Genomic DNA, 84,267 nt, shown 5'->3' with positions numbered 1-84,267 from the left:
GCCAACTTCATGGGATTCGTCAAACTCGCAGCCATCGCCATCTGGCTCAAATAGCTAAATCGTCACTACCGCCTAGGGGAAATTTGTAATTATCGAATTCCTGTAGAGCAACGCTGCTCCCCCGAAAATCAGGCCTCTTCCTTTTGCGCCTCGGTCGGACAGCGCTCGAAAACCCGCCGTGGGCCCGAAAGTGTCCAGCGGAACCCATGTTCCGAATAATCAACCTCCACATGCCCGCTGAAGGCTGCTGCCGCATGCCGTTTGATGATTGTCGTTCCGAAACCGGTCGTTGCAGGCTCCTGCACAGGTGGGCCATTCTGCTCGGTCCATTCAATGATGATGCGCGGCTCCCCCTCCGCGACCTCCTCAACCCTCCAGCTTAGCGAAACCCGACCTTCCGGCGCTGACAAGGCACCATACTTGACCGAATTGGTCGCCAGTTCGTGAAGGATGAGACCAAGGTTCTGAACAGCTTCGGCGCGTAGTACAAAGTCCGGACCGGTGACACGCACCCTGCTTCGAGCTTCGGCAAAAGCTTCCAGATGCAGCGCCACGACTCGCATCAGCGGAACGCCAGCCCATTGTTCCTGCGCCAGCATCTCGATCGATCGGCCTAGCCCCTGAAGTCGCTCACCTATGGCGCTCTGGAATACATTGATATTGGTTTCCTTGCGCGCTAGCTGCCGCATCATCGCCTGTATGAGGGTCATGATGTTCTTCGTACGATGAACAAGCTCCCGCATGACCAGATGAGCCCGGTCTTCGGCCTCGCTACGATCGAACGAGGCATTGGACAGAGCAATCGCAACCTGATTGGCTTCGGCTATCCGTGTCTCAACAGGCGAAACAATTTCACCCCGGCCAATCCTCTCCGCCATTTCCGCGATTTGCCGGATGGGCGTCCGTAACTGGCGCCCAAGCAGATAGGCAATCAGCAAACCGACGGTCAGGAAGGTGGCACTGCCAATCACAAAGTAGCGCCAGGTCGAAACGATAGTCGCCTGAGCTGTACTGATTGGACCCCAGACAACGACCTTCCAGTCCCATGGTGTGAGCTTGGCATAGCCGTACATCAGTCGGTCACTGCCGTTCACACCCTCGATGGTCCCGCTGTTGCCGGTCATAAGGGCTTGCGTAGACAAGGAAATCGGCGTTGGATCCCCGGCAGCCGCATTGGTGGCAGTCACCACATTTCCCCGCCTGTCCAGAACGCCGACAGACCACCCCTTCGGCAAACCGTCAGTGGACATCAGCCTCTGCAGGTCCTCCGCATTCTGGGTGAGGATGAGTGCTGCGGCACCGGATGCACGTGCAGGTCCGCCGAGCGGCAGGATGACGTTGAAGACCCAGCGCTTACTGGTATTGCCGAAAAGGATGTTGGAAACCTGGATCCGGTCGGTCTGCTTCGCAAGCGCAAACGTCTCCAGATCCGACAATATGGGCAGAGATATTCCATAATCGACGCGCGTATTAAGTAGCTGCTGACCCTTCTCGTCGGCAACCAGAACATATCGGGAGCTTCCCCTAAGACTCACCTGCGTCCTGTTATGAAAGCCGCCAAGGTCGTTCGTATCGAGTTCGGGTGAGGTGGAGATCAGCTTAAGGGTCGTGATCGCGTCCCGCAACTCCTGATCGATAGCGCGCGCAATGGTTCGAGCATCATCCCTTGTATCGGTGTTGAGAATGGCACGTTGCTGCGCTTCCAGCCGCAGAATGAGGAAGATCACAAAGGCAATCAGCGGCAAGGCAATAACGGCTGCCAATGCAACGAGATAGGCTCCAATGGGAGCAGTCGGCAGAAGTCCGGAAAACCTCTTCATGTGGAGAAGTTAAGCCCTGAAGCCTTGGCTGAACATCACCATTATGGCGATCATCGTCTCTATCCCCCCAGTGGTCCTTACGGCGACCGATCCAATACTTCTATCCGAGTTCGCTTGACGAACCAAGAGACGTTCACCGTACAGGATACAAAGTGACAACGCATTGGTTCAAATGCGCTACAACTCGAGCCTGCAAAACAAAAAAACGCCGCCACTCTGGCGAAAGAGCAGCGGCGGATTGTCTAGAGCGGGGTTTGAACTAATTGAAGCATTCTGCGATAACGTCCGGCAAGCTATTCTTCGTCCTGAAACACTTCCTCGCGCTTCTTGCGCACGCTCGGCAGCAGCACGATGACCAGAACACCCAAGGCAATCACCAGCAGTGTGGCGCTGATCGGTCGCGTCAGGAAGGTCGTTGGATCACCGCGCGACAGGATCATGGCACGACGGAGGTTTTCCTCCAGAAGCGGCCCCAGCACGAAACCGAGCAGAAGGGGCGCCGGTTCGCACCGCAACTTGACGAGGACGTATCCGATGAACCCGAAGAAGGCGACCGCATAGAGATCGAACACGTTCGAGTTAACGCTGTAGACCCCGATGGAGCAGAAGGCCATGATGATGGGGAAGAGCACATAATACGGGATCGTCAGAAGCTTCACCCAAAGCCCGATGAGCGGCAGGTTGAGCACGACCAGCATCAGGTTGCCGATCCACATGGAAGCAATGATTCCCCAGAACAGGGCCGGTTGCTCGGTCGCGACATTCGGACCGGGAACAATGCCCTGGATGATCATTGCACCCACCATCAGCGCCATGACCGGATTTGCCGGGATGCCAAGCGTCAGAAGCGGAATAAACGATGTCTGGGCACCGGCGTTGTTGGCCGATTCCGGACCCGCAACACCCGCGATCGCACCATGGCCGAACTCCTCCGGCTTCTTCGAAACACGCTTTTCCACCGTGTAGGACGCAAAGGCGGCCAGGATGGCACCGCCGCCGGGCAGAATACCGAGCGCCGAACCAATTGCCGTTCCGCGAAGCACCGGCGCAAACATTTCCTTGAAGTCGGCCTTGGTCGGCAGAAGACCGCTGACCTTCGACATCAGTACGGTTCTGTTCTTCTCGCCTTCAAGATTGCGCAGGATTTCCGCGATCCCGAATACACCGACAGCGACGGCGACGAAGTTCAGACCGTCCGAGTATTCGCGAATGCCCAGCGTGAAGCGTGGCGTGCCGGAATAGATGTCGGTTCCCACAAGTCCGAGCAGCAGACCGAGAACCACCATGGCGAGCGCCTTGATGATGGAGCCGGATGCAAGCGCGATGGACGAGACGAGACCGACCACCATCAGCGAGAAATATTCCGCAGCACCAAACTGCAGGGCGATTTTCGTCAGCGGCGGCGCGAAGATGGCAACCAGGAATGTGGAGACCGTACCGGCGAAGAAGGAGCCAAGCGCAGCGATAGCCAGGGCCGCCCCTGCCCGCCCCTTGCGCGCCATCTGGTAACCGTCGATGGCGGTCACGGCCGAAGAGCTTTCGCCCGGCATGTTGATGAGGATGGCCGTGGTGGAGCCACCATATTGCGCACCGTAATAGATGCCGGCCAGCATGATGAGCGAGGAAACCGGCTCCAACTGAAACGTGATGGGCAACAGCATGGCGATGGTCGCGGTCGCACCAATCCCCGGCAGGACGCCGATCAGGGTTCCGAGCAGAACACCGATCAGGCAGAAGAACAGGTTTGCCAGAGACGTCGCAGTGGAGAAACCAAGTGCAAGATTATTGAAAAGATCCATCGGCTATCTCCTAGAAGCCAAGCCAGGGGCCGAATGTGCGGAATGGAAGGCCAAGGCCGTATTCGAACACCAGGACCGAAAACACTGTCAAACCGGCCGAGAGCAGGATCGCCAGAATGGGCGTCATTCTGGATGAGGCGAAACTTGCAATGAAGGCCGTGAGGAACAGCGACGGCACGAAGCCGAGCCCGCGAATGGTCAGGCCGAAGAAAATCGCGGACGGCAGGATGAAGAAAAGTCCTCGCCATGCAATCGGGCCGATGCCCTCATGTTCGACGCGGAACGCCTGAAACAGAATGATGCCACCCAGCAGCACGAGCGCGCAGGCCAGCAGGAACGGAAAATAACCCGGCCCCATGCGAAACGCCGTACCCAGTTCCAGATCCAGCGACTCGAAGCCGAAAAACAGCCCTATGGCGACAAACAGCGCGCCACAGACGGCGTTTGTCTTGTCAAATTCAACAGATTTCATGATGCCTCCCCAGAACGCCGGACGTCCATTCGGACACACTGGCGACGCTCTAACCCTTTGAAGCTCCCCGCATCGTACCTTTCAGGACATTGATCCCTATCCTGAGACAGATACGCCAGACGTGGCAGGCGGCGGGCAAGGGTCATGATGCGCATGACACACAGTTCCAGCCAGCCGCGAGAAGAGAATGCCGCACACCCGTTTTTTGGGTGTGCGGCACGTTCGGTATTAGTCCGCGTACTGGCCTGCGGCCTTGATCACCGGCTGCCAGCGGGCAATCTCGCTCTCGAGCTTGGCTTTGAGAGCGGCGGGTGTCGCATCCGCTTCAGAGGACGGCACAGTGCCAAGTTCGGCAAAGCGGGCGGCAACATTCGGATCCTTCAGCGCCACCTTCAGCGCCTTGGACAGACGCTCGTTGACAGCAGCAGGCGTTCCCTTCGGCGTGTAGACACCATGCCAGATGCCGACTTCAAAGCCAGCCAATCCAGCTTCGACAGCCGTTGGCACATCCTTCAGGACGTCAAGACGCTTGGGGGACGTCACGGCATAGGCCTTGATCGTGCCGCCCTGGATCTGCTTCGTCGTATTGGTCGTCTGGTCGCACATGATGTCGACCTGACCGCCCAGAAGGTCGGTCATCGCAGGGCCCGTACCCTTGTAAGGCACAGTGACCAAAGGGGTCTGGATCGCGCTCATAAACATCATGCCGCAAAGATGGGATGCGGCACCGATACCCGCATTGGCAACCGTTACCTTGTCCTTGTTGGCCTTGGCGAACTCGATGAGACCCTTCAGATCCGATGCTGCCATGTCCTTGCGGGTGACAATGGTCATCGGGACGTCGGTGACGAGACCGACATATTCGAAGTCCTTCAGCGTATCATAGGGCAGCTTGCGATAAAGGGTCGCGCTGGTTGCCATGCCGATGTGGTGAAGAAGCAGCGTGTAACCATCTGCATCCGCCTTCGCCACGCGGCCGGCCCCGAGCGTTCCGCCAGCACCGCCGACGTTTTCGATGATGATCTGCTGACCGAGATCCTTCGACATGGATTCTGCAACAAGGCGTGCAACCGTATCGGTCGGGCCACCTGCAGAGAACGGTACGATCATGGTAATGGACCGCTCAGGGTAACCGGCAGCCTGTGCAACGGACGAGAAAGCAACGGCGGCAAATGCAGTTGCGCAAGCGAGAGCCTTAAAAAGCTTCATGGTCATCCTCCTCATGACAATCGACGGTGTCGCGGCTCCTCCCGCAACGACCGGATGGCGACTATGTGGCTGAGGATCGTGGGCGCGAGCAACCGCTTCCTGCCACCGAATGGTCACAAGTGTGCCTGTCCCTGCGTGATCATGGGTGGATTCCGCCCCAAGCCGATCACCCCATGTGTGGATTTCCACCCATCACGCCGTCACCTGGTCCGTCAGATCTCTTCGCCCAGTTCCGCGAGCCCGTCCGGAGACAGAAGTTTCTTGTCGAGACCATACTTCTGCATTTTCTCGTAAAGCGTCTTTCGGCTGATTCCCAGCTGCTCGTAGACGGGCTTCAGAGCACCGCCATTGGCGGAAATGGCAGCTGCAATGATGTTCCGTTCGAACGCCGCAACACGGTCCGCCAGGCGACCGCTTTCCGGCTTGACCAGCGCGCCGCCATCGCCGGGTCGCATGTCCAGACCAAGAACGAGACGATCGGCTGCATTGCGCAATTCGCGGACATTTCCCGGCCAGTCCCGTTGCGCAACGGACATGACCACTTCCTGCGGCACATCCATGTCTTCCCGGCCATAGCGAGCCGCCGCCTCGCGAACGAGCTGCAGAAACAGAAGCGGGATATCCGCCCGGCGTTGTGCCAGAGAGGGGACCCGCAGGGTCACCACGTTCAAACGATAAAGGAGATCGGCGCGGAAGCGGCCCGCGGCAACCTCTGCCTCCAGATCCACCTTGCTCGTTGCAATGAAGCGCACGTCAAGTCCTACCGGCTCATTGGAGCCCAGCCGGGTGATGACCCTTTCCTGCAGGACGCGCAGGAACTTCGCCTGGAGATCAATGGGCATGGACCCGATCTCATCGAGCAGGATCGTACCGCCCCGCCCATGCTCGAACTTGCCATAGCGAGGCCGAAGAGCGCCGGGAAAAGCGCCTGCCTCATGCCCGAAAAGTTCGCTCTCGATCAAGGTTTCCGGCAGCGACGCGCAATTGATGGCAATGAAGGGACGGTTGGCGCGGGCGCTGACATCGTGCAAGGCGCGGGCCACCACCTCTTTGCCGACCCCTGTCTCGCCAATGATCAGCGTATCGGCGTCCGCGGCACCGATAGCGCGGATCTGGTAGCGAAGATCGACCATGACCTGCGTACGCCCCGGCAGCCGTGTCTCGATATCGTCGCGCTTGCCCGCGACTGCGCGAAGCCGCCGATTTTCCAGCACCAGGTTGCGGCGGTCCTGGGCACGGCGCAACACGCCAGCCAGATGCGACGTGGTGAACGGTTTCTCGATGAAATCATAGGCGCCCTCGCGCATGGCCTTGACGGCCAGTTGCACATCGCCGTGACCGGTGACCAGAATGACGGGGATTTCGGCATCCAGTTCGCGGACACGCTGCATCAGGGTCATGCCGTCCATGCCGGGCATGCGAATGTCGCTGACGATAACGCCCTCGAAGGAATAGCCGATGAGCTCCAGAACCTGTTCGGCACTCGCAAGGGTCTGGACCTGAAAGCCGGAAAGTTCCAGCGCCTGGGCTGTGGAACGGCGAAGCTCCTCCTCGTCATCCGCCAGTAATACACGCTGCATGTTCACTCCGCCGCTAGGCCCACCTGCCCCGTTGCCGCCATGAGCGAGATCGTGAAGACCGCCCCGCCATCCGGGTGGTTCGCGACGCTCAGGCTGCCACCGAAATCCTTGATGATGTTATAGGATATGGACAGGCCAAGTCCCAAGCCCTTGCCAACACCTTTGGTGGTGAAAAACGGATCGAAAATGCGCTCGCTGATCGCCGCCGCGACACCCGCGCCATGGTCGCGTACGCGAATATGCACCATCTCATCTACATCGACCGTCAGTTCGATACGCCTGTCGTCGAGACCTTCGACCGCATCCGCTGCATTGGTGATGATATTGACCAGAACCTGCTGCAGGCGAATGGACCCGGCGAGTACGGGCGGGATATCACGGGGAAGCGACATATCGATCTCCGCCTGCGCGCTCTTCAGGCGGGTCGAGACGATCTCCAGCGTATCGCGGATGACGTCATCCAGCGCCACGCCGCTCAGTTTCTCGTTCGGTTTGCGCGCAAAATTGCGCAGGTGACGCGAGATGGAGGCCATCCGGTCGATGAGCGCCGAAATACGCCGGATATTGTCGCGCGCTTCTTCGAGCCTGCCACGCTCGATCAGGACATCCGCACTGTCGGAATAGGTCTTGGCTGCCGCGAGCGGCTGGTTGAATTCGTGGGAAAGTGCTGCCGACATCTGGCCAAGACCTGCCAGCTTTCCGGCCTGGATCAGGTCTGCCTGTGTCTGCCGCAATTGAAGTTCCGTTGCGCGGCGTTCGGCGATCTCTTCCTCGATGCGAGTGTTGACCCGCGCGAGATCCGCCGTGCGCTCCTCGACCCGGCGCTCCAGTTCCACTTGGGCGGCCTCCTGCAGATGCAGCCGCTCGTCCAGCCGTGCGCGGCGCTGCATCAGGATTGCAACACCGAGGCCCACCAGACACAGGACCAGCAGAACGGCAATCACGACGGTCTGCGCCTGCGCCCGTGCCGAGGCAGTGTCCGTCAGCACATTCACGGTCCAGTCCGCATCCGGCATGCTTTGAGACAGCACCAGGTAATCCCGCGTTCCACCAGCTTCGGCAACGCTCATGATCCTGTGACCATCCTCGACGCGTTCGGTGAAAGGAAGCGGTTTCAGCACGGCATCGGAGTAGCGACGGGAGGCGGAGGTTCGGGCAATCCTCTCTTCGGTAAGCGGCAGGATCGAATGATAGAGCCAGTGCGGGCTGCCCGTCATGAAAATGATGCCTTCGGGATCGGACACGAAGATGCGCGCATCCCCTCCTTCCCATGAGGCTTCCAGCACATCGATATCGACCTTGAAGACGATCACGCCCCGAACGATGCCGCCAATCTCGATGGGCGAAGAAAAATAATAGCCGCGTTTGGCCGATGTGGTGCCCAGCGCATAGAAGCGGGCCTGCTTGCCCTTGGCCGCCTCCTGGAAATAGGGACGGTAGCTGAAATTCTGACCGACGAAACTGGTGGGCAGGTCGAAGTTGCTGGCGGCGATCGTCTCGCCGTCCATTGTCAGCATATAGATGTCGGAGGATTTCAGAAGCGCATTGATGTTGGCGAGATAGAGATTGGTGGAATGGCGGCGGATCAGGTTGTCCGGCTGGAGGATCAGAGCCTCGATATCGGGCTGGTCGGCAATCAGCGCCGGTAGTGCCTCATAGCGCTTGAGGTGCCCCTCGAGCGCCGACACAGCAAGCCTCAAGGTGGTGCCGCCCTGCGTTACCGCTTCGGCAAGATAGCGCGCCTTGATGATGTCGCCGCCGTGGATGGCGAAAACGACACCGATCAGGATGAAGCCTATCAATGCCGACAGATATCGCTTTCCCAACCCTTATCCTCCTGGTCCGGCTTGAAGGGTGGCTGAAATTTCATGCAGACACAAGATTCTTTGGAGGCAGGATCAATTGACGCAACAGACAGTTTGATGACCTTAAGCCTGAAAGACAGGCACCAGACGTTCACGAGTACTTCGCATTCTGTTAGGCGCCTACGGTTGCATTCCTCGTTCATGAGCGTACACTCATATTACCGCCGATTGATTAAACGGGCATCGGCGGCTGGAAGCCCGAGGCCCATGCGCCCGGTGACTTTCGCCCTCCTCATGGAGGCGAGATATGAATTTAGACAAATCCACACTCGAACCAAGCGATCTGAAATTTTTACAGTCGGTCTTCGACGGCATCAGACAAACAAAAGGCATAGAAATCCGGTCAAGCGATGCAAGCAGCATCGCAGCACAGATCATCGAACTGTATCAGGCCGGTGTGCGCGATCCGGATGAGTTGACCCAGCGTTTCAAGGCGGGATGAAGTTATCGCTTCGCGATGAGGTCGCGTTCCTCACGCATGAGATAGAGGCGGGTCACGCCGTCCAGATAGCTCTCTATCCAGTCAGCCATGGCTTTCTCCTGTTCGATAATCTTACCCAATACATCGACAGCCTTGCCGTCGCCGATCTCGTCGGCGGCTGCAAAAAGAACGCGATAGGTGGCGATTTCCGTATGCTCGAAGCTGTAAATGCTGGTGCAGATACGCACGATCTCGTCACTGGCAAGCAGGCCGGTGAGACCTTGCGCGGTCGCCGACAGTTTGCTGGCGACATCCTTCAGCACTGACTGCGGACTGGGCGCACGCTCCATCAACTCCCGCAAAGACTGGGCCTGGCCTTCGGTTTCACCAAGATGCTCCTGCAATCGCTCGCGCAGGTCCGGATAGTTCTCGATGCGGCCGATCTGGCTGCGCAGCATGGTCGCGCACTGAACTTCCATGGCATGCGCATCACGAAGCCAGACGGCGAAATGATCTCGAGCATGGGTCATTGCATTCTCCTCTTTCCCGAACCCGCCAACCAGCATTCGACCGGAACCATTTCCACTGATGTGGGTTGGTGTCAGCAGAAACCAAGAGGAAAAGTGGATGTCCGATCCCCGCGATCCCAGCGACCAGCCTCCGATGCCGGCGCCCACATGGGTGCCCGAGCCACCCATCAAGGAGCCGGAACCCGACCGTCTGCCGGACGAAGAACCGGTTCCGAACCCGGATGAAACGCGCGATCCCCCCATGCAGGTCCGCTGACAGCCCCCCCCTTCGCCATCCACCATCGGCCGCCACGGAACCCGCGCGCGGCCGATGCGTTGTTGCGGCACGGATAGCGAAGGGGTGAAGACCGTGGACTACAGATCATCGGCAGAAACGGATACATCGGCAACAGGCAGCATCGTCCAGCCTGGCCGCAATGCCTGGCGCAGTTCAAGATGCGACAAGGCGGCATTTCTGATCGACGGTGCGGAATATTATCGCAGGCTTGAGCAGGTGCTTTACAAGGCTCATCATTCGATCTTCATCGTCGGTTGGGACTTCAACCCCCATATCCGCCTTCAGCCCGCGGTTCCTGGCAGTCCGACGCTTGGCCAGATCCTTCGCCAGCGTGTGGATTCCCAGCCGGATCTCATCGTCCGCATTCTGGTCTGGGGCATGGGACCCGTCTATTCCGGCAAGAGCCTGAAGATATTCCGCAAGACGGGCTGGAACGACCATCCCCGCATCATTATGGAATTCGACTTCCGCCACCCAATCCGCGCCAGCCACCATCAGAAGATGGTCTGCGTCGACGATACGGTTGCCTTCCTCGGCGGCATAGACCTGACCGCCCGCCGCTGGGACGATCGCAATCATTCCATTCCGAACAAGCTGCGCTGCTCGCCCGATGGAACCTGCTACGGCCCTGTTCACGATGCGCAATCAATCGTATCCGGCGATGCCGCAAGGCTGGTGGGCGATGCATGCCGCAAGCGCTGGAAATGGGCGACGAAGCAGGAACTGGCGCCTGGCCAGCCACATTCTGACGATCTCTGGCCAGCGGACCTGGCACCGGTTCTAACCGATTGCCCCGTCGCCCTTGCTCTCACCGAACCGCTGAAGTGGAACGGTCGCCGCGGACGTCGCGAAGCCATCCAGCTGACGCATGACGCCCTGCGCGCCGCGCGGAGCCACATCTACCTGGAATCGCAATATCTCGCCTCCTTTGCCGTAGCCCGCACGATCATGGATCGGCTTGCGGAGGCGGATGGACCGGAAATCATCATCCTCGTGACCCAGGAATCGCACGGCTTTCTGGAAAAGCTGATGATGGGTCATAATCGGACCCGTCTCATCCGGCGCATGAAACGTCATGACCGCTATAATCGCCTGCGCGTCTATTATTCGGTGACACAGGATGAGGAAGGCAAGGAGACGGAAATTATCGTCCATGCCAAGCTCGTCATCATCGATGACCGTTTCATCCGCATCGGATCATCCAACCTCAATAACCGATCCGAAGGTCTGGATACGGAATCCGACCTGGCGTTCGAACCCGAGAAGGCAGAAGATCGAAAGGCTGTCCTCGATCTTCGTCACGATCTCCTCGCTGAACATCTCGGCTCGACGCCGGAAGCCGTTGCCAGCCTTGTCGAGGAAACTGGCTCGTTGATCCGCACGATCGAACGGCTAAACAATCAGCGTCGGGGCCTGCGTCATTTCAACGTCGATGTGCTGCACGGAGAGACGGATTCGCTGATCGGCACCTCGCTGATCGATCCACGCCGACCCTTCTGGCCATTCCGCCAGTTGAAGGTCGGCACGCGCTGGGCATTGTCACGCCTGATGCGCAGCTTCACCTGAAGGCTCGGAACGACCCGGACCTTCCCGGCGCGCCAGAATTTCTGTCAACAGAAACAGAGGCGCGCCGATGAGAAGCGGCACGAAGTAGTAGAGGACGCGGAACGCAACCAGAGACCCGATGGATGCGCCGGCAGGCAGCACCATCAGCATGGTCGCCTCCAGAACCCCCAAACCTCCCGGGACATGGCTGAGCATGGCGGCAATCGTTGCTGTTACATAGGCACTTGCCACCTGCAGATATCCCGCATCGGTGAAGGCGGACAGCAGTTGATGCAGAGCAGCAGCCACGAAGCCGAAGTTGACCGTTCCCACAGCAATTTGCGCGATACACATGGACGTGGTCGGCATTTCCATGCGGAAGGAGCGGAATTTCAGGGGTGGTCGGCCCCAGATCGAGCAGATGACATAGGCAACCGGATAGGCCAGAAATGCCAGCCCCAGCAGTTTTCGCGGACCGGGGTCAAGCTGCAGGATCGTCTCTCCGGTCGGGGGCATCAAGATCAGCGCAATGGCCGCCAACATGCTGAGGCCCAGCAGAACGGTTGCACCGCAGAACAGAATGACTTTCGCAACCTCATCCCCGCTCAGTCCCCAACGCGTGTAGAACCGATAGCGGACGGCGCCGCTTGAAAGAGCGGCTCCCCCCACATTGTGGCCAATGGACAGGGCACAGAACGATGCGAGCGCCGCCCTTGGATATGCCTGCCCCTTTCCGACATAGCGCAAGCCCAGATAATCGAAGAGCGAGAGGCAAATGTAGGATGCAATGACGCAGAGGAAGCCGGTTATGATCCGGTAGGACGGAATTTGCGATAGTGAGGATGTAATGTCCTCCAGACTGTAGCGACTGAGACTGCGATACACCAGAACGAGCGCCACACAGATGATCAGCAGAATGAGTATACGAAGAAGATGCCGTCTCACGATGTCTCCTCGTCCTTCCGTTTCGTCGCAAAGGACCGCAGTTGCAGGGTGTGAGGGAACGAAACGCAGCCTCAAGGGGTTCCCCGCGTCATGATCGAACCTGACATCAATACGGCGCCTCGGAGCAGCCGGACCATTCGAATTCTCTCATATAACGTTCACAGCTGCGTGGGCACCGACCGAAAGCTCGATCCAGGTCGCGTCGCGGACGTGATCGCGTCGTTGAAGCCGGATATCATCGGCCTGCAGGAACTGGATGTCCGCCGGCGTCGAAGCGGCGGCATCGACCAGGCGGAAGTCATCGCCAATCGGCTGAAGATGGATTTTCATTTTCACCCGGCTCTCAGCGTCGAGGAGGAGCTCTACGGAGATGCGCTTCTGACCGCGTTGCCGGTGCGGCTGGTCCGGGCGGGCAGCCTGCAATCCTATGGAGAACCCCGCGGAGCAATATGGTCTGAGGTCGAGGTGGGCGCAGTGAAGGTCAACGTGTTCAACACCCATCTTGGCCTGTTGCGACGCGATCGCCTGCGACAGACGGAAGAACTGACAGGTCCGGATTGGATCGGTCATCGCGACTGCGCGGATAAACCCCTCATCGTGATGGGCGACTTCAATTCCATTCCGTCATCCGCAGCCTATCGCAATTTGCTGAAACCTCTGCAGGATCCCAAGCAGCAGACGGGGCGACGCCCCGACCCGACATTCCCCTCGCGCTTTCCGCTGTTGAGACTGGACCATATCTTTACTGCAAATGGTCCGCGCATCCTGTCCGCTGAAGCCGTCAGGAACGAGGCCACCCGGATTGCATCCGACCATCTGCCCTTGCTGGCAGTCGTGGAAGTCCCCACCTGATCAACTCCTGATTGATATTGCAGGATTCGGAACAATGATGCTGCACGGCCGTTTTCAGAATGTCGCACAGGCGAGAGCCAGAGCGGCAGCGTCATAGAACCTCCCCCCTTGGGCGTCCCCTCGTTGATCGAGGAGGCGCCCTTTCTTTGACATAGCGCAATACGTGCGACCATTCGCGCCTGCGGCCAAACTTCCTATTGCTAAACGTCAAGCGACAGCCACATAGCTTTCATCAACAGGATTTCGGGGGACGAGGTCCACAATGAGGGCGAGACAATGTTCGAGCACTTTGACGCAACGCTTCTAGCGCGAATCCAGTTTGCGTTCACCGTATCCTTCCACATCATCTTTCCAGCCTTCTCCATCGGGCTTGCGAGCTACCTGGCTGTTCTGGAAGGGCTGTATCTGTGGACGAAGAAGCCGGTCTATCTGGAACTTTTCGATTTCTGGAAAACAATCTTCGCGCTGGCCTTCGGCATGGGCGTGGTATCCGGCATTGTCATGTCATACCAGTTCGGCACAAACTGGAGCGTCTTTTCCGACAAAGCAGGGCCGGTTATCGGGCCGCTGATGGGTTATGAAGTGCTTTCCGCCTTCTTCCTGGAGGCGGGTTTCCTCGGCGTCATGCTGTTCGGGCGAAAGCGCGTTGGCCCTGGCCTGCACTTCTTTGCGACCCTGATGGTGGCCTTCGGGACGCTAATGTCCGCAACCTGGATCCTGTCGGTGAACTCGTGGATGCAGACCCCCGCGGGCTTTGCCATGAATAACAAGGGACAGTTCGTGCCGACCGACTGGTGGGCGGTCATCTTCAACCCGTCCTTCCCCTACCGCTTCACGCATATGGTACTGGCTGCCTATCTCACCACGGCGCTGGTCGTCGGTGCCGTCGGTGCCTGGCATCTGCTGCGTCGCACCGCTCCCTTGCGCGCGGGCACCATGTTCTCCATGGCCATGGGTATGATTGCCGTCGTCGCGCCAATCCAGATCTTCGCCGGGGACATGCACGGCCTTAACACGCTGGAACATCAGCCCACCAAGGTCATGGCCATGGAAGGCCATTTCGAGAGCCATCCGGATGGAGCGCCGCTCATTTTGTTCGGCATCCCTGATCAGGAAAACCAGCGGATCGATTATGCTGTGCAGATCCCCAAGCTTTCGAGCCTGATCCTGAAGCATGATCTGAATGCCCCGTTGAACGGTCTGGACACCGTTGCGCGTGACAAGCAGCCGCCGGTCGCAGTCGTGTTCTGGTCATTCCGGGTCATGATTGCACTGGGCTTTGCCATGCTGGGTCTCGGTCTCTTCAGCCTCTATTGCCGTTTCCGCGGCACACTATATCAAAACGCGTGGCTGCATCGTTTTGCGCTTGTCATGGGTCCGGCAGGCTTCGTTGCCGTTCTGGCGGGCTGGATTACCACCGAAGTCGGCCGCCAACCCTATACGGTCTACGGCCACCTTCTGACGGCGGATTCGATCTCGCCGATCTCCGCGCCGGCTGTCGGCGCCTCGCTCGTCGCCTTCGTCATCGTCTATTTCCTCGTCTTCGGTGCCGGCACCTTCTACATCCTGCGCCTCATGGGCCGCCTGCCGCGTGACCCGGAACCGCATCTGGGCCAGGGCCCGATCCGCAGCGCGGGCATCACGCCTGCTCCGGCACTTGCCGAGAACCATGCCAAACACGGGGGTGCCCATCATGGAGCTTGATTTTCCCTTCATCTGGGCAGCCATCATTGCCTTTGCCGTTCTCGCCTATGTGGTGCTGGATGGTTTCGATCTCGGTGTCGGCATCCTGTTTCCCTTCTTTCCGGAAAAGCATGACCGCGATGTCATGATGAATTCCGTCGCTCCCGTGTGGGACGGTAATGAGACATGGCTCGTCCTGGGCGGCGGCGGACTTCTCGCAGTCTTCCCGCTCGCCTATGCCACCATTCTGCCAGCCCTTTACGCGCCACTGATCGCAATGCTTCTGGCCCTGATCTTCCGCGGCGTGGCCTTCGAATATCGCTGGCGCACAAAACGGGCCGAATGGCTGTGGAACTGGGCCTTTGCCGGTGGCTCCACCGTCGCTGCCTTCACGCAAGGGGTGGCGCTTGGCGCACTCGTGCAGGGCATTCCGGTTGCCAATCGCGCCTATTCCGGCGGCTGGTGGGACTGGTTGACGCCCTTCTCCATCATGACGGGCTTTGCGCTCTTGATCGGTTACGCGCTGCTTGGCGCAACCTGGTTGGTGATGCGAACGACGGGAGAACTTGCAGAACGCGCGCGCTGGTTTTCACTCGTCACGGCCTTCGGCACCGTGGCCGCCATGGGCATCGTCAGCCTGTGGACGCCGTTCCTGAAACCTGAATATCTCGACCGGTGGTTTCTCTATCCCGGCGCCCTGTTCACGGTCATCGTTCCGCTTCTCGTCGGTGCTGGACTATACGGCATTGTCACAGGCCTGCAGCACAAGAAGGACACCCGCCCGTTCCTTTGCGCGCTGGGCCTCTTCGTGCTGGCCTATATCGGTATCGGCATCAGCTTCTACCCCTATATCGTGCCGACCTCCGTCACCATCTGGGATGCGGCAGCCCCGGACGAAAGCCTGAAATTCCTGCTGGTGGGGGCGGCTGTGCTGGTTCCGGCCATCCTGATCTACACGTCCTATGCCTATTGGGTCTTCCGCGGGAAGATCGATCCGGAGGAAGGGTATCACTGATGCCAGGGACGAAAGTCAGGCAAATTCTCTGGTTCGTCGGTCTGTGGATGGCAGGCGTTCTGGCCGTCGGCATCGTCGGCCTCATCATCAAGCTCTGGCTCGGCGCATAAATTTTAGCGCCGGGTCAGCGCAATTACATAGCGGGCATCGATCTTCCCCGGATTGAAGAACACGCACGGCTGCGGCGATCCCAGTTCCAGGCAATCCCCTTGGCGAAGGTGATGGACCACCTCACCCTCGGCGAATTCCAGTTCACCGCCGGTTACCCAGATCTGCTGCCGCTGGAAGGCGAAGGCGGAGGCCGGATAAGGAATACGAACGCCTGCAGGAAGAGTAACCTCCAGCAATTCCAGTCCGTTGCCGGTTGCCGGAGAGATAGCGCGACGCGTGTAGCCGGTTTCCGGATCTTTCCAGATGGCCTGTCGGTCGGCACGCATCAGTCTTTCGCTTGCCTGCTCGGCCAGCGCCAGAAGTCGCGACAGAGGCAGACCGAAGGCACCGGACAGCCGCCCGAGAACCGTCGCGGTAGGGCTTGCCTCGCAACGCTCGATCTTGCTGATCATGGCTTTCGACACCCCGGAACGCTCAGCCAACTCGCTTAGCGACCAGCCACGGTCCTCCCGCTCCAGCCGGATACGTTCTGCAATCGCCCCCGCTGCCTGCTGTTCATGCAGATCCATCTTGCAATCCTCAAATTTCGTCTCTTATAGTAGACGAAATGAAATCTATAAGAAACACTCGGCCGACCGTAAACGGCACCAGAGGGAACCATGGCAGATCGAACGAAACAGGAAATTCGCTTCAATGCGTTCGATATGAACTGTGTCGGGCATATCCAGCAAGGTCTTTGGGCGCATCCGCGCGATCAGTCGCATCGCTTCAACGAGATCTCCTACTGGATGGACTATGCCCGGCGGCTGGAGGAAGGGCTGTTCGACGGGATCTTCCTGGCCGATGTGGTGGGCGTCAACGATGTCTACGGTGGCAATGCCGATGCGGCCCTCAAAGGGGCCGCGCAGGTGCCGGTAAACGATCCGCTTCTCTTGGTGCCTGCCATGGCTGCGGTGACGAAGCATCTGGCCTTCGGGGTGACGGCAAACCTCACCTATGACGCGCCCTTCCTGTTTGCCCGCCGCATGTCCACGCTCGATCACCTCACGGGCGGACGGATCGGCTGGAACATCGTGACCGGCTATCTCGATAGCGCTGCGAAAGCCATAGGGCTGGACCAGCAGGCCGCCCATGACGACCGTTACGATCTGGCGGATGAATATATGCAGGTGGTCTATCGCCTGTGGGAGGAAAGCTGGGCGGATAATGCCGTGCGCCTCGACCGTGAGAACCATCTATACGCCGATCCGGCAAAGGTTCACGCCATCCGGCATGAGGGAAAACAATACCACCTCAACGCCATGCATCTTTCCAGCCCCTCGCCGCAGCGCACGCCGGTGCTCTATCAGGCGGGCTCTTCCACACGCGGTCGACAGTTCGCCGCGACCCACGCGGAATGCGTTTTCGTCAACGGCCAGAAAATGGAAGGCGTTCGCGCCATCGTCGATGACATCAGGGCAAAGGCTGTTGAACTGGGCCGCTCCGCCAGCGACATCAAGGTCTTCATGGGGGCCACGATCGTGACGGGCAAAACAGCGAAAGAAGCGCAGGAAAAGTTCGAAGAGTACCGCCGCTATGTGAGTTCGGAGGCAGCCCTAGTGCATGCGAGCGCCTCGTTAGGCATCGATTTCGCGAAATATGATCTCGACGAACCGATCGAAACCGGCAAGAGCAATGCCATTGTCTCGAACATCGAAGCGGTCAGCCGCAGCGCCGGACCGCAATGGACCAAGCGCAAGCTGCTGGAGCAGATGGTGCTGGGAAGCCGCCAACCGCCCATGGTCGGCTCTGCGGAAGAGATTACCGATCAGCTGATGGCGTGGAGCCAACAGGCAGGCATTGATGGCTTCAACCTGTCGCGCACCGTGGTGCCGGAGTGTTTCGACGACATCATAGCCCATGTCATCCCGATCCTGCAGGAACGCGGTGTCTACAAGACCGGATATCGCGAAGGCACACTACGCGAAAAACTGTTCGGAAACGCCCGCCTGCCCAAAAGCCACATGGCCGCCTCCTTCCGCCAGAATCGCCAGTAGATCAAACCCCGCGGTTAGGGATTCGCTTCTCCAGCTGCCGGAAAGAGAAAACAAGAATGCCGGTCAGGATGAGATAGATGGCGGCCAGCAGCAAGAGCGGCTCGTAGGTCAGGAACGTATCCTGCCGCACCTTGGAAATCACGGCGTAGACATCCACCACCGTCACGGTTGCCACCAGCGGCGTCGACTTCAGCTGGATCACGGTTTCGCCCGTCAGCGTCGGCAGCGTCCGCTGGATCGCTCGCGGAAGCCAGATGCGGCGGAACATGGTGAACCGCCCCATGCCATAGGCCTTGGCAGCTTCCAGCTCCCCTTTCGGCACGCCCGCAAAGGCGCCGCGCATGACCTCGCCTTCATAGGCCGCAAAGGAGATGGTCAAGGCGGCAAAGCCGTAGGGCCATGCCTGACGCAGATAAGGCCAGAGGAAGGACTGGCGAATTTCCGGATACTGCGCAAAGAGCGAACCAAGGCCGTAATACAATAGCCAGAGCTGAAGCAGGAGCGGCGTACCACGGATCAGCGTACAGAACCCTCGCGCAAGCCAGGCCAGCGGCTTTGGTCCTGTCACCTGCACGAGCCCCAGAGGAACGGCGAGGATGAACCCGGCAATCGCTGTCGAAAACAGCATGACGATGGTTTCCCAGATGCCCCAGAGCAGACGTGTCTGGTATCTGGGTATCCAGTCCCAGCGCATGAACCAGGCCATGGAAAGCAGGATGATCGCAAAAAGGACCATCAGGAAGATGCGATGCGGCTCGAAAAGGCTGCGCGCCTTGGGAGCCTGATAGGCGGGGATAGCGGTTACCTCGCTCATGCAGCACCTTCCGTTCTCGCGAAACCGCGACGCGCCCGCTTTTCAATAATCCCGATGATGAGGTTGGAAACCAGCGTTACCATGAGATAGAGCGCACCCGCCGCAAGGAAGAAGGTGAGGAAAGCCTTGGTCGTGCCCGCCGCCTGCCGCGTCACGAGCGTCAATTCGGCAAAACCGACGACCGCCAGCAGCGCTGTATCCTTCGTCGCAATCAGCCAGAGGTTCGAAAGGCCCGGAATGGCATAGGGCAACATGGCCGGAAAGGTGATGCGACGAAGCGAAAGCAGAGGCGACATGCCATAGGCACGCGCCGCCTCCAGCTGACCCGGAGGCACCGCAAGAATGGCACCACGCAGAACTTCGGTGGAATAGGCGCCCTGCACCACCCCGATCACGAAAATACCCGCCGTCAACCCGCTGATGTCGACCGCAGGAAGCCCGAGAAGTTGCATCAACTGGTTCACCGCATCGGTGCCGGCATAATACAGGATCAGGATCAACACGAGTTCTGGCACGCCGCGCACAACGGTCGTGTAAACCTCAAGAAGGTCGCGCAGAATGGGACCGCCCCAGAGTTTGCCTGCGGCACCGCCTATACCAATCAGAAGCCCGAGCAGATAGCCGCCGATGGCCACCTGCAGGGACATCAAAAGGCCCATCAGCAGCACGCCACCCCAGCCGGGGGAAGATAAGGACAAAAGGCTCAAGTCAAAACTTGTTGCGCCCATGGGATAAGGCTTTCCGGGCTAGAGCACGTCCAGCAAAAGTGCGTCAGCGGTTTTGCGTCCGGACTGCGTCAAAACAAATGGATAGAGCATTTTAGGTGATCCCGTGTTTTCGCCGGAAATGCTCTAGACTACGGAAACAACGCGTTGCCATGTGGAATAAGCAAACAGCCGGACTTCTTCCCGACGAAGAAACCCGGCTGCAACGAAGCTGCTTACTTGCCGTAGATGTTGAAGTCGAAATACTTCTTCGAAATCGTGTCATAGGTTCCGTTCGTGCGGATAGCCTTGATGGCTGCGTTGAACTTGTCCTTCATGGCCGTATCTTCCTTGCGAAGACCAACGCCGACACCCGAGCCCAGGATAGCCGGATCGTCCTTGACGTTACCCTTCAGCTCGCAGCAGGCCTTGCCGGCATCTGTCTTCAGGAAGGCGTCGAGCGTGATCAGGTCGGCCTGAATCGCATCGAGGCGACCGGCTGCGAGGTCCGCATTGGCCTCGTCCTGCGTCTGGTATTCCTTGATCTCGGAAACTGCCTTGCCGAAATACTTCTGGGCATATTCGGCATGGATGGTCGAAACCTGAACGCCGATGATCTTGCCCTTGAGGCCTTCAGCCGTCGGCTCGAACTTCACGCCCTTCGGACCGATGACGGCGGTCGGCGTGTTGTAATATTTGTCGGAGAAATCGATCGTCTTCTTCCGCTCATCAGTGATCGACATGGAGCTCATAATGGCGTCGATCTTCTTTGAGGTGAGCGCAGGAATGAGGCCATCAAAGGCGAGCGGCGTCAGAACGCACTTTAGCTTGGCTTCGGCGCACAGCGCATCCATGATTTCCACTTCCCAGCCAACCCACTTGCCGCTGGCATCCGGCGAGCTGAATGGCGGGTACGGGCCGGAATCGACGCCAACCTTGACTTCCTGCGCGGAGGCCGAGGCAAAGGCTGCCGCCGTCATGCAAAACGCGAGGGCGGTGGTACGGACGAAGTTTTTCATGATTTCCCCTTTCGAGATTTTCTGGTTTTGCTTTCACGCATTTCCGGACGGAAAACCGCAATGACACTTTTCCTGGAAATGCTTTCTCAGTGGATGGAGCTGATGAATTTCTTCAGCCGCTCCGATTGAGGGTTTTCGAAGATAGCCTCTGGCGAGCCTTGCTCCTCGATAACGCCGCCATGCAGATAGATGACGTGACTTGCTACCTGTCGCGCAAATTTCATTTCGTGGGTCACCAGGATCATCGTGCGGTTCTCCTTTGCGAGATCGCCGATCACGGAAAGCACCTCGCCAACCAGCTCAGGGTCGAGCGCCGAGGTCGGCTCGTCAAACAGCATCACCAGTGGCTGGATGGCCAGCGCACGGGCAATGGCAGCACGCTGTTGCTGGCCGCCGGACAGAAATGCCGGGTAGGCATCGCGCTTTTCGTAAAGCCCCACGCGGCGAAGCAGGGTTTCTGCAACGGCAATCGCCTGATCCTTCGGCTGACCGAGCACATTCACCGGCACCTCGATGACGTTTTGCAGGACCGTCATATGCTGCCAGAGGTTGAAGCTCTGGAACACCATGCCAAGCTTGGTACGGATACGCTGGATCTGGCGACGGTTGGCAGGCATCATCCCGCCATGACCATCCTGCTTCATCTCGATCGTTTCGCCGTGAATGGTCACGCTGCCGGCTGTCGGCAGCTCCAACATGTTGATGCATCTGAGAAAGGTCGATTTGCCTGATCCGCTCCCACCGATCAGGGCTATCACGTCTCCTTGGCTGGCAGAGAGGGAAACCCCCTTCAAAACCTCCAGCGGGCCGAAACGCTTGTACAGATCGCGAACCTCTATGGCTTGCGCCTTGTCCGTCATGTTACCTTCACCGTCGGCATTTATCTGCCGATCTAACTTGCCCATTTTCCCCCAGCATTTCTTCTTGTGAGGCAGTGCTGGCGCTTCAATTAAGATATGACTTTTGCACTTGTTCGAAAATTACTCAAGCACATTAAAGATCCACGTCATGCTTCCGGAGCGAGTATCCATAACTTTGGCGAGGTAGGCGCAGGAGCGCAGAGGTCAGACATTGCACGGGTGCATTGCCGTGGCGGGAGGATCGGGTTAAACGGCCTCACATCGATTTCAACGGAGGGTTTTCCGTGCGCTATGCATCCATAACTGATCGTCTTGCGGATCTCGGCTCGGGCCGCTGGGCTCTGCACGCCACGGCCAGACGCATGAAAGCGGAAGGTCAGCCCATCATTGAGCTCACCATTGGTGAACCCGATTTGCCGCCGCACGAAGATCTGCTCGCCGAATGCTCGCGCGCCATGTATGCAGGCCGCACCCGCTATTCGAACGGACGCGGCGAGCCTGCCGTTCTGAAAGCCCTGATCGCGAAATATTCGAAGCGGCGACCGGGTGTCAGCGAAAAGAACTTCCTCTGCTTTCCGGGCACACAATCGGCACTTTACGCAGTCATGATGGGACTGGCTGAAGCTGGTGATGGAGTTCTGGTCGGGGATCCGCTTTATGCGACCTATGAAGGCGTGATTGCCTCAACGGGCGCACATCTCATCCCCGTTCCCTTGCGGCCTGAGAACCGCTTCCACATGCAGGCTGAGGATTTGGAGCGCGCAATCACGCCGGAAGCCCGCGTCCTTCTTCTCAACACGCCGCACAACCCGACCGGTGCCGTCCTCACCGACCAGGAAATCACGGCCATTGGCGCAATCTGCAAGAAGCACGACCTCTGGATTGTGTGCGACGAAGTCTACGAACAGCTGATTTTTGGCAAGGACTTCGCCTCTCCTTTCGATATGCCGGAGCTGGCAGAGCGTACGATCGTAGTCGCCTCGATCTCCAAATCCCATGCAGCACCCGGTTTCCGCAGCGGCTGGGCAGCAGGACCGGAGGAGTTTTGCGAAAAACTTCTGCCCGTTTCGGAAACTATGCTGTTCGGCGTACAACCTTTCATTTCCGACATGACCGCGCTTGCGCTCTCCCGCCCCTTCGAGACGGCAGGCATCATGCGCGACAATTACAGCCGCCGTGCCGAAATCGTTCAGAAGACACTGGCCGGAAGCAACCTCCTGAAGCCCATGATGCCGGAAGGCGGAATGTTTGTGGTGGTGGATGTGACGGCGACAGGCCTCGGCGGCGCCGACTATGCCTGGGAACTGCTGCGCAAGGAGCAGGTTGCCGTCATGCCTGGCTCGTCTTTCGGACATCAGGCGGCGGGGTTCATCCGCATTTCGCTCACAGTTCCGGATGATGTGCTGGAGGAGGCGGTCCGCCGCATGGCAAGCCTCGCCGGACGGCTAGCCGCCATGCCCGCCGCCGAGCGCGAGCACTTAGGTGCCTGACCATCCCCGACCTTCAATACGGCTCAGACGGGATTAACTTGACCGGAACTGCCCCGTGCCGATCAATTTTTCTTCGTTTGCCTGGCCTATTGGGTAACCCTGACGGATGTCAGGTCCGTCAGCGGCAAGCTTGATGATTTAGAATTAACACTTAGCCCCTGATAACAGGCATAGCAGAAGCCTCTGCCCGGACCAAGCAATGGCAAGTATCGAGACGAAAACACCGCAGATCGACCCTGACACGGGTTACCCGCCTTTCACCTTTGGCTGCCAATTGAAAATGATGGCCGGCGCGTTCTGGTCGTCTCAAGTCAGAAACAAGGTGCTTTTGCTGATTGTTGGGCTTCTGACGATCATTCTGACCACTGTCTATGCGCAATATCGTCTCAATTACTGGAACACGCCGTTCTACAATGCGCTTGAGCAACGGGATCTCGACGGTTTTTTTGAGCAATTGAAGGTCTTCTTCATCATCGCCGGTTCTCTGCTTGTGCTGAACGTCATCCAGGCCTGGTTGAACCAGATGACGGCACTGTTCATGCGCGAAGGATTGACGCGAGACCTCGTCGATCAGTGGATGCATCCGCGAAGGGCCCTGAGACTGGCAAGCCTCGGCAAGATCGGCGTCAACCCGGATCAGCGGCTTCATGAGGATGCGCGCAATCTCGCGGAACTGACGACGACACTTGCCATTGGGCTGGTCAACGCCACCATCCTTCTGGCCAGTTTCATCGGTGTCCTGTGGGTGCTTTCGGCCGATTTCGCCTTCACCTTCAACGGTCAGCAGATCGCCATTCCGGGCTATATGGTCTGGGCAGCACTACTCTACGCGGGCTCTGCGTCGATGCTCAGCAACTATGTTGGCCGCAGGCTGCCGACACTGAATACGCAGCGCTACTCACAGGAAGCCGAGCTGCGCTTCACCATGATGCGAACCAACGAAAACATGCTGGCGATTACGCTGACCAATGGCGAAGACAGCGAGCGGCGGCGGATTCAGCAGGCCATCAGCGAGGTTCTCGCCATCATCCGGCGGCTGGCCTTCGCCTACACCAATCTGACATGGGTTTCTGCCGGGTTCGGCTGGCTCACCACCATCGCACCGATCCTGATTGCGGCACCGGTCTATTTCAGTGGCGGCCTTTCCTTTGGCGGTCTGATGATGGCGGTCGGTGCGTTCAATCAGGTCAACACGGCGCTGCGCTGGTATATCGATAACTTCCGTCCGATTGCCGACTGGAAAGCCGCTCTCTATCGCGTTTCGGTGTTTCGAAGGGCGTTAATCGATCTCGACAATGAGCATGCAGAACCGGAAACATTGACTGTGGAACAGGACGAGGCCGAGCAACTGACCCTCAAGGACCTGCTCCTGTCGCCAAGACCCAACAGTCCCGGCGGTGACCGTGGGCTGCGGCTCGATGGACAATATGTCATCTTGTCCGGTGAACGGATCATGGTCAACGGTGATCCGCGGGCCAACCGCCGCCTCTTGTTCCAGGCGATTGCGGGGCTGTGGCCCTGGGGTAAGGGAACGATCCGTTTGCCGAAATCCGGCTCGATGCTTCTAGTGCCGCAGAAGGGCTTTTTTCCGGACGCGACTCTGGATGAGGTTCTCACCTACCCGATGCCGTCCGCTACGTACACGCCTGACGCGATGGGCAATGCGCTTGAAGCAGTCGGCCTCGGCCGATTGACGGAAAAGTTGTCGGCTCGCGAAAGATGGGAGCGTGTCCTGCAGGAAGATGATCAGATGCGCCTGCGCATCGCAAATGTGCTTTTGGTCAAACCACGCTGGATCGTTCTTGATGATGCGTTCGAAGCCTTGGAGACGGAAACCCAGTCCGAACTCCTTGCAATCCTGGATGCCATGTCGGAGGCAGCCATCATCTATGTCGGACGATCGGAGACCTTTTTGCCAATTTCAACGCGACTGATACATCTCCAGCCCTATTAGAACTGCATGCAAAATGACGCAATACCAGCACAATTGATAAATACGTTATGTTTTTCATAAGGTTTCAACTGATAAACTAGCACCCATAGATTGAGTTGAGGGCGTTATGCCAGGCAAGCGAAACGGACAAGGGCAGTCACGTCTGCGCACGGAACTGATCGAAAAGTTCCGGCTTGGCGCTTCGAACCCCGATCTGTTCTCCCGCTCCTTGTGCGAATTCATTGCAGATTTCTGCAATGCCCCAATCGCCTATATTTCCTTGATTGATGATACGACGCAGATCATCCAGGCAAGCGTCGGCGCAGATTTGAGAGAGCTGTCGCGCGAGGACAGTATCTGCAATCTGACCATTAAGGGAGACAGTCCCCTCGTAATCCTCAACACCGCAACCGATAACAGAGTGAAGGATCTTCCGATCGTGGCGGGCGATCCTGCGATACGCTTTTACGCCGGCGCACCTTTGAAAACCTTTAGCGGCGAAACGATGGGCGCGCTCTGCATTGCAGACACCCGCGCGAGAGCCGAACTTTCAACCTCGGATACCGCGCGTCTGCAACAGGCCGCGCGCCTGTTGATGAACCACTACGAACAGCGTCGCGAAGGCTTCCCCGGTCAGGCCGCTGCCAGTTTCGTCAATGCGACAGAACTGTCGATGATTTCAGTGGATCGACAGGGCCGTATCCAGTTCGTCAACAATAGCCTGCTCAAATTGTTGGGCTACGAGCGTAGCCAATTGATCGGCAGAGATGTCGAAATCATCATTCCAATGCGGTTTCGTGCCTCCCATCACGAAAGTTTCGGGCGTCTGTCCGACAAGAAGGGCCCGCTTCTCGATGGCAAGACGGTCGAAGTTTTCGCGCGGCGCAGCGATGGAAGCGAGATCCCGATCGAAATTACGCTATCGGCATGGAACGATGCAGGCAGCATGGGCATCGGCGCTATCATAAACGACATTTCGGAACGTCGAGAACGCGACAAGCGTCTCCTGCGCCTCGCCAACCAGGATCCCGTCACCGGCTTCAGTACCCGCCATCGCTTCGATGAACTCATCGATCAGCACTGTCAGACACACAGAGCGGGAACGCTGATGCTGATCGAACTCGATGGTCTGAAGGAAACGGGAGATCGGCTCGGTCAGGACATATTTGATACCCTGCTGCAGAACATTGCTGTGCGCCTGCCGCGCGTGCTGACAAGGGAAAGCGTCATCGCAAGGCTTGGGGAAGAACAGATTGGACTACTCGTCCGGTCTGCACAAACTTCTGATGAAGCGCGGAATCTCGCTCAGGCAGTCATGGAGGAACTCGTCCTTCCATTCGATCTGGGCAATATGCGGCTCAAGCTTGGAGCTGAAATCGGATATGCCCTGCGCCAGGATACGGCGAATGCACGCGAATGGATGGCGAATGCGGATTTCGCGCTTGCCCATGCGCGAAAGATGGGCGGCAACAGCTCAATCGCCTATGAAGGTCATGTCGAACAGACATCGCAGCAGCGCCGCGTTGCCCGTGACGAACTGCTGGAAGCGCTGCGCAAGCAACAATTCGTGCTGCACTACCAGCCACAGGTGCTGCTGGAAACCGGGGAACTATACGGTATCGAAGCCCTGATCCGCTGGCAGCACCCTGAAAAGGGCCCCCTGATGCCCGGGCATTTTTTGCCCGCCCTGGAGCAGAGTGCGCTCAGTCTCGATGTTGGCGCATGGGTGATGAACGAAGCGATCCGTCAACTGGGCACCTGGGTCGCCAAGGGATTGCCACCGATCAAGATGGGCATGAACCTGTTTCCGTCGCAAATGCGGGGCAGCGATCTTCCGGCACAGGTCAGTCGTCTTTCGCATGAGCATGGCGTGGATCCTCGCTGGCTGGAGCTGGAAATCACGGAAACCGCTACGCTGGAAGATGAAAGCAGAGCCTTCGAACTGATCAGCGAACTTCGCGAACTGGGTATTGGCATCGCGTTCGACGATTTCGGCACCGGATATGCCTCGCTCGGCTCGCTCCAGCGCTATCCGATTACGACTCTGAAGATCGACCGTGGCTTTGTGCGCGATCTCCTGACACGCCAGAGAGATTCGGCAATTACACGCGCGCTCATCATGCTGAGCCATGATCTGGGTCTGAAGACGATTGCTGAAGGCGTTGAAACGCTGGAGCAACAAATTGCCCTGCGCTTGATGGGTTGCGATTACGGCCAGGGCTATCTCTACGGAAAAGCGCTTCCCGCGGCAGATATCGAGGCCATGCTTGCCTCACGCGCCAAGCCGCCAAGCAAGCAGGCCCGCCGAAAGACCTGATAGACCCCTCAGACGGAAAACTTCAGTCCAGCAGGGCGCGAAGCTGCACGGCAAGTTCGCGCGCCGTATAGGGCTTTTTCAGCCAGCTTTCGTCAGCCGCAAGTTCTTTTCCAGCCACCTCCGGCTCGGCATAGCCCGATGTAAAGAGAATGCGGATGTCGGGCCATCGCTCACGCACATGTTCCGCCAGCTGATCTCCCGACATTCCGGGCATCGAAATATCCGTAAAGACGAGAGAGATATCGTCGTGCTTTTCAAGCACCTCAAGTGCCTCAATGCCGTTCGATGCCTCATGGACCTTGTAGCCCATGCTTTCCAGCCGCGCCACCGCAACCCGGCGGACACGGGCATCGTCCTCGACCGCCAGAATGACCTCGTCACCGCCTGGATAATCGAGCGCCAGCGGTGACATGTCTTCTGCATGGCCAGACGCAGCGGACCCCTGCGCGGCAGGCAGAAACAGACGAATGCTGGTCCCCTGGCCCGGCTCGCTGTAGATCTGGATGTGTCCGCCAGACTGCCGCACGAAGCCGTAGACCATGCTGAGGCCAAGCCCTGTGCCCGCCCCCATGGTCTTGGTGGTGAAGAATGGCTCGAAGGCGCGTTGCTTCACCTCATCCGTCATGCCAGTCCCGGTATCGGTGACCGACACCAGCACGTAATCGCCTGCGCGAACCTGCGGATACATTTGCGCATAGTCAAAATCCAGATGACTACGGCTCACCTCGATGGTTAGCAAGCCGCCACCCGGCATGGCGTCACGAGCATTGAGAGTGAGGTTCAAAAGCGCGTTCTGCAACTGCGGCCCGTCAACGAGCGCCTCGTTTTCCCCGGCCCGGATAACCGTGCGCAATTCCACTCGATCGCCGATGGTGCGACGGATAAGTTCCGAGAAGCTGGAAATCATCTGCCCGAGATCGGTCAGACGCGGATTGAGCGGCTGGCGGCGGCCGAACGCAAGCAGTTGACCTGTCAACTTTGCACCGTCGTCGGTCGCACCCTGCGCTTCTCGCAGCAGAACTTGCGCCTTGGGATCGCGCACCCGCATTTCCAGCATTTCGAGATTGCCACTGATGATGGTGAGCAGGTTGTTGAAGTCATGCGCCAGACCACCGGTCAGCTGGCCGATGGCTTCCATCTTCTGGGATTGCCGCAGTTCCTCCTCAATCTTGTGTCTGCTCGTCAAGTCTCGGATGAAGCCGGTAAAGATCCGCTTGCCGCTGGAAATCGCCTCTCCGACCGCCAGTTCCATCGGGAAAGTGGAGCCGTCCTTGCGCAGACCCTTGACCACACGACCGAGGCCGATGATGCGGCGCTGTCCGGTCCGCAAGTAATTGCGGATGTAATTGTCATGATTGTCGCGGTCGGGCGTGGGCATCAGCATGCGCACGTTGCGGCCCTCGACCTCATGCGCTTCGTAACCGAAAAGATCTTCCGCAGTGGTACTGAACGAGGTGATGGTGCCCACCTCGTCGATCACCACCATGGCCTCCGGCACGGTTTGCAGGATCGAGCGGAAATGCGCTTCGCGAGCCGCAAGGTTCTCTTGGATTGTAGCGGCTGCGCGAAAATCCTCGTTGAATTGCAGGATGAGATCCTTGCCGTCCTGATCGCGTCCGAACGGTATCCAGCGGCTGAGCACCGAAATCGTATGGCCGTCTTTGTGTCTGTATTCGAGGTTGGATTTCCACGATCCGTAGGCTCGGATCGAAGACGCGATATCCTCAAGCAAAATATCGGACTTCGGCGATAGAAGTTCGGTGACATGCAGTCCGATAACCTCGTCGCGCGTCCATCCGAAGAGCGCAGCACTTCCGGTGCTCCAGTCGCTGATCACGCCTTGGATCGTATGAACGATGAGATTGACCGGATCGAGCAGCGACAACAAACCCGCACTGTTAACCGCGCCGGTGTCCGGGGTTCGAAACTCTGCCATGCTTGCCTGTCAACCTTTCGTCCAATCAGTGAGGCCATACCGCCTGCCGGGTTTTCACGGCAGGATCTCCAACATCCTCATAACTATCGCCATCGCCACACAGCGCAAGCAGTTTTCCAGGCTTGGTCAGGTCGAAGGCATGACGACCGTTCGGCGTGATGATGCCGCGTTGGATAAGTTTGGTAACAGTACGAGACACCGTTTCAATCGTCAGCCCGAGATAATCGGCCATGTCCTGGCGGCTCATGGCCAGTTGAATGGTCTTTGGCATCTGTGTCTGTCCGGATTGGCGCTGACCGAGCATCATCAGGAAGCTGCAAAGACGCTCCTCGGCACTCTTTCGCGAGAGGAGCACCATCTGGTCCTGTGCTGCCGCCATCTCGTCGCACATCAGCGAGAAAAGCTGCGGACGAAGCTCCGGCGAGTTCTCGATCGCATCCTGAAACGCCTTTCGTGTCAGGCGACGAACCTTGACGGGCGTAACCGCTTCCGCACTGTAGAGGTAAACATTCTTGAGCGAAAGACCCACCATATCGCCGGCGTACAGGAAGCCGGTAATGACGCGACGCCCGTCGGCAATGATCTTGAAGATGCGCAATACGCCTTCCGTGATCTCGAAAATATGCTGTGCGCGGTCCCCTTCCCAGAAAAGGCCTTCGCCCATCTCCAGCGTCTCGCGCGGGGAAGTAGAAAACAGCTCATCCATCGTTGCCAATTGCGGCTTCATGGCCGCCATTGCCGCAATTGCTACCTTTGGGTTGGAAGCTGTCGAAAACATGATCTATCCCTCTGTCTTGATGGCCTCAATATGTCGGGCGGCGGTGACAGAAGGATGCCTGTCATGTTACGGTTGGTGAAATCGTGTAACAGTTTGTAACATCATAAAATACCAGTCAGGTCAGCGGGATGGCGATGATGGAGAAGCGTGCGGAACGGATTCTCATCGTGGATGACGATCCGCGTATCCGTCAGATGGTAACACGCTACTTCGAAGACGAAGGCTTCGTCGTGCATGGCGCCGCGGATGGCAATGGCATGCGCAAGGCACTTGCCAATCACACCATTGATCTCATTCTTCTCGATCTGGTGCTACCGCAAAGCGAGGATGGCCTGGCTCTGGCGCGGGAAGTCAGGGCAAGCTCCGATGTGCCGATCGTCATGCTGACGGGCCGAGATGACGTGCTGGACCGGATCATCGGGCTTGAAGTTGGCGCGGACGACTACATTCCAAAACCTTTCCACCTTCGCGAAGTGCTAGCCCGCGTGCGCAGCATCTTGAGAAGGCGCAAGCCGGTGGAAACGGTGCCCAGCAACGTGGACCCCGGCCAGACACTGGAATTCGACGGATGGCGGCTGGAAATCCATCGTCGCCGCCTTCTCAATCCTGACCAGCAGGAAATCGAACTGACGACCGGTGAGTTTGATATGCTGACGGTCATGATCCGCAATGCAGGCCGCGTGCTGACGCGTGAAATGCTGATGGACCAGACCCGGGGTCGGCAATTCGACGCCTATGACCGGGCCATCGATGCCCAGATTGCCCGGCTGCGCAAAAAGATCGAGCCAAATCCGGCTCAACCCACATTCATTCGGTCCGTTCGCGGGGTCGGCTATATTTTCACCGGAGAAAACAACGGCTGAAATATGTGGATGGTCAGGTAGCGGCGGTCTCCCGCAGAACGCTGCCGGTCTTGTAGGCGAGCGCAACAAGGCCATCGTGTACTGCGCGACGAACGCCATCCTCGTCGACAACGGTCGCGATCACCTGCACCGGGACGTCCAAAACCGGTCCTTCCTCGGTCTGCGTCACCCTGGTCACGCATAAGGCCTTGAGATTACCCCTGCCATTGGCACAAACAATCAATCTTTCGGTATGGTCGGGCCGATCGTGACCACTAATGATCGCTTCGCAGAACCGTCTCCAGTGATCCAGGTCTGTCGTAATCGCGGCAGCCGTGGCAAGTGGAAATGCGCGATCGATTTCCGGGACCGTCATGTCGGCAACTTGATAGGCGAGATTCATGATCGATCCTCCAAGGGACAATGCCCCTTCATCTCCGCACACCAGAAAATGCTTGTACGCTGATCCATGAAATAGCGCGGACCCGCGCAACATGCTTTGCGCAGAATCAACTGGACCAGATCTGCCAATTAAAAAAGCTGGAGAACAGGGGTCAGTAGCAGGCGACCGGTTTCGGCGTCCGCAATGCCGAGATCAGTCTGGTGTGGACCTGCGTTGCATGCAAGCGTTGCACCAAAACAGGCTTTGAACACCAGATAGGGCGGCTGCCATTCGACAATCCTATCCATGGCTTGGCGAATTGCGGTAAATTGGCATGCGACTTCACCGAGATGGATAGGTGACACGAGTCCACCGAGTGGAAGCGGAAGCAGCGCCTGCACCGCGCCGCCTGTAACGACTGCAAGACCACCACCGGCATCGATGACAGCATTGGCCGCAAGGGCCATATCGACAGGATCCCGCCCGAAAACCGTCAGATTGTGACTATCGTGAGAGACGGTGGATGCAAAGGCGCCCCGCCAATCCCCCCAACCGGTAAGGAAGCCTGTGCGTACGATTGGTTCTGCAAAACCGTGACGGTGAACGACAGAGATGAGCGTCGTTCCTGCGGGGGGAATGATAAAGCCGTCTACCACGTCAGCGGTCGCTTGCCCCCATCGCGTGAAGCGTGGGCAATCTATCGTGGCGATCTTCGCCTGCCGGACATTGGCACTATCGACCGCGACCCGGAAATCAGTCGGCGAAAGCGCTCCGAGCCTAACGGTTCCTTGCAGAATATCGCTCGATGTCTCTGGAGCAGGCCGAAGCAGTGCACCACCGGCGGCAACTTCGCGACCGGAAACGAAAACCCGACGCGCCTCGAAGCTTGCTAGATCTTCGAATAGCACGAGATCGGCGCGGCGACCCGGTGCAATAACGCCAAGATCCTGCCTTTCGAGTCGGCGTGCAGCATTGATTGTTGCCGCCTGCAGCGCCCATTCCGGTCTCATACCATAGCGGACCAGCCGCCGCACGACGTCGTCCAGTCCGCCGTCCTGGTAAAGATCGTCGGGAAAGACGTCGTCCGTACAAAGCGTTACGGTTTGTGGCAAATGCCCCAGCTGATTGAGGGCGACAACGAATTCCGGTAACAGATGGTCATGACTTCCCCTAAGCTCGATCGTCAGGCCAGCTCGAAGTTTTTCCAGAAGGTCATCGGCGGAAACGAGTTCGTGGTCAGACGAGACGCCTGCCGTAACAAACGCCTGAAGATCTGGTCCGGACAGGCCGCGCGCATGGCCGCACACAAGCTTGCGCGTTGCCAACCCCGCTTGGATTATCCCCTCCATGCGGGCATCGCCTTCGATGATGCCGCGCATGTTCATCATTTCGGCGATACCGGCGATTTCCTGCCGGGCGAGAAGATCCTCCAGCACGGTCGCGTCAAAGTCGGCGCCTGCCCGTTCCAGTCCCGGCGCGGATGGTACGGACGATGGTGCAAGCAGCATGACACGAAGCGGAAGATCGATCACCGCATCTGCTGCCCAGTTTACACCGGCCATCCCCACAACATTGCCGAACTCATGAGGATCCCAGACCACTGTGGTCACCCCCCTTGGCACGACGGCCTGGGCATAGGTAGCCGGTGTCACCATCGAGCTTTCGATGTGCATATGCGTATCGATCAGGCCCGGAGCGATGAAGGTTCCCGTGGCATTGACAACGGAAGCAGCGTTTTCGAAGCGACCCGATTCATGGACGCTTGCGATCAGAGGACCGACAAGCCCTACATCCGCTCGCCTTCTCTCACCTGTGATCACGTCGAGAACCGTACCGCCTTTCAGCAAATAATCGAACGGCACCTCTCCGCGCGCAGCCTGCACCGCCCTGCGACGCAGTTCCGGCAGGTTGAGATCCATCAGTTCAAACGAGCGGGTCATCGGCTGGCTTCGGCTTTCAGAACTTGTAAAATGAGATTACGCGCGGCATCGACATTGATGTCCTGCGCAAAAAAGGCATTGAAGGGTGACCGGCCGGTGCGGGTCTCGATCACGGTGCGGCCACGGGTGTGGATGCCGGAAAGCTCGACATCAAGCCGGGCCTCTCGCCAGGACACAAGCTCCGGCCGCGTGAAGGCAACGGCTGCAACGGCATCGTAGAGCGACATGGCGCTGCGCCCTCGACTGATTGCAATGTTGATAAAGCCTTCCAAAAGGTCTGCAAGCAGCCTGGCACTTTTGCCGCCCGCGTGGCGGATGGGCAGAATATCGGACGGGCAGGCCAGCACCTTGCGGCAAAGATCGAGATCAACCATCCTGATCGGTACATTCTGGGCAAGCAGGATGGCCAGCGCTTCCGGATCGGCGAGCGCGTTGAATTCTGCAGAAGCAGTATGGTTGCCGGTTGTCAGTCCCCCACCCATCCAGACAAGCTCTTCAATGCGGCACGCCAGTCCGGGCCGGGCAAGAACGAGTGCAGCGAGATTAGTCAGTGGGCCAAGCGCAAGAATGCGTCGGCTTTCGCCCGATTGAAGATAGCCGGATAAGGCATCGAAAGCGGAGGGCGTGTCAGCAAGGGTCAATCCCATCGGCAGATGCAGCCCCGTTGACGGCATTCCTGCGGTTCCTAGAATACTCTGCGCCGTTTCAAGAACGCTCAGAACAGGCAGTGCCCGACCGCAATGAATGGGAAAGCGCCAGTCAAAGACATGAGCGGCGCCAGCAGCATTCTTTTCCACATTCTCCAGCGGTGCATTGCCGAAAACCAGCGATACGCCATCGATGGCCTCCGTGCTGTGACAGACGACCAGCAAAGCAACGATATCGTCGAAACCCATATCGGTGTCTATCCACACACCCATTCAGGCCGCTCCCGGCATGGCTGGTTGTGAACGTGACGCAAAAAGGCCGCGCACGATGACACGGAAAAGACCTGATGCCATGTACATCGCGCGCGACGACCGGACGAACTCCGCCGCTTCCGGAGTAGGACCGGCAATGCGGGACAGGCCGCGAACCTGGCCAGTTGTGTTTCGGGGGTTTCTAGATGCTACTTTACGGCGATACAGCACAACCAAGGCTAAAATACGACGGCACAGACGCGGCCCGAGAAGATCTTTCATGGCTGCGTCTCCGCAGATCTCGCTTCGCCGGACGATGATCGAATGACCAGCGCCATTGGAACGCGATCCACTTTTGCCTTTACGGTTCCGCTCTCCGTTCGCTCTGCCTGGTCTGGGCGTTCGATCGACTTGACCAGTGCCTCGACGGCAAGCCGCCCTATCTCGGCCATGTCTGCCCGCATTGTCGTCAGCCCCGGCGTTATGGCAGAAGACCAAATCAGATCGTCGAAGCCTGTGACGCTGACACGGTCCGGCACACTGAAACCCGCACCCTGAAGTTCGGTAAGCGCTCTCAGCGCCGTAAGATCGGACAATGTCGCAACGGCCGTGACACCCCGTGCGATGTAGTCTGCAAGACCGAGAGAACCGACTGACCCATCCTGTTCGGCAATATCGTCCGTGAAGATCAGTTCGACGCGCGCCCTCTCGCCCAATCCCTGCTTCACCCCTTCGATTCGGTCGGCCTGAACGATCGAGCGGGAACTCATCGCCACGATCAAAACATGTCGATGCCCCAACTCGGCGAGATAGGCGCCCATTTTTACACCACCGTCGCGATGATCCGCAGAGACGGTGTTACCCGGTGTGGAAGGAGAATCGATCATGGCGAGCGGCCGCCTGATATCGGTGACGCGGGTGCCCCGGCGTGGAATGACCAGCATGCCATCCACGCCCCGCTCCATGAGCCGACTGATTGCCTCTGATTGTCCCTCCGAACTGCCACGCGCATCGCCGATCAGGACGCCATAGCCTCTGGTCGATGCAGCCTGCTCGATTGCCTGTGCGATCTGGGGAAAGAGCGGATTGGAAATATCCGGTAGCACGAGCCCAAGAACGCCGCTGCGGCCTGTTCTCAGCGCCCGTCCGGCACTGCTGGGCACATAGCCGATTTCGCGAGCCTTGTCGCGGATCCGCTGTGCTAGATCCGGCGAAATCCTGCCCTTTCCGGAGAGCGCGTTCGATACTGTCGCAACAGAGACGTTAAAGGTTTCAGCCAGCAGCGTAAGTTTGGGCTTGGGCTTCATATTGCACCAGTTATAGATTAATCGTTTAAGCGGATAATGAGAATTGCTAAAACTGTCCAGCCTCTTGTGACAGAGACTTCTATTCTTCCTAAAGCCGTGAGGGTGTCAGAGGCAATCGGCTTCTCAACCTCAGTAGGCTCAAAACGCTTCCTTATAGCAGTGGTCGGGTTGCGGGACAGGAAGGAAATTGGCGGGCCACAGGGGTGTGACCGGTGCAGTTTTCCATGATTGGCAAGCTTTTTGCAGGATTATTCCTTGCCAGGACTTAGCCTCTTCTGGCAGGAATTCGGGAATGTAAAGAGGTGTGGGACACTCGTCCAACTGAGGAACGAGAGAAATGTCCGCAGGAGACCTTAAATGAGCGCACTGCATCCCTTGCAAAACGATAGCCGCCGGGGAGCACCTGCCCGGATGGAACCGCTTGCAAAATTGCCGGTCTTCCTGGACCTGAACGACAGACGTGTCGTGTTGGCGGGTGGCTCCGAGGGTGCGGCCTGGAAAGCCGAACTTCTGGTCGCCTGTGGCGCGCGGGTCGATCTCTACTGTCCGGCCGATGAGCTTTCAGACACGTTTCGCCAGTTGCTGACCAATGAGGCAGCGTTGGAGCAGCCTCGCCTTGTCCATCATGACAGGCCATGGTCGATCACCTCATTCGAGGGAGCGGCGATCGCGCTTGGCGATTGCGAGACGGATGAGGAAGCTAAGGCGTTCTACTGCGCGGCCAAAGCGGCGCGTGTTCCGGTCAACGTTATCGATAAGCCTGCCTTCTGCGAGTTCCAGTTCGGCTCCATCGTCAACCGGTCTCCGGTCATCATCGGCATTTCGACCGATGGTGCGGCGCCCATTCTGGGTCAGGCGATCCGTCGCCGTATCGAGACCCTGCTTCCGCCGACGCTGAAAAGCTGGGCGGAAATCGCGCAGTCCATTCGCGGCGCAGTCAACGAGCGGCTGAACCCCGGAACCGAGCGGCGCACCTTCTGGGAACGCTTCGTAGACCGCGTGTTCCGCGAAAAGCCTGCTGAAAATATAGGCGATACGCTCGTTCGTGAAGCGGAGGCCATTGCACGTGCAAGCGAAACGGACACGAGCACTGGCAAGGTGACCTTGGTTGGCGCAGGCCCTGGCGATGCGGAGCTTCTGACATTAAAGGCGGTGCGCGCACTTCAATCGGCGGATGTCATCCTGTTCGACGATCTCGTGTCATCTGATGTGCTGGAACTGGCAAGGCGCGAAGCAAAGCGCATGCTGGTCGGCAAACGCGGTGGCCGTGAAAGCTGCAAGCAGGAAGACATCAACGCCACGATGGTTGCCCTTGCCAAATCCGGCAAGCGCGTCGTGCGCCTGAAATCCGGCGACCCGATGATCTTCGGGCGTGCGGGCGAAGAAATCGAAAGCCTGGAACGGGAAAACATTCCGGTTGAGATCGTTCCCGGCATCACCTCCGCCACGGCCATGGCGGCGCGTCTCGGCGTGTCCCTTACGCATCGCGATCATGCGCAGTCTGTGCGTTTCGTGACCGGCCATTCGCGGAAAGGAGAGTTGCCCACAGATCTCGACTGGTCAAAGCTAGCGGACCCGTCCGTGACCACGATTTTCTATATGGGCGGACGTACAGCAAAAGCCATCACGGATAAACTGACAGGCTTCGGCATGAGCCCGTCGACACCAGCCGTTATCCTCAGTTCGATTGCGCGTGACGACGAACAGCGCTGGGTGGGAATGCTGTCCGATATGCCACAGGCCATGGGCGAAATCGGCTATCACAACCCGGTCCTGATCGGCATCGGCGATGCATTCATCAAGGCGAAGCGCGCCGATAGTGAAAGGTCAGAGACCGACACCATCGCAACGTTTGGAACCATCACAGGGTAGCGCTGCCTGTCGACAGCTCTCCCTAAATTGACTTCGGCCTTACGCGTCTGAGTGCATCCGTCACATCCTGAACAAGCGGTAGCTCATCCAGGTCTTCAAGCATAACCGACAGGCGCGTGCGCCAGTTCGGATGGCTGGTACTGGTGCCCGGAATATTGGTCGGTTGCGGCTCCTTCGTCAGGTCAGCGAGACGCACAGAGAAGAGAAGGCTCGGGCTTTGCGCCAGAAGCGTATGCAGATCGATGATGAACCGGTCCAGTTCTTGCGGATCGAGCTTCGAACCCTGCGGATCCGGCGCCTTAAAACCTGCGCTTTCCAGAAGTTCGCATATCTCGCGCCGTTCCTGCTTGCGCAGGTCCAGATCCTTCTGCGCCAGTGCCGCCGGTACCAGATCATGGTCTATCCGGGCCTGAACGTCGGCACCTTTCCACCAGCCTTCGAGCGTCTGGTGATCATGGGTCGAGACACAGGCGAGCGCGAGTTCAGGATAGTCTTCCGCTGGAATGAAACCGTCGTCATCCTTTTCGTAGGAAAAGATCCGGTAGGAGAGGATATTGGCGTCCTGCAAATCCTCCTTCAGGCCCTCGGGAAGATTTCCAAGATCCTCCCCGATGACGATGGACCGGTGCGCATGAGAGGCTTCCTGCAGAACCTTGATGAGATCTGCATTGGGATAGTCCACATAGGCCCCGTCCGCAGGTGTTCCATCAAAGGGGACCAGAAACAACCGGCTGAGCGCAGCCGCGTGATCGATGCGTATCGCCCCCGCATAGCGCATGGCTGAGTCGATCATGGACCGATAGGGTGAAGGCTCGCCATCCGCGATCCGGTTGGGCAGATAGGCAGCAAGTCGCCAGTCCTGCCCTGTGATAGCCCAAGGGTCAGGCGGACCCCCAACGCTCGCGGAGGCGACATAAACGTCCCGCTCGCTCCAGGTTGCGGATCCATCAAGGGCTTCACCGACTGCAAGATCAAGATAAAGCCCAATCCGAAGGCCTGCGTGACGGGCAGCGTAGGCAGCTTCCTCCAACTGCAAATGCGCGATCCATTGCAGCCAGATGTAAAACTCCGTTTCCGACAGGCGAGACTGGGCAAACTCACGAACCGCTGCGTTCTGCGGATGCTGAAGTTCCTCCGGCCAGTCGCGCCAGCCTGCTGAACCACCAGTGCACACCTGCTCCGCGGAAATCACCTCGAAAAGCGCATGGAGGCGCAGGCTTTCACCACCCGCCAGTTCGAACTGCTCGAATTCTGATGCATCGAGCAGGCTGGTCTTGATGTTACCCCCACGCCAGTCCCGCCAATAGCGACGCAGGGCGGTCATCTTGAGGTCGGCAACCTTCCTGTAATCCACAAGGTCAGCGGATCTCAAAGCGGCGATGGCATCCATCTCTTCCGCAGATCCCGTCCAACCTTCCACTCTGTCCACGGCAATATAAAGCGGATTGAGCCAGTGTTTGTTGGACGGCTCATAGGGACTGCATCGGGCGGGGTCCGCAAGGAACGGAGCATGGAGCGGGTTGAGGCCGACGAAATCGGCTCCCCAATCACCTGCCATGGCACAAAGCTCCGACAGATCGGCGAAATCACCGATCCCCCAGTTGCGAGACGACCGAAGCTCGTAGAGCTGAATGGAAATACCCCAGACCGGAGCATCCCTCAAGAAATCGGGCAGAAAGCACCCGCTTCCGTCCCGTGTTTCGGCTTCGATATCCACCTTCAGCGCCGCGAGAAGTTTGCGTTTCGTCTCGTCGCTGACAGGAACCTCCGTTCCATCCGGCTCAGGCCGTGTGGGCGCGATACCATGACTTTGCGCCAGGGCATCAAGTTCTGGATCAGCAGGTGCTTTCGGTTGGCGCAATTGCTTCTCGTCAGGCATCCGACACACTCCAAACGACCGACCAGGGACCGGCTCTGCCACCGGATATTGCGCCGAACTGGAAGATCATGTCACCTTCCGGTGCGAACGGAACAGCCTCGTCAGCGAGATTGGCCATGAGCGTCAACTGTCTGGCGCCAAAATCCCAGCGAACAAAGACCGCTGACCCACGGTTCTCATAGGCGGCTGGTGCCGTGCTTCCGCTCGCCAGAAGTGGCACCACGATCCGATGACGGACATTGAGGATATTGCGATAGAAAGCCGTGATCTCGCGGGACACGGAGGACGAAAGATCTGCCCAATCGAGCTTCGCCATCTCGAATGTTTCCCGAGCTGTCGGATCCGGCAGATCGTCTGCGTCGAAGCCGGGCAAGCGGGATAGCTCTTCCCGTCTCCCTTTGCGCACCTTCTCGTTCAGCTCTTCATTGAAATCGCAAAAGAACGGAAACGGTTGTTTCGCGCCGAACTCTTCTCCCATGAACAACATGGGCAGTTGCGGCGACAGGAGATAGCAAACGGCCAGAGCTTTCATCCTGTCGAGCGGTTGCGAGGCAATCATCCGGTCACCCAGTGCCCGATTGCCGATCTGGTCATGGTTCTGCATGAACGAGATGAAGGCGGTCGGCGGAAGGTGAGCGCTGGGCTTGCCCCTCGCCTCGCCCCGATATTCCATCATCTCACCCTGGTAGACGAAGCCCTCCGCCAGGGCTTTGCCGAGTTTTGCGGGATCATCCGCAAAGTCCTTGTAGTAGCCGAAGGTCTCGCCGGTTCCGGCAATATGCAGAACGTGATGGATATCGTCATTCCACTGTGCGGTGAAATACATCGGCCGGCCATCCGCATCCCGTTCCAGTAGATCGCTGTCATTGTTCTCGTTTTCGACCACGAGATGGACGTGGCGGTCGCCCGCCTCTGCCCTGACCCGCCGCGCAAGTTCCTTGAGAAGATGCTCTTCACTGTCGTCCTTGATGGCATGGACCGCATCGAGCCGCAGCCCATCGAAACGGAAGTCCCGGACCCAATAGATGGCGTTCTCGATCATGAAGCTGCGTACAGCCTCGCTGTGCTCGGCATCGAAATTGATGCCATTGCCCCATGGCGTCTTGTGGTGATCGGTGAAAATGGGCGCGTAGGCGGGCAGGTAATTCCCGTCCGGCCCGAAGTGATTGTAGACGACATCGAGAAAGACGCAGAGCCCGCGCTCGTGCGCCGCGTCGATCAGCGCCATCAGATCGTCTGGCCGACCATAGCTGCTTTCCGGGGCATAGGGCATGACACCATCATAACCCCAGCCATAATTCCCTGGAAAATCAGCAATCGGCATGATTTGCAGCGCGGTAATGCCAAGACCCGCCAGATGGTCAAGCTTGTCGATCGCTGCCTTGAATGTACCTTCAGCCGTGAAAGCGCCGATATGCATTTCGTAGAAGACCAGTTCTTCGACCGGCCGGCCCTTCCATGAGCGGGCACGCCAGCCATAGGCCGAGTGGTCGATGACTTCACTCACGCCATGAACGTCATCCGGCTGGAAGCGTGAGGCGGGGTCCGGCACTTGCAGGCCATCCGGCAGCAGGAAAGCGTACCGCGTGCCAGCGCCAGCGCCCACCACGGTGCAGGAGAACCATCCATTCTTGACCGGCTCCATTTCGACAGGAGCATCGCCTTCGATAACGAGCTGCACGGTTTGCGATTGCGGCGACCAGAAGCGAAACTCGGTTTCGGTGGAACGGAGGATCGGACCGAATGTGAACTCTGTCAAAGCTATGACCTTTTGCGCGAGGGGAAGCCACGCGTTAACTCCCCTTGGGCGCAAAAGGTTTCCGCAGCGAGGACGGGATCAGGCAGTTTTCAGTGTGACCGTAAAAGACTGCCCGCCGAGCTTGGTCGTAAAGTGTGACGGCTTCTCGATCACTGGCGCACCGCTTAGCGTTCCCGTGGTCAGAACCTGGCCCTTCTTGAGGTGTCCGCCCATTGGCAGGCCCTCGTTGGCGCAGCGGACCACGCTTTTCAGAACGTCGCCATCTGGATGAACCGCAGCGCCATCGAACAGCACGCGCCCTTCGTTCTCCAGACGCAGATGGCCAAGATCGGCACCTTCGTCGAGAAGCGCGCGATCCAGCTCAGGACCGACCAGATAGCCGACATTGCTCATGCAATCCGCCAGCAGCAGGCCAAGCGAACTGCCCGCCCCGCCGACATAACGGGTGCGAACCAGTTCGACGCCGATATGCACGCTTTCGATCGCCTCCAGCACCTCGCCGCGGCTATAGCCTCCGGATCGAACCGGCAAATCTTGCCCCAGCACCAGCGCCAGCTCGACCTCGACCTTGATCTCGTTCTCGAAGCCTAACTCCGGCTGACGGGACACGAACAGCAGAGGTGCGCCAATCAGAACGCCTTCGCGGATCGAAAACTTGTAGCCGCCGACCTTGCCCCCCAAAGCCGAGATAACAGCGCTTTGAACAACGTAGGAATCGCCAGCCTCCGGTTCGGTCAGACAATCCTTCTCGACGACCGAGCCGGAACGGATCGCGTTTACGAGGCGATCAACAAGCATGGAATATTGCGAAACAGGCGTCTGGTTCATGGATCGTCCTCCCGAAACGTCCCATTGCTCGTCGCATGTCCACTCTCACCGGGCAATACAAAAGACGCGCCCTCCGTTACGGTCGGATGAAGAAAAAAGACCGCAGAAGACGAACTTCTGCGGCCTGCACAGTCGAGGTTGGAAGGGTTCAGCGCTCGGCAGCAGACTGATGTTCTGAACTGTCTAGAATTCGGCTCAGCGTCAGCGCCGCGAAGGTGCAGATCGCGCCCGAAATCAGGTAGCCACCGATGAAAATGATGCCGAATTCCGATGCGAGACCCAGCGCGACAAGCGGGGCGAAACCAGCACCGACCAACCAGGCAAGGTCGGATGTCAGGGCCGAGCCCGTGTAACGGTAACGCAGGGAGAAACGCGAAGAGACAGCTCCGGATGCCTGACCAAAGGAGAGGCCAAGGATCGCAAAGCCGAGAATAATGAAGGCGTCCTGGCCCTTCCCGCCAGCTTCCAGCAGGAAGGGAGCCGAGAAGCTGAAGATTGCGATGAGGACCGCACCGATCATCAACTGGCGACGGCGGCCGATCCGGTCCGCAATGGCGCCTGAAATGACAACGGAACCGATACCAACGAGAGCCCCAAGGATCTGCACGAACAGGAACTCACCCGCAGACTGACCACCGCGAAGGAAAACCCAGGTGAGCGGGAAGATGGTGACCAGATGGAACATGGCAAAGCTGGCCAGCGGCGCAAAGGCACCCAGGAGGACATCACGGCCATGAACACGCAGTGTTTCCAGAACCGGGCTGGGACGCAGTTCATGATTTTCGAACAATTCTCCGAACTCGCGGCTGGCAACGATGCGTAGGCGGGCAAAAAGCGCGACCACGTTGATTGCGAAAGCCACGAAGAAAGGATAGCGCCAACCCCAGGACAGGAAATCTGCATCCGACAAGCTGGTGTAGAAGTAGCCAAACAGAGCACTGGCAAGGGCAAAGCCGATCGGTGCGCCGAGCTGCGGTACCATCGCCCACCAGCCGCGCTCGGTTTTCGGCGCGTTGAGAGCAAGAAGTGAAGCCATGCCATCCCAGGCGCCGCCCAGGGCAAAGCCTTGGCCGAGACGGAACAGGGCCAGAAGCGCCACGGCCCAGACGCCGATCGATTCATATCCGGGCAGGAACGCCATGGAGGCAGTGGAGCCGCCGAGAATGAAAAGTGCGATCGTCAGCTTCATGCCGCGCCCATAGGTACGGTCAACCCACATAAAGACGAGTGAACCGACCGGACGTGCGAGGAAGGCCAGAGAAAAGACGGCGAAGGAATAGAGCGTTGCAGTTACCGGATCGGTCGCGAAAGAAAAGATAAGGCGAGGGAAAACAAGAACGGATGCGAGGCCGTACACGAAGAAATCGAAGAATTCCGACATGCGGCCGATGATCACTCCGATGGCAATGCTGCCGGGCGACAGCGGCTTATCATCGTGCATCTGGCGCGCGTCCCGCTCGAAATGGGCTGATGTCGGATGACTGGCTACGGACATGAATGCACTCCTCTAATGCGGCGAATAGTCGCCTCCCCAACAGTGAGGATGATACATATTTGCCGCATATCAAGTGCGGATTGTCGTAAACCGCAAATTTGTGCGATAAGTGCGCTTTCTTCGCGCAACTTCAGGGCTATTTCTCTGCTTGCACACAGAGAATTGAGTTCTGAACTAACCTTTGCACGGTAAGTAGAGGGTATTGCGCATTGAACCACAGACGTTTATTGCGCCGCACTAAAATATTTTTGCACTGCGACGAAAGACCTCATAGGGAGCTTCGTTTCATTGCATTAGTCGAAAGTAGACGAAACGCAAATTTCGAAATTGAAAGATGCCACGGTTGATGAAGCTCATTCGCCGGCTTAGTGCCCTCGCCCTACCCCTCGCCCTGTCGGGCTGTGACCTCGTCGTGATGTCACCGTCCGGCGATATCGCCACGCAACAGCGCGATCTCATCATCGTTTCGGTGGTGCTGATGCTGCTGATCATCGTTCCGGTGATCTGCCTGACCTTTTACTTCGCGTGGCATTATCGCCGCTCGAATATCAACGCCAAGTATGATCCGGAATGGCACCATTCCACCCGTCTGGAAGTGGTAATCTGGGCAGCGCCGCTTGCCATCATTATTGCACTGGGCGCCGTCACCTGGGTTAGCACGCACCGGCTCGACCCCTATCGTCCGCTGGATCGCATCGACGCCAATCGCCCGGTGACGCCGGAAACAAAGACGATCACCATTGAAGTGGTGGCGCTCGACTGGAAATGGCTTTTCCTTTATCCGGAGCAAGGCATAGCGACGGTCAACGAGATCGCGGCTCCGATCGATACACCGATCGAATTCAAGATCACCGGCTCGACTGTTATGAATTCATTCTACATTCCGGCCCTTGCAGGTCAGATCTATGCCATGCCTGGCATGCAGACCAAGCTTCATGCGGTGATGAATAAGGAAGGCGTTTACGAAGGCTTCTCCGCCAATTATAGCGGCGACGGTTTCTCCGGCATGCGCTTCAAGTTCCACGGGATGTCCAATGACAACTTCGGACAATGGGTCGCACGTGTGAAGGAACAGGGATCCGCTCTGAACCGTGATGCGTATCTCAAGCTGGAACGCCCGAGCAACCGCGTACCCGTGACTTACTTTGCAACGGTTGAGGATGGGCTATACGACGCCATCCTCAACCTCTGCGTCAAGCCTGGCCAGATGTGCGCCAACGAGATGATGCACATCGATATGATGGGCGGTGCTGGCAAGGACAGCCACGAGAACCGCAAGCGGCTCGAATATGACACCCGTTGGTCTGCTGATGCCGGCCCGGGCGCAACACATCCGGCGACCGGCCATGGTGCCAAGGAGCCGACGCAAGCTGAAGGCGTGAATGCGCCGGCTGAAGCCCCCGCAGGCCATGAAGGCCACAGCGTGGCGCCAGACCAGCTCAATACGAACCCGAAGCCTTGATCAGGCTGGATAGGTAATTGGAAACTGCCATGTTTACGAACACAAACCTGATGGAATTCATTTTCGGACGGTTGTCATGGAGCTCACTCGCTTTTACCCATGACCCGATTATTCTGGCGACTTTCGTGGTCGTCGTCATCGGCGGCAGTGCTGTCGTCGGCGCGATCACCTATTTCCGCCTCTGGGGCTATCTCTGGAGGGAGTGGTTCACCAGCGTCGATCATAAAAAGATCGGCATCATGTACGTCATCCTGTCGCTCGTCATGTTGCTGCGAGGCTTCGCAGACGCTATCATGATGCGGACTCAACAGGCCATCGCCTTCGGCGCAAATGAGGGCTACCTGCCGCCATACCACTATGACCAGATCTTCACGGCCCATGGCGTGATCATGATCTTCTTCTTCGCCATGCCTTTGGTGACGGGAATCATGAACTATGTGGTTCCGCTACAGATCGGTGCACGTGACGTTTCCTTCCCGTTCCTGAATAATTTCTCGTTCTGGATGACGACGGCCGGTGCGGTCATCATCATGATATCCCTTTTTGTCGGTGAGTTTGCTCGTACGGGTTGGTTGGCCTATCCGCCGCTGTCGGGTGCCGACTATTCTCCAGGCGTGGGTGTCGATTATTACATTTGGGGCCTGCAGGTCGCCGGCGTGGGCACAACACTATCCGGTATCAACCTAATCGCGACAATCGTAAAGATGCGTGCGCCCGGCATGACCATGATGAAGATGCCGATCTTCACCTGGACATCGCTTTGCACGAACGTTCTGATTGTGGCATCCTTCCCGATCCTAACGGCAACACTCGTCCTTCTGACCCTGGACCGCTACGTTGGCACGAATTTCTTCACCAACGATCTGGGCGGCAATCCGATGATGTATGTGAACCTCATCTGGATCTGGGGTCATCCAGAAGTCTACATTCTCATTCTGCCCGCCTTCGGCATCTTCTCGGAAATCGTGTCGACCTACTCGGGCAAGCGCCTCTTCGGTTATGCCTCGATGGTCTATGCTACGGTCGTGATCACGATCCTGTCCTACATCGTCTGGCTGCACCACTTCTTCACCATGGGTTCGGGCGCAAGCGTCAACGCCTTCTTCGGCATCACGACCATGATCATTTCGATCCCGACTGGCGCGAAGATCTTCAACTGGCTCTTCACCATGTATCGCGGCCGCATTCGTTACGAAGTACCGATGTACTGGACGATTGGCTTCATGGTGACCTTCGTCATCGGCGGCATGACCGGCGTCATGCTGGCGATTCCTCCGGCCGACTTCGTGTTGCATAACTCGCTCTTCCTCGTCGCACACTTTCACAACGTGATCATCGGCGGCGTCGTATTCGGCCTGCTGGCGGGCATCAACTTTTGGTATCCGAAAGCCTTCGGCTATCGCCTCGATCCGTTCTGGGGCAAGATGTCCTTCTGGTTCTGGCTGACCGGTTTCTATTTCGCCTTCATGCCGCTTTACGTTCTCGGCCTGATGGGTGTAACGCGCCGCGTTAACCACTTCGAAGATCCATCCCTGCAGATCTGGTTCATCATCGCAGCCTTCGGTGCCTTCCTAATCGCCCTGGGTATTGCATCGTTTGTCATCCAGATCGTCGTCAGCTTCTTCAAGCGTGAACAGCTACGAGACACGACGGGCGATCCGTGGAATGGCCGTACGTTGGAATGGTCTACGTCCTCGCCGCCGCCAGAGTACAATTTCGCCTTCACGCCTGTCGTTTATGATCATGACAGCTGGTATGACATGAAGAACCGAGGCTACGTGCGTCCGCTGGAAGGATTCAAGCCGATCCACATGCCGAAGAATACCGGAACGGGTGTGATCCTCTCTGCATTCAGTGTCTCGCTGGCCTTTGGACTGATATGGTACATGTGGTGGCTCGCAGCCTTGTCGTTCATCGCCATTATGGTGGTGTCGATCGCACATACCTTCAATTACAAGCGTGACTACTATATCCAGGCCGAAACCGTCACAGCCACGGAGAACGCCCGGACCAAGCAGCTTGCGGAACAGGCTTGATCATCATGAGCAACACACAAGCGGCGACGTCCGAAAAACCCGTCTTTTACCTGACGGAAGAACATCATCCGGAAAACAGCACCAATCTGGGCTTCTGGATCTACCTGATGAGCGACTGCCTGATGTTCGCAGTGCTCTTTGCAACCTACGCAGTCCTCGGCCGCAACTATGCGGCCGGGCCATCGCCAGCCGATCTTTTTGATCTCAAGCTTGTGGCGATCAACACCGCCATGCTGCTCTTCTCCTCCATCACCTATGGCTTTGCCATGTTGCGGATGGAAAAGAGTGATAAGAGCGGCACCTTGATGTGGCTGGGCATCACCGGTCTCTTCGGCCTCGCCTTCCTTGCAATCGAGCTTTATGAATTCCACCACCTGATCCAAGAGGGCGCGACGCCGCAGCGTTCTGCATTCCTGTCGGCGTTTTTCGCGCTGGTCGGAACCCACGGTCTTCACGTTACCTTCGGCTGCATCTGGCTTGTAACGCTGATGGTACAGGTTGCAAAGTATGGCCTGATCGAAGACAATCGCCGCCGACTGATGTGCCTTTCCATGTTCTGGCACTTCCTCGACGTGATTTGGATCGGCGTCTTCTCCCTCGTTTATCTGGTAGGAGTGCTCGGATGAGTTCGCACCCTCACGCACCGGCGCATGAGAGCGCCCACAATACGCATCATGCTCACAGCCAGGGTCACGAGGCGGCCCACGGCAGCTTCAAGAGCTACATGACCGGCTTCATCCTGTCTGTCATCCTGACTGCCATTCCGTTCTGGTTGGTCATGGGTGACGTATTGGAGAGCCGCGCGCTCACCGTTGGCATCATCATCATTTTCGGCGGCATCCAGATGGTCGTCCACATGATCTACTTCCTGCATATGAACACCAGGTCGGAAGGCGGGTGGACCATGCTGGCGATGATATTCACAATCATCATCGTGGTCATCATGCTGGCGGGCTCCATGTGGGTCATGCACCACCTGAACACGAACATGATGCCGATGAGCCCCGAAATGATGAAGAACATGCCCTGACGGGCAGGTTTTTACAGAAGAGTGAAAATCATGATCGAGGCTCGCCACACAACCGCAAAACGCCATACAGCTTTTGCGGCCATCATGGCGGGCCTCGTTCTTGTTTTTCTGGGTCTTGGCACCTGGCAGGTGCAACGTCTGTTCTGGAAACTGGATCTGATCGCCCGCGTCGATTCCCGTATCCATGCAGAACCGGTTCCCGCCCCTCCCCCATCAACCAATGTCAGCACGGCGAATGACGAATACAAGCGTGTGACCGCGACTGGCCGCCTGTTGAACGACAAGGAGGCGCTCGTCCAGGCTGTCACGGAACTTGGCCCCGGCTTCTGGGTGGTCACACCACTTCAGACGGCGGATCAGGGGATCATCCTCATCAATCGCGGCTTCGTGCCAAAAGAAAAGCGGGATCCTGCTGTCCGCAAGGAAGCTCAATATACAGACCCCGTTACCATAACGGGCCTCTTGCGGATAAGTGAGCCGAAAGGCGGTTTTCTGCGCACTAATGATCCGTCAGCCGACCGGTGGTACTCCCGCGACGTGGAGGCGATCGCGAAGGCACGCAGCCTCACCAATGTCGCTCCCTATTTCATCGATACGGATGCGACACCCAACCCGGGTGGCTTTCCGGTGGGCGGGATGACCATTGTGAAATTCCGCAACAGCCATCTGGTCTATGCACTGACCTGGTACAGCCTTGCAGCCATGTCCGCAGGTGCGGTCTATTTTCTACTGAAACGCAAAAAGATGGTCAGCTGAAACTTCATTCCGTTTGCTTTGTTGGCCTTGCCAAAGGAGCAAGCAAGATAATGAGCATCAAACCCCAGAATGATCCCATCACAAGCCCGGAAGACAGCCGCCCGACAGCAGTTCGGAAACAGCGTGCCGGACGCAACATCGTGACCTTTTTTGTTATCTACGCGCTCGGCGCCTTCAGCCTCTACATTTTTATCGTGCTCTATGGGGCACTGACGTCCAACTGATCAGCGGGATGCTCTCAAAGCTTGCTCCCGGCTAACACCGAAGTGATCGAGGATCATCTGCACGTTGCGGCGGTGGGACTTGAAGTAGACGTCAAAGACATCGCCCAGCAACGGCACGCTGCCGAGTACTGCATCGACACCGATGTTGCCAGCCATTTGCAAAAGCTTGTTCTGTGGCATGCCCAGTCGTCTCGCCTCATTGATGATAAAGCCACCGATAAGCGCACCAGTGGCGTCACCCACAACAGGCAGCAGGCCCAGAAGGGAATCCGCGCCTAACCGAAGTCCAATTCCTGGAATGCGGACAGCGGAATCCATGACACGGGCAAGACGCACAAGCCGCCCGATCCGGCGCAGTTTTTCTGCGTCCAGTGCGCCCGTAGCATGAGCCCGACGAGAATTTCGAGAAGAAAACCCGAATTGAGCCTTTGCGCCTGCACCTGCCATTTTTCATGCCTCCAGAACGTCCGCGGTCCTATGACCGCGACCAGAGAAGTGGGAAGCACCAAGGGCGTTTGCAACAGTGATCGCCAATATATTAGTGACCGATCAGGTAACGGCTCCGACCTGCCACGGCACGAATTCATTGTCGCCGTAGTCGTAGATCTCGCTGAGTGTCTTCTGGCCAGATGCGACGGCAAGAACATGTTCGAAGATACGCTCTCCGGATTGCTCGATCGTTTCGTCACCCGTGACGATACCGCCGCAGTTCAGATCCATGTCCTCCTTCATGTGCTCATACATGTCGGTATTGGTTGCGATCTTGATGCAAGGCGAAGGCTTGAAACCGGAAACCGAGCCGCGGCCAGTGGTGAAACAGATGACATTGCAGCCGCCTGCCACCTGTCCGGTCACAGCAACCGGATCGTAACCGGGCGTATCCATGAAGACGAAGCCGGTTTGGGTGATAGTTTCTGCAAATTCGTAGACGGCTTTGAGCGGCATGGAGCCACCCTTGGCAACGGCACCGAGCGACTTTTCCAGAATGGTGGTCAGGCCTCCGAGCTTGTTGCCATGGGATGGATTGTTGTTCAGCTCATCACCGTTGCGGGCTGTGTAATCCCGCCACCAGTCAATCCGGTCCAGAAGCTTTTGCGCAACAGCGGCGGTCACCGCACGCCGAGTCAAAAGATGCTCGGCGCCATAAATCTCCGGTGTTTCGGACAGAACCGTCGTACCGCCATGGCGCACGATGAGATCCGAAGCATAACCCAACGCCGGATTGGCCGAAATGCCGGAATAGCCATCAGAGCCACCGCATTCCAGCGCCAGCTTCAGCTTGGAAAGCGGCTGCGGCGTGCGTTGCGCGGCATTCACCGATGGAAGCATTTCCTTGATCATCGCAATGGCCGCATCGATGGTCTTCTTCGTGCCGCCATATTGCTGGATCGTCATCGTCCGCAGACGATCCCCCTCCTCCATTTTGTAGTGTTCGAGGATCGGCGCGATCTGATTGGTCTCGCAGCCGAGACCGATCATCAGGATGCCGCCGAAATTGGGGTGGCGCGCATAGCCCTGAATGGTGCGGATAAGCAGGCGATACCCTTCCGACTTGTTGTTCAGCGCGCAGCCGCCGCCATGCGTCAGCGCCACGACACCATCAACATTCTCGAAGCCTTCCAGCCCTCCCATGCGATTGAAGTAATCGGCGATATAGCGAGAGACAGTGGCGGAACAGTTCACCGACGAGATGATGCCGATGTAGTTCCGTGTACCGGCACCGCCGATGCCACGATCATAACCCATGAAGGTGCGGCGCTCTTCCAGCGGCACCATGCCCTTTTCCTCGATATCGACACAGAATTGATGCTCGTGCTCTGAGGGCAACATGGCGAGATTGTGCAGATGCACATGCGAACCGGCCTCGATATCCTGCGTGGCGAGACCAATGATCTGGCCGTATTTGCGCACTTCATGACCCGAAGGAATAGCGCGAATGGCGACCTTGTGGCCGCGAGCAATCAGTTCGCGAGCATTGAGATCACGATAACCGGTCGGTTGTCCGGCGGGAATGGCGCGGCGGGCCACAGCCACATCATCGATTTCGTTGAGCAGAATGGTAGGCGAAACAGTATCACTCATGATGTCTTCCTCCTCCCCGGAGGTCCTTGGTTCAGCGAGCATTTCCAGCAAAAGTGTCGAGCGGTTTTGCGTCCGGAAATGCGTTGAAGAAATCGGCTAACGCGGTTCACTGTCGAGCCAGCGGCGTTTGGATTGTTCCAGATGACGGTGCATGGCTACCTGGGCCAGAAGAGGATCGCGAGCTTCGAGCGCGGCAAAAATCGCCTCGTGCTCGGAAAGAGCCAGACTCCAGATGTCCGGCGTCTCAAAATGCTCGCGCAATTGTGTTGCCAGTGGGCTATGCCGCTCATCGAAGAGATCACCGACAAGTCGCGTCAAAACACCGTTTCCAGCCTGCTGCGCGATAGTAAGGTGAAATTGACGGTCCAGTTCAACGGGCTTGCGCCCCTCGGCAACATCGGTGCGCATGCTTTCAAGAATCTGGCGAACGGATTTCAAACCCTCCAGTGTTATTCGGGCGCAGGCCTGTACAATGATCGTGCTCTCGACCATGGCCCGGGCCTCCATCAACTCGACCGGGCTTTCACCGATGGAGCTTGAAACGCTGCGCCGCTCGGTGCTGGAGCTGACATAGATGCCGGACCCCATGCGGATCTCGACGGCACCTTCGATCTCAAGCGCAATCAGGGCCTCGCGAAGAGACGGCCGTGAAACCCCCAGCTGCTGGGCGAGTTCCCGCTCCGCAGGCAAGCGCTGCCCCAGCCGGAAATGCCCCGTCTGGATCAAGGCGCGGATCTGGTCCGCCACCTGCTGGTAAAGCCGTCGCTCGACGGGCCGGATACTGTTCATGACGGCTCTCGATGATTTGGCCTTACCATAGGCATGGAAAAATAAACTGGCAAGACCGGCATAGATGCATTGAATTACAAGATCTATCATCAAACCTGCATGTGGTAACCGAAGGCTTTTCGAAATTGGCTTGACCAGTTTCATCAGCGCGCGTACCACTAGCCTCCAAGGGAGAATGCCTGGCAAATGTGACATGTCGGGCCGGAGGAAGACCTCGGATGAACATTACCGATCGACACATTCATGCACGTACCGGTGTCAGCCTGACTGGCATGGGCCTCGGCTGTGCCCAGATGGGCAATCTCTACCGTGTGACATCCTATGACGAATCCAAGAGCGCCTTCACGGCATCCTGGGATGCAGGGCTGCGCTACTTCGATACGGCCCCGTTTTACGGCTTCACCCGTTCCGAACGACGGCTCGGAACGATGCTGACTGATCTTCCGCGCGAAGATTATGTCGTGAGCACCAAGGTGGGGCGTGTGATGGTACCGGACGAGAGCGTCGGCCCGGAAGAACAGGGCTATGCAGAACCGCTGCCGTTTCGCCCGGTGTTCGACTACAACTATGACGGCGTCATGCGCTCCTTCGAGGCAAGCCAGCAGCGGCTGGGCATTCTCAAGCCCGACATTCTCTATGTGCACGACATCGGCACCGTGACCCATGGCGAGCAACACGAGCATTACTGGAGCCAGTTGACCGAAGGCGGCGGCTTCCGTGCGCTTGGCAAGCTGCGCGAGGAAGGCTCAACCCGCGCGATTGGCCTTGGTGTCAACGAATGGGAGATCATTCGCGATGCCATGCAGGTGGCCGACATCGACATCTGCATGCTGGCGGGAAGATACACGCTGCTGGAACAACAAAGCCTTTCCTTCATGGATGACTGCGCCAAAAAAGGCGTCGGCATCGTGATCGCCGGTGCCTTCAATTCCGGCATTCTGGCTGGCAACAGGAAATTCAATTATACGGACGCACCGCCTGAGTTGCTGGCGCGGGTGGATTCGCTACAGGCCGCCTGCGAGGAAGAAGGCGTGACCATGCAGGCCGCAGCCCTGCAGTTTCCGCTGGCCCATCCGGCCTCCCTCACCATTGTTTCCGGTGCGCGCAATGGCGAACAGTTGAAGGCCAACGCCGCCTGGTTCGCGGAAGACATCCCGGCCTCCTTCTGGTCCAACCTCAAGAAGCGCGGCCTGATCGCCGAGGGCGCTCCGGTTCCGGGTGATGGAGCCTGAGCACATGCCGGTGATTGACGCGCACCAGCACTTTTGGCGAATGGCAGACCGCGTTGGCGAATGGCCAACGCCGGATCTGGAACCAATCTTCCGCGATTTCGAACCGTCAGATCTCGAGCCGCTGCTGAAATCGGCCCAAGCGGATGGCACGATACTGGTCCAGACGCGTGAGAGCGAAGACGATACGGTCTACATGCTGGATCTGGCGGATCACCATGCCTTCATCAAGGGCGTCGTTGGCTGGACTGATCTGAAAGCACCGGATGCGGCAGAGCGCGTTCGCAAGTTTGCAAAGCATCCGAAGCTCAAAGGCCTGCGCCCCATGTTGCAGGGCATCAGCGATCTGAGATGGATCTGCGATTCTGCTGTCGAACCCGCAATAAAGACCATGATCGAGCATGATCTCGCCTTTGATGCGCTCATCCTGCCGCCGCATCTGCCGCATTTCCACGAATTTGCAAAACAGCATTCGCAACTTCGCATCGTCATCGACCATGGCGCCAAGGCCTATATCGCAGATGGCAAGATTAGCCTGTGGCGCAAGGGTATGGAGGCATTGAGCCAGCTTCCGAACGTCTCCTGCAAGCTGTCCGGCTTGCTGACGGAAGCAGGCGACCAGAAGCCCCAGGCAATCCGGCCCTATGCGGAAACCATTCTCGATCTCTTTGGACCTGAGCGCACCCTCTGGGGAAGTGACTGGCCGGTCTTGCGTCTGGCAGGCGACTATCAAGGCTGGCATGATCAGTGCCGCGAAATCGTTCCCACAGACCACCATCAGGCCGTCTTTGGCGGCAATGCTTCCACCTTCTATCGACTGAACGGATAAGACCATGCTGACCATCGTCTGCGATACCCCCGGAAGCCTGTCCGCCATCGAACGGGACAAGCCCGTTCCCGCTGCGGGCGAGGCGCTGGTGCGCATTCGTCGCGTCGGCGTATGCGGCACCGATCTGCACATCTTTACCGGCAATCAGCCCTATCTCTCCTATCCGCGCGTGATGGGTCACGAACTGGCGGCAACGATTGTGGAACCGGCAGAGGGGAGCCGCTTCGAGACCGGCGATACGGTATCGATAATCCCCTACATCTCCTGCGGAACCTGTGATGCCTGCCGCAAGGGGCGCACCAATTGCTGCCGCAATATCGGCGTGCTGGGCGTTCATCGGGATGGCGGGATGACGGAGTATCTCTGCCTGCCGGAAGAATTCCTGATCAAGGCCGATGGCCTGACGCTGGATCAGGCCGCCATGGTGGAGTTTCTGGCCATCGGTGCGCATGCGGTTCGCCGTGCCGGTCTTCGTGGCGGCGAGAAGGTGCTGATCGCGGGCGCGGGCCCGATCGGTCTCGCCGTCGCTCTGTTTGCAAAGCTGGAGGGTTCGGATGTGACGCTGATCGACAGCCGCCAGGATCGGCTGGATTTCGCGCGCGATCACCTCGGCATCACCTCGCTGGTTAAGCTTGGCGAGGGCGATCGGGAAGAGCTTTCACACATTACCGACGGCAATTTCTTCGAAGCCGTGTTCGATGCGACCGGCAACCCGAAGGCCATCGAGCGCGGCTTCGGCTTCGTCGCCCATGCGGGGACCTATGTTCTGGTTTCCATCGTGGCGTCCGACATTACCTTCAACGATCCTGAATTCCACAAGCGCGAAACGACACTGCTCGGCAGCCGCAACGCCACGATTTCAGACTTCGAATATGTGATGGCCGCCATGCGTGCAGGCGAAGTGCCGGATGCGCTGATCACCCATCGCATGAACCTCTCGGACGTACCGCAGCTTTTCGGTGGCCTGACCGACCCTGCTGCGGGTGTTGTGAAGGCAATGATCAGCGTGTGACGGATTTTGCATAAATCGTCCTTGCAAACAGATCTGCGAGGGGAAAATCTGCGCCATTACGACAAAGAGGCCAGAGAGCCGGGAGAAGAGACGAACATGGCGGATCTGAGAGGGAAGACGGTACTCATCACCGCTGCGGGGCAAGGCATCGGTCGCGCAAGCGCAATCGCCTTCGCCAAGGCGGGGGCCTCGGTTCATGCGACGGATATCAACGAGAAGACGCTGAAGGAATTGCCCAAGCTCGGCGGCCTGAGAACACGTACGCTCGACGTGCTGGATGAGGCAGCCGTGACGGCCTGCGTCGATTACATCGGGCAGGTGGACGTACTGTTCAATTGTGCAGGCGTCGTCCACGGCGGCTCCATTCTCGAAATGAAGGATAGCGACCTCGATTTCGCCATCGACCTCAACGTCAAGGCGATGATCCGCACCATTCGCGCCGTGCTTCCGGGCATGATCGAGCGCAAGGATGGCGCGATCATCAACATGTCTTCCGTCGCCTCCAGCATCAAGGGCGTGCCGAACCGTTTCGCCTATGGCGTCTCGAAGGCAGCCGTGATCGGCCTGACCAAGGCCGTCGCCGCCGACTATGTGGCGCACAATATTCGCTGCAACGCCATCTGCCCCGGCACGGTCGATAGCCCGTCCTTGCAGGAGCGCCTGCGTGCGCAGGGCGATTATGAAAAGGCCCGCGCAGCCTTCGTGGCTCGCCAGCCGATCGGCCGCATTGGCGACCCGGAAGAGATTGCCGATCTCGCCGTCTATCTGGCAGGTGCCACCTACACATCCGGTCAGGCCATCGCCATCGACGGCGGCTGGACCATCTGAATCACGCATCAAGAAGGACTTGAACATGAAACTGCTTCGTTACGGCGCGCCCGGTTCCGAACGTCCGGCCATGGTGGACGCCAATGGCAAGATCCGCGATATTTCCGCCCATGTGGCCGATCTGTCCGGCTCCGTTCTGGACCCGGCCAATCTGGCAAAGCTGGCTGCCCTGGACGCATCTTCTCTGCCGGAAGTGGCAGCCTCCGAACGTCTTGGCCCCTGCGTCGCCAATACCGGCAAGTTCATCTGCATCGGCCTTAACTATTCGGATCACGCCGCAGAATCCGGCATGGCGGTTCCGCCGGAGCCAGTCATCTTCATGAAGGCAAGCTCCGCCATCTGCGGCCCGAACGACGATGTGCTGATCCCGCGCGGCTCTGAAAAGACCGACTGGGAAGTCGAGCTTGGCATCGTCATCGGCAAAAAGGCGAAATACGTGTCCGAAGCGGAAGCATTGGATTACGTGGCTGGCTACTGCGTGAGCCACGATGTATCCGAGCGCGCTTTCCAGACCGAGCGTTCCGGCCAGTGGACCAAGGGTAAATCCTGCGACACCTTCGGTCCCATAGGCCCCTGGCTGGTGACAAAGGATGAGGTTGCCGATCCGCAGAACCTCAACATGTGGCTCAAGGTCAACGGTGAAACCATGCAGAACGGCTCCACCGCCACCATGGTTTATGGCGTGGCCTTCCTCGTGTCCTATCTCAGCCAGTTCATGAGCCTGCATCCGGGTGATGTCATTTCCACCGGCACGCCTCCGGGCGTCGGCATGGGTCTGAAGCCGCCGCGCTATCTCAAGCCCGGAGATGTCGTCGAGCTCGGCATTGAAGGCCTCGGCACACAGAAGCAGACTTTCCGCGCCGATACATAAGCCGCGCCGATACCTGATCGTCTCTTACTCATAAAGCTGCCCGGAGAATGAGCATGGCCAAAATAACCGACATGCGGATCGTCGATCTCAGGTTCCCGACATCGCAGAGCCTTGATGGTTCGGATGCCATGAACCCGGATCCCGATTATTCGGCAGCCTATGTGATCCTCGAAACCGACGTGCCCGGCCTTGCCGGGCATGGCCTGACCTTCACCATCGGCCGCGGCAATGACATCTGCTGCATGGCCATCGAGGCGATGCGCCATCTTGTGGTGGGAAGTGATCTCGCAACCTTCAAGGCGGCACCCGGCAAGTTCTGGCGCCATCTGACGGGCGATAGCCAGTTGCGCTGGATCGGGCCAGACAAGGGCGCCATACACCTTGCGACCGGTGCCGTGGTCAACGCCTTCTGGGATCTTCTTGCAAAACAGGAAGGCAAACCCGTCTGGCGGCTGGTGGCGGACATGTCACCGGAAGATATCGCTGATATCGTCGACTACCGCTATCTGACTGACGCGCTGACCCGCGAGGAAGCGATTGCGATTCTGAAGCGAGCCGAGGCTGGCAAGGCGGAACGCATCGCGACCCTCGAACGCGAAGGTTACGCCTGCTATACGACTTCTGCCGGATGGCTGGGCTATGACGACGAGAAGCTGCGCCGACTGTGCCAGGAGGCAATCGACGCGGGCTTCAACCACATCAAGATGAAAGTGGGGCGCGATCTTGAGGATGATATCCGCCGCCTGCGCATTGCCCGCGAAGTGATTGGCCCAGACCGCTACCTGATGATTGATGCCAATCAGGTCTGGGAAGTTGATCAGGCCATAGACTGGGTGAAGCAGCTTTCCTTCTGCAAGCCCTTCTTCATTGAAGAACCGACAAGCCCTGATGATGTGGCCGGTCACCGAAAGATCCGCCAGTCCATTGCGCCGGTAAAGGTCGCAACGGGCGAGATGTGCCAGAACCGCATCATGTTCAAGCAGTTCATCGCGGAAGGCGCTATCGACATCGTGCAGATCGATAGTTGCCGCATGGGCGGGTTGAACGAGGTTCTGGCCGTTCTGCTGATTGCGGCGAAGTTTGGCCTGCCGGTATGGCCGCATGCCGGTGGCGTGGGGCTGTGCGAATATGTGCAGCACCTTTCGATGATCGACTATGTGGCGGTGTCCGGCACCAAGGAAGGCCGCGTCATCGAATATGTCGATCATCTGCATGAGCATTTCCTCGACCCATGCCGTATCGAGAACGCCGCCTATATGCCGCCTTCCATGCCCGGTTTTTCCATTGAAATGAAACCGGAAACGCTGGTGCAATTCCAGTTCGCCGCGACGAAAGCCAGTACCGGCGACAGCCGTCCAGCTTGAGAACGCGAAGTCTCTAACCGGATTCTGTTCCAGAAAAATCGCAACCAAACGCGCATTTTCTCGTTTGGCCTCCTGTGCAGGCCCGTCTCAAACGCGGGCCTGACGTCTCATTGCCTCGAATTTCGGGGTGAAATGCGATGAAGACAGCGAGGTAAGGACAGAACAGTGTGTGGCATCTGCGGAGAAATTCGGTTCGACGGCACCCAGCCCTCCCCCATGGTACAGGCCAGAATGATGGAGGCGATCGCGCCTCGCGGGCCGGATGGTTCAGGTCTCGTCATTCATGGTTCGACTGCACTTGCGCATCGGCGCTTGTCGATCATCGATCTTTCAGAAAAGGCACGCCAGCCCATGGTGGATGGCGAACTCGGCCTGACGATTGCCTTCAACGGCTGCATATACAACTATCCCGAACTGCGGGCTGATCTCGAGGCGGAAGGCTACCGCTTCTTCTCGCATGGAGATACGGAAGTCATCCTCAAAGCGTGGCATGCCTGGGGCATAGACTGCGTCAACCGCTTTCACGGCATGTTCGCCTTCGTCATCCATGAGCGTGATACGAACCGCGTGGTGATGGCCCGCGACCGCTTCGGCATCAAGCCGCTCTATCTGGCGAATGTCGATGGTGCGGTCCGTTTTGCCTCGTCCCTGCCCGCGCTCGTTCAGGGCGGCGGCATCGATACCTCCATCGACCGTATCGCACTCCATCATTACATGAGCTTCCACGCCGTGGTGCCGCCACCGCGCACGATCCTGAATGGCGTGAAGAAATTTCCCCCGGCAACCATCCGCGTAATCGAACCCGATGGCAGCGAGACGGACACCCGTTACTGGAACCCGCCCTATGAGCGTGATGCCTATATGGCAGGTCTGTCACGTGAGGACTGGCGGGACCTGGTCCTGGGTTCTCTGCGCGCGGCTGTAAAGCGCCGCACCGTGGCAGATGTACCCGTCGGCGTGCTGCTCTCTGGCGGTGTGGACTCCAGCATCATTACCGGGCTGTTGGCCGAACAGGGTCAGAACGATCTGATGACCTTTTCCGTCGGCTTTGAGGAATCGAATGGCGAAAAGGGTGACGAGTTCGTCTATTCCGATCTGATCGCAAAACATTTCGGTACCGACCATCACAAGATCTTCGTGCCATCCGACCAGCTGATGGCGGCCCTTCCCGGCGTGATCTCGGCCATGTCGGAACCCATGGTCTCCTACGACAATGTGGGCTTCTACCTGTTGGCCAAGGAAGTGTCGAAGCACATTCGCGTCGTGCAATCGGGCCAGGGTGCCGATGAGGTATTTGGCGGCTATCACTGGTATCCACCTCTTGGGGATTCAAAGGATGTCGTGGGTGATTACGCCCGTGTGTTCTTCGACAGGAACCACGAGACCCTGAAGAGCCAGTTGGGCGATGACTGGATTGCCGATCACGATGCAAGCCTTGAACTTGTGCGTGCGCATCTGACGCAAGCAGGAGCAGCCACGCCCGTGGATGCCGCCCTTCGCCTCGACAGCCAGGTGATGCTGGTGGACGATCCGGTCAAGCGCGTCGACAACATGACCATGGCCTGGGGACTGGAAGCACGCGTCCCCTTCCTCGATCACGAATTGGTGGAGCTGGCCGCAAAAATCCCGCCGGAATTCAAGCTGAACGAAGGCGGCAAGGGCGTTCTCAAGGACGCTGCCCGCCTTGTGGTGCCGCATGAGGTGATCGACCGGAAGAAGGGCTATTTCCCCGTTCCGCAGCTGAAATATGTCGATGGGCCCTATCTGGACATGGTGCGCGACGCCATGTCTTCGCAGGCTGCCCGCGAGCGCTCGATCTTCCGGCCAACCTATCTCGACCGGCTTTTCACAAATCCCTCCGATCACATCACGCCGCTGCAGGGCTCCGAACTCTGGCAGGTTGGCCTTCTGGAACTATGGCTGCAGGCGCAAGGAATCTGACAATGACGACCAAGAGCACGGAACGTATGCAGCGCTTTCGCAGCGACAAGGCTGTGGCCCATCGGTTGAAACGCCAACGATTTGAATCCCTACGCAAAACCGGCCAGACCCATGAGGATGGCCCATCGCCCTCGGCCTGCGTGGATTGCGGCTGGGGACGGCTGATTTTCGCGCAGACCTTCGATGACGCAGGCGAGCTGGCGGCAGCGCTGCGGGAAGAGGCGCCGGAACATCGCGATATTGCCGTTTATGTCGGTGATCCGCATGTGCTGCTGGCGGAAGCACCGCAGGAAATCTTTCTCGATCCCTCGCATACCTTCCGTCTCGAGCTTTCCACCTATCGCTCTGGCCGTAAGCAGCCTCGCGGCTTCTTTGTGCGCCGCCTGACATCGGAAGCCGATGCTCGAGCGGTGAACCGCATCTATGCCTCGCGCGGCATGGTGCCGGTTCGCCCGGATTTCTTCTGGTCGAACCGCGACAACCGAGCCATCACCTATCTGGTGGCGGAAGACGAACAGACCGGCGAAGTGATCGGCACGGTGACCGGCGTTGACCACATGCGCGCCTTTTCCGATCCCGAACAGGGTTCCTCGCTGTGGTGCCTGGCGGTTGATCCTCAGGCGCGACATGCCGGTATTGGTGAGACGCTGGTGCGCAGGCTTGGCGAGCATTTCAAGGCGCGCGGCAATGCCTTCATGGATTTGTCCGTACTGCACGACAACGAACAGGCGATTGCACTGTATGAGAAGCTCGGCTTCCGTCGCATTCCAGCCTTTTCCGTCAAGCGCAAGAATTCCATCAACGAGCGCCTCTATGCCAGCCCGCTAGAGGCCTATGTTGCGCTAAACCCCTATGCGCGCCTGCTGGTAGACGAGGCCCGGCGACGTGGCGTGCATGTGGAAATCACCGATGCGGAGGGCGGCTTCTTCCGGCTTTCGCATGGCGGCCGCTCCGTGCTTTGCCGCGAGAGCCTGACCGAACTGACATCCGGGGTTGCCATGTCGATCTGCGATGACAAGGCCGTGACCCGCCGCGTGGTGGAGCGGGCTGGCATTATCGTTCCCGAGCAAATGACGGCGGGCGAGGATGAGGCGGCGCTTGTCTCATTTCTCGAGAAGCATGGACGCGTGGTGGTGAAGCCTGCCCGTGGCGAACAGGGTCGCGCCGTGGCCGTTGGGCTTGTCACGCTGGACGAGGTGAAGGCTGCCATTCAGGCCGCCCGCGAAATGTGCGACCGGGTGCTGATCGAAGCCTGCTTTGAAGGTGAAGACCTGCGTCTGGTGGTCATCGATTTCAAGCTGGTGGCTGCGGCCGTCCGCCGCCCGCCGCATGTGGTAGGCGATGGGCGTTCCACGGTTCGGGAACTGATCGAGCGGCTTTCGCGCCGCCGTGCTGCTGCCACTGGCGGCGAAAGCAACATTCCGGTTGATGCGGAAACGGAGCGCTGCCTCTCCATGTCCGATGTGACGTTCGACGATGTGCTGGAGGAAGGTCGTGAGATTGCGGTGCGCAAGGCGGCCAACCTGCATACTGGCGGTTCTATTCATGATGTGACCGAGATCGTGCATCCGCGTCTCGTCGAGGCGGCCATCAACGCGGCTCGCGCCATCGATATTCCAGTCGTCGGCATCGATCTGATGGTGAAAAGCCCGACCGAGCCGGACTATGTGTTCATCGAGGCCAATGAGCGTCCCGGCTTGGCCAATCACGAGCCGCAACCGACTGCGGAACGGTTCATCGATCTGCTCTTTCCGCTTTCGGGCCATCGCGCAGCACGGCACGCGCTGGGACGGATTTGAGCAAGGCCATGCAGATTACCATCGATGAAAACTATCTGCTGCGGCAGCTTGCGGCACTGCTGCAGATCGACAGCCCCACCGGTTATACCGATGAAGTGGTTCTCTATTGCGCGGAGGAGTTGAAACGGCTTGGCCTTTCGCCGGAACTGACGCGGCGTGGCGCCATTCGCGCGGTCCGCCAGGGAAGCCGAAGGGCCGGAGCACGCGCCATCGTCGCCCATGTGGATACGCTGGGCGCACAGGTGAAGGCGATCAAGGATAATGGCCGGCTGGAACTGGTGCCGATCGGCCATTGGTCCGCCCGTTTTGCCGAGGGTGCGCGGGTGACGATCTATGGCACCGGCGGCATTCATCGCGGCACTATCCTGCCGCTCAAGGCATCCGGCCATACCTTCAACGAAGAGGTGGATACGCTGCCCGTCGGCTGGGCCTATGTGGAGGTTCGCATCGATGCAATCACCCGTTCGGCTGATGAGACCTTGAAGCTTGGCATCGAGGTGGGCGATATCGTCGCCATCGATACGGGCACGGAGTTTCTGGAAAACGGCTTCATCAATTCCCGCCATCTGGATGACAAGGCCGGTGTGGCAATTGCACTGGCGGCCATCGAGGCACTGGAGCGAGCCAGTGCCAGCACACCGGTTGATACGCATTGGCTTTTTACCATTGCGGAAGAAGTGGGCGTCGGTGCCTCCTCCATTGTCACGTCCGAGATCGCTTCGATGCTGACCATCGACAACGGCACGACCGCACCGGGGCAGAATTCCTCCGAATTCGGCGCGACGATTGCCATGGCGGACCAGACCGGTCCCTTCGATTTCCACCTGACGCGCAAGCTGGTGGAGCTTTGCCGCGAAAACCAGATCCCATACCAGAAGGATGTATTTCGCTACTACCGCTCCGATTCAGCCTCGGCGTTGGAAGCAGGGCATGACATTCGTACAGCTTTGGTGACCTTCGGTGTCGATGCCTCGCATGGCTACGAGCGCATCCACAAACACGCGCTTTTCTCGGTCGCGCGGCTGGTCGCGGCCTTTGCGGTCAGCCCCGTAAAGATCAGACGGGATGCAAACGAGATGTCGGGGCCGGAAGGCTTTACCCATCTTCCCATTCGCGATGTGAACGAATGAAAAAAGAAAAGGCCGGGCGGAGGAGAGCCACCCGGCCTTGATGCGAAATCCGAAGGAGGATCACGGATTGTCGCGTTTGAAGATCCAGTCATGGTCGGGATGGTTCTGGAACCGCCATTTACGCATCGGGCCAGCCATCACGTTGAGATAATACATCTCATATCCGTAAGGCGCGCCGCACGGATGATGACCTTTCGGCACCAGCACGACATCGCCGCTGGAGACCGCCATTGTTTCATCCAGCGAACCGTCTTCAGTGAAAACACGCTGGAAGCCGAAGCCTTGGGCTGGGTTGAGACGGTGATAATAGGTCTCTTCCAGATAGGTCATTTCCGGATAATTGTCCTCATCGTGCCGGTGCGGCGGATAGGACGACCAATTGCCCGACGGCGTGAAAACTTCCGTGACCAGAAGGCTATCGGCGACATCGCGATCTTCCATGGCAATCGGGAAGATATGGCGCGTATTGGCGCCCTTGCCGCGCTCCGTGAGGTTGATGCCTGCCGGGCCGATGACTTGCGCCTCACGACCAGGCTTGGCCGGTGCCGTGCAGATGGCGAGCGTGCAATCCGTCGTCGCTTCTGCCGTCCAGTCGGAACCGGCAGGAACATAGACGCAGTGCGGCGGCTTTTTCTCGAACACATTCATGCGGTCGCCAAGCTCGCCGAAATCCTTACCCGAGCCGGAAATCTTCGCCTTGCCTTCGACGAGAACCAGAATGACTTCCGTTTCCCCGGTGGGTTCAGCGGCCTTCTCACCCGGCTTCAGGTGGTAAAGGCCGAAGCCTACATAGCCCCAATTGGCGCTTTCCGGCGTGATGTCATGCACCTTGCCGGATGTGCCCGAAGGCTTGCGCAAGAGATTGCTCATTCCTCGTCTCCTTCCCGCTGAGCTTGAGCGGCAGCCTTCTTGGCTTCCGCATCCGCAATCGAACGGTCATACATGATGAGAAGTTCATAGGCCGCATAGCCAGCGGCACCTAAAAACAGAATTGCCCAACCCCACGACTGGTTCAGGGCTTCGACGCCACCCCAAAGGGCAGGCAACACGACCGTGAGAACCCGCCGCCACAGCGGCTTGAAGAAAGGATGCGTGGGATCGAGCAGTTTCAATGTGTTCATCCTTGGAACGAGGGTTAAATCAGACCCGCATCCTTGGCGAAGCCCTTCAGCGATTTCAAGCCGAGGCTCTGATATTCGAAGGGATTGCGCACATCAGGGTCCTGTTCAGCTTCAATGACGATCCAGCCCTCATAGCCATGCTCTGCCGCAATCTTCAGAACCGGCGGGAAATTGACGCCGCCTTCCGCATCGCCCGGAACGGTGAACACGCCACGGCGCACACCTTCGAGGAAGGAGAGTTTCTCATTGCGAACCTGCTCTGCGATCACAGGACGTACGTTCTTGGCATGGATATGGCCGACGCGGTGCATGTATTTCTTCGCAACCGCTTCCGGGTTTCCGCCACCGAAATAGCAATGACCGGTGTCGAGCAGCAACTTGGCATGCGGGCCGGCGTGCTGCATCAGCTTGTCGATTTCCTCTTCGCTCTCGACCACCGTTCCCATGTGGTGATGGTAGACGAGCGAAATGCCTTGGGAGGCTGAGAACTCCGCCAGTGCCTCAACGCCTGCGCCAAACTTTGCCCAATCGGCTTCTGCCAGCTTCGGGCGGTCGGCGAGCGCCGTATCATCGGCGCCATGAATGGCGTTGGAGGTTTCGCAGACGATGATGACCTTGCAGCCCATTTCCTTCAGCACATCGAGGAAAGGCTGCATGGCCGCCTTTTCTTCCTCAACCGTGTTGGTGAGCAGGTTCAGCGAATGCCAGCCGGAGACGAATTTCAGGCCACGCGGCTCCAGAACGGATTTGAGGCCTGCCGGATCGGTCGGCAGCTTGTGGCCCTTCTCGATGCCGTCGAAACCGATCTTGGCGGTTTCATCCAGGCACTGCTCCAGGCTGATGTGCGCGCCGAGCGAACGGTCGTCATCATTGGACCAGGCAATCGGGTTTGTACCGAAGAGGATCATCTTACATTCTTTCCTTCAGGGCAGCTTCGTAGGCGGCGCGCGCCGTGTTGACTTGCTTGCGGGCCGAGACTTCCGGCACGGCGACATCCCACCAATGGCCACCCGCACCCGGTGTCGGATAAGGGTCCGTATTGATGACGATCACCGTTGTCTGCGTTGCCTCACGGGCAGAGGCGAGCGCAGTTTCCAGTTCCGCGATGGACGAGACCTTGGTGGATTTCGCGCCCATGGCAGCAGCATGTGCGGCAAAATCGATCGCCATCGGGCTGACATTCGTATGGGCGTAGAGGTTGTTGAACTCTGCACCGCCAGTACCCATCTGCAGCCGGTTGATGCAGCCGTAGCCCCGGTTATCGGTAATCACCACGGTGATCTTCACGCCCATGCCGACGGCGGTCGCAAGCTCCGAATTCATCATCATGTAGGAGCCATCGCCCACCATGACGATAACATCCCGCTCCGGCTCCGCCATCTTGATGCCAAGGCCGCCGGCAATCTCATAACCCATGCAGGAGAAGCCGTATTCCATATGGTAGGAAAGCGGCAGCTTGGCTTTCCACAGCTGGTGAAGCTCACCGGGCATGGTGCCCGCCGCACACATGACGACGGTGTTATCCCTCGAAGCGCGCTGAACCGCACCGATGACCTGCATATCTGTCGGCAGCGTGTTGGCTTCTTGAGGTGCGGCAGTCACCGCATCCGCCTTGGCAAACCAGCTGGTCTTGAGGTTCGCATCGGGACTAGCGAAACGATGATCGCCAAGTGCCGCCGAAATCTTCTCAAGGCCGACCTTGGCATCGGCGACCAGCGGAATGGCATCATGCTTGGCGCTGTCATAAGGCTGAACATTCAGCGCCAGAATCTTGCGGTTGGGGTTCTTGAACAGCGCCCAGGAACCGGTGGTGAAGTCCTGGAAACGCGTACCGACGCCAATCACCAGATCGGCATTTTCCGAAACGATGTTTGCGCTTTCGCAGCCGGTGACGCCAACGGGGCCGAAGTTCAGTCCGTGATCCCAGGCAAGCGCTGACTTTCCGGCCTGCGTTTCGACAACCGGAATCTGGTGCTTTTCGACAAAGCTCTTCAGCGTATCCGTGGCACCAGAGAAATGCACGCCACCGCCTGCGACGATGACAGGGTTCTGCGCGGCCTTGATGGCGGCGATAGCGGCTTCCAGTTCCACCAAATCCGGCTCTGGACGACGGAAGCGCCATGTCTTTTTCGCGAAGAAGCTTTCCGGGTAATCGTAAGCCTCCGCTTGCACATCCTGACAGAAGGCGAGCGTTACCGGACCGCAATCGGCCGGGTCCGTCAGCGTTCTGAACGCACGCGGCAGGGCCGTCAAAAGCTGTTCTGGCCGCTCGATCCGGTCGAAATAGCGGCTGACCGGCTTGAAGCAATCATTGGCGGAAATCGTACCGTCTTCGAAATCCTCGATCTGCTGGAGAACCGGATCGGGGCCACGATTGGCGAACACGTCGCCGGGAATGAAGAGAACCGGCAGACGGTTGACATGCGCAAGTGCCGCAGCCGTGACCATGTTCAGCGCGCCGGGACCGATGGAAGACGTGACTGCCATGGCACGACGTCGACCAAGCTGCTTGGCATAAGCAATGGCCGCATGCGCCATGCTCTGCTCATTCTGGCCGCGATAAGTCGGCAGTTCCTCGCGAATGCCGTAGAGCGCTTCACCCAGACCGGCCACATTGCCGTGGCCAAAGATGGCCCAGACACCGGCGATATAGGGAACGCCATCCTCATTCAGCTGATTGGCAAGGTAGCGCACAAGTGCCTGCGCCGCCGTCAGACGGATCGTTTTCATGCCTTTCCTCCCACTGTTCCCTTGACAGCTTCGGCCTTGGCTTCGGCGCGAGCTCTATCCCAAACCGCGCACAGGCTCTTGTATCGGGCCACCATATCCTCCACGGCGGCCTCATCGCTGATCTGACCGGAGAGCCACTTGCGGGCAGCATCGCCGAAGATGGTGCGGCCAACTGCAAAACCCTTGACCAGATCGAAACCGGCGGCAAGCGCAAAGCTCTCCTCAAGCTCTGCCTGCGGGGCATCCAGACCCAGCACCACGATGCCACGGATGTGCGTATCGTGACGTTCTACCGCAGCACAGGCATTGGCCCAGGCAGCATTCGTCTTCATCGGCTCCAGCTTCCACCAATCGGGATAGACGCCGATCTCATAGAAGCGATCAATGATCTTCGCCGTCGTCTCGTCATCGATAGCGCCGACCTTGGATGGAATAACCTCCAGCAGGAATTCAAGGCGGTTGCGGCGCGAGGCTTCGAACAGGCGCTTCACCGTCTCTTCCTGTTTTTCCTTCACCTCAGCCGTATCGTCGGGATGATAGAAGCAGAGCACCTTCACCACATGTTCGGCAGCCCATTCGCTCAAGCCGCCGCAATCGAGCCCGAGTTCCGGCTCCAGCGTCAGCGGGCGCGAACCCGGCCATTCGGCAGGGCGACCGATCCAGAGACCCGTTCCGGCAGCGGCATAAAGCGCTTCCTTGCCGAGGCGGCCATCGCAGAGGATGCCGTAACCGCGCTCTCCGCCAGCCACGGAGGTGGCAGCCTGCAAGCAGAGCTTCTTGAAGGCACCGATACGATCCGTCGGGACGCCCGCCTCTTCCGCCATGGCTTCCAGCTGCATGCGGTGATCGAAAGCGAATACCCGCATGGTCGACCAGTCACCCTTGCGGTTGGTGGACCAGTGAACCTGCTCAAGGGCTGCATCCTTGCGCAGCGCCTTGTTCTTGATGCCGGTTTTGAAGAAATATTGCAGCTCTTCCCAGCTCGGGTAAGCGGGTGCGCAGCCATGGCGCGACACGGCAAAGGCACCGCAGGCATTGGCATATTTCAGCGCCGTCGGCCAATCTTCACCCGTCAGCCAGCCCTTCAGCAGGCCAGCCATGAAGCCATCGCCGGCACCCAGCACGTTGAAGACCTCGATCGGGAAGCCGGGGCCGGTCTGACCCTTGTCGAGTCTATCCGGGATTTCGCCCTCAAAGACCGCCGCGCCCATGGGCCCGCGCTTGCACACAAGTGCAGCCTTGGAGACCTTGCGTACAGCGCGCAGCGCTTCCAGCGTATCGGTGGAGCCGCCCGCGATATGGAACTCCTCTTCCGTGCCGACGATCAGGTCGAACAGATGCAGCGTGCTTTGCAGCTTGGCGGTGACCTTGGCCGATTCCACGAAACGGCTTTCGCCATCGCCATGGCCCGCCACACCCCACAGGTTCGGGCGGTAATCGATATCGAGCGCCGTCTGCGCGCCATGTTCGCGCGCCAGCTTCAGCGCCTTCATCACAGCCGCTTCCGTGCGGGTGTGCGAAAGATGCGTGCCGGTGACCGTGATGCATCGGGATTCTGCGATGAAGGCCGAGTCGATATCGTCTTCGCAGAGCGCCATGTCAGCGCAATTTTCGCGGTAGAAGATCAGCGGGAACTGGTTCTCGTCGCGAATGCCCAGCAGCACCAGCGCCGTCAGGCGTTCCGGGTCGGTGACGACACCGCGCACATCCACGCCTTCGCGCACCAGCTGTTCGCGAATGAAGCGACCCATATGCTCGTTACCCACACGGGTGATCAGCGCACTCTTCAGGCCAAGGCGCGCAGCCCCGGCTGCAATATTCGTCGGAGAGCCGCCAATATATTTGTTGAAGGAGGACATATCCTCCAGCCGGCCACCCACCTGGGCGCCATAAAGATCGACGGACGAGCGTCCGATGGTAATCACGTCGAGTGGCTTCAAGAGGCCCTCCCTTTGGCCGCAGATGGCGCTTTAAGTCAGCGCGACGGCACCTCCCGTGCCGATCAGTTATTTTGGACTATAAATTCTATTTTTGACGCTTTCAATACGAATATTCAGTTTTTGCGTTTTGCTCCGACTGCTGCCGACAGGGCGATGGCGACACAGAGTGTGGCAGACAGCGAACGAAACGCCCCGAAATCCACTTCCGAGACTGTGAGGATCGTCGCACCCATCTTGCGAAGCGGATTGACGGAGGTATCTGTCAGCGCCACCACGGGCACGCCCCGCGCCCGAACCGCCTCCACCAGATCCAGTGTTTCCGCCGAATAAGGCGAGAAGGTAATGGCGAGCAGCGCATCACCCGGACGGATAGCGGCGGAACTATCCAGCCTGCCTGCGACACTGTGCAGCATGGCAGGTACCTGCATTTTTTCCAGCGCATAGGCGATGTAACTGGCCACCGGAAACGACCGGCGCAGACCGATGATATGCACGAGATTGGCGCCAGCAAGAGTTTCCACCGCATCCTCAAGCGCCTGAGGATCAACGGATTTCAGCAGATTTTCCAGTGAAGCCCGCCCAGCCTCGACGAACTCCGCAAGAAGGCGTGGACCGCTATGCTCGCCCATGTCCCTCAGATGGTCGAGCCGGGTGGAATAATCCGGCCAGCCGCCCACGTAGTTTTCGCGAAACAGCCGCTGCATTTCCGAATAACCGGAAAAGCCCATGATCTGGCAGAACCGCATGAAGGCCGAGGGTTGAACACCCGCCGCTTCCGCCATTTCGGCAACGGTCGATACGGCAATGCGGTCTATATTGGAAGCCACATAGTCTGCGCACTGCTTCAAGCGCTTGGGCAAAGAGGCCGAGACTTCCAGAAGCTTTTCCTCGAATTCCACCACACTCGCCGGTGCCACACCCTGCGCCATGCAATCGTCCCTTTTCTACGCTTGACATAAATATGGCTACACTCTAGCAAAATGGAACAGATATTCCAAACGCGTTTGGAACAAAAATTCTATCAATATATCAAGTGGAGGAGAACCCCATGGTAACGAGATTGGCCCTGCTCGGTGCAGGACGTATCGGCAAGGTGCATGCAAAGGCGATTGCGTCCGATCCTCGCGCAAAGCTCGTGGCTGTCGTGGACGCCATGGAAGCGGCAGCAAAGGCCATTGCCGATGAGGCAGGCGCAGAGGTCAGCACCATTGACGCTGTGCTGGCCAACAAGGATGTGGACGCGGTCATCATCTGCACGCCCACCAACACGCATGCGGACCTGATCGAAAAGTTCGCCCGCGCCGGCAAGGCCATCTTCTGCGAAAAGCCGATCGATCTGGATGTTGCCCGTGCTCAGGCCTGCATCGACGTGGTGAAGGAAACCGGGGCCAAGGTCATGCTCGGCTTCAACCGCCGCTTCGACCCGCATTTCCAGGCGGTTCGCAAGGAAATCGACAAGGGCACCATCGGCAAGGTCGAGATGGTGACGATCACCAGCCGCGATCCGGGCGCACCGCCGGTCGAATACATCAAAGTGTCCGGTGGCATCTTCCGCGACATGACCATCCACGATCTGGACATGGCGCGCTTCCTGCTGGGCGAAGAGATCAAGTCCGTCTTCGCAACCGGTGCCGTTCTGGTCGATCCGAAGATCGGCGAAGCCGGTGATTATGATAGCGCGAGCCTGATCCTCACCACGGCAAGCGGTCGTCAGGCGGTGATCTCCAATTCGCGTCGCGCAACCTATGGCTATGACCAGCGCATCGAAGTGCATGGCTCGCTGGGTTCGGTTGCTGCGGAAAATCAGCGTCCGGTTTCCATCGAAGTCGCCAACAAGGATGGTTACACCCGCCCGCCGCTGCATGATTTCTTCATGACGCGCTACACGGAAGCCTATGCGGCTGAAATCAAGGCTTTCATCGATACGGTTGAGAACGGCGCTGCCGCTTCGCCTTCCGCCGAAGATGGCTTGATCGCACTCAAGCTTGCCGATGCAGCGCTGAAATCTGCCCAAACAGGTGCAGCCGTTTCACTCTGATCTAACTACGGGAGGGCCGCCTAATCTGCGGCCCTTATTTTTTGCAGCCATTCCTCCGCATAGGCTTGAACCGTACCCTTATCGAGACGGCTAACGATTTCCTTCGAGTGCGCGGAAAGCTTCACGCCCGCCAGAAGCCCGGCCCCCTGGCTGGTGCCTGTAGACCCGGAAACGGCAATGACCTGACGCCCGAGCAGGGCCTGCAAAGCCTCCAGATAAACAGGATTGGAGGCAAACGGCCCTTCCACCAGAGCCGGACCTTTGGCGCCGATCAGACCAAGGCAGGTATCCGTCATCAGCGCCAGATAGAGGCAGGCCGCCGCCCACTTTTCATGAGCAGAGGCACCATCTGCACTCAGCCACTGGCTTTTCAGACCCGGATAAGGCCCGGAGCCTGCGCTGAGATTGGGCGTGAGAAACAGGCGCTTTTCCAGCACGGCAGGCAGGGCGGCGAAGGCCGCATCCCGATCCAGCAGTCCCAGCTCCGCCGTCAGCAGTTCGAATTCACGCCCACCCATGAAGCGGGAGGATGGCACAGCACGACCATAGGCATCGACATTGGCAAGCGTATCGCGCGCAGGATCGAGATGTTCCAGATTACCACCCACGGCGAAATTGATGACCCATGTTCCAGTGGAAACAACGGCAAAGGGTGCTTCCCGGTCCACCAGATGCGGCAAGAGTGACGCGTTGGAATCGTGAATGCCGCAATAGACCGGCACCGGCTTTTGAAGCCCGAGTTCCGCCACCAGTTCCGGTCTCACCGGTCCCAGCGCATCGAAGGCGGATCGGATCGGAGCCATCTTATCCCGGATATCCAGCCGATCCACCAGCGAAGAAAACGTGCCCCTGCCCGGCTGCCACAGATCCGTATGGCAGCCAAGCGAGGTTGCCTCGTTTGCCGCAACGCCCGTCAATCGGTAAGCCCAGTATTGCGGATAGGTGAGGATCGTCGCGACATTGGCGAACTCTGCCGGAAACGCGACCTTCTGGAAGTGGATCTGCGCGCCGAGGTTCAATCCCATCGACAGAGCAGGCGAAAAGGTCTCCGAAAAGGGCGGACACAGTGCCGGATAAGCGGAACGCACATCGTCCGGGTATTCGTATTCGTAATCCAGTACTGGCAGCGCAAGATCACCCGCAGCGTCCAGAAGAACGCCGGACGCACCATGGGTGGTAATGGAAATCGCATCGAAACCAAGGGAACCGCTCAAGTCCGCCAAGGTATCACGGAAGAACTGCCACAGCCCGTCGATATCGTAATGCGGATAGGGATTACCCGCTATCACCATGTTTGGGCAGCGGCGCACATCCAGCTCTTCGCCACTGGCGCAATCCAGAACCAGCACCTTGGCATTGGTCTTGCCGATATCCAGAACGGCAATGCGCTTTGCCTCGCTCATGGCAGATAAAACACCGGTACAAGATCAACGGCGACGGGGGAGTTATCCGGGTTCGTCTCCATGATATCCGCCATATGCGCCCACCAGCGTTTCATGACCGGATGCTCCGGCAGGCTGGCCATACCGTGGTCTTTTGGACGAGACAAAACACCGAACAGAATGTTCGTCTCCGGGTCGAGATAGATGGAATAATCGCTGACGCCCGCCTGATGCAGCAATTCAACAAGCTCCGGCCAGATCTCGTCATGCCGCTTTTTGTATTCCGCATGCATACCGGGGTTCAGCTTCATTTTGAATGCGTGTTTTTCAAGCGTCATGATTTGGAAGCCTGCTTGATACGGCGCGCCACAATGGGCAACGCGATGGTGATGATGAGAAGAAGGCCGACAAAGATCGACATCACGATACCGGGCACATTCAGGAGGCCAAGCCAGAAGGTGACGAGACCCATGACAGGGTTGGCAGACCGAGAACAACCGCGCGCTTCACATTGAGAAAGGTCGGCGTCATCTGATGCGCGTTCAGACCTGGCCGATCTTGACCGCATCCTTCACCGCCTGCGAGGCAGCAAGAACGCCAACCGTTGTCGGCGCAACGATAACCTTCACATTCGGCTGCGACTTCAGAAGGCCTTGCGCTTCACGGTAGCTCTTGTCGGCCAGGTCATCGCCATAGACGGTCGTGGCGAGGTTGAGGCCCAGGAAATACTTGAGCTGCTTCTTCATTTCCGCGATCCAGGTGTTCTGGTTCGCGAATGTGGTGGTGGCAAACAGGATGGCAAAATCGCCCTTTCCGTCAGCCAAATGGTTCTTGGCGAGTGTCATGCACATCTTGCCGATCAGTTCGTTGGCGGAGATTGCGATTGCGTCAACGCCCTGCGCGATCAGTGAGTTGATGATTTCGATCTGGCCCTCTGCCGTCGTTGCCGTCGGGCCGGTATAGATGATCTGCACGCCGCCCAGTTCCTTAGCAGATTCTTCGGCACCCTTGTTGTTCGCTTCAAGGAAGCCGTTGCCGCGCGATTTGACCACCAGCGCGATCTTGATATCGGCGGCAGATGCCAAGCTGGCCATGGAAACAGCTGCGGCCAGCGCCATTGCTGCTGCCCCGAAATGACGTCTCGTCAGTTTCACGCTCATTCCTCCCAAGAATAAAGACTTGCTTCTCCCCCTCCCCGATCGCGATCTCATGCGACCGAGGAAACATCCTCCTTGGCCGATGAGGGCATCGGCTTCACCGCCAAAACCTTCACGCCTGCATTTTCCAGCATGGCGACCGCCTCTTCCGAGACACCATCATCGGTAATGATGGTCGAGACATTCTCGAGCGGGCAGAGGATCATGCTGGAGCGGCGATTGAACTTGCTCGAATCCACCATCACGATGAGCTCGTCCGCCTGGCGCATCAGCCGTTGCTCGCTCTGGATCACCAGCGCATCCGGCTCCATAACTCCATGGGAGGAGATGCCCTGCGCGCCAATGAACATGCGCCGTGCATAAAAATTTCGGATCGCATCATTTTCGAATGGCGACAGGATCAGGCTCTGGTCACGATAGATGGCGCCTCCAGGGACTGAAACCGTGCATTTGGAATGCTTCACCAGATGTTCGGCGATAGCGAAGGAATTCGTCATGACCTGCAGACGGCGCGCCAACATGAAGTGTACCATCTGGAATGTTGTGGTGCCGCCATTGATGATGACGGAATCGCCTTCTTCGCAAAGCTCCACGGCAGCGCGCGCGATTGCGCGTTTCTTATCGATATTGACTGATTCCGACACGCGGAACGGACGTGCCGCGAGATTTCCCTGCTGCGGCGGATGAACTGCCTCTGCTCCGCCACGTACCCGACGGAGCTTACCCTGCACATGCAGGGCTGCAATATCGCGCCGGATAGTTGCCTCGGAAGCCTCTGTCAGCTCGGCAATATCCTGCACTGTCACCACAGGCTTTTCCTGAATGGCGCTCAAGATGATGCGATGTCGCTCACGTTCGTGCATGGGTTCCTCCGTGTTCCGATTTATTCGAAACGATTTCAGCATGTCAATCATAAACGATCAAAAAAGATTACATTACAGCGCAAAATGAACGTTTGAGATCGTTTATGATTGACAAGAGACCTGAGCATGCGCGATATCCTCAGCCCAAAGGAGATGCTTCGCGGTGGACCGTGGGGCGCACGAACACTTGCTATAGATACTTGGGAGGACTTTTCCATGCCGGGCAAGACCCGCCTTCTGGATAATCGCTGGGATGATGCTTACGCCGCAAAGCTCGATGAGCCCGGCAAGCTGCTCTATCGCTCCAACCTTTTAGGTGCTGACAAGCGCATCACCAATTACGGCGGCGGCAATACCTCTGCCAAGGTCATGGAAACCGATCCGCTGACCGGCCAGAAGGTGCAGGTTCTGTGGGTCAAGGGTTCTGGCGGCGATGTCGGCACCATCAAGCTCGATGGCTTCGCGACCCTCTATCAGGACAAGCTGGATGCGCTGAAGGGCATCTACCAAGGCGTTCATGATGAAGACCGCATGGTGGGCTTCCTGCCGCATTGCACCTTCAACCTGAACCCGCGTGCTGCTTCCATCGATACGCCGCTGCATGGTTTCGTGCCGTTCATGCATGTGGACCACATGCATCCAGATGCGATCATTGCAATTGCAGCTTCCAAGAACTCAAAAGAATTGACGAGCCAGATTTTTGGCGCTGACATTGGCTGGCTGCCCTGGCGCCGCCCCGGCTTCCAGCTGGGTCTCGATCTCGAAGCCTTCGTCAAGGCAAACCCGAATGCCAAAGGCGTAGTGCTCGAAAGCCATGGCCTGTTCACTTGGGCGAATGATGCCAAGGAATGCTACGAACTGACGCTTGAAATCATCAACAGGGCAATCGAGTGGTTTGCTTCTCAGACGGAAGGCAAGGTCATTTTCGGCGGTGCCGTGACACAGAGCCTGCCTGCTGATCAACGCCGCGCGATTGCCGCGAAGCTGATGCCGGAAATTCGCGGTCGCATTGGGAAGGCTGAGCGCAAGCTCGGTGATTTCGACGATCAGGATGCCGTTCTGGAATTCGTCAATTCCGCTCAGTTGAAGCCGCTGGGCGCGCTTGGCACCTCCTGCCCGGACCACTTTCTGCGCACCAAGATCCGCCCGCTGATCCTCGATTTTGATCCGGCCAATCCCGATGTGGATTTAGCCATTGCCGGTCTCGACAAGGCGCTGGAAGACTATCGCGCGGACTACACCCGCTATTACGAGGCCTGTAAGCACGATAACTCGCCGAAGATCCGCGATCCAAACCCGGTCATCTTCCTGGTTCCGGGCGTCGGAATGCTCTCGTTTGCAAAGGACAAGGCAACCGCGCGCATTGCCGGTGAGTTCTACGTCAACGCCATCAACGTGATGCGCGGTGCGTCCACCGTTTCCGAATATCAGGGCCTTCCCGAGCAAGAAGCTTTCGATATCGAATACTGGCTGCTGGAAGAGGCAAAGCTGCAGCGCATGCCAAAGCCCAAGAGCCTTGCGGGCCGCGTGGCCTTCGTGACCGGCGGTGCCGGCGGCATTGGCCGCGCAACCGCAGAACGCCTGATGGCGGAAGGCGCCTGCGTAGTACTGGCCGATATCGATGCGGAAGCGCTGGACGCTGCCAAGGGCGATTTCGCCAAGCGCTACAGCACCGATGCAGTTCGTTCCGTCCAACTGGATGTCACACGCGAAGACGCGGTCACCACAGCCTTTGCAGAGGCTTGCGTGGAATTTGGCGGTGTCGACATTCTGGTCTCCAACGCTGGCATCGCCTCTTCCGCTCCGGTGGAAGAAACGACGCTTGCCATGTGGGACAAGAATATCAGCATTCTGGCCACCGGCTATTTCCTCGTTTCCCGCGAAGCCTTCCGCCTGTTCCGTCGTCAGAATCTGGGCGGCAACATCGTCTTCGTGGCATCCAAGAACGGCCTTGCTTCGTCTCCGAATGCGTCCGCCTATTGCACGGCCAAGGCTGCGGAAATCCATCTGGCCCGCTGCCTGGCACTGGAAGGTGCAGATGCCGGTATTCGCGTCAACACCGTCAATCCGGATGCAGTGCTGCGCGGCTCCAAGATCTGGAACGGCGAATGGCGTGAACAGCGTGCCGCTTCCTCCAAGATCGAGGTGACGGATCTGGAAGAGCATTATCGCAAGCGCTCCATGCTGAAGCTGAACGTCTTCCCGGAAGATATCGCCGAAGCCATCTACTTCCTGGCATCCGATCTCTCGGCAAAGTCGACCGGCAACATCATCAATGTGGATGCCGGTAACGCCCAGAGCTTTACGCGCTAAATTGCAATCTCTGCATGGTAGGCGGGTCCTTACCCCCCTCTGCCTTGCCAGGCATCTCCCCCTCAAGGGGGGAGATCGGCAGAACGGCAACCCACCCACTCGCTCCCTCGCCAATATCAAAACGCGAGGATGAGCAACCGGCGTTCTAGGAATTCAGGCGGTCGCCACGAGTCGATCTCCCCCCTTGAGGGGGAGATGTCCGGCAGGACAGAGGGGGGTACTCCCCGCGACGCAGCTTAAAGATGGGCAGTGATAAAAGTGAACAGTCTGCACGGAGGAACCAATGACAGATTTGAAAATTGCAGGCGATGTGATCGCCGCTGAGAACGAGAAGCGCGCAGCCGCTCAAAAATCGGACTATACAGCGCTAGGCGAGAAGCTGGCCCGCAGCAATATCGATATCGACACCATGACCAAAAAGGTGGCCGAGTTTTACGTTGCCGTTCCATCCTGGGGTGTTGGCACCGGTGGCACGCGCTTTGCCCGTTTTCCCGGTCTTGGCGAACCGCGCCATATCTTCGACAAGCTGGAAGATTGCAGCGTCATCCAGCAGCTGACGCGGGCAACACCCACCGTTTCGCTTCACATTCCGTGGGACAAGGCGGACCCTAAGGAGCTGAAGGCCAAAGGCGATATGCTGGGCCTCGGCTTCGATGCCATGAATTCCAACACGTTTTCCGATACACCGGATCAGGCGCACTCCTACAAATACGGCTCGCTGTCCCATGTGGATGCGGCAACGCGTGCACAGGCGGTTGAGCATAATCTCGAATGCATCGAGATCGGCAATGCACTCGGCTCAAAGGCGCTGACGGTGTGGATCGGCGATGGATCGAACTTCCCGGGGCAATCGAACTTCACGCGCCAGTTCGAGCGCTATCTCGACAGTATGCGTGACATCTACAAGGCGCTGCCGGATGATTGGCGGCTGTTCTCCGAACACAAGATGTATGAGCCTGCCTTCTATTCGACGGTGGTGCAGGACTGGGGCACGAATTACCTGATCGCGCAGACGCTGGGCGAAAAAGCCTTCTGCCTCGTCGATCTCGGTCATCATGCGCCGAACACCAATATCGAGATGATCGTGGCCCGGCTCATCCAGTTCGGGAAGCTCGGCGGCTTTCACTTCAACGATTCCAAATATGGCGATGACGATCTGGATGCCGGTTCCGTCGAACCCTACCGCCTGTTCCTCGTGTTCAATGAGTTGGTGGATGCCGAACATCGCGGCGTGAAGGGCTTCCACCCCGCCCACATGATCGACCAGAGCCACAATGTGACAGACCCGATCGAAAGCCTGATTTCCTCTGCCAACGAAATCCGCCGCGCCTACGCGCAGGCGCTTCTGGTGGATCGCACCGCACTGGAAGGCTTCCAGAACGATAATGACGCCCTGATGGCAACAGAAACGCTGAAACGCGCCTACCGCACCGATGTCGAAGCCATTCTGGCCGAAGCGCGGTTGCGTTCCGGCGGCGCCATCGATCCGGTCGCTACCTATCGCGCCAGCGGCTACCGGACACAGGTCGCAGCCGAGCGTCCCGCGGTCAAGGGTGGTTCCGGCGGTATTGTTTGACCCCTGCTTCCGACAGAATTCAGAAACGCCCGGCAAAACGTCCGGGTGTGTTTGCTTTCTGGTTGCGCCGCATCAAAGACGAAAATGCCGCATTGCGGTCAATGATGCTCTCGTATACACCTTGCGACAGAGGATTTCGGATGGCACGGTCAGGACACATGGCGGCGACATGGCTACGCATTCTGTGCGTAATCGCCCTCGTCATGCTGTCATTTGCCCACCGCCCGCCGGAGGCTATTGCCGCACAGTGGGCGGCACCCGAACTCTCCGCCATCGCATTGCCTGACGGCTCGATCCCGGTGATCTGCTCGTCCGATGAGGACGGCAAGACAAAGCCGCATCTGCACGCCTCGAACCAGTGCGACGCCTGCCGCCTCAGCGCATCCGTCCTGCTGTCCGAACCTTCGGCGCAAGCCGGACTGATTGTTTCCTTTGCGGAAAAATCGATCTTTGCAAAACGGATCGAAGCTCACTATCGCCAGCAGATCCCTCCGAACGCCAATCCCCGCGCACCGCCCGCCTCTGCCTGATGAATGGTCATGCACCGTTGTGACACGGTGTCCGTTCAATCGGCATGCGGCCTGTCAAGGCTGATTGCCTTCCGGATTGCGCTTCATGCTAGAGCACATCGAACCAGCGGGTGGTTCCGTTCCTTTCCGTCTAACCAATACCCAGGCCCCTCTTCGTCAGGAGCGGTGGGTCGCACCTCAAATGACACTCGTCCCGCCGGTTCAATGGCGTGACGCGGCGGTCAGGATAGGCCGGGGCTGCCTGATCGTATCCCATGAGTTGCCAGACGGTCGACGGCAGATCCTTGATGTGTTGGGTCAGGGGCGCGTTCTGTTCTGCTCCATGCTGACCCATGGAACGGCCAAGGCACGGTCACTGACGTTCACTAATGTCGAAAGACTGGATGAGCATTGCGACCGCGATGCCATAGAAGAGGCGCGCCATCTGGCAATGAAGAGAGCCTATGAGCACGCTCTGCTGCTGGGCCGCAAGAAAAGCACGGAAAAGGTAGCGACCGCGCTGCTCGATCTGGCGGATCAGTTCGCCCGCAACACCGGCACACAGATGCGCCCCTCGTTTACGCTGTATCTCATGCGAAACGAACTGGCCGACTGGCTGGGACTGACGCTCGAAACCGTCAGCCGGTGTCTGAGCGACTTCAAGCGCAAGGGGCTGATCGCCTTTGATCGGACAGACCGCATGACCATTCGCGAAAAGACGGCTCTGCGCGCTATCGCGGACGGACTGGCGCCCTCCACCTGAATTCAACTGCGGCCCAGCCGCGCACGTCCAACAATTCAACGTAAGAGAAGTACAATGAAACAAAAACTGATTTCCCTCGTCGCCGTCCTGCTGACACTCGTCGGCGTAACATCCGCATTTGCCCATGGTTTTCAGATCGGCGATCTGAAGATCGGCCATCCCTACAGCCGCGCCATGCTGCCCGGTGCAAAAGTTGGCGGCGGCTATCTGAAGATTACGAATGCCGGTGCCGATGATCGCCTCGTGAGCGCTTCATCCGACCGCGCAGCGTCGGTCCAGATCCATGAAATGAAGATGGATGGCGGCATCATGGAGATGCGTGAACTGAAGGACGGCCTGGCCGTTCCGGCAAACAGCATCGTTGAATTGAAGCCCGGTAGCTATCATCTCATGTTCATGAATGTCGCTGAGCCTTTCAAGGAAGGTGAAATGGTGAAAGCGAAACTGGTATTCGAGAAGGCCGGATCCGTTGACGTGGAATTTGCGGTTGGACCTGCAAGTGGGGAGGCCAAGAACGACCACACCGGCCACGGTACAGGAGAACATAAAAAATGACAAAGCGCGTCAGTCCATTCATGCTGCTGGGCGGGGGTGTGGCTGCCGTTTTCGTTGCGGCTCTGGTTGGCGTCATGGCCTGGGTCGCACAGGACACGCCGAGAGCCAGCCCGTTCAACGCGCGCTTCTCACTGGTGGATGATCGGGGAAATCCCGTCGATCAAAGCCTGTTCAAGGGGGCGCCCTCCATTGTCTACTTCGGCTACACCCATTGCCCGGAGGTTTGCCCGACAACGCTCTTCGAAGTTGCTGACTGGCTGAAGGAACTGGGACCCGATGGCAAATCACTGCGAGCCTATTTTTTCACGATTGATCCGGCGCGCGACACACCGGACGTGATGAGAAGCTATGTGACGGCATTCACGGATCGCATTACCGGCATCACAGGCACCGAAGCGGAGATGAAGAAAGTGATCGATGGCTGGATGATCCATGCCTCGAAACTTCCCAGTAGCGATGGCGACTATCACATGAGCCATACGACTTCGCTGCTTCTGATCGGCGCCGATGGGCGGCTGAAGGGCATGATGCCCTATGGCATCAACGAGGACGAGGCGCTCCAGAAGATACGTACCTCACTCCTCCGGCAAAATTCCTGACGGAGGAACGGCCCGCCGGGCAAATCCCGACGGGCCGTTTTCAGAGACGACACATGCGCTCGTCTCGCGTTCGACTGATGAAACGTCTCGAGATGAGCCAAATCAGTTGAAGTCACGAAATCCGCATCAAGTATGATTTTATAGATTGAAAATTGCTTGTTTTCTTGAGCATTATACAGTCGAGGCGCCCAGCTGGCACTTGAAAGCGATGACCCGATGGCTGGGGAGATGTCGGGTCGTATGGATGCGCCGACGGGAGGACAATAAATGCCAAGATCAAGACAACTGCACTACTGATCTGTGCCCAGCGTCTCTGGGTTCGCACATCGCAAGCCCGTTGGCTCTGATGTAAGGGCGTATGGGCGCCACTGGATTAGCCGGTTCCAGCCAGAATGAAAGCAACCTGCACTCGCTCCTATTGGGCGAGAACGAATTTCCTTGGCCAGTTTTCCGGCCAGAATCGCAATCAGGATCATGGCATGCACAATACGTCAGACACGGTTCCGCTGATTTCGGTCGAGGCGATCCACAAATCCTTTCCAGGCGTCAAAGCGCTTGTGAATGCACGGTTCGACCTGCGTCCGGGCGAAGTTCATGCACTGATGGGAGAAAACGGCGCGGGCAAATCCACCCTGATGAAAATCATGACCGGCATCTACCAGCCGGATGCCGGCGAGATTCATATCAGTGGCCAGAAGGTGAACCTGTCCGATCCGCGTGCGGCGCAGGCGCTTGGCATCAGCATCATCCATCAGGAACTGTTCCTGATGAACCATCTGACGGCCGCACAGAACATCTATATCGGTCGCGAGCCTCGCAAGGGCTTCGGTATGTTCGTCGATGAAGCGAAAATGCGGGCCGATACGGCCGCGCTGTTTGCCCGCATGAAGGTGGATCTCGATCCGGATGTCGAGGTGGGCACGCTCACGGTGGCGCGCCAGCAGCTCGTCGAGATTGCCAAGGCACTTTCCTTCAATTCCCGCATCCTGATCATGGATGAGCCGACATCCGCCATCAACGACAAGGAGGTGGAGCACCTCTTCGCGATCATCAACGACCTGAAGGCGCATGGTGTGGGCATCATCTACATCACGCACAAGATGGATGAGGTGAAGCGTATCGCCGACCGGGTGACAGTCATGCGCGACGGCCAGTATATCGATACGCTGCCTGCCGCCACGACTGACATGTCCAGGATCATCTCCCTCATGGTGGGTCGTGAACTGGCGGATGCCACCCGCGCCACGGGTCAGGGCGGCGATGTGGTTCTGGATGTGAAGAACCTCAACCGCGGACGCGCCATTCGCAATCTCAGCTTCTCGCTGCGCAAAGGCGAGATCCTAGGCTTTGCGGGACTAATGGGCGCTGGCCGAACGGAAGTCGCGCGCGCCATTTTCGGTGCAGATCCTATCGATAGCGGCGAGATCAGCATTCACGGGGTGACGCAGGCCATCCGCAGCCCGCAGGATGCCGTACGTCTAGGATTGGCCTACCTCAGCGAAGACCGCAAGCACTACGGGCTCGTGACCTCTATGACGGTTGGAGACAACGTCACCATGTCATCCTGGCCGCGCTTCACCCGAAGCAGGGTCTTCATGAACGATGCGCGCATGCGCGAAGCTGCCAATGATTATGTTCAAAAGCTGAGGATCAAGACGCCCTCGGTCGATCAGGAAACACGCCTTCTCTCCGGCGGCAACCAGCAGAAGATCGTCATATCCAAATGGTTGCTGCGCGATTGCGACATCCTGATTTTCGATGAACCGACCCGCGGCATCGACATCGGCGCGAAAGCCGAGATCTACAAATTGCTGCAATCGCTGGCTGACCAGGGCAAGGCCATCATCGTCATCTCATCCGAGTTGCCGGAAGTGCTGCGGCTGTCGCACCGCATTCTCGTGATGTGCGAGGGACGGATCACCGGCGAACTGACGGGACGCGATGCGACCCAGGAAAGCATCATGACGCTTGCGACACAGCGGTGACAGGGCCTCGATAAGGAAAAACCGATCATGACCGATCTTACACTCGACCAAGCCGGCAAGACAAAATCGGCCCTCGTTTCAACCTCCACCCTGCAAAAGGGCGTGGCCTTCGTGGTGCTGATAGCACTGCTCATCTTCTTCAGTGTCTTCACCGAGAATTTTGCGGCCTGGAACAACGTCGTCAACATCATGCAGGCCACTGCGGTGAACGGCGTGCTGGGCGTGGCGGTCACATTCGTTATCATCTCCGGTGGCATAGATCTGGCTGTCGGCACCATGATGACTCTGACTGCCGTGATGGCCGGCATCATTCTCACCAATCTCGGCATGCCCTTGCCGCTGGGTATTCTGGGTGCGATGGCATCTGGTGCGGTCATGGGTGCGATCTCCGGCACAGCGGTCGCCAAGCTCAAGATCCCGCCGTTCATTGCTACGCTCGGCATGATGCAGATCGCGCGCGGCCTTGCACTCGTCTTCTCCGGCACCCGTCCGATCTATTTCAACGACACGCCGAATTATGGATTGATCTCACCGGAAAGTTCGCTTGCGCTTCTGATCCCGGGGCTAGAAATCCCCAATGGGGTGATGATCATGTTCATCGTCGCCATCATCGCCTCGATCATTCTCAACCGCACGCTGTTCGGGCGCTACATCTTTGCTCTCGGCAGCAACGAGGAGGCCGCGCGTCTCTCTGGCGTCAATGTCGACTTCTGGAAGATCCTGACCTATGCGCTCAGCGGCCTGATCTGCGGCATTGCCGGTCTCATCATATCGTCGCGTCTGAATTCGGCGCAACCGGCACTCGGGCTTGGCTACGAGCTGGATGCGATTGCCGCAGTCGTCATCGGCGGCACTTCGCTTTCCGGCGGGCGCGGCACCATTCTCGGCACCATTATCGGCGCCTTCATCATGAGCGTTCTCACCAACGGCCTGCGCATCATGGGAGTGCAGGAGGAATGGAAGATCGTCGTGACGGGCGTCATCATCATCGTCGCCGTCTTCGTCGACATCATGCTGAGAAGGAGGGCCTGATCGGCGAAAGAGAGGAGCTTTCGCAGGACTGGGAAATCGAACCGCAAGACGCAAAGCCTCTTGCAACAAACAAACATATCATTGGGAGCGAGATATGAAGAAAACCACCACTGCAGCCATTCTGGCCCTGAGCGCGGCATGCGTGTTCAGCACAGGTGCAAAGGCACAGGAAGCCTATTTCCCCATCGTCGCCAAGGGCTTCAGCCACCAGTTCTGGCAGGCGGTCAAGTCTGGAGCAGACAAGGCTGCCAAGGCCAACGGCGTGAAGATCACCTTCGAAGGCCCGGAAACCGAGGCGCAGATCGACAAGCAGACGGACATCCTGAACGCCGCCATCGCAAAGAAGCCGCAAGGCCTTGGCTTTGCCGCGCTCGATTCCAAGGCGCAGGTGCCCGCTTTGAAGAAGGCCGCCACCGCTGGCATCCCGATCGTAGCGTTCGACTCCGGCGTCGACAGCGATCTGCCGCTCACCACCTGCTCGACCGACAACAAGACGGCCGCTGCGGCCGCTGCCGACAAGATGGCGGAAGCCATTGGTGGCAAGGGCGAAATTGCAGCCGAAATCCACGACCAGACCTCCGCAACCGGTATCGGACGCCGCGATGGCTTCCTGAACCGCATCAAGGAAAAGTATCCGGATATCAAGGTTGTCGAAGTTCAGTACGCCAACGACGCCCTGAAAGCCGCCGACGATATCAAGGCCATGTTGCAGGCTCATCCCAACATCAAGGGTATCTTTGCCTCCAACGAAGGCGCGGCCATCGGTCTGGCCGTTGCGCTGAAGGAGTCCGGCAAGAAGATCGTCGGCATCGGCTTTGACTCAGGCAAAACCCAGAAGGATGCCATCAAGAACGGCGCGCTTCTGGGCTCCATCACCCAGAACCCGGTTGGCATCGGCGAATGCGTCGTCAATTCGCTGGCAAAGGCCGTCAAGGGCGAGAAGCTGCCGAAGATCATCGATACCGGCTACTACTGGTACGACAAGAACAATATGAACGATCCGAAGATCGCAGCCGTTCTCTACGATTGATCAAGTCATAACCTCCACCAGAGGTGGAGGTTTGAAACGCTGCGCTTGAACCGCTAGAAGCGGTTTTGCTATAAGTTA

Annotated in this window: 73 protein-coding genes and 2 pseudogenes; 37 read left to right on the top strand and 38 right to left on the bottom strand. The window is 58.3% G+C overall.

Features of this window, described 5'->3' with window-relative positions; genetic code table 11:
* Window positions 1–128 precede the first annotated feature (128 nt).
* From MUU53_RS13470 to MUU53_RS13445, 6 genes are all read right to left on the bottom strand, one after another.
* Window positions 129–1,820, bottom strand: coding sequence for a sensor histidine kinase (locus MUU53_RS13470; protein WP_247261349.1), 1,692 nt, complete (start codon window positions 1,818–1,820; stop codon window positions 129–131).
* 293 nt (window positions 1,821–2,113) lie between these two features.
* Entirely contained in the window at window positions 2,114–3,619 is a 1,506-nt protein-coding gene (locus tag MUU53_RS13465; RefSeq protein WP_247261348.1) for a tripartite tricarboxylate transporter permease, read from the bottom strand.
* A gap of 10 nt (window positions 3,620–3,629) precedes the next feature.
* On the bottom strand, window positions 3,630–4,091 hold the full coding sequence (locus tag MUU53_RS13460; RefSeq protein WP_247261347.1) for a tripartite tricarboxylate transporter TctB family protein: 462 nt from the start codon (window positions 4,089–4,091) through the stop codon (window positions 3,630–3,632).
* A 228-nt stretch (window positions 4,092–4,319) separates the two neighbouring features.
* Window positions 4,320–5,300, bottom strand: a complete 981-nt coding sequence (locus tag MUU53_RS13455) for a tripartite tricarboxylate transporter substrate-binding protein (RefSeq protein ID WP_247261346.1) — start codon at window positions 5,298–5,300, stop codon at window positions 4,320–4,322.
* 212 nt (window positions 5,301–5,512) lie between these two features.
* Window positions 5,513–6,880 carry a sigma-54-dependent transcriptional regulator gene (locus tag MUU53_RS13450; protein ID WP_210300805.1) on the bottom strand — a complete coding sequence of 456 codons (1,368 nt, stop codon included), beginning with the start codon at window positions 6,878–6,880 and terminating at the stop codon, window positions 5,513–5,515.
* 2 nt (window positions 6,881–6,882) lie between these two features.
* A complete protein-coding gene (locus MUU53_RS13445; protein WP_377307381.1) occupies window positions 6,883–8,706 on the bottom strand; it encodes a sensor histidine kinase in 1,824 nt (607 codons plus the stop codon).
* A gap of 286 nt (window positions 8,707–8,992) precedes the next feature.
* On the opposite strand from MUU53_RS13445, the gene MUU53_RS13440 reads away from it, so the two are divergent.
* Window positions 8,993–9,187: a hypothetical protein gene (locus MUU53_RS13440; protein ID WP_247261344.1), complete on the top strand. Its 195-nt coding sequence runs from the start codon at window positions 8,993–8,995 to the stop codon at window positions 9,185–9,187.
* A 2-nt stretch (window positions 9,188–9,189) separates the two neighbouring features.
* Here MUU53_RS13440 and MUU53_RS13435 read toward each other — a convergent pair whose 3' ends face one another.
* Window positions 9,190–9,696, bottom strand: coding sequence for a ferritin-like domain-containing protein (locus tag MUU53_RS13435; RefSeq protein ID WP_247261343.1), 507 nt, complete (start codon window positions 9,694–9,696; stop codon window positions 9,190–9,192).
* Window positions 9,697–9,793: 97 nt separating this feature from the next.
* Here MUU53_RS13435 and MUU53_RS13430 point away from each other — a divergent pair, with 97 nt between their 5' ends.
* Both MUU53_RS13430 and MUU53_RS13425 read left to right on the top strand, forming a co-directional pair.
* On the top strand, window positions 9,794–9,952 hold the full coding sequence (locus MUU53_RS13430) for a hypothetical protein (RefSeq protein ID WP_247261342.1): 159 nt from the start codon (window positions 9,794–9,796) through the stop codon (window positions 9,950–9,952).
* Window positions 9,953–10,045: 93 nt separating this feature from the next.
* On the top strand, window positions 10,046–11,539 hold the full coding sequence (locus MUU53_RS13425) for a phospholipase D-like domain-containing protein (protein WP_247261341.1): 1,494 nt from the start codon (window positions 10,046–10,048) through the stop codon (window positions 11,537–11,539).
* On the opposite strand, the gene MUU53_RS13420 is transcribed toward MUU53_RS13425, so the two are convergent.
* On the bottom strand, window positions 11,513–12,463 hold the full coding sequence (locus MUU53_RS13420; RefSeq protein ID WP_247261340.1) for a putative bifunctional lysylphosphatidylglycerol flippase/synthetase: 951 nt from the start codon (window positions 12,461–12,463) through the stop codon (window positions 11,513–11,515). The two genes, MUU53_RS13425 and MUU53_RS13420, sit on opposite strands and share 27 nt — an antisense overlap.
* A 90-nt stretch (window positions 12,464–12,553) precedes the next feature.
* Between MUU53_RS13420 and MUU53_RS13415 the strand changes: the two genes are divergently transcribed.
* The 3 genes from MUU53_RS13415 to cydB all read left to right on the top strand — a co-directional run bounded on the left by MUU53_RS13415 (window position 12,554) and on the right by cydB (window position 16,013).
* The gene (locus MUU53_RS13415) at window positions 12,554–13,315 is read left to right on the top strand and encodes an endonuclease/exonuclease/phosphatase family protein (protein WP_247261339.1); all 762 of its coding nucleotides are present in this window, start codon (window positions 12,554–12,556) and stop codon (window positions 13,313–13,315) included.
* A gap of 276 nt (window positions 13,316–13,591) precedes the next feature.
* The gene (locus MUU53_RS13410) at window positions 13,592–15,019 is read left to right on the top strand and encodes a cytochrome ubiquinol oxidase subunit I (RefSeq protein WP_247261338.1); all 1,428 of its coding nucleotides are present in this window, start codon (window positions 13,592–13,594) and stop codon (window positions 15,017–15,019) included.
* Entirely contained in the window at window positions 15,009–16,013 is a 1,005-nt protein-coding gene (gene cydB / locus MUU53_RS13405) for a cytochrome d ubiquinol oxidase subunit II (protein WP_247261337.1), read from the top strand. Before MUU53_RS13410 ends, cydB begins: the two co-directional genes overlap by 11 nt.
* A 113-nt stretch (window positions 16,014–16,126) precedes the next feature.
* On the opposite strand, the gene MUU53_RS13400 is transcribed toward cydB, so the two are convergent.
* Window positions 16,127–16,693, bottom strand: coding sequence for a helix-turn-helix domain-containing protein (locus tag MUU53_RS13400; RefSeq protein ID WP_247261336.1), 567 nt, complete (start codon window positions 16,691–16,693; stop codon window positions 16,127–16,129).
* A gap of 90 nt (window positions 16,694–16,783) precedes the next feature.
* Here MUU53_RS13400 and MUU53_RS13395 point away from each other — a divergent pair, with 90 nt between their 5' ends.
* Window positions 16,784–18,160: an LLM class flavin-dependent oxidoreductase gene (locus MUU53_RS13395; protein WP_247261335.1), complete on the top strand. Its 1,377-nt coding sequence runs from the start codon at window positions 16,784–16,786 to the stop codon at window positions 18,158–18,160.
* A gap of 1 nt (window position 18,161) precedes the next feature.
* Here MUU53_RS13395 and MUU53_RS13390 read toward each other — a convergent pair whose 3' ends face one another.
* The 4 genes from MUU53_RS13390 to MUU53_RS13375 form a co-directional block, all read right to left on the bottom strand.
* The gene (locus MUU53_RS13390; RefSeq protein ID WP_247261334.1) at window positions 18,162–18,974 is read right to left on the bottom strand and encodes an ABC transporter permease; all 813 of its coding nucleotides are present in this window, start codon (window positions 18,972–18,974) and stop codon (window positions 18,162–18,164) included.
* Window positions 18,971–19,702 (bottom strand): ABC transporter permease, encoded by a 732-nt coding sequence (locus MUU53_RS13385; RefSeq protein WP_247261333.1) that lies wholly within the window; start codon window positions 19,700–19,702, stop codon window positions 18,971–18,973. Before MUU53_RS13385 ends, MUU53_RS13390 begins: the two co-directional genes overlap by 4 nt.
* Window positions 19,703–19,914: 212 nt before the next feature.
* Complete coding sequence (locus tag MUU53_RS13380) at window positions 19,915–20,697, bottom strand: transporter substrate-binding domain-containing protein (protein WP_247261332.1); 783 nt, start codon at window positions 20,695–20,697, stop codon at window positions 19,915–19,917.
* Window positions 20,698–20,783: 86 nt separating this feature from the next.
* On the bottom strand, window positions 20,784–21,557 hold the full coding sequence (locus MUU53_RS13375) for an ABC transporter ATP-binding protein (RefSeq protein ID WP_247261353.1): 774 nt from the start codon (window positions 21,555–21,557) through the stop codon (window positions 20,784–20,786).
* A 284-nt stretch (window positions 21,558–21,841) separates the two neighbouring features.
* Here MUU53_RS13375 and MUU53_RS13370 point away from each other — a divergent pair, with 284 nt between their 5' ends.
* The 3 genes from MUU53_RS13370 to MUU53_RS13360 all read left to right on the top strand — a co-directional run bounded on the left by MUU53_RS13370 (window position 21,842) and on the right by MUU53_RS13360 (window position 27,297).
* Window positions 21,842–23,047 carry a pyridoxal phosphate-dependent aminotransferase gene (locus MUU53_RS13370; RefSeq protein WP_247261331.1) on the top strand — a complete coding sequence of 402 codons (1,206 nt, stop codon included), beginning with the start codon at window positions 21,842–21,844 and terminating at the stop codon, window positions 23,045–23,047.
* A gap of 199 nt (window positions 23,048–23,246) precedes the next feature.
* Entirely contained in the window at window positions 23,247–25,001 is a 1,755-nt protein-coding gene (locus tag MUU53_RS13365; protein ID WP_247261330.1) for an ABC transporter ATP-binding protein/permease, read from the top strand.
* Window positions 25,002–25,107: 106 nt separating this feature from the next.
* Window positions 25,108–27,297, top strand: coding sequence for a putative bifunctional diguanylate cyclase/phosphodiesterase (locus tag MUU53_RS13360; RefSeq protein WP_247261329.1), 2,190 nt, complete (start codon window positions 25,108–25,110; stop codon window positions 27,295–27,297).
* A gap of 22 nt (window positions 27,298–27,319) precedes the next feature.
* Here MUU53_RS13360 and MUU53_RS13355 read toward each other — a convergent pair whose 3' ends face one another.
* Window positions 27,320–29,233, bottom strand: a complete 1,914-nt coding sequence (locus MUU53_RS13355) for a hybrid sensor histidine kinase/response regulator (protein ID WP_247261328.1) — start codon at window positions 29,231–29,233, stop codon at window positions 27,320–27,322.
* Window positions 29,234–29,258: 25 nt separating this feature from the next.
* Window positions 29,259–30,011 (bottom strand): Crp/Fnr family transcriptional regulator, encoded by a 753-nt coding sequence (locus MUU53_RS13350; RefSeq protein ID WP_343229113.1) that lies wholly within the window; start codon window positions 30,009–30,011, stop codon window positions 29,259–29,261.
* Window positions 30,012–30,139: 128 nt separating this feature from the next.
* Between MUU53_RS13350 and MUU53_RS13345 the strand changes: the two genes are divergently transcribed.
* A complete protein-coding gene (locus MUU53_RS13345) occupies window positions 30,140–30,874 on the top strand; it encodes a response regulator (RefSeq protein ID WP_247261327.1) in 735 nt (244 codons plus the stop codon).
* A gap of 13 nt (window positions 30,875–30,887) precedes the next feature.
* Here MUU53_RS13345 and MUU53_RS13340 read toward each other — a convergent pair whose 3' ends face one another.
* The 5 genes from MUU53_RS13340 to MUU53_RS13320 all read right to left on the bottom strand — a co-directional run bounded on the left by MUU53_RS13340 (window position 30,888) and on the right by MUU53_RS13320 (window position 35,381).
* On the bottom strand, window positions 30,888–31,256 hold the full coding sequence (locus MUU53_RS13340) for a hypothetical protein (RefSeq protein ID WP_247261326.1): 369 nt from the start codon (window positions 31,254–31,256) through the stop codon (window positions 30,888–30,890).
* A 128-nt stretch (window positions 31,257–31,384) separates the two neighbouring features.
* Window positions 31,385–33,175: an adenine deaminase gene (locus MUU53_RS13335; protein WP_247261325.1), complete on the bottom strand. Its 1,791-nt coding sequence runs from the start codon at window positions 33,173–33,175 to the stop codon at window positions 31,385–31,387.
* Window positions 33,172–34,095, bottom strand: coding sequence for a nucleoside hydrolase (locus tag MUU53_RS13330; protein WP_247261324.1), 924 nt, complete (start codon window positions 34,093–34,095; stop codon window positions 33,172–33,174). Before MUU53_RS13330 ends, MUU53_RS13335 begins: the two co-directional genes overlap by 4 nt.
* Window positions 34,096–34,356: a hypothetical protein gene (locus MUU53_RS13325; protein ID WP_247261323.1), complete on the bottom strand. Its 261-nt coding sequence runs from the start codon at window positions 34,354–34,356 to the stop codon at window positions 34,096–34,098.
* A complete protein-coding gene (locus MUU53_RS13320; RefSeq protein ID WP_247261322.1) occupies window positions 34,353–35,381 on the bottom strand; it encodes a LacI family DNA-binding transcriptional regulator in 1,029 nt (342 codons plus the stop codon). The genes MUU53_RS13325 and MUU53_RS13320 overlap by 4 nt, the downstream gene beginning before the upstream one ends.
* Before the next feature lie 357 nt (window positions 35,382–35,738).
* On the opposite strand from MUU53_RS13320, the gene cysG reads away from it, so the two are divergent.
* Window positions 35,739–37,253 (top strand): siroheme synthase CysG, encoded by a 1,515-nt coding sequence (gene cysG, locus MUU53_RS13315; protein ID WP_247261321.1) that lies wholly within the window; start codon window positions 35,739–35,741, stop codon window positions 37,251–37,253.
* A 22-nt stretch (window positions 37,254–37,275) separates the two neighbouring features.
* On the opposite strand, the gene malQ is transcribed toward cysG, so the two are convergent.
* From malQ to MUU53_RS13295, 4 genes are all read right to left on the bottom strand, one after another.
* Complete coding sequence (gene malQ, locus MUU53_RS13310) at window positions 37,276–39,132, bottom strand: 4-alpha-glucanotransferase (RefSeq protein ID WP_247261320.1); 1,857 nt, start codon at window positions 39,130–39,132, stop codon at window positions 37,276–37,278.
* On the bottom strand, window positions 39,125–40,891 hold the full coding sequence (gene treZ / locus MUU53_RS13305; protein ID WP_247261319.1) for a malto-oligosyltrehalose trehalohydrolase: 1,767 nt from the start codon (window positions 40,889–40,891) through the stop codon (window positions 39,125–39,127). Before treZ ends, malQ begins: the two co-directional genes overlap by 8 nt.
* Before the next feature lie 78 nt (window positions 40,892–40,969).
* On the bottom strand, window positions 40,970–41,719 hold the full coding sequence (locus MUU53_RS13300; RefSeq protein WP_247261318.1) for a hypothetical protein: 750 nt from the start codon (window positions 41,717–41,719) through the stop codon (window positions 40,970–40,972).
* 148 nt (window positions 41,720–41,867) lie between these two features.
* Complete coding sequence (locus MUU53_RS13295; protein WP_247261317.1) at window positions 41,868–43,214, bottom strand: MFS transporter; 1,347 nt, start codon at window positions 43,212–43,214, stop codon at window positions 41,868–41,870.
* A 334-nt stretch (window positions 43,215–43,548) separates the two neighbouring features.
* Between MUU53_RS13295 and cyoA the strand changes: the two genes are divergently transcribed.
* Genes cyoA through MUU53_RS13265 form a run of 6 tightly spaced genes read left to right on the top strand, consistent with a single transcriptional unit; the run spans window position 43,549 to window position 48,722 of the window.
* Window positions 43,549–44,676, top strand: coding sequence for a ubiquinol oxidase subunit II (cyoA, locus tag MUU53_RS13290; protein WP_247261316.1), 1,128 nt, complete (start codon window positions 43,549–43,551; stop codon window positions 44,674–44,676).
* Between the two features lie 29 nt (window positions 44,677–44,705).
* The gene (cyoB, locus tag MUU53_RS13285; protein ID WP_247261315.1) at window positions 44,706–46,712 is read left to right on the top strand and encodes a cytochrome o ubiquinol oxidase subunit I; all 2,007 of its coding nucleotides are present in this window, start codon (window positions 44,706–44,708) and stop codon (window positions 46,710–46,712) included.
* A gap of 5 nt (window positions 46,713–46,717) precedes the next feature.
* Window positions 46,718–47,338: a cytochrome o ubiquinol oxidase subunit III gene (cyoC, locus tag MUU53_RS13280; RefSeq protein ID WP_247261314.1), complete on the top strand. Its 621-nt coding sequence runs from the start codon at window positions 46,718–46,720 to the stop codon at window positions 47,336–47,338.
* On the top strand, window positions 47,335–47,742 hold the full coding sequence (gene cyoD, locus MUU53_RS13275; protein WP_247261313.1) for a cytochrome o ubiquinol oxidase subunit IV: 408 nt from the start codon (window positions 47,335–47,337) through the stop codon (window positions 47,740–47,742). The genes cyoC and cyoD overlap by 4 nt, the downstream gene beginning before the upstream one ends.
* Before the next feature lie 30 nt (window positions 47,743–47,772).
* Window positions 47,773–48,498, top strand: coding sequence for an SURF1 family protein (locus tag MUU53_RS13270; protein ID WP_281435129.1), 726 nt, complete (start codon window positions 47,773–47,775; stop codon window positions 48,496–48,498).
* 50 nt (window positions 48,499–48,548) lie between these two features.
* Window positions 48,549–48,722: a hypothetical protein gene (locus MUU53_RS13265; RefSeq protein ID WP_247261312.1), complete on the top strand. Its 174-nt coding sequence runs from the start codon at window positions 48,549–48,551 to the stop codon at window positions 48,720–48,722.
* Here the strand turns inward: MUU53_RS13265 and MUU53_RS13260 are convergent, their stop codons facing one another.
* The 3 genes from MUU53_RS13260 to MUU53_RS13250 form a co-directional block, all read right to left on the bottom strand.
* The gene (locus tag MUU53_RS13260) at window positions 48,723–49,169 is read right to left on the bottom strand and encodes a DUF4112 domain-containing protein (RefSeq protein ID WP_247261311.1); all 447 of its coding nucleotides are present in this window, start codon (window positions 49,167–49,169) and stop codon (window positions 48,723–48,725) included.
* A 102-nt stretch (window positions 49,170–49,271) separates the two neighbouring features.
* Complete coding sequence (locus MUU53_RS13255) at window positions 49,272–50,804, bottom strand: UxaA family hydrolase (protein ID WP_247261310.1); 1,533 nt, start codon at window positions 50,802–50,804, stop codon at window positions 49,272–49,274.
* Between the two features lie 96 nt (window positions 50,805–50,900).
* Entirely contained in the window at window positions 50,901–51,593 is a 693-nt protein-coding gene (locus MUU53_RS13250) for a FadR/GntR family transcriptional regulator (RefSeq protein WP_247261309.1), read from the bottom strand.
* 218 nt (window positions 51,594–51,811) lie between these two features.
* Here MUU53_RS13250 and MUU53_RS13245 point away from each other — a divergent pair, with 218 nt between their 5' ends.
* From MUU53_RS13245 to MUU53_RS13205, 9 genes are all read left to right on the top strand, one after another.
* Window positions 51,812–52,825 (top strand): aldo/keto reductase, encoded by a 1,014-nt coding sequence (locus tag MUU53_RS13245; protein WP_247261308.1) that lies wholly within the window; start codon window positions 51,812–51,814, stop codon window positions 52,823–52,825.
* A gap of 4 nt (window positions 52,826–52,829) precedes the next feature.
* Entirely contained in the window at window positions 52,830–53,651 is an 822-nt protein-coding gene (locus MUU53_RS13240; RefSeq protein WP_247261307.1) for an amidohydrolase family protein, read from the top strand.
* Between the two features lie 4 nt (window positions 53,652–53,655).
* Complete coding sequence (locus MUU53_RS13235; RefSeq protein WP_247261306.1) at window positions 53,656–54,663, top strand: zinc-binding alcohol dehydrogenase family protein; 1,008 nt, start codon at window positions 53,656–53,658, stop codon at window positions 54,661–54,663.
* A gap of 96 nt (window positions 54,664–54,759) precedes the next feature.
* Entirely contained in the window at window positions 54,760–55,491 is a 732-nt protein-coding gene (locus tag MUU53_RS13230; protein WP_247261305.1) for an SDR family oxidoreductase, read from the top strand.
* 25 nt (window positions 55,492–55,516) lie between these two features.
* The gene (locus tag MUU53_RS13225) at window positions 55,517–56,362 is read left to right on the top strand and encodes a fumarylacetoacetate hydrolase family protein (RefSeq protein WP_165134422.1); all 846 of its coding nucleotides are present in this window, start codon (window positions 55,517–55,519) and stop codon (window positions 56,360–56,362) included.
* A 53-nt stretch (window positions 56,363–56,415) separates the two neighbouring features.
* On the top strand, window positions 56,416–57,726 hold the full coding sequence (locus MUU53_RS13220) for an L-fuconate dehydratase (protein ID WP_247261304.1): 1,311 nt from the start codon (window positions 56,416–56,418) through the stop codon (window positions 57,724–57,726).
* Between the two features lie 165 nt (window positions 57,727–57,891).
* Window positions 57,892–59,667 carry an N-acetylglutaminylglutamine amidotransferase gene (locus tag MUU53_RS13215; RefSeq protein WP_247261303.1) on the top strand — a complete coding sequence of 592 codons (1,776 nt, stop codon included), beginning with the start codon at window positions 57,892–57,894 and terminating at the stop codon, window positions 59,665–59,667.
* A gap of 2 nt (window positions 59,668–59,669) precedes the next feature.
* The gene (gene ngg, locus MUU53_RS13210; protein WP_247261302.1) at window positions 59,670–61,466 is read left to right on the top strand and encodes an N-acetylglutaminylglutamine synthetase; all 1,797 of its coding nucleotides are present in this window, start codon (window positions 59,670–59,672) and stop codon (window positions 61,464–61,466) included.
* Between the two features lie 8 nt (window positions 61,467–61,474).
* Window positions 61,475–62,596 (top strand): osmoprotectant NAGGN system M42 family peptidase, encoded by a 1,122-nt coding sequence (locus tag MUU53_RS13205; protein ID WP_247261301.1) that lies wholly within the window; start codon window positions 61,475–61,477, stop codon window positions 62,594–62,596.
* 60 nt (window positions 62,597–62,656) lie between these two features.
* Here MUU53_RS13205 and iolB read toward each other — a convergent pair whose 3' ends face one another.
* The 6 genes from iolB to MUU53_RS13175 form a co-directional block, all read right to left on the bottom strand.
* The gene (gene iolB / locus MUU53_RS13200; protein WP_062555911.1) at window positions 62,657–63,466 is read right to left on the bottom strand and encodes a 5-deoxy-glucuronate isomerase; all 810 of its coding nucleotides are present in this window, start codon (window positions 63,464–63,466) and stop codon (window positions 62,657–62,659) included.
* A complete protein-coding gene (locus MUU53_RS13195; RefSeq protein WP_247261300.1) occupies window positions 63,463–63,708 on the bottom strand; it encodes a hypothetical protein in 246 nt (81 codons plus the stop codon). Before MUU53_RS13195 ends, iolB begins: the two co-directional genes overlap by 4 nt.
* A gap of 23 nt (window positions 63,709–63,731) precedes the next feature.
* Window positions 63,732–64,625 carry a myo-inosose-2 dehydratase gene (gene iolE / locus MUU53_RS13190; protein WP_247261299.1) on the bottom strand — a complete coding sequence of 298 codons (894 nt, stop codon included), beginning with the start codon at window positions 64,623–64,625 and terminating at the stop codon, window positions 63,732–63,734.
* 1 nt (window position 64,626) lies between these two features.
* On the bottom strand, window positions 64,627–66,447 hold the full coding sequence (gene iolD, locus MUU53_RS13185) for a 3D-(3,5/4)-trihydroxycyclohexane-1,2-dione acylhydrolase (decyclizing) (RefSeq protein WP_247261298.1): 1,821 nt from the start codon (window positions 66,445–66,447) through the stop codon (window positions 64,627–64,629).
* Window positions 66,444–68,387 carry a bifunctional 5-dehydro-2-deoxygluconokinase/5-dehydro-2-deoxyphosphogluconate aldolase gene (locus tag MUU53_RS13180; RefSeq protein ID WP_247261297.1) on the bottom strand — a complete coding sequence of 648 codons (1,944 nt, stop codon included), beginning with the start codon at window positions 68,385–68,387 and terminating at the stop codon, window positions 66,444–66,446. Before MUU53_RS13180 ends, iolD begins: the two co-directional genes overlap by 4 nt.
* Before the next feature lie 113 nt (window positions 68,388–68,500).
* The gene (locus MUU53_RS13175) at window positions 68,501–69,316 is read right to left on the bottom strand and encodes a MurR/RpiR family transcriptional regulator (RefSeq protein ID WP_247261296.1); all 816 of its coding nucleotides are present in this window, start codon (window positions 69,314–69,316) and stop codon (window positions 68,501–68,503) included.
* Between the two features lie 119 nt (window positions 69,317–69,435).
* On the opposite strand from MUU53_RS13175, the gene iolG reads away from it, so the two are divergent.
* On the top strand, window positions 69,436–70,425 hold the full coding sequence (gene iolG / locus MUU53_RS13170) for an inositol 2-dehydrogenase (RefSeq protein WP_247261295.1): 990 nt from the start codon (window positions 69,436–69,438) through the stop codon (window positions 70,423–70,425).
* 20 nt (window positions 70,426–70,445) lie between these two features.
* On the opposite strand, the gene MUU53_RS13165 is transcribed toward iolG, so the two are convergent.
* The 5 genes and pseudogenes from MUU53_RS13165 to MUU53_RS13145 all read right to left on the bottom strand — a co-directional run bounded on the left by MUU53_RS13165 (window position 70,446) and on the right by MUU53_RS13145 (window position 73,827).
* Complete coding sequence (locus MUU53_RS13165) at window positions 70,446–71,828, bottom strand: FGGY-family carbohydrate kinase (RefSeq protein ID WP_247261294.1); 1,383 nt, start codon at window positions 71,826–71,828, stop codon at window positions 70,446–70,448.
* Window positions 71,825–72,145, bottom strand: a complete 321-nt coding sequence (gene rhaM / locus MUU53_RS13160; protein WP_247261293.1) for an L-rhamnose mutarotase — start codon at window positions 72,143–72,145, stop codon at window positions 71,825–71,827. Before rhaM ends, MUU53_RS13165 begins: the two co-directional genes overlap by 4 nt.
* A pseudogene (locus tag MUU53_RS13155) lies at window positions 72,142–72,282 on the bottom strand (ABC transporter permease); the annotation flags it as partial. The gene rhaM and the pseudogene MUU53_RS13155, both read right to left, overlap by 4 nt.
* 70 nt (window positions 72,283–72,352) lie before the next feature.
* Window positions 72,353–72,967: pseudogene (locus MUU53_RS13150) on the bottom strand (substrate-binding domain-containing protein); the annotation flags it as partial.
* Between the two features lie 47 nt (window positions 72,968–73,014).
* Entirely contained in the window at window positions 73,015–73,827 is an 813-nt protein-coding gene (locus MUU53_RS13145) for a DeoR/GlpR family DNA-binding transcription regulator (RefSeq protein ID WP_247261292.1), read from the bottom strand.
* 216 nt (window positions 73,828–74,043) lie between these two features.
* Here MUU53_RS13145 and MUU53_RS13140 point away from each other — a divergent pair, with 216 nt between their 5' ends.
* The 9 genes from MUU53_RS13140 to MUU53_RS13100 all read left to right on the top strand — a co-directional run bounded on the left by MUU53_RS13140 (window position 74,044) and on the right by MUU53_RS13100 (window position 84,189).
* Window positions 74,044–76,140, top strand: a complete 2,097-nt coding sequence (locus MUU53_RS13140) for a bifunctional rhamnulose-1-phosphate aldolase/short-chain dehydrogenase (RefSeq protein ID WP_247261350.1) — start codon at window positions 74,044–74,046, stop codon at window positions 76,138–76,140.
* A gap of 283 nt (window positions 76,141–76,423) precedes the next feature.
* The gene (rhaI, locus tag MUU53_RS13135) at window positions 76,424–77,716 is read left to right on the top strand and encodes an L-rhamnose catabolism isomerase (RefSeq protein WP_247261291.1); all 1,293 of its coding nucleotides are present in this window, start codon (window positions 76,424–76,426) and stop codon (window positions 77,714–77,716) included.
* 140 nt (window positions 77,717–77,856) lie between these two features.
* Window positions 77,857–78,246 carry a DUF2946 family protein gene (locus tag MUU53_RS13130; protein ID WP_247261290.1) on the top strand — a complete coding sequence of 130 codons (390 nt, stop codon included), beginning with the start codon at window positions 77,857–77,859 and terminating at the stop codon, window positions 78,244–78,246.
* Between the two features lie 85 nt (window positions 78,247–78,331).
* Complete coding sequence (locus MUU53_RS13125; protein ID WP_247261289.1) at window positions 78,332–78,988, top strand: helix-turn-helix domain-containing protein; 657 nt, start codon at window positions 78,332–78,334, stop codon at window positions 78,986–78,988.
* Between the two features lie 54 nt (window positions 78,989–79,042).
* Complete coding sequence (locus MUU53_RS13120; protein WP_247261288.1) at window positions 79,043–79,543, top strand: copper chaperone PCu(A)C; 501 nt, start codon at window positions 79,043–79,045, stop codon at window positions 79,541–79,543.
* Complete coding sequence (locus tag MUU53_RS13115) at window positions 79,540–80,142, top strand: SCO family protein (protein ID WP_247261287.1); 603 nt, start codon at window positions 79,540–79,542, stop codon at window positions 80,140–80,142. Before MUU53_RS13120 ends, MUU53_RS13115 begins: the two co-directional genes overlap by 4 nt.
* Window positions 80,143–80,621: 479 nt before the next feature.
* A complete protein-coding gene (locus tag MUU53_RS13110) occupies window positions 80,622–82,127 on the top strand; it encodes a sugar ABC transporter ATP-binding protein (RefSeq protein WP_247261286.1) in 1,506 nt (501 codons plus the stop codon).
* A gap of 27 nt (window positions 82,128–82,154) precedes the next feature.
* Window positions 82,155–83,159 (top strand): ABC transporter permease, encoded by a 1,005-nt coding sequence (locus tag MUU53_RS13105; RefSeq protein ID WP_247261285.1) that lies wholly within the window; start codon window positions 82,155–82,157, stop codon window positions 83,157–83,159.
* A gap of 94 nt (window positions 83,160–83,253) precedes the next feature.
* A complete protein-coding gene (locus tag MUU53_RS13100) occupies window positions 83,254–84,189 on the top strand; it encodes an ABC transporter substrate-binding protein (RefSeq protein WP_062555932.1) in 936 nt (311 codons plus the stop codon).
* Window positions 84,190–84,267 lie beyond the last annotated feature (78 nt).

Source organism: Affinirhizobium lemnae, from assembly GCF_022968395.1.
Classification (GTDB): Bacteria; Pseudomonadota; Alphaproteobacteria; order Rhizobiales; family Rhizobiaceae; genus Neorhizobium; species Neorhizobium lemnae.
The sequence above is the reverse complement of the archived record's forward strand: the minus strand, read 5'-3'. Positions and strand labels throughout refer to the sequence as shown.

Coding starts and splice junctions, on each gene's coding strand:
- MUU53_RS13325 (WP_247261323.1), bottom strand. CDS start 34,356: ATGAAAGATCTTCTCGGGCCGCGTCTGTGCCGTCGTATTTTAGCCTTG.
- MUU53_RS13435 (WP_247261343.1), bottom strand. CDS start 9,696: ATGACCCATGCTCGAGATCATTTCGCCGTCTGGCTTCGTGATGCGCAT.
- MUU53_RS13345 (WP_247261327.1), top strand. CDS start 30,140: ATGGCGATGATGGAGAAGCGTGCGGAACGGATTCTCATCGTGGATGAC.
- MUU53_RS13165 (WP_247261294.1), bottom strand. CDS start 71,828: ATGAGCGAGGCAAAGCGCATTGCCGTTCTGGATATCGGCAAGACCAAT.
- MUU53_RS13350 (WP_343229113.1), bottom strand. CDS start 30,011: ATGTTTTCGACAGCTTCCAACCCAAAGGTAGCAATTGCGGCAATGGCG.
- MUU53_RS13355 (WP_247261328.1), bottom strand. CDS start 29,233: ATGGCAGAGTTTCGAACCCCGGACACCGGCGCGGTTAACAGTGCGGGT.
- MUU53_RS13115 (WP_247261287.1), top strand. CDS start 79,540: ATGACAAAGCGCGTCAGTCCATTCATGCTGCTGGGCGGGGGTGTGGCT.
- MUU53_RS13265 (WP_247261312.1), top strand. CDS start 48,549: ATGAGCATCAAACCCCAGAATGATCCCATCACAAGCCCGGAAGACAGC.
- MUU53_RS13140 (WP_247261350.1), top strand. CDS start 74,044: ATGCCGGGCAAGACCCGCCTTCTGGATAATCGCTGGGATGATGCTTAC.
- MUU53_RS13255 (WP_247261310.1), bottom strand. CDS start 50,804: ATGAGTGATACTGTTTCGCCTACCATTCTGCTCAACGAAATCGATGAT.
- MUU53_RS13220 (WP_247261304.1), top strand. CDS start 56,416: ATGGCCAAAATAACCGACATGCGGATCGTCGATCTCAGGTTCCCGACA.
- MUU53_RS13100 (WP_062555932.1), top strand. CDS start 83,254: ATGAAGAAAACCACCACTGCAGCCATTCTGGCCCTGAGCGCGGCATGC.
- iolB (WP_062555911.1), bottom strand. CDS start 63,466: ATGAGCAATCTCTTGCGCAAGCCTTCGGGCACATCCGGCAAGGTGCAT.
- MUU53_RS13390 (WP_247261334.1), bottom strand. CDS start 18,974: ATGAGCGAGGTAACCGCTATCCCCGCCTATCAGGCTCCCAAGGCGCGC.
- MUU53_RS13245 (WP_247261308.1), top strand. CDS start 51,812: ATGAACATTACCGATCGACACATTCATGCACGTACCGGTGTCAGCCTG.
- MUU53_RS13145 (WP_247261292.1), bottom strand. CDS start 73,827: ATGCACGAACGTGAGCGACATCGCATCATCTTGAGCGCCATTCAGGAA.
- MUU53_RS13340 (WP_247261326.1), bottom strand. CDS start 31,256: ATGAATCTCGCCTATCAAGTTGCCGACATGACGGTCCCGGAAATCGAT.
- iolE (WP_247261299.1), bottom strand. CDS start 64,625: ATGATCCTCTTCGGTACAAACCCGATTGCCTGGTCCAATGATGACGAC.
- cyoA (WP_247261316.1), top strand. CDS start 43,549: ATGCCACGGTTGATGAAGCTCATTCGCCGGCTTAGTGCCCTCGCCCTA.
- MUU53_RS13335 (WP_247261325.1), bottom strand. CDS start 33,175: ATGACCCGCTCGTTTGAACTGATGGATCTCAACCTGCCGGAACTGCGT.
- MUU53_RS13360 (WP_247261329.1), top strand. CDS start 25,108: ATGCCAGGCAAGCGAAACGGACAAGGGCAGTCACGTCTGCGCACGGAA.
- MUU53_RS13175 (WP_247261296.1), bottom strand. CDS start 69,316: ATGGCGCAGGGTGTGGCACCGGCGAGTGTGGTGGAATTCGAGGAAAAG.
- MUU53_RS13110 (WP_247261286.1), top strand. CDS start 80,622: ATGCACAATACGTCAGACACGGTTCCGCTGATTTCGGTCGAGGCGATC.
- MUU53_RS13230 (WP_247261305.1), top strand. CDS start 54,760: ATGGCGGATCTGAGAGGGAAGACGGTACTCATCACCGCTGCGGGGCAA.
- MUU53_RS13455 (WP_247261346.1), bottom strand. CDS start 5,300: ATGAAGCTTTTTAAGGCTCTCGCTTGCGCAACTGCATTTGCCGCCGTT.
- cyoD (WP_247261313.1), top strand. CDS start 47,335: ATGAGTTCGCACCCTCACGCACCGGCGCATGAGAGCGCCCACAATACG.
- cyoC (WP_247261314.1), top strand. CDS start 46,718: ATGAGCAACACACAAGCGGCGACGTCCGAAAAACCCGTCTTTTACCTG.
- MUU53_RS13415 (WP_247261339.1), top strand. CDS start 12,554: ATGATCGAACCTGACATCAATACGGCGCCTCGGAGCAGCCGGACCATT.
- MUU53_RS13205 (WP_247261301.1), top strand. CDS start 61,475: ATGCAGATTACCATCGATGAAAACTATCTGCTGCGGCAGCTTGCGGCA.
- MUU53_RS13385 (WP_247261333.1), bottom strand. CDS start 19,702: ATGGGCGCAACAAGTTTTGACTTGAGCCTTTTGTCCTTATCTTCCCCC.
- MUU53_RS13320 (WP_247261322.1), bottom strand. CDS start 35,381: ATGAAGCCCAAGCCCAAACTTACGCTGCTGGCTGAAACCTTTAACGTC.
- MUU53_RS13120 (WP_247261288.1), top strand. CDS start 79,043: ATGAAACAAAAACTGATTTCCCTCGTCGCCGTCCTGCTGACACTCGTC.
- MUU53_RS13470 (WP_247261349.1), bottom strand. CDS start 1,820: ATGAAGAGGTTTTCCGGACTTCTGCCGACTGCTCCCATTGGAGCCTAT.
- MUU53_RS13250 (WP_247261309.1), bottom strand. CDS start 51,593: ATGAACAGTATCCGGCCCGTCGAGCGACGGCTTTACCAGCAGGTGGCG.
- ngg (WP_247261302.1), top strand. CDS start 59,670: ATGACGACCAAGAGCACGGAACGTATGCAGCGCTTTCGCAGCGACAAG.
- rhaM (WP_247261293.1), bottom strand. CDS start 72,145: ATGACGCTTGAAAAACACGCATTCAAAATGAAGCTGAACCCCGGTATG.
- MUU53_RS13400 (WP_247261336.1), bottom strand. CDS start 16,693: ATGGATCTGCATGAACAGCAGGCAGCGGGGGCGATTGCAGAACGTATC.
- MUU53_RS13260 (WP_247261311.1), bottom strand. CDS start 49,169: ATGGCAGGTGCAGGCGCAAAGGCTCAATTCGGGTTTTCTTCTCGAAAT.
- MUU53_RS13235 (WP_247261306.1), top strand. CDS start 53,656: ATGCTGACCATCGTCTGCGATACCCCCGGAAGCCTGTCCGCCATCGAA.
- cydB (WP_247261337.1), top strand. CDS start 15,009: ATGGAGCTTGATTTTCCCTTCATCTGGGCAGCCATCATTGCCTTTGCC.
- MUU53_RS13225 (WP_165134422.1), top strand. CDS start 55,517: ATGAAACTGCTTCGTTACGGCGCGCCCGGTTCCGAACGTCCGGCCATG.
- MUU53_RS13240 (WP_247261307.1), top strand. CDS start 52,830: ATGCCGGTGATTGACGCGCACCAGCACTTTTGGCGAATGGCAGACCGC.
- MUU53_RS13450 (WP_210300805.1), bottom strand. CDS start 6,880: ATGCAGCGTGTATTACTGGCGGATGACGAGGAGGAGCTTCGCCGTTCC.
- MUU53_RS13300 (WP_247261318.1), bottom strand. CDS start 41,719: ATGAACCAGACGCCTGTTTCGCAATATTCCATGCTTGTTGATCGCCTC.
- MUU53_RS13130 (WP_247261290.1), top strand. CDS start 77,857: ATGGCACGGTCAGGACACATGGCGGCGACATGGCTACGCATTCTGTGC.
- MUU53_RS13270 (WP_281435129.1), top strand. CDS start 47,773: ATGATCGAGGCTCGCCACACAACCGCAAAACGCCATACAGCTTTTGCG.
- MUU53_RS13440 (WP_247261344.1), top strand. CDS start 8,993: ATGAATTTAGACAAATCCACACTCGAACCAAGCGATCTGAAATTTTTA.
- iolG (WP_247261295.1), top strand. CDS start 69,436: ATGGTAACGAGATTGGCCCTGCTCGGTGCAGGACGTATCGGCAAGGTG.
- MUU53_RS13410 (WP_247261338.1), top strand. CDS start 13,592: ATGTTCGAGCACTTTGACGCAACGCTTCTAGCGCGAATCCAGTTTGCG.
- MUU53_RS13125 (WP_247261289.1), top strand. CDS start 78,332: ATGCTAGAGCACATCGAACCAGCGGGTGGTTCCGTTCCTTTCCGTCTA.
- malQ (WP_247261320.1), bottom strand. CDS start 39,132: ATGCCTGACGAGAAGCAATTGCGCCAACCGAAAGCACCTGCTGATCCA.
- rhaI (WP_247261291.1), top strand. CDS start 76,424: ATGACAGATTTGAAAATTGCAGGCGATGTGATCGCCGCTGAGAACGAG.
- MUU53_RS13330 (WP_247261324.1), bottom strand. CDS start 34,095: ATGGGTGTGTGGATAGACACCGATATGGGTTTCGACGATATCGTTGCT.
- cysG (WP_247261321.1), top strand. CDS start 35,739: ATGAGCGCACTGCATCCCTTGCAAAACGATAGCCGCCGGGGAGCACCT.
- MUU53_RS13365 (WP_247261330.1), top strand. CDS start 23,247: ATGGCAAGTATCGAGACGAAAACACCGCAGATCGACCCTGACACGGGT.
- MUU53_RS13430 (WP_247261342.1), top strand. CDS start 9,794: ATGTCCGATCCCCGCGATCCCAGCGACCAGCCTCCGATGCCGGCGCCC.
- MUU53_RS13395 (WP_247261335.1), top strand. CDS start 16,784: ATGGCAGATCGAACGAAACAGGAAATTCGCTTCAATGCGTTCGATATG.
- MUU53_RS13380 (WP_247261332.1), bottom strand. CDS start 20,697: ATGAAAAACTTCGTCCGTACCACCGCCCTCGCGTTTTGCATGACGGCG.
- MUU53_RS13375 (WP_247261353.1), bottom strand. CDS start 21,557: ATGACGGACAAGGCGCAAGCCATAGAGGTTCGCGATCTGTACAAGCGT.
- iolD (WP_247261298.1), bottom strand. CDS start 66,447: ATGAAAACGATCCGTCTGACGGCGGCGCAGGCACTTGTGCGCTACCTT.
- MUU53_RS13465 (WP_247261348.1), bottom strand. CDS start 3,619: ATGGATCTTTTCAATAATCTTGCACTTGGTTTCTCCACTGCGACGTCT.
- cyoB (WP_247261315.1), top strand. CDS start 44,706: ATGTTTACGAACACAAACCTGATGGAATTCATTTTCGGACGGTTGTCA.
- MUU53_RS13295 (WP_247261317.1), bottom strand. CDS start 43,214: ATGTCCGTAGCCAGTCATCCGACATCAGCCCATTTCGAGCGGGACGCG.
- MUU53_RS13460 (WP_247261347.1), bottom strand. CDS start 4,091: ATGAAATCTGTTGAATTTGACAAGACAAACGCCGTCTGTGGCGCGCTG.
- MUU53_RS13105 (WP_247261285.1), top strand. CDS start 82,155: ATGACCGATCTTACACTCGACCAAGCCGGCAAGACAAAATCGGCCCTC.